General features: G+C 71.0%; 77 protein-coding genes and 1 pseudogene (1 of these 78 only partly in view). 42 read left to right on the top strand and 36 right to left on the bottom strand.

The window, feature by feature from the left end; translation table 11 throughout:
* The 13 genes from PV343_RS07355 to PV343_RS07415 form a co-directional block, all read right to left on the bottom strand.
* A protein-coding gene (locus tag PV343_RS07355; RefSeq protein WP_319145950.1) for an ArnT family glycosyltransferase crosses the window boundary here: on the bottom strand, nt 1-178 show its 5' portion. It extends 1,745 nt beyond the left edge of the window; the window shows 178 of its 1,923 coding nt (coding positions 1-178); it begins with the start codon at nt 176-178; its stop codon lies off the left edge, out of view.
* A 56-nt stretch (nt 179-234) separates the two neighbouring features.
* Complete coding sequence (locus PV343_RS07360) at nt 235-1,248, bottom strand: NlpC/P60 family protein (protein WP_319145952.1); 1,014 nt, start codon at nt 1,246-1,248, stop codon at nt 235-237.
* A gap of 141 nt (nt 1,249-1,389) precedes the next feature.
* A complete protein-coding gene (locus PV343_RS07365) occupies nt 1,390-1,872 on the bottom strand; it encodes a poly-gamma-glutamate biosynthesis protein PgsC/CapC (protein WP_319145953.1) in 483 nt (160 codons plus the stop codon).
* Nucleotides 1,869-3,329, bottom strand: coding sequence for a poly-gamma-glutamate synthase PgsB (pgsB, locus tag PV343_RS07370; RefSeq protein WP_319145954.1), 1,461 nt, complete (start codon nt 3,327-3,329; stop codon nt 1,869-1,871). Before pgsB ends, PV343_RS07365 begins: the two co-directional genes overlap by 4 nt.
* 16 nt (nt 3,330-3,345) lie before the next feature.
* On the bottom strand, nt 3,346-5,610 hold the full coding sequence (locus tag PV343_RS07375) for a HAMP domain-containing protein (RefSeq protein ID WP_319145955.1): 2,265 nt from the start codon (nt 5,608-5,610) through the stop codon (nt 3,346-3,348).
* 274 nt (nt 5,611-5,884) lie between these two features.
* Nucleotides 5,885-7,225, bottom strand: coding sequence for an alpha/beta hydrolase family protein (locus PV343_RS07380; protein ID WP_319145956.1), 1,341 nt, complete (start codon nt 7,223-7,225; stop codon nt 5,885-5,887).
* Nucleotides 7,226-7,585: 360 nt separating this feature from the next.
* Nucleotides 7,586-9,346 carry a carboxylesterase/lipase family protein gene (locus PV343_RS07385; protein WP_319145957.1) on the bottom strand — a complete coding sequence of 587 codons (1,761 nt, stop codon included), beginning with the start codon at nt 9,344-9,346 and terminating at the stop codon, nt 7,586-7,588.
* A 30-nt stretch (nt 9,347-9,376) separates the two neighbouring features.
* The gene (locus PV343_RS07390; RefSeq protein ID WP_415923466.1) at nt 9,377-9,991 is read right to left on the bottom strand and encodes a GOLPH3/VPS74 family protein; all 615 of its coding nucleotides are present in this window, start codon (nt 9,989-9,991) and stop codon (nt 9,377-9,379) included.
* A gap of 206 nt (nt 9,992-10,197) precedes the next feature.
* Complete coding sequence (locus PV343_RS07395; protein WP_319145959.1) at nt 10,198-10,857, bottom strand: response regulator transcription factor; 660 nt, start codon at nt 10,855-10,857, stop codon at nt 10,198-10,200.
* A complete protein-coding gene (locus tag PV343_RS07400) occupies nt 10,854-12,161 on the bottom strand; it encodes a sensor histidine kinase (protein ID WP_319145961.1) in 1,308 nt (435 codons plus the stop codon). The genes PV343_RS07395 and PV343_RS07400 overlap by 4 nt, the downstream gene beginning before the upstream one ends.
* 475 nt (nt 12,162-12,636) lie before the next feature.
* Nucleotides 12,637-13,455, bottom strand: a complete 819-nt coding sequence (locus PV343_RS07405) for a GNAT family N-acetyltransferase (RefSeq protein WP_319145962.1) — start codon at nt 13,453-13,455, stop codon at nt 12,637-12,639.
* A gap of 327 nt (nt 13,456-13,782) precedes the next feature.
* Nucleotides 13,783-14,373: a VOC family protein gene (locus PV343_RS07410; RefSeq protein ID WP_319145963.1), complete on the bottom strand. Its 591-nt coding sequence runs from the start codon at nt 14,371-14,373 to the stop codon at nt 13,783-13,785.
* Between the two features lie 150 nt (nt 14,374-14,523).
* The gene (locus PV343_RS07415; protein WP_319145964.1) at nt 14,524-14,841 is read right to left on the bottom strand and encodes a putative quinol monooxygenase; all 318 of its coding nucleotides are present in this window, start codon (nt 14,839-14,841) and stop codon (nt 14,524-14,526) included.
* A 364-nt stretch (nt 14,842-15,205) separates the two neighbouring features.
* Here PV343_RS07415 and nthB point away from each other — a divergent pair, with 364 nt between their 5' ends.
* The 3 genes from nthB to PV343_RS07430 are packed head-to-tail and all read left to right on the top strand — an operon-like array spanning nt 15,206 to nt 16,838.
* A complete protein-coding gene (gene nthB / locus PV343_RS07420) occupies nt 15,206-15,871 on the top strand; it encodes a nitrile hydratase subunit beta (protein ID WP_319145965.1) in 666 nt (221 codons plus the stop codon).
* A complete protein-coding gene (gene nthA, locus PV343_RS07425) occupies nt 15,868-16,467 on the top strand; it encodes a nitrile hydratase subunit alpha (protein WP_319145966.1) in 600 nt (199 codons plus the stop codon). The genes nthB and nthA overlap by 4 nt, the downstream gene beginning before the upstream one ends.
* Entirely contained in the window at nt 16,464-16,838 is a 375-nt protein-coding gene (locus tag PV343_RS07430) for a nitrile hydratase accessory protein (protein ID WP_319145967.1), read from the top strand. The genes nthA and PV343_RS07430 overlap by 4 nt, the downstream gene beginning before the upstream one ends.
* 70 nt (nt 16,839-16,908) lie before the next feature.
* On the opposite strand, the gene PV343_RS07435 is transcribed toward PV343_RS07430, so the two are convergent.
* Nucleotides 16,909-17,979: an MBL fold metallo-hydrolase gene (locus PV343_RS07435; RefSeq protein ID WP_319145968.1), complete on the bottom strand. Its 1,071-nt coding sequence runs from the start codon at nt 17,977-17,979 to the stop codon at nt 16,909-16,911.
* 162 nt (nt 17,980-18,141) lie between these two features.
* Nucleotides 18,142-19,263: a PP2C family protein-serine/threonine phosphatase gene (locus tag PV343_RS07440; protein WP_319145969.1), complete on the bottom strand. Its 1,122-nt coding sequence runs from the start codon at nt 19,261-19,263 to the stop codon at nt 18,142-18,144.
* Between the two features lie 706 nt (nt 19,264-19,969).
* On the opposite strand from PV343_RS07440, the gene PV343_RS07445 reads away from it, so the two are divergent.
* Nucleotides 19,970-20,371 carry a hypothetical protein gene (locus PV343_RS07445; RefSeq protein ID WP_319145970.1) on the top strand — a complete coding sequence of 134 codons (402 nt, stop codon included), beginning with the start codon at nt 19,970-19,972 and terminating at the stop codon, nt 20,369-20,371.
* A 173-nt stretch (nt 20,372-20,544) separates the two neighbouring features.
* Nucleotides 20,545-21,057, top strand: coding sequence for a GNAT family N-acetyltransferase (locus tag PV343_RS07450; protein WP_319145971.1), 513 nt, complete (start codon nt 20,545-20,547; stop codon nt 21,055-21,057).
* A gap of 85 nt (nt 21,058-21,142) precedes the next feature.
* Here PV343_RS07450 and PV343_RS07455 read toward each other — a convergent pair whose 3' ends face one another.
* Nucleotides 21,143-21,940 (bottom strand): flavodoxin family protein, encoded by a 798-nt coding sequence (locus PV343_RS07455; RefSeq protein WP_415923461.1) that lies wholly within the window; start codon nt 21,938-21,940, stop codon nt 21,143-21,145.
* 202 nt (nt 21,941-22,142) lie between these two features.
* Here PV343_RS07455 and PV343_RS07460 point away from each other — a divergent pair, with 202 nt between their 5' ends.
* The 8 genes from PV343_RS07460 to PV343_RS07500 all read left to right on the top strand — a co-directional run bounded on the left by PV343_RS07460 (nt 22,143) and on the right by PV343_RS07500 (nt 32,807).
* Nucleotides 22,143-23,747: an MFS transporter gene (locus PV343_RS07460; RefSeq protein ID WP_415923462.1), complete on the top strand. Its 1,605-nt coding sequence runs from the start codon at nt 22,143-22,145 to the stop codon at nt 23,745-23,747.
* A gap of 448 nt (nt 23,748-24,195) precedes the next feature.
* The gene (locus PV343_RS07465; protein ID WP_319145973.1) at nt 24,196-25,458 is read left to right on the top strand and encodes a phenylacetate--CoA ligase family protein; all 1,263 of its coding nucleotides are present in this window, start codon (nt 24,196-24,198) and stop codon (nt 25,456-25,458) included.
* A complete protein-coding gene (locus tag PV343_RS07470) occupies nt 25,455-26,747 on the top strand; it encodes an MFS transporter (protein ID WP_319145974.1) in 1,293 nt (430 codons plus the stop codon). The genes PV343_RS07465 and PV343_RS07470 overlap by 4 nt, the downstream gene beginning before the upstream one ends.
* Nucleotides 26,744-27,928: a GNAT family N-acetyltransferase gene (locus PV343_RS07475; protein ID WP_319145975.1), complete on the top strand. Its 1,185-nt coding sequence runs from the start codon at nt 26,744-26,746 to the stop codon at nt 27,926-27,928. The genes PV343_RS07470 and PV343_RS07475 overlap by 4 nt, the downstream gene beginning before the upstream one ends.
* Nucleotides 27,925-29,091, top strand: coding sequence for an acyl-protein synthase (locus PV343_RS07480; protein WP_319145976.1), 1,167 nt, complete (start codon nt 27,925-27,927; stop codon nt 29,089-29,091). Before PV343_RS07475 ends, PV343_RS07480 begins: the two co-directional genes overlap by 4 nt.
* The gene (locus PV343_RS07485) at nt 29,088-31,595 is read left to right on the top strand and encodes an acyl-CoA reductase (protein ID WP_319145977.1); all 2,508 of its coding nucleotides are present in this window, start codon (nt 29,088-29,090) and stop codon (nt 31,593-31,595) included. The genes PV343_RS07480 and PV343_RS07485 overlap by 4 nt, the downstream gene beginning before the upstream one ends.
* Nucleotides 31,596-31,734: 139 nt before the next feature.
* A complete protein-coding gene (locus PV343_RS07490; RefSeq protein WP_319145978.1) occupies nt 31,735-32,325 on the top strand; it encodes a DUF4232 domain-containing protein in 591 nt (196 codons plus the stop codon).
* 182 nt (nt 32,326-32,507) lie between these two features.
* Nucleotides 32,508-32,807: a hypothetical protein gene (locus PV343_RS07500; RefSeq protein ID WP_401701862.1), complete on the top strand. Its 300-nt coding sequence runs from the start codon at nt 32,508-32,510 to the stop codon at nt 32,805-32,807.
* On the opposite strand, the gene PV343_RS07505 is transcribed toward PV343_RS07500, so the two are convergent.
* The 3 genes from PV343_RS07505 to PV343_RS07515 form a co-directional block, all read right to left on the bottom strand.
* Nucleotides 32,795-33,664, bottom strand: coding sequence for a restriction endonuclease (locus tag PV343_RS07505; protein ID WP_319145980.1), 870 nt, complete (start codon nt 33,662-33,664; stop codon nt 32,795-32,797). The genes PV343_RS07500 and PV343_RS07505 overlap by 13 nt on opposite strands.
* 351 nt (nt 33,665-34,015) lie before the next feature.
* Nucleotides 34,016-34,489, bottom strand: coding sequence for a hypothetical protein (locus PV343_RS07510; RefSeq protein WP_319145981.1), 474 nt, complete (start codon nt 34,487-34,489; stop codon nt 34,016-34,018).
* A gap of 141 nt (nt 34,490-34,630) precedes the next feature.
* A complete protein-coding gene (locus PV343_RS07515; protein ID WP_319145982.1) occupies nt 34,631-35,254 on the bottom strand; it encodes a TetR/AcrR family transcriptional regulator in 624 nt (207 codons plus the stop codon).
* Nucleotides 35,255-35,404: 150 nt separating this feature from the next.
* On the opposite strand from PV343_RS07515, the gene PV343_RS07520 reads away from it, so the two are divergent.
* Complete coding sequence (locus tag PV343_RS07520) at nt 35,405-35,983, top strand: hypothetical protein (RefSeq protein ID WP_319145983.1); 579 nt, start codon at nt 35,405-35,407, stop codon at nt 35,981-35,983.
* Between the two features lie 256 nt (nt 35,984-36,239).
* On the opposite strand, the gene PV343_RS07525 is transcribed toward PV343_RS07520, so the two are convergent.
* The gene (locus tag PV343_RS07525) at nt 36,240-37,076 is read right to left on the bottom strand and encodes an alpha/beta hydrolase (protein WP_319145984.1); all 837 of its coding nucleotides are present in this window, start codon (nt 37,074-37,076) and stop codon (nt 36,240-36,242) included.
* Between the two features lie 72 nt (nt 37,077-37,148).
* On the opposite strand from PV343_RS07525, the gene PV343_RS07530 reads away from it, so the two are divergent.
* From PV343_RS07530 to PV343_RS07560, 7 genes are all read left to right on the top strand, one after another.
* The gene (locus PV343_RS07530; protein ID WP_319145985.1) at nt 37,149-38,120 is read left to right on the top strand and encodes an ArsR/SmtB family transcription factor; all 972 of its coding nucleotides are present in this window, start codon (nt 37,149-37,151) and stop codon (nt 38,118-38,120) included.
* 457 nt (nt 38,121-38,577) lie between these two features.
* Nucleotides 38,578-39,018 carry a phage holin family protein gene (locus tag PV343_RS07535; RefSeq protein WP_319145986.1) on the top strand — a complete coding sequence of 147 codons (441 nt, stop codon included), beginning with the start codon at nt 38,578-38,580 and terminating at the stop codon, nt 39,016-39,018.
* Nucleotides 39,015-39,437 (top strand): DUF3618 domain-containing protein, encoded by a 423-nt coding sequence (locus PV343_RS07540; protein WP_319145987.1) that lies wholly within the window; start codon nt 39,015-39,017, stop codon nt 39,435-39,437. Before PV343_RS07535 ends, PV343_RS07540 begins: the two co-directional genes overlap by 4 nt.
* A gap of 447 nt (nt 39,438-39,884) precedes the next feature.
* On the top strand, nt 39,885-42,278 hold the full coding sequence (locus PV343_RS07545) for an Orn/Lys/Arg decarboxylase N-terminal domain-containing protein (RefSeq protein WP_319145988.1): 2,394 nt from the start codon (nt 39,885-39,887) through the stop codon (nt 42,276-42,278).
* A gap of 75 nt (nt 42,279-42,353) precedes the next feature.
* Nucleotides 42,354-42,773: a GNAT family N-acetyltransferase gene (locus PV343_RS07550; RefSeq protein ID WP_319145989.1), complete on the top strand. Its 420-nt coding sequence runs from the start codon at nt 42,354-42,356 to the stop codon at nt 42,771-42,773.
* A gap of 106 nt (nt 42,774-42,879) precedes the next feature.
* Nucleotides 42,880-44,025, top strand: a complete 1,146-nt coding sequence (locus PV343_RS07555) for a serine hydrolase domain-containing protein (RefSeq protein ID WP_319145990.1) — start codon at nt 42,880-42,882, stop codon at nt 44,023-44,025.
* 110 nt (nt 44,026-44,135) lie between these two features.
* Nucleotides 44,136-44,750 carry a dihydrofolate reductase family protein gene (locus tag PV343_RS07560; RefSeq protein ID WP_319145992.1) on the top strand — a complete coding sequence of 205 codons (615 nt, stop codon included), beginning with the start codon at nt 44,136-44,138 and terminating at the stop codon, nt 44,748-44,750.
* A 283-nt stretch (nt 44,751-45,033) separates the two neighbouring features.
* Here PV343_RS07560 and PV343_RS07565 read toward each other — a convergent pair whose 3' ends face one another.
* Nucleotides 45,034-46,158: an FAD-dependent oxidoreductase gene (locus tag PV343_RS07565; RefSeq protein WP_319145993.1), complete on the bottom strand. Its 1,125-nt coding sequence runs from the start codon at nt 46,156-46,158 to the stop codon at nt 45,034-45,036.
* A gap of 69 nt (nt 46,159-46,227) precedes the next feature.
* On the opposite strand from PV343_RS07565, the gene PV343_RS07570 reads away from it, so the two are divergent.
* From PV343_RS07570 to htpG, 8 genes are all read left to right on the top strand, one after another.
* Entirely contained in the window at nt 46,228-46,908 is a 681-nt protein-coding gene (locus PV343_RS07570) for a TetR/AcrR family transcriptional regulator (RefSeq protein WP_319145994.1), read from the top strand.
* Between the two features lie 339 nt (nt 46,909-47,247).
* A complete protein-coding gene (locus tag PV343_RS07575; RefSeq protein ID WP_319145995.1) occupies nt 47,248-48,135 on the top strand; it encodes a Rieske 2Fe-2S domain-containing protein in 888 nt (295 codons plus the stop codon).
* A 269-nt stretch (nt 48,136-48,404) separates the two neighbouring features.
* A complete protein-coding gene (locus tag PV343_RS07580; RefSeq protein WP_319145996.1) occupies nt 48,405-48,968 on the top strand; it encodes a hypothetical protein in 564 nt (187 codons plus the stop codon).
* Nucleotides 48,969-49,079: 111 nt separating this feature from the next.
* A complete protein-coding gene (locus PV343_RS07585) occupies nt 49,080-49,637 on the top strand; it encodes a hypothetical protein (RefSeq protein WP_319145997.1) in 558 nt (185 codons plus the stop codon).
* A gap of 93 nt (nt 49,638-49,730) precedes the next feature.
* A complete protein-coding gene (locus PV343_RS07590; RefSeq protein WP_319145998.1) occupies nt 49,731-50,078 on the top strand; it encodes an ASCH domain-containing protein in 348 nt (115 codons plus the stop codon).
* Between the two features lie 178 nt (nt 50,079-50,256).
* Nucleotides 50,257-52,209 carry a SpoIIE family protein phosphatase gene (locus tag PV343_RS07595; RefSeq protein WP_319145999.1) on the top strand — a complete coding sequence of 651 codons (1,953 nt, stop codon included), beginning with the start codon at nt 50,257-50,259 and terminating at the stop codon, nt 52,207-52,209.
* 75 nt (nt 52,210-52,284) lie between these two features.
* Nucleotides 52,285-52,956 carry a type III effector protein gene (locus PV343_RS07600; protein ID WP_319146000.1) on the top strand — a complete coding sequence of 224 codons (672 nt, stop codon included), beginning with the start codon at nt 52,285-52,287 and terminating at the stop codon, nt 52,954-52,956.
* A gap of 120 nt (nt 52,957-53,076) precedes the next feature.
* A complete protein-coding gene (gene htpG / locus PV343_RS07605; RefSeq protein WP_319146001.1) occupies nt 53,077-55,011 on the top strand; it encodes a molecular chaperone HtpG in 1,935 nt (644 codons plus the stop codon).
* A gap of 69 nt (nt 55,012-55,080) precedes the next feature.
* Here htpG and PV343_RS07610 read toward each other — a convergent pair whose 3' ends face one another.
* The 4 genes from PV343_RS07610 to PV343_RS07625 all read right to left on the bottom strand — a co-directional run bounded on the left by PV343_RS07610 (nt 55,081) and on the right by PV343_RS07625 (nt 61,343).
* Nucleotides 55,081-56,088 carry a transcriptional regulator TrmB gene (locus tag PV343_RS07610; protein WP_319146002.1) on the bottom strand — a complete coding sequence of 336 codons (1,008 nt, stop codon included), beginning with the start codon at nt 56,086-56,088 and terminating at the stop codon, nt 55,081-55,083.
* Between the two features lie 134 nt (nt 56,089-56,222).
* Nucleotides 56,223-59,927, bottom strand: coding sequence for a S8 family serine peptidase (locus PV343_RS07615; RefSeq protein WP_319146003.1), 3,705 nt, complete (start codon nt 59,925-59,927; stop codon nt 56,223-56,225).
* 487 nt (nt 59,928-60,414) lie between these two features.
* Complete coding sequence (locus PV343_RS07620; RefSeq protein ID WP_319146004.1) at nt 60,415-60,774, bottom strand: DoxX family protein; 360 nt, start codon at nt 60,772-60,774, stop codon at nt 60,415-60,417.
* 26 nt (nt 60,775-60,800) lie between these two features.
* Nucleotides 60,801-61,343, bottom strand: a complete 543-nt coding sequence (locus tag PV343_RS07625) for a cupin domain-containing protein (RefSeq protein ID WP_319146005.1) — start codon at nt 61,341-61,343, stop codon at nt 60,801-60,803.
* 81 nt (nt 61,344-61,424) lie between these two features.
* Between PV343_RS07625 and PV343_RS07630 the strand changes: the two genes are divergently transcribed.
* Together PV343_RS07630 and PV343_RS07635 are read left to right on the top strand one after the other, a co-directional pair.
* Nucleotides 61,425-62,276, top strand: coding sequence for a LysR family transcriptional regulator (locus PV343_RS07630; protein WP_319146006.1), 852 nt, complete (start codon nt 61,425-61,427; stop codon nt 62,274-62,276).
* A 235-nt stretch (nt 62,277-62,511) separates the two neighbouring features.
* Nucleotides 62,512-63,306, top strand: coding sequence for an alpha/beta fold hydrolase (locus tag PV343_RS07635; RefSeq protein ID WP_319146007.1), 795 nt, complete (start codon nt 62,512-62,514; stop codon nt 63,304-63,306).
* 48 nt (nt 63,307-63,354) lie between these two features.
* Here PV343_RS07635 and PV343_RS07640 read toward each other — a convergent pair whose 3' ends face one another.
* Both PV343_RS07640 and PV343_RS07645 read right to left on the bottom strand, forming a co-directional pair.
* Nucleotides 63,355-63,732, bottom strand: a complete 378-nt coding sequence (locus PV343_RS07640) for a fic family toxin-antitoxin system, toxin component (RefSeq protein WP_133924844.1) — start codon at nt 63,730-63,732, stop codon at nt 63,355-63,357.
* Nucleotides 63,732-63,971: a hypothetical protein gene (locus tag PV343_RS07645; RefSeq protein WP_319146008.1), complete on the bottom strand. Its 240-nt coding sequence runs from the start codon at nt 63,969-63,971 to the stop codon at nt 63,732-63,734. The genes PV343_RS07640 and PV343_RS07645 overlap by 1 nt, the downstream gene beginning before the upstream one ends.
* A gap of 107 nt (nt 63,972-64,078) precedes the next feature.
* Here PV343_RS07645 and PV343_RS07650 point away from each other — a divergent pair.
* Nucleotides 64,079-64,177, top strand: a pseudogene (locus tag PV343_RS07650) (hypothetical protein); the annotation flags it as partial.
* Between the two features lie 175 nt (nt 64,178-64,352).
* Complete coding sequence (locus tag PV343_RS07655; RefSeq protein ID WP_319146009.1) at nt 64,353-65,183, top strand: FG-GAP and VCBS repeat-containing protein; 831 nt, start codon at nt 64,353-64,355, stop codon at nt 65,181-65,183.
* A 114-nt stretch (nt 65,184-65,297) separates the two neighbouring features.
* On the opposite strand, the gene PV343_RS07660 is transcribed toward PV343_RS07655, so the two are convergent.
* On the bottom strand, nt 65,298-65,945 hold the full coding sequence (locus tag PV343_RS07660; protein WP_319146010.1) for a tetratricopeptide repeat protein: 648 nt from the start codon (nt 65,943-65,945) through the stop codon (nt 65,298-65,300).
* 221 nt (nt 65,946-66,166) lie between these two features.
* On the opposite strand from PV343_RS07660, the gene ctaD reads away from it, so the two are divergent.
* Nucleotides 66,167-67,894 carry a cytochrome c oxidase subunit I gene (gene ctaD / locus PV343_RS07665; protein ID WP_401701847.1) on the top strand — a complete coding sequence of 576 codons (1,728 nt, stop codon included), beginning with the start codon at nt 66,167-66,169 and terminating at the stop codon, nt 67,892-67,894.
* On the top strand, nt 67,891-68,298 hold the full coding sequence (locus tag PV343_RS07670; RefSeq protein ID WP_319146011.1) for a cytochrome C oxidase subunit I: 408 nt from the start codon (nt 67,891-67,893) through the stop codon (nt 68,296-68,298). Before ctaD ends, PV343_RS07670 begins: the two co-directional genes overlap by 4 nt.
* Nucleotides 68,299-68,339: 41 nt before the next feature.
* On the opposite strand, the gene PV343_RS07675 is transcribed toward PV343_RS07670, so the two are convergent.
* Nucleotides 68,340-68,903 carry a dihydrofolate reductase family protein gene (locus tag PV343_RS07675; RefSeq protein WP_319146012.1) on the bottom strand — a complete coding sequence of 188 codons (564 nt, stop codon included), beginning with the start codon at nt 68,901-68,903 and terminating at the stop codon, nt 68,340-68,342.
* A gap of 153 nt (nt 68,904-69,056) precedes the next feature.
* Between PV343_RS07675 and PV343_RS07680 the strand changes: the two genes are divergently transcribed.
* Nucleotides 69,057-69,260, top strand: a complete 204-nt coding sequence (locus PV343_RS07680; RefSeq protein WP_319146013.1) for a DUF6207 family protein — start codon at nt 69,057-69,059, stop codon at nt 69,258-69,260.
* A 109-nt stretch (nt 69,261-69,369) separates the two neighbouring features.
* Here the strand turns inward: PV343_RS07680 and PV343_RS07685 are convergent, their stop codons facing one another.
* Both PV343_RS07685 and PV343_RS07690 read right to left on the bottom strand, forming a co-directional pair.
* Nucleotides 69,370-71,055 (bottom strand): CocE/NonD family hydrolase, encoded by a 1,686-nt coding sequence (locus PV343_RS07685; RefSeq protein ID WP_319146014.1) that lies wholly within the window; start codon nt 71,053-71,055, stop codon nt 69,370-69,372.
* A gap of 149 nt (nt 71,056-71,204) precedes the next feature.
* Complete coding sequence (locus PV343_RS07690) at nt 71,205-71,609, bottom strand: respiratory nitrate reductase subunit gamma (protein ID WP_319146015.1); 405 nt, start codon at nt 71,607-71,609, stop codon at nt 71,205-71,207.
* Between the two features lie 434 nt (nt 71,610-72,043).
* On the opposite strand from PV343_RS07690, the gene PV343_RS07695 reads away from it, so the two are divergent.
* A complete protein-coding gene (locus PV343_RS07695; RefSeq protein ID WP_319146016.1) occupies nt 72,044-73,057 on the top strand; it encodes a hypothetical protein in 1,014 nt (337 codons plus the stop codon).
* A 56-nt stretch (nt 73,058-73,113) separates the two neighbouring features.
* Here the strand turns inward: PV343_RS07695 and PV343_RS07700 are convergent, their stop codons facing one another.
* A complete protein-coding gene (locus tag PV343_RS07700; protein ID WP_319146017.1) occupies nt 73,114-74,592 on the bottom strand; it encodes an aminotransferase class I/II-fold pyridoxal phosphate-dependent enzyme in 1,479 nt (492 codons plus the stop codon).
* 212 nt (nt 74,593-74,804) lie between these two features.
* Between PV343_RS07700 and PV343_RS07705 the strand changes: the two genes are divergently transcribed.
* On the top strand, nt 74,805-75,008 hold the full coding sequence (locus tag PV343_RS07705) for a cold-shock protein (protein ID WP_319146018.1): 204 nt from the start codon (nt 74,805-74,807) through the stop codon (nt 75,006-75,008).
* Between the two features lie 201 nt (nt 75,009-75,209).
* Nucleotides 75,210-75,803, top strand: a complete 594-nt coding sequence (locus tag PV343_RS07710; RefSeq protein ID WP_319146019.1) for a hypothetical protein — start codon at nt 75,210-75,212, stop codon at nt 75,801-75,803.
* 214 nt (nt 75,804-76,017) lie between these two features.
* On the opposite strand, the gene PV343_RS07715 is transcribed toward PV343_RS07710, so the two are convergent.
* Nucleotides 76,018-77,382 carry a pyridoxal phosphate-dependent decarboxylase family protein gene (locus PV343_RS07715; RefSeq protein ID WP_319146020.1) on the bottom strand — a complete coding sequence of 455 codons (1,365 nt, stop codon included), beginning with the start codon at nt 77,380-77,382 and terminating at the stop codon, nt 76,018-76,020.
* A 125-nt stretch (nt 77,383-77,507) separates the two neighbouring features.
* Between PV343_RS07715 and PV343_RS07720 the strand changes: the two genes are divergently transcribed.
* Entirely contained in the window at nt 77,508-77,996 is a 489-nt protein-coding gene (locus tag PV343_RS07720) for a MarR family winged helix-turn-helix transcriptional regulator (RefSeq protein ID WP_319146021.1), read from the top strand.
* 216 nt (nt 77,997-78,212) lie between these two features.
* On the top strand, nt 78,213-78,758 hold the full coding sequence (locus PV343_RS07725) for a GNAT family N-acetyltransferase (RefSeq protein ID WP_319146022.1): 546 nt from the start codon (nt 78,213-78,215) through the stop codon (nt 78,756-78,758).
* A 67-nt stretch (nt 78,759-78,825) separates the two neighbouring features.
* On the opposite strand, the gene PV343_RS07730 is transcribed toward PV343_RS07725, so the two are convergent.
* The 3 genes from PV343_RS07730 to PV343_RS07740 form a co-directional block, all read right to left on the bottom strand.
* Nucleotides 78,826-79,491: a hypothetical protein gene (locus tag PV343_RS07730; protein WP_319146023.1), complete on the bottom strand. Its 666-nt coding sequence runs from the start codon at nt 79,489-79,491 to the stop codon at nt 78,826-78,828.
* Between the two features lie 102 nt (nt 79,492-79,593).
* Complete coding sequence (locus PV343_RS07735; protein WP_319146024.1) at nt 79,594-80,433, bottom strand: hypothetical protein; 840 nt, start codon at nt 80,431-80,433, stop codon at nt 79,594-79,596.
* Between the two features lie 633 nt (nt 80,434-81,066).
* Nucleotides 81,067-82,716: a SpoIIE family protein phosphatase gene (locus tag PV343_RS07740; protein WP_319146025.1), complete on the bottom strand. Its 1,650-nt coding sequence runs from the start codon at nt 82,714-82,716 to the stop codon at nt 81,067-81,069.
* Nucleotides 82,717-82,939: 223 nt separating this feature from the next.
* On the opposite strand from PV343_RS07740, the gene PV343_RS07745 reads away from it, so the two are divergent.
* Nucleotides 82,940-83,701 (top strand): DeoR/GlpR family DNA-binding transcription regulator, encoded by a 762-nt coding sequence (locus PV343_RS07745; RefSeq protein ID WP_319146026.1) that lies wholly within the window; start codon nt 82,940-82,942, stop codon nt 83,699-83,701.
* The last annotated feature ends 239 nt before the right edge of the window (nt 83,702-83,940 follow it).

The following is an 83,940-nucleotide window of genomic DNA, read 5'->3' on the forward strand; positions in this document are numbered from 1 at the left end:
ACGGGTGGAGCGCGGCATGCCCGATGCCCCAGGAGTACAGCACCGTGGCGACGGCGAGTACCGCGGCGAGCGCGGGGCGCTCCCAGCGCGGGGCGGCTTCCGGCTCGTCGGAGCGCCGGTTCGCCGCCCGGCGGCCGCGCCGCGGTCCGGTGGACAGGGCGTCGGGGATGGCTGTCATGACAGTGGTCCTCGGTTCAGCGGTTCAGGTGGAGCGGTCGTGCACACGCGCGACGGTCACAGGCGGCGGGCCGCCCGGAAACCGCGGGCGTAGAAGTCGGTGCCGTCCAGCAGTGAGCGGCCCGAAAGGTCGCCCATGGTCGGGCCGTTGGCGGCGGAGCGGCTGGAGTAGAAGCGGTGCCTGCCCTTGTCGTCGAGGCCCATGTACATGCCACAGTGGTCGATGAAGTCGGGCCGGTCCTTGATGATGGCGAAGAAGACCAGATCGCCGGGTTGCAGGGCGTCCAGATCGGTGGGCTGCGCGCCGGTGTCGGGGATCACCGTGCGGCCGGGACCGTAGGCGGCGATGGCGAAGGCCCTGCGCGGCAGTCCGTTGCCCCGGGTGTTGGTGTTGTGCAGGGGGATGCCCATGCGGTAGCCCCACACCAGACGCTGGAAGCCGGAGCAGTCGACGTCGCCGTAGCGGGCCTTCTCGGGCTGCACGCGCGTGCCGTCGGGGAAGGTCCAGTCGATGCCCAGGTAGTCGTAGAAGTCGGACTGCTCGTCGTGGTAGGCGAAGTCCAGCGGGTTGTTGACCTTGGCGTTACGCGGGCCGAAGTGTGCGGTGCCCGCGTAACGGACTCCGTCGCCGTTGCGCTTGTCGGGCGCGCCGGCGCTGCTGTACTGGAACGCCACGGCGAACACGTCCGGGCTTTTGTCCCCGAGCGTCTTGCGGAACCAGGGGGTGAACCAGGCGGACTTCTCCATGCCTCGCTGCCACGCGTGCGGCAGCACCCGGACCCAGGCGTCCGTCGTCAGCTTGGCCTCGGTCGTCCGCGGCTCACCGAAGGTGCGGCTGGGACCGGTGAGCACGGCCGTACGGGCGCCGTCGGTGAACGTGGCGAGCGTGCCGCCGTCGCCGGCGCGGACCACGGTGCGGTCAGGGCCGGACAGCCGTTCGAAGGTGTGGGGCCCGTTGAGCCGGGCGCGCGAACCGGAGCCCGTGCCGTCGGCGTCCGTGTCACCCCCGTCGTCGCCGCCGTGCCCGAAGTGTTCCCAGGCGAATCCGCCCGCCACGCCTGCGGCCGCCACACCTGCGACGGTCCGGAAAACGGCGCGGCGAGTCGGGCGGCTCCCCCTGCCGACGGGTTCGTGGCGCATGGCCGGTCCTCCTGGAAGTGTGAGACGAGCGAGTGGGTGATGGACGGGTGTGGGTGCGGGCGCGGGTGCGGGTCAGCCGGTGGGCAGTACGCCGATCAGAAGACCGGAGACCAGCACCACGTAGGTGGCCAGGGTCACCGCCGTGGTCGAGATGACCGTGGCCGCCAGCGGCTGGCGGGACATCTGGTAGGAGACCAGGCCCGGGACGATGAAGCCGAGGGTCTGGGACGTGTACAGCAGCGGGAACTCGTGGCTGAGAGCGAGCATCACGGTGGTCTGCAGCAGGACCGCGCTCAGCACGACAGCGGCGAACAGCCTCTTGCCGTAGAGGATCACCGTGCGCTGGATCAGTTTCGTCATGAAATACGTCGCCGCCGCCACGGCCACCATCAGCCCGGCCATGCGCACGTCGGTGACGAGCGTGAGGGCGATCCAGCCCGGGGTGATCATTCCCCCGGGAGAGAGGTTGGTGGTCAGGTAGCAGACGAGGGAGAAGACCAGTCCGAGGGCGATCCCGAGTGCGGCGGTCTGTGCGGTGAGGTGGGCGGGGATCACGGGTTCCTCGAGAACTGGTGCGGATCATGTGGGTGGTGCCGGCCTGTGCTCTGGTCGTCGGGCGGCCAGTCCTGACGTTCGGCGGACCGGTGGTCCGGGTCTCGTTGCAACGGGATACGGAAGGAGTACGTGGGTGTCTCAAGCGGCGCCACCCAGCTGTACGGCTCCGGCTCGGGCGGCCGGGCCACGGAGACGCGCGGCCGGGGGATGGCGAACTGCATGGTCTCCTGGTCCAGGCCGTCGCCGTCGGGCACGACGTCGAGCGGGTCGGCGGAGTCGTCCAGCGGCAGCTCGGCCAGGCATTCCAGGAACAGTTCGCCCTGGCCGTGGATGTTGCCGATCGCCACCAGCGAGGCGGCGGGGCCGAGTTCGGCGAGGATCGCCTCGGTCAGTTCCGTGGGGTCCCGGCGGTCGCCGCCGAGATCCACCACCCTGCCGGGGAAGCTCTCCGGAATCGCGTCGCGGGCGCTCTTGGTCGGGTGGCCGATCAGGAACACCGTCTCCGCGGCGAGATCGGGGATGATCGTGCCCATCTGGCCGTTGCGCTCGACCCGGTCGGGGCGGCAGTTGATGACCACGCTGAGCGGTCGCCGGATCGCGCCCAGGTCCTCCAGCTGCTTGACGTTCATCAGCGTCGACTCGGGGTCGTTGGCCGCGAAGACGTTGGCGAACCGCAGCCGCTTGCCGTCGGGGGTGACGTAGCGCTCCACGGACAGCACACCCGGGTCGGGCGGCGCGTCCCACATGCCCTGCATCGCGGTCTGCCGTTCGATGCCGAGGAGTTCGGCGACGGCGAGCGCGATCGCCACGTTCTCCTTGAACGTGAACCAGCTGAAGCCGCGCAGTTCGGCGTCGGTCACCGTCTCGGGATCGACCGAGATCAGCCGGCAGTTCCGCTTGTCGGCCTCCTCCTGGAGGATGTGCAGCCGGTCCTTCTCCGCCGTCACGCACACCCCGCCCACCGGCATCGACCGGGAGAGCGAGCGCGCGACGTCGTCCAGGGTGGGTCCCATCTCCTCCAGATGGTCCTCGCGGACGTTGCACAGCACCCCGATCGTGGAGCGGATCAGCTTCTCCTGGTTGATCTCCTGCAGCGCGGGCATGACCGCCATGCACTCGATCACCAGCGCGTCCGGTCGGTAGGTCGCCGCCCTCCGGACGATGCCGATCTGCTCGACGATGTTGGAGATGTTGAACTTCCGGTACACCGGCTCCTCGGTGGCGTCCGGATGGATGAACCGGGCCGCGGTACCGGTGGTCTTGGCGACCGTGACCAGGCCGCCGCCGCGCAGCGCTCCCGCGCACAGCCGGGTGATCGAACTCTTGCCGCGGATGCCGTTGACCAGCACCCGCGTGGGTATCTGCTCCAGCGAGGCGAAGTGCCTGCGCTGCTCCAGGATTCCGGCGATCCACAGCGCGGAACAGCAGATCAGGACTATGACATAGAGAAAGAGCATGCCGATTTCCGTCCTTCTACCGCTGGGGGGTGTGCTCGCGCAGCGGCCGTGAGGGGCCGGCGGTGGGGGCTGACCGGGCCGCCCGGTCGCGTTCCGCCAGGGCCTGGCGCACCAGCTCCAGGCTGCGGGTGATCGAGCCGATCTCGTCGTGGTTGACCGGGTGCAGCACGGTGCGGCGGTCTCCGCCGGCGAGCCGCTCGACGAGGACGGCCACCGCGCGCAGCGGCCGGATCACCACGACGTGCAGCCAGCCCAGACAGGCGGCACCGGCGGCGAGGGCCAGGATACCGGCGAGCATGGTGCGCTGCTGGGCCTGCACGGCGGGGATTTGGAGCGCCGCGGCGGGCTCCGCGGTCACCAGGTGCCAGCCGAGGTGGGCCGTCGGGCCGCTCTTGGCCAGCGGCGCGGCGGCGTCGACCGAGGGGCCGGACGACGTGAGGTGCACCGCGGAGGTCGCGGTTCCCGCGGTCCCCGGGGCGCCCTGGGTGGCGCGGGCCAGCCGCGTCAGGTCCGGGTCGGGCAGCGACTCGAAGGCCTCGTAGCCCTCGCTCGCCGCCAGCACCCTCTCCTGGTCGTCCGTCACCCACACGGTGCCCAGTTTCGGCCTGGGCAGGATGGAGTTGAGCGCCTGCACGTCGATCTCGCCGAACAGGACCACCCCGGCCGCCGGGGCCTTGCCCTTGACGGCCGGGACCTGCGCGTAGGCGGCGATCGCCGGGATCCGGCCCGAGGTGTTGACGGTGGTGATCCCGCCGCCGTGGGGCACGTGGACGAGGGTCCGCAACGGTGTGCCCCCCACTCTCAGGGTGATGCCTCCGGAGCGGTCCAGCAGGTACAGCGAGCGGTACTGCTTGTGTTCGTCGAGGGTCTGCCGCAGCACCTGGGTCTGGGTGGCCCGGCTCGCGCCCGCCAGACCCGCGGTCGCGTCGTTCAGTTCGGTGTACGACTGGTCCAGGGACTGCTGGATGCGGTGCGAGGCGAGCACGGTGCGCGCCTGCTGGTCGGCGAGGACCGGTGCGGGTATCGCGGTCGCGGTGTCCGCGCGATCCAGCAGGAAGATCATCGGCACCGACCAGCACGCCACCATCACCACGCCGGCCACGGCCAGCGCCCGGTAGCCCGGTGCGCGCCGGGCCGGGATCTCCTGCGGGCCGCTCTCGCCGAGCAGTTGCCCCCGCAGTGCGTCAAGGGCCCGACCGATCCGGGCCAGTTCCCCGAAGCCGTGCACCGGGACCGGCCGGGACAGCTCCACCGAAGCGTCCGGGCCGCCGGTCGCGCCCCGGGCGAGCCGGCCGGCGGACAGGAACAGCCGCAGCAGGGGCTGCTGCACGAAGAAGTGCAGCACGAGCCAGAGCAGCAGCGCGACACCGGCGAGCGCCCCGGCGGCCTTGAAGGCGAAGCCCGAGTAGTCGACGGCCGTGGTCGTGGCGGGCACCGTGCGGGAGGTGAGCACCACCAGACCGAGGTCGTCGGTTTCGCCCGGACCCGTCGCCGAGGCCACCTGGGCCCAGCCGGCCACGACGCGCCGGCTCCCGGTGGCAGCGCCCAGCAGGCTCCCGGAGGCATCGGTGTCCGACCCTGACTCGTGCGCCGCGCGGGTCGCCTTCACCGGCAGACCGCCGCCGGCCGCACGCGACGCCGCGCCCTGGATCGCGGTGGCGAGCACGGTGCCGTTGGTGTCCAGCATCTCGGCAGTGCGTCCGTCGCCGTACGCCGCGAGGGTGGGAAGTGCTTCGGAGACCACCAGCAGCCACTGCCGCTCGGCGCCGCCCTGGGCCTGGTACTGGTCCTGGTCGGGATCGTCCTGCTGCGCGGGCAGCGTGACCTTGGCGAAGTAGAGGAGTTCCCGGGTGCCGCCCGCCGTCACCAGCCTGGGCGGGATCTCACCGTGTCCGGACGCCTTCCTGGCGGCGTCGACGCCGGCCAGTGGCACCGTCCTGCCGCCGGCCGCCAGCAGTTTGCCGGAGCGCGCGTCGAGGAGCACACGCCCGGCGACCGCCTTGCCGGCGGGGGTCAGCGCTTTGAGCGCGGCCGTGGGAGTCGTCGTGCTGGTCGCCGGGTAGGCGTGCGCCTTGCGTCGTACCGAGGTCGCCTCGGCCTCGATCGCGGTACGCATCGACAGCGCGGTGTCCGCGGCGATCTGCCGCTCCCCGTCCAGCACGGCCTGCGGGATACCCGTGGTGGGGACCCCGGCGAGGCAGATCACGGTCAGTGCGGCAACTACCAGGAGGAGCAGGACAAGTGAGGCTATCGGCGGGCGCACCCCACCGAGCAGTGGCATATCGGCGCGGCGACGGATGCGGTGTCGGCGCGGCGCCCGTGGTGCGGAGGGCAGGGTGGGGGGTCCTTCCTCAGATGAGGTTTCAAATGGCGTCGAACGCGCAGGTGTTCCACGGTGCGGACACCCTAGCCTCTTGCGGTCGTGCGACCGTCAAATGCTCGTTCGATCTCAGCCAAGTGAGCGGGATCACGGTCGACGGCGGGCGCGCGCGGGACCGACGCGACGGACAGCCGAAAGGCGCACCCTTGCGGTGGTCGGCCTTTCGGCTGTCAGGTCAGCGGACGAAGGAGATCTCGGGGTAGCTGCTGTTCGGCCCGTCGAGCAGGGTGCTGTGCTTGTTGCGCAGGTGCTGGTCGAAGAAGGCGGCGAGGTAGACACGCTGGACCTTCACCGCACGGTCGGGGTCGATCGTGCCGTACTGCTGCTCGATCTGGCTCTCGGAGATCCCCAGCCAGCGGGCCCACTGCGGCACCAGCCACTCGTTGTCGCTGAACGACAGGTGCGCCGCGCCGTGCAGCTTGATGTCGACCTTGTAGCCCTTCAGATGCGACCACAGCGTCCGCCACGAGCTGTCGTTGTTGCGGTTGTGGTTACCGGAGCTGAACAACATGAAGGGGCGGTCGAGGTCCTTGCTCGGCGCCGTCCCGAAGAACTGGCCGTCGAGGTTGGCGCCCGCGGCGATGCGGTGGTCGAGCTGCATCGCGGTGTCCACCGCGGCGCCGCCCAACGACCAGCCGAACATCCCGATCCGGGAGGTGTCCACCGACTTGGACAGCCCGGAGGGGAGCGTCGCGTGGCCCACGTCCGGGTTGCCGCCGCTGCTGATCTTGCCGAGGGCGTTGATCACGAACTTGATGTCGGCCGCTCGCACCTTGAGCGTGTCGGAGGAGTGGGAGCCCGCCGGCATCGCGTTGACCTCGAGCCGGTTGCCCGGGAACTGCACCTCGTTGGCGTCGTGGGTGTGGTCGACCGTGACGACCAGGTAGCCGCGGCTGGCGAGGTCCTGGGCGAGCGCCGTACCCATCGCGCGGTCCGAGTGCAACCCGGTCGAGTACAGCAGGACGGGAAGCTTGCCGATCTTGGTGTTCACCGGGGCGAGGACGTGGCCCGCGGTCTTCGGCAGGGTCACCTCCTGCGGCGACAGCCCGCGCGAGGCGAGGAAGTGGGCACCGGAGATGGACGGCATCCAGGGCGCCTGGTAGTGCCCGGACGTGGACGTGGCCGGGTACCAGAGCGACACCATCAACTCACGCTTGCTGCCCGGTACGTACGGATCCGTACGGGACGTGTCGCGCAGGTGCAGCCCGACCATGCCCACGCTGTACTTCCCGGTCGGCGCGGGCATCGTGAGCTGCTGGGCGGAGGGAGCCGTGCGGGCGGACGTGAGCGCCTCGGGATGCACGGCCTTGTGGTGCAGGGGCAGCTCGTCGTTCTCGGGCGCCCAAGGCGCCTCCGGGTCGGGATCGTCGGCGGAGACCCCGGTGGCCGAAGCCTTGCCGGACGTCGCCCCGGCGGCCATGGCCGGCGAGCTGCTCATGGCCAGCGCGACGGCCAGCGCGCCCGCCGGGCCGACGGCCTTGGATATCAGGCTGCGGCGCGGACGACGATGTTTCATGAACTCCCCCTTGCTGGTCGGCGATCACGGTACACGCGATCGACTGCCGCACACCGTACCGCCACGTCGGAGTGCGTCATCACACGCCCGGGTACGTCGTGGCGATCGACACGCACGGGATGCGGGGAGCTGCCCGAAACGCGCCGATCTCCAGGCGCCGGCCACCGGACGAGGTAAGGGTCAGGTAAGCCTCCTCCCGCATATCTTGAGGAGGGCATGAGGGAGCTGTGAATATTCACTCATTCTTGCTCGAGGTCGTCGCTGAGGTGCTCGACGGCTTCCGGGCAGTGCCGATCCAGTGAACCGGATTGCCTTCCCCAGCAGTCGGGGGCGCCTCGTGATGGACCGCCACTGATCGGGTCACCCGAGGGTGTTCCAGAACCCGCAGTGGTGGTGAGCGGAGAAGGTGCTGGTTCGGGCGGGGGTGACGTCGTCCGGGGCCAGGGAGAGCACCATGTGCCGGGGCCAGGGCGGTGAGGCGGGACTCCCGGGGTCGGCCGTGGTGGCGAAGCGGGTCCAGTAGTCGATCATCGTGTTGGCCAGGCGGTGCTGCGCCGGGGTCATCTCGCTGGGTCGGCCGCCGAGGTCGAACAGGTAGGGCAGCTCGCCGGCGTGGGGTGCGCCGAGCGGGAACGGCGGGGTGCCCGGCGTGAGCGGCGGGGCGTGCTCGTCGGCGAACTCATAGCGCCACAGCGGGACCTGTGGGGCGAGGAGGGTGCCTGTGCGAGCGGTCGGGCAGGCGAAGTTCGCGTCGCCGATGACCGCGCCGAACACCGGCCCGCCGTCGGTCTCGTGCACCGGGTACGCGCGGACGATCGCGTCGGCCTGCCCCGGGGCCGGGAAGAAGGCGGCCGCGACGTCGGGCCAGGTGGCGGGAGTGACCGGGTTGCCGGCCTGAATGATGCCTGCGGCCCAGCCGTTGCCCTCGTCATGGTTGCTGCCCAGCAGTACGGGGACGTGGGGGAATCGGCCCGCGGCGAGCGCAGCCGCCGGATCACGGGGCAGCAACCCGGTTGCGTGGGCGGGCTGCTGGTCGGCGCCTTGGGCGTTGAGGATGCGGGCGACGGGGACTCGGCGCAGGCACGCCATCACCTCCTGGGCGCGGGCGCGACCGCAGCCGAGGCGGGAGGACAGGGCCGCGCCCGCGGCACGGGCGTGGGACAGGGGGATGGAGGACGGGGCGAAGGGCCGGTCGGGGCGGCCGGTGCACGGGCCGCTCTGGATGACGGCACGTTCGAAGAGGCCCACGGCCGCGGGGGAGGCGAGCTGGGCGCAGACGCTGTAGCCGCCCGCGGACTCGCCGGCCAGGGTCACGTTGTGCGGGTCGCCACCGAAGGCGCCGATCTCGTCGCGGACCCAGCGCAGCGCGGCTTGCTGGTCGGCCAGGCCGAAGACACCTGAGCCCGGCAGATGGTCGTGGGCGAGGAAACCAAGGGCTCCCAGGCGGTAGTTGACGGTGACGACCACGACACCGCCACGGGTGGCCATGCGGTGGGCGTCGTAGGAGCTGCCCGCTCCGGTGGTGAATCCGCCGCCGTGCAGCCACACGATCACCGGCCGCCGGGCGGGGCCGACGACGGCGGTGCCGGTGGTGGCGGTGGTGGCGGCGCCGGTGGTAGTGGCGGCGGCGCCAGTGGCGACGCTGGCACCGGCGGTGGCAGGGGTGGGGGCGGGGGTGGTGATGTTCAGGTACAGGCAGTCCTCGTCGGTGCTGCCTCCGGGCACCTCGCCGGCCGGTTGCGGGCAGGCGCTCGCGGGCCGGGTCGCGTCCCGGACGCCAGGCCAGGGGGCGGCGGGGCGCGGTGGCGTCCAGCGCAACCGGCCCAGCGGGGGCGCGGCGTAAGGGATGCCTTCGAAGGTGCGGTAGCCGTCGTGGGCAGTGCCCCGCAGGAGGCCGTCGTGGGTGCGCACCGTCACCGCCGCCGCGGCTTTCGTCGTGGTCTGCGGCGTCCTCGTCGTGACTGGAGCGGTCCCGCTGGTTGTGTTTACGGCGGTCGCGGTGGATGTGGTGGCGGCGGTGGGCTTGGCGGTGGGTTGCGTCGAGGACGGGGTGGTCCAGGCCGTCGCGAGGACGGTGGTCAGGGCGCAGCCCAAGGCGATCAGGGCGCGGTGCATGGTCATCGTCTCCCCGTTCGGTCAGATCAGGCCAGGTCAGCTGCCGCCCATGCCGCCTTGAGCGGCGATCATGGTGGTCGGAAGGGCGCGTACGGCGTGCTCCAGACCGGGCGCGAGGGTGGCGAGCGACTTGGTGCACGCGTCGATGCGGGCCCGGCAGGTCTTGTGCTCCCGGCGGGAGACGACCGAGCGGACGCCGCCGGCCGCGGCCAGGGCCAGCAGCGCGGCATCGGTGGCGGGGAGCTCGCGTACGGGCGTGGTGTCGTGCAGCGCGGTGGCGAGTCGGGCGTGCAGGGCGGCGGCCACGGCCGGGTCGGTCACGGTCAGCCGGCGGGCACCGAAGGGGGTGCGGGGTTCCTTCACGCGGAGGAGGCCGGCCGCGGCGAGCTGGTCCTCCACCTGGGTCAGGGTCCGCTTGCGGTGGTGGCGCACGAGGTGCTTGAAGGCGTGCCCGCCCTCGGCCTCGCGGAGCACGCCGTCCAGGACCACGTCACCGGTGGGAGGGGTACCGGACGCGGTGACCGTCCCGCCGTCCTCCCTGAGCCGGCCGCGCAGCGCGAGGTCGGTCAGGGCGGCGGCGCGGACCAGCAGCGCGGTACGGGCACGGTCGTAGGGGGCTTCGGCTGCGGCGTCGTGGGCCAGCAGGTACATCAGGCAGGGCAGGGACAGGTTGTCGGTCACACATCGACGCTAGGGCCGCACACCCCCGCGGCGGATCGGCCACGGGAGCGGTCCGGCGATAGGAGCACAGGAGGAGCGCGTCGCCTCCTCCTCCTTGAGAAGGAGAGCGCGGCGACGTGGGGAGTGGGCGGCCGCTCGCGAGCGGAGGGCGAGACCGACTCCCGGAGGGGCGACTGTCAGGGGCGGCGGGGCTGGACGAGGCCGTGGTCGTAGGCGGCGACGACGGCCTGGACACGGTCGCGCAGGCCGAGCTTGCGCAGGACCGCGGTGACGTGGTTCTTGACGGTGGCCTCCGACAGGCTCAGCCGCTGGGCGATCTCCGCGTTCGACAGGGCCTGCCCGATCAGGGTGAGGACCTCGCGTTCACGGCCGGAGAGGTTCCGGAGAGAGGGTGGGGGTGCCGGGTCGGGCGTGGCGCGCAGGAACTGGTCCAGGACGCGGCTGAGGACGGTGGGCGCCAGGAGGGCGTCTCCGCACGCGGTGAGGCGGATGGCGTCGACGAGTTCGGCGGGGCGGATGTCCTTGAGCAGGAAGCCGCTGGCCCCGGCCCGCAAGGCGGCGACCACGTGGGCGTCCACGTCCCAGGTGGTCAGCACCAGGACGCGGGCGGGGCTGTCGGACTCGGCGATCTGCCGGGTCGCCTCGATGCCGTCCACCACGGGCATGCGTACGTCCATCAACACGACGTCGGGGGCCAGTTGCCGGGTCAGCCGTACCGCCTCCCGGCCGTCGGACGCCTCGCCGACCACCTCGAGGTCGTCCCGGGCGTCGATGATCATGCGGAAGCCGGTGCGGACCAGGGTCTGGTCGTCGGCCACCACCACGCGCAGTGTCATGTCCGGCCCTCCGCCGAGTCTTCTGCTGTCGTTCCGTCCGCCTTTTCCTCAGGGATGTCCTCCGAGGCGCCGTCCGGCGTGCGCCGTGTGGTGGGTTCCAACGGTAGGTGGGCGGTCACCTCGAATCCGCCCGTGGGCAGGGGGCCGGCACGAAGACTGCCGCCCACGAGCCGTGCGCGTTCCCTCATCCCCACCAGGCCCCGCCCCGCTCCGACCGGTACCAGGCCGCCGGGTCGCGCCCCCTGCCTGGGGTGGCCGTTGTCCACTACGGCCACCTCCACGGCTTCCCTTCCGGTCGTCACGCGCACGCTGACCTCATCGGCGCCCGCCGCGTGGCGCAGGGTGTTGGTGAGGGCTTCCTGGACGATCCGGTACGCGGCCAGGTCCACGGCCCCGGGCAGGGCGTCGGTGGTGCCCTCGCGGTGCAGATGGACGTTCATCCCGGTGGCGCGGACGGTCGCGACCAGCTCCTCCAGCCGGGCGAGGGTGGGACCCGGCTGCCGCCCCTCCCCCGCGACACCCACCCCGGCCGCGCCGCCCGCCGTCGCACCCGTCCCGCTCTCGCCGTCCTCCGGGCTGAACGCGCGCAGCAGCAGGCGCAGTTCACCGAGTGCCGAGCGGGCGCCTGTTTCGATGGCGTGCAGGGCCCGGCGGGCCTGGTCGGGCTTCTGGGTGAACACGTCGTCGGCGGCGGCCGCCTGGATGACCATCACCGACAAGGTGTGGGCGACGACGTCGTGGACCTCACGTGCGATCCGCGCGCGTTCCTCGACCACGGCCCGGCGCGTCTCCGCTCTCGTCCGCTCCTGCTGGGCCCGGCGCCACTGGCCCACGGTCCACGCCAGGACCACGGTCAGCAGGTAGACGGCGAGGCCGGCGGGGCCGCCCGCGCGATAGGCCAGCGGGGCCGGCAGGCACATCGCCGCCAGCGCCCGCACCGAGATCCGGCGCGGCCTGGTGGCCGACAGCACGCACAGCGTGATCTGCGCCGCGAGCAGCGCCCCGGTCAGAGACACGGCAGGCAGCAGCGCCCACACCGCGAGCCCGGTCACCGCGTTCACCGCCAGTACGGCGGCGGGGGCGCGCGTCTGCCATCGCAGGGCGCAGGCCTGCGTGAGGACCAGGAGCACGGCGACGGGCAGCCGTGAACCGTGTTCCGCGCCGGCGACGAGCACCGGGGTGCCCAGCACGGCGAGGACCACGGCGGCCGAGGCCCACCACAGCCTCCGCGCCGCCCGGGCCGGCGGTTCACCCGGCGCCTGCCCGGCGGACGCGCCGTCCATGTGTGTGCTGCTGCCATCCACGCCCCGACCCTATCCAGGAGCGCGGGGCGGGCCGTCGCGACGGGCCCGGGTCCTACGGCGGCGTGGCGGCCGGGCGCAGGGCCGTGCCGCAAGGGGTTGGTGCGGCAGGGGGGGTGAAACGGGGAGTGGCATACGTGTCGGCTGACCGTTCCTGACGATGCGCTCGGCTTCGCCGCGTATCAGGAGCGTGACTCCTCCCCTCTCCCGCAACGAGGGGGTAGTCGAGTCCGGTCTTCGCGCTTGCTCCGGACGTGTGGTCGTACGGTCCTCACGCCGAACCTTCGGGCCGTGGCTGCTGCGCCGGCCCGCACGCCCCTCCGCGGGCGACCGACACCCGCACGGCGAACCGCCGGCGGGTCGGCCTTGGGGGCCGGCTCCCCCACCGTCTTGATCGCCGTGGTGGCGAGCGACTGGGACACGCTCGGCTCGTTCGCCGTCTCATACCAGGCTGACCACGATCAAGACGGCAGACGACTCAACGCCCGGCCGTCCGCAGGCTCTTGCGGTAGACCGTGGAACTGTGTCGCACCGTCATGCCCACCCGCAGGTACAGGGCGAGCGCCCCGGTGTCGGAGTGCGTCGCAAGAGTGCACGTCCGCCGGCCCTGCCGGTGGAAGGCGCGGAAGACGTGGCGCAGCAGCAGGCGGGCGATGCCCTGATTGCGGTGGTCACGGTGTACGGCGACCTCCTCGATGTAGCCCTCGCCGGTCTCCGGTAGGTCCAGCGAGATGGCGGCGCCCACCAGTTGGCGGCCGTTGAACGCCAGTGCCGACATCGCGGGGGCGAAGGCGGGGCGCTCAACGGTGTGCTGGGCCCATTCGGGGTAGGACTTGCGCCGTTGCTGCCATTCGTCGAAAGCGTCCTCGATGAGCTGGTACGCGGCATGCTCATCGCCGGTGCGAAACGGCCTCACCATGATCCCCGCGGGCGGCCCGGGTACCGCCGGCTCGTCGGGCATGGCGAACTCCAGCAGCCATTCGGTCACCATCGGCTCGTATCCGCGCGAGCGCAGCAGAGCGACGGCGTCCTTGTCGTCGTCCGGGACGGTCTGGACGATCTGCTCGCTCCCTGCCTGACGGGCCCTGGCCTCGGCCCAGCCAAGGAGCACGGTGCCGAGACCGCGGCCGCGGTGCTGCGGGTGGACATCCACCTCGCAGCGCCGGTCCACCCAGGCCCGAGCGGCCAGCCGGCCCGCCTGGTCGTGGATCAGCAGGGTGTCCAGCTCCGGAGTCAGTCCCGGCCGGGCGAAGACGGCCGCGATGCCCCCAGGGTCGGCTCGGCCCCGGCCGTGCACCTCGCGTTCGCAAGCCGAGACCAGCGAATGGATGGTGCTGACATCCTGGGCCGTCGCTGGGCCTGCCCGATACCCCGGAGGCAGGGCAGGCATGAGGTTGGGCATCGGTAGACCCTCCCGGGACGTCGGATCCGGCTCGCTCTGGCGTCTTCGGCCAGGCACGGCACCGCGACAGTGTTCCGCTCGAAACCGGGGCGGATCAAAGCGTTTTCAAGACCGGTGCCGCGCGGGGTCGTTGCGGCGCCACGCGCACACAAGGGACCTTGCCGCCCTCCGGGAGGCGGTCGTTGCAGGGGGTTTCGGCCAGGGTGCCTCCTCCTGCCGGCCCTACTCGGGGGGTTCGGCCCCGGTCTGCTCGCTGACCATGTATTGGGCGTACCAGTCGGGCCAGTCCGGATCCTCCTGGCCGATGAGTTTCTCGTGTTCCCCATGGGCGGCGGCTGCGCGCCGCAGCGCACTCGCCAGATCCGTCGCCGAAGTGAAGGAGGTCGGTCCGGGATCGACACGGCCGGGGAGCCGGTTCGTGACCTCCTGCAGCAGCCAGGTGTTTCCGTCGGGATCACGGAAGGTGGCACGCGAGAAGTAGCTGCGCCGCTCCGGGTCGAGGCCCTCGATCGGACCGTCCGGTCCGGGGTGGAAGACGGGGCCGACCTCGATTCCGGCTGCGAGCAGCGCGGTACGGGCGGCTTCCACGTCCGAGACGATCAGGTATCCCTTGCCGGAACCGGGCGCGGCCGACGTCAGGTCGGTGCCGAACTGGACCGAGCACGAGGAGCCGCGCGGGGTGAACTGGACGACGGAGGGCGGTGTCCGGTCCAGCCTCCAGCCGAGGCGGCCGTAGAAGTCCTTCGCCCGTTCGATGTCCGACACCGGGATGACGAGCACTTCGACCTTGATGTCGATGTCGTTCACTTTCATGGATCCGCCCTCTTCGCCGGGCCCCGCTGGGTGTGAAGCGGAGCAGCATCGCCGCGTCTGCACAGTGGTGCCGGGCCGGGAGGCGTCACGCTAGTGCCCGAGCCCGCTTCGCGTGCCTGAGGCGCACGGTCGGCATTGGATCGAACCGCGCTATCCGGCCGCGGCCGGGTACTTCCCGGCGTACGGTCGCAGGCGGTCGATCTCCGTCTTCTCCGCGTACTGCTCGCTCTGGCTGAGGAAGTGACGGACGTGGGGCTGACGTCCGTGTTCCTCGAAGGCGGCGCGGTCGGCGTACAGCTCGAAGAAGAGGCGCTGGTCCGGTGCTCCGTCGACCTCGCTGCAGGCGTACACCAGGGTGCCCGGCTCGTGTTCGAGGACCCCCTCGACAGCCTCCCGGACCAGTTCGTCGAACGCTTCACCAGCACCGTCACGCAGCGTGAAGCGGACACAAAGCGCCATCTGGCTCATTCCTGCCTCCTTCTGCCTCTCCCAGTCTCCCCAGGCAGCGGGCGGCACGCGCGTCGACGGCGCTCAGGTGTGCCGCCTGCCCGACGGAGCCGAGGGCCTCGGGCGCGGGTGCCCAGGTCGTGCGGGGCTGCGGGCTCCGCCGCGCGGCAGTGCCACAGGGTGGCTGTCGGCGCCGGCGAGTGAACAGCTCGGGGTTCTCGCGGACGAACCCGGCTACTCCTCTGGAAGCCCCGGCGAAGGTCAGGCGATCGGCATGCGTCCACGGTCCGAACCGCTGGAGCCAGAGTGTGACGCCGTGGACGTCATCCACATACAGTGATTATCTGACGATGCTGGCTGCTGCTGGCACAAGTGAGGTCCGGCCATGGACGGTATTGCCGACATGGGAGGAACCCCGGGGTGGGGTTCCGTGCATCCGCCGAGACAGGATGAACCTGCCTTCTCAGAGCCCTGGGAAGGCCGGGCATTCGCGCTCGCGATCGTCTCGAACAGGGCGTCCGGGGGAAACCTGGACTCCTTCCGGCACGCGCTGGAGCGCCTGGACCGGGCGCACTACATCGGTGACGGCTATTACGGGCGCTGGCTCAACGCCGGAGAGCTGAGACTCCTCGACAGCGGCATCCTGGCCCCTGGTGCGGTCGACGCCCGCGCCCGCAACCTCCGCGGCGAGCACGTGGAGGAGCCCCCGGCCCCCGAGCCGGCCAAACCCGACTACGCGCCGACCGCCGAAGGCACACTGCGCCGCCTCGACACCGCGCCGGCCTTCGCCGTCGGCGCGCGCGTGCGGGCCAGGGACATGTCGCCGTCAGGACACACCAGGCTGCCGCGCTATGTGCGAGGGCACGTCGGCGTCGTCGACATCGTTCAGCCCGCCGGCGTACTGCCGGACACCAACGCTCACTTCCTGGGCGAGAACCCGCAGTACGTCTACTCGGTGCGCTTCGACTCCCATGACCTGTGGGGCACCGACGCCGACCCGTTCGAGCTCACCGTGGACCTGTTCGAGAGTTACCTGGAGACCCCCTCATGACCACCACCCCCGGATCGGCCGAGCACCTTTCCCCGGCCCTGCGCACCGAGGCGCTCGAGCAGTTGCTCACCGAGCGGGGCCTGATCGACCCGAAGGCGATGAACGGGCTCATCACCACCTATGAGAGCACCATAGGACCGCTCAACGGCGCGAAGGTCGTCGCCAGGGCCTGGACGGACCCCGAGTACCGTCACCGACTGCTCGAGGACGGCACGGCCGCCATCAGGGAACTGGGCTTCGGAGGGTTCCAGGGCGAGCACATCGTCGTGGTGGAGAACACCGCGACCACGCACCACGTGGTGGTCTGCACGCTGTGCTCGTGCTACCCCTGGCCGGTGCTCGGCCTGCCGCCGAGCTGGTACAAGGATCCCGCCTACCGCGCCCGGGTGGTGAGGGAACCGCGCGCGGTGCTGTCCGAGATGGGACTCGAGCTGGCCGACGACGTACGGATCATCGTCCACGACTCCACCAGCGAGGTGCGCTGGCTGGTGCTGCCCGAGCAGCCGCGCGGCACCGAGCATCTGACCGAGGAAGAACTCGTGCCTCTGGTGACGAGGGACGCGATGGTGGGAGTGGCCAAGGTGGCGGCCCCATGAGCGCGACTCTGGACATCGAAGGCCCCGCCGCACCGCCCCGCTCCAACGGCGAGCTGGTCTTCGCCGAGCCGTGGGAGAGCCGTGCCTTCGGGATGGCCGTCAGCCTGTCCGACGCGGGAGTGTTCACCTGGCCGGAATTCAAGGCCGCGCTGATCGCCCGCATAGCCGCCTGGGAAGGCTCGGCGAAGCGGGACGAACCGTACAGCTACTACGGGCTCTGGCTGGCCGCACTTGAGGATGTACTCACGAGCGTGCGCGTCGTGTCCACGGACGAGGTCATCACACGCGCCCGATCGCTGGCGCGACGCCCCTCTGGCCACGACCACCGTGACCACTCCGACCACCCCAACCACCCCGACCACACGCACTGACCAGGGCGCCCTCCTGTTCTTCCCCCGCCGTTCCTACCGCACCGTCTGAGCCCGGACCGCAGAGTCGGGATCAAGCACCGCCCGCCTCGGAGGCGGTGACGGTGTAGGTCGTTCCGACGCTGGTCTGCACCCATGCGTCGGGGAGGGCTGCGGCGAGGCTGTGCTGGGCGCGCCAGCCGGTGCAGTGACCAGGAACGATCAACTCGGGGGCGAGTGCGGTGAGCGCGGCCACCGTCGGGCCGATGACCGGCTCGAAGGCGGGGCCGCTCAGGTGGAAGCCGCCGATGAGGGCCAGCAGCTTGCTGACGCCGCTGAGTCTCATGGCGTGCCGGACGATGTTGACGACCCCGGCGTGCCCGCAGCCGGTGATGACGACGAGTCCACGGCCGCGCACGTTGACGACGAGTGCCTGGTCGTCGATGACGGCGGGATCGTGCCGCCAGCCGTTCCCGTCCCAGGCCTGGTGGGCCGGCGGCATGCCGTGCTCGAACTCGGTGACGCGGTCCACCTCGCCGGTGATAAGGATGCCGCCGGCCAGCAGCGACGGCTGCCGCCGCTCGATCACCTCGAACCCTTCGCGTTCCAGGGCGCCTCGGGACAGGGTCGGCATCTCCAGACCCTGGCCGGCCGGTAGCGCGAGGCGGCGGCGGGTCCAGACCGCGGGGTGGACGGTCAGCGGCAGGCCGGAGCGCCCGCGCATCCGGGCCAGGCCGTCGAAGCCGCCGGCGTGGTCGAAGTGCCCGTGGCTGAGCACGACGCCCTGCAGGCCGCCGACATCGATGCCAAGACGCTCGGCGTTCACCGACAGCCCGTCCGGCGACGCTCCGGTGTCGAACAGCAGCGTGGTGCTCGCGTTGCCGCTCCGGACGGTGACCAGGGCGGAGAAGCCGTGTTCGGCGCGCAGCCCCGCAAGGGTCTCGCCACCGGCGAACTGCCGCGCGACTGTCCGTCCGGTGCCCGCCGACGCCCGGGTGACGCCTTCGGCGGAAGCGAGCAGGGCGTCGTAGACGTTGTCGACCATCGTCGTGACCCTGACCTCGTCGGCCTCGGGCAGCGTCACCGGGTCGGTGGCCGGTCCCTCCGCGAGGCGAGGCGCTGACCAGGCCGCCTCGCCCAACGAATACCCGTGATCGTCGCACATGCCGGAAACCGCCTCCCCAGCGATTCGGCCGACCAGGGAAGCAGATCCCCGGTACGAGCCGCAGGCCCACGGCGGTCGCGCCGGGGCCGGACCGGCCGCAGGCGCCGCACGTCGTCATGCTTCCACCCGCGCGGACCGGACGACAATGTGCGCGCAGTGGAATCAGAGGGCCAGGCGGCGGATCGCGACCGCGGCCGCGTCGTCGTTCAGGTGACCGCGGACGTGGGCCATCAGGTCGTCATGGAGAGCGCGCAGGAGTTCGTCGGGGTCGTCTTTGGTCCACGCGGGCGCCCGCTCCGTGAGCGGGTAGAAGAGGTGGTCGGTGTCGCGGGCTTCGATCACGCCGTCCGTGTACAGGAGGAGCAGGTCGCCGACCTCGAACGGGAATGTCTTGACGTCGTAGCCGGTCACGCCGAAGGCGCCGCCGAGTCCGATCGGAAGGTGGCTCGCCTCCGGCGTGAGGGGAATGACGTGGGTGCCGCGCAGGAGCAGCGGCGGTGGGTGGCCGCAGTTGATGAGGTGGACGACCGGTTCGTGGTCGGGGATGTCCAGCAGGATCGCGGTGGCGAAGTCCTCGTCGGTGTCCTGCTCCTTCTGCGAGCGCCACTGGCTGCTGTCCCAGCGGAAGGCGGCGTCCAGGTGGATGGCGAGGCGGGGCAGGGTGGCCTGCCGATGGGCGGCCGCGCGGAAGGCGCCGAGCAGCAGGGCGGTGTTGTTGATCGAGGCCAGGCCGTTGCCGCGGACGTCGCCGATGAGGAGCCGGGTGCTGTGGTGGTCGGTCCGCGCGGCCGCGTACAGGTCTCCGCCGAGATCGGCTTCCTCCTCGGCCGGGATGTACAGGCCGGCGATCCGCAGTGGGCCGGCGCGGCCGGGCAGGGGCTGCAGCAGCACGCTCTGCGCCGCCTCAGCGACGGACCGCACCCGGTGCAGCTGTCGCTCGCGCCGGTCCCGTAGCACGCAGATGCCGACACAGACGGCCGAGACGACGACCAGAGCGGCGATCTGAGCCTGGATGTTGGCGGAGGACAGGCTCTCCCTCAGCGCACCGATCAGTACCTGCGCCGTCACGGCGAGGGCTCCCATCAGCGCCGTCCCGCGGGCGCCCGCGAACGCCACCGTGATCGCCGGTGCCGCCACCAGCAGCGGCCCGAGGTGAATGTGCGGCGGAGCCAGCACGTCGACCACGCAGACCGCGACGATCAGCCCCAGTGGGATCACCATCAACGCGGGTGCGTGACCCGGCTCCCAGGAACACCGGAACTCCCGCCATGGTCGCAAGGCCATGCCCCAAGCTTTCCACCCAGCTTCCCGTGTGGGAACGCGCCGCTCCGGATGCCGGATGCTGCGCGCCTCGGTGTCTCTGCGTCCGGAGAAGAGGGACGTCGGCCCAGCGCCCCTACGGCGTCTGCTCGACAAGGACCTCGCGGGCGGGTTCGAGCAGGTGGCACAGGGCGGCGTGCTCGGCGGGGGTGAACACGTCGGAGAGGGCGCGTTCGAGAACGATCACCTCCTGGTCCGCGAGGTCGAGGAGCTCTTCGCCCGGACCCGTGAGCGAGGTGATGAGGACTTTGGCGTGTTCGGGAGAGGGCTGTCGCTCCGGGGTACGGGGTCATGCCGGTTCCGGCGCCTTCGCCGAAGTGGCCACAGCGCAGGCCGAACTCGCCTTCCGCGCAACGGACATCGACCTGGCTGGCCGCGGGCGGCAGCCGGGGCAAGGCCGTCGTCCGGATCGGATGACGCGATCAGCTCCGGGTGGCATCCGCTCCGCCACCGACCCACCCGTGTCGCCGCCGGTGCCCGTGCTCCGCACCGGCGGTCTTTCAGCCCGCGCCTCACCCTGAACCCGCGCAGATGTCAAGTCCCGACATGGAGTGTCATGACGGACCAGGTGAGCGGCGGGCTTACTGGATGCAACGGGGCCGCCGGACAGGACAGCCCCTCCCACCGGCCCCAGCCGGTACCTCCCCCCTTACTTGAAGGAGCACCTCTGATGTCTGCCACCGTCCCCACCCCCCGCATCTCCCGCAAGCGTCGCCTGGCCCTGCTGGCGGCCACCACCGGCCTGGCGGCGGGCGGTGCCCTCATCCCGGCCAGCGCCTTCGCCGCCACCCCCGCCCACACCACACACACCGCACCCGCCACCGCGTTCCACGGCCCGCACGGCCACGGCCACGGCTCCACCACCACCAAGACCACCACGACCGAGACCACCACCAAGAACCGCCGCGGCACCACGACGACCAAGACCACCGAGACGACCACGACCACCAAGACACGGCGCGGCACCACGAGCACCAAGACCACGAGCACCGAGACCACCACCAAGGGGCGGCAGAAATTCCACCAGCACGACCAGGACGTCGCGGGTGGCGGCCCGGTCAACGGTCAGTAGGACGCGGACTCGGACCAGGCCGGTGGGCCGCAGAGGGGAGCGCTCTCCCCCACCTGCGGCCCACCGGCCTGCTTGGCCGCTACGGAGCCTTCGAGTGGGTGCAGGGCCGCTACCCCGGGTCACCGGAAAACCTCCGCGCGCTACGGGCTTCCCGTCGCGTACTGTCCCAGGCCATGACTGTGTTGCACGGTGCTCTCGTCGTACTCCGCCCCACCGTCACCGAAGACGTCGCCGCCCTCGCGGCCATCCGGGCCACTCCTGAGGTACGAGCAAGATGGAGGGGCGGGGACGATCTCGAAGCCGACGTCACGGCCGATCTCGAAGACCCCGAGTGCAACTGCCTGACCGTCGACCACCAGGGGCGGATCGTCGGCATGATCCAGTGGTATTCCGAGGAGGAGCCGGACTACAGGCACGCCGGTATCGATCTCTTCCTCTCGCCCACCGTGCACGGCAACGGGCTGGGCACCGACGCGGTACGCACGCTGGCCCGCCACCTCGTCGACGAGTACGGCTACCACCGGTTGGTCATCGATCCGGCGGCCGACAACACCGCCGCGATCCGCTGCTACGAGAAGGTCGGGTTCCGGCCGGTCGGCATCATGCGGCAGTACGAGCGGGGCCCGGACGGCACCTGGCACGACGGCCTCTTGATGGACCTTCTGGCCGTTGAACTGACGCGCTGAGCCCCCTCCCCCCCGTTCACGGACCGGGAGGTGAGGCGAGGCGAGGCGATGGGGCGTACCGGGGGTGCGCACCCCACGCTTCGGGTCAGCGGTGTTCGGGGTTCTCGTAGTCGTGGCGGCAGCCGGCGTCCCAGGCTGTGCGCTGGTTGCCGAAAGCAGGGATACCCCCCGCGTCCTTGAGCAGGCGCGCGAGGTGGAGCAGGTTCCAGGTCATGAAGGTGGTGTTGCGGTTCGTGAAGTCGTTCTCCGGTCCACCGGAACCGGCATCGAGGTAGGAGGGACCGGGTCCGGCCTCGCCGATCCAGCCGGCGTCGGCCTGCGGTGGGATGGAGTAGCCCAGGTGCTGGAGGCTGTAGAGGACGTTCATCGCGCAGTGCTTGACGCCGTCTTCGTTGCCGGTGATCAGACAGCCGCCGACGCGGCCGTAGTAGGCGTACTGCCCCGCATCGTTGAGCAGGCTGGAGCACGCGTACAAGCGCTCGATCACCTGCTTCATGACCGAGCTGTTGTCACCGAGCCAGATCGGACCGGCCAGGACGAGGATGTCAGCGGCCATGACCTTCTCGTACAGCGCCGGCCAGGCGTCCGTCCGCCAGCCGTGCTCGGTCATGTCCGGCCAGACTCCGGTCGCGATGTCGTGATCGACCGCGCGCACGACGTCGACCTGCACGCCCTGGGTCCGCATGATGCGCATGCTGCGGTCGATCAACCCTTGGGTGTTGCTGCGCTCCGGTGACCGCTTCAGCGTGCAGTTGAAGACAACTGCGCGCAGATCGTCGTAGACGGCAGGCGGTGCATCGGTTGCCCCTGGATTGCTGGTCACGAGTTCGGTCTCTCCCGGTTCCGTGCCACCGTGCCCATCACGGCGGAACAGGCTCTCCATCCTGCGGGCCCGCCTCACTCGACGGCGGCCATGGCACCACGGCGGGCCGGCAACCACCCTGGCAGTCGAATCACGTCACCTTCTCGGCCCACCGGGCTTCCGGCGGGCTCCGGGGATGCCGTCGCCCGCGCCAGTCGTCCCGGAGCACCACCGGGCGCAGGATGGTGTTCGGGCAGGGCTGCTTCCCGGCGATGTTCAGGTGATGTCCGGGTCACAGGTCACCGTGTGTGCTCACGCCCAGGTCGGGAACGTGGGTCGTCCGGGTGCGGCCCTGGTGAGAGGGGCCCAGGTGACGAGATCGTCGGCGGCTGCGGACGGCCGGGAGCCGGACGCCCGGGAGGCCGGGTACGAGCTGGATCCGCGCCGGTGGCGGGCCCTGTGGGTCACTCTGGTGGCCGGCTTCATGAGTCTGCTCGACGTGACGATCGTGGCGGTGGCACTACCCACCATCCAGCGTGACCTGCACGCTTCCCCCGCGCAGGTGCAGTGGGTGGTGTCCGGGTACGCCCTCACCTTCGCGCTCGCCCTGGTGACCGCCGGGCGGCTCGGTGACGCCCTGGACCGGCGGCGCATCTTCCTGCTGGCTCTGAGCGGCTTCGTGATCTGCAGCGCGGCCTGCGGAGCGGCCCCCGACATCACGCTGCTGGTGGTGGCGCGCCTCGCCCAGGGTCTGGCGGCCGGCTTCATGGCCCCCCAGAACTCCGCGCTCATCCAGCAGATGTTCCGCGGCGCCGAACGCGGCCGGGCGTTCGGATTCTTCGGCGGCACGGTGGGCGTCTCCGCCGCCGCCGGTCCGATCACCGGCGGCGTCATCCTCGCCCTGGCCTCCGGCGGCCAGGGCTGGCGGTGGATCTTCTACGTCAACCTGCCCATCGGCATCCTCGCCGTCCTCCTGGGGCGTCGTCTGCTGCCCCATACGCAGCGCTCCGGCCGGGGGCACGTGGACGTGCCCGGGGTGCTGCTCCTCGGCGCCGGGGTGCTCGCGCTGATGTACCCGCTGGTGCAGGCGGACTCCGGCGGCATCGGCCGCGTGTGGTGGCTCTTCCCGGTCGCCGCCGCGGTGCTCGCCGCCTTCGTGCAGTGGCAGCGCCGGCTCGTGGCCCGGGGTACCCGGCCGTTGCTGGACCCGCGACTGTTCAGCACCGTGCGCGGGTACGCCGTCGGCGCGGGCGTCGGCACCCTGTACTTCATCGGCTTCAGCGGCGTCTGGCTCGTCTTCGCCCTCTTCTACCAGCACGGCCTCGGCTTCTCGCCGCTCAGGTCCGGCCTGGCCGTGACCCCGTTCGCCGTCGGCTCGGCCGGCGCGGCCGTCGTCGCGGGCCGGCTGGTCGAACGGTTCGGCCGTCTGCTCACCGTCTGCGGCCTCACAGGCGTGATCCTCGGCCTGGGCGGCACCGCGCTGCTGCTCCGCTACGGCCCGATCGGCACCGCTCCCTGGCTGGCCGCGCCCATCCTGCTCCTCGGCGGCATCGGCAGCGGCTTCGTCGTCTCCCCCAACATCACCATGACCCTGCGCGACGTTCCCGTACACATGGCGGGCGCGGCGGGAGGCGCCCTGCAGACCGGCCAGCGGCTCGGGGCCGCGGTCGGCACCGCCGCCCTGCCCGGTCTCTACTACCTGATGCCCGGCAGGAACGGCGACCACCGCGGCGCCCTCGCCATCGCCCTGGCCGCCGGCCTCGCCGGCATGGCGGCAGCCCTGGCGCTCGCACTGTTCGACTGGGGCCGCGACCGGCACGAACACGGCCCACGCCGCACATGCCCGGGCGAAGTCGCCAACAATCCCATGCACACACGCCAGACCTGAGCGAAGAATCTGTGATGCCGCTCTCCCGAGGGGCGGCATCCGCGGTAACCGCCCGCCGGGAACGGCCGCTTGCATCCGGCCACATTCGGCTTGAGAGCTTTCCAGCCACCCTCCGAAATGGCATGGCGGACCCTCTTCCATAAGGCCCGCTTGAGCCTTCCGCAACAGGCTTTTATATCAGGGCCGTTGATGTGATCACCGTCTCCACTTCCGGTGGAACCGATGGCCCACGGAACGCGTCCACAGGCATTCAAGCCCATTCCATGAATGGGCAGTTGGCGCAAGAGGCGTCCCGAATGGTGAGATACGCTTGTCCTGCGGACGCCCCGCTCACCAGCGGCGCGCCGCTTCTTCACATCCCTCGCGACCCGGTCCCTGTCAGTGGACCCGATCCGTCGCGCCCGCCGGCCATTTCCTTCCGGCGGACCACGCCTTCGAGCAGGAATTGATGCCCGTTCAACCACTTGCGGAGCTCGTACGTTTCGCCCGCCGGAACTCTCCCTTCTACCGTCAGCTCTACTCCCGGCTCCCCGACGAAGTGGCTCATGTCACGGATCTTCCGGTGGTGCCGCAGGCCGAATTCTGGCGGGCCAATTCGCCCCGGAACAACCGGCTGCTGACCGCTCCGCTGGACGAGGCCGTCGTGTTCCGCAGCGGCGGAACCACGGGGTCGCCGAAGTTCTCCTACTACACCCGCACGGAGTGGCGGGAGTTCACCGCCACGTTCGGCGCAGGGCTGGTCGGAGCCGGTCTGCGCCCGGGTCACCGGGTGGCGGACCTCTTCTACGCGGGCGACCTGTACGCGAGCTTCAGCTTCGTCCTCGACTCGCTGCACCGCTCCCCCGTGGCCAACGTCCGCCTGCCCATCGGCGGGGCGACGCCCTGGGAGTCCACCGCGGCCACCCTGGAGGAGTTCCGGGTCCAGGCCGTCGCCGGCACGCCGACCACCCTGTGCGCGCTCGCCGAGCGCCTCACCCACGCCGGTCGAACGCTGCCGGACGTGGAGTTGCTGTTCTTCGGCGGCGAATGCCTCTTCAGCGATCAACTGCCGCTGCTCGCGACCGCGTTCCCGAACGCCGAGCCGCGCTCCCTCGGCTATGCGAGCGTCGACGCCGGGCTCCTCGGAGCGGCCGTGCCAGGCGAGGACCCGCGTGTGCACCGGGCGTTCACCCCCGACACACTCGTCGAGATCCTCCAGGACGAGACCGACCTGCCGGTCGACGCCGACGGTGTGCCGGGACGGCTGGTCGTCACCAGTCTGTGCCGTCGGCTCATGCCGGTCCTGCGCTACCCGGCGGGCGACCGGGCCGAGTGGGTGGACCGGGCGGCCGGTGTCTTCCGTATCCTCGGGCGCGCCGAGGAGGGGGTGCGGGTCGGTCCCGTCTCCCTGTACACCGAGGACGTCCACGACGTCGTCGCGGCCGCCGACACCTCGGGCGAGGTGACCGGTGTCCAGCTCGTCGTGCGGCGCCGGGACGGCCGGGACGGTCTCGTGCTGCGGCTCGCGGTGCCCGAACCCGGCTCCGTAAGGGCGGAGTTGGAGGCGGCCGTCGTGGCGGCGGTCCTGGCCCAGCGCCCGTTCTACGCCGACGCCACCGCCGCCGGGCACGTGAACGCGCTCGCCGTCGAGTGGGTGCGGCACCGCGACCTGGCGGTCAACTCCCGCTCCGGCAAGCTCGTCCGGGTGCTCGACGAACGGCCGCACTCGTGAGCGCGGCACCCGCGCCCGCACGGCGCCTGCCACTCGTCCTGCGCAACCCCTCCTTCGCCAGGGTCTGGGCCGGTCAGCTCCTCACCCAGGCCGCCGGCCGGATGTTCCAGGTCGGGGCGGTCTGGTGGCTCGTGGGGTACGCGGGCGGCCGGCACCGCGGTCTCGACTCCGGCCTCTTCCTCATGGTGAGCACCCTGCCCGCGGTGGCGCTCGCCCCCGTGGTCGCGCGCGTCGTCGAGCGGCACGCGCACCGCACGGTGCTGGCCGCCGCGGCGGCCGTAGCGGGCACGGTGGCCGCGGCGGCCGCCGTCGTGGCCCATGCCGGCACGCTTCCCGTGGCCGCCGCCTACGCGGTCGGGCTGGCGCTCGCCGGGTGCCAGGCGGTGTTCGATCCGTGTCTGACCACGTCGGTGCCGGAACTCGTCGAGGACGCCGACATAGAGGCGGCCACCGGATTCGAGCTGTCCACGCAGTCCGTGGCCGGCCTGTGCGGAGGGCTGCTCGGTCCACTCGTCGTGGACGCCGGCTCGCTGGACGCGGTCGTCGCCGCCTGCGCCGCCGCGTACCTGCTCGCCGCCCTGCTGGTCGTCTCCGCCCGCTTCCCGGGCACCACGGCCGCCGCCGCGCCCGCGGACGGCCCCGCATCCGAGCGGCGCACGCTGCTCCGGATACTCGCCGGGCTGCCGTTCATCCGCCGCGTCCTGGTCTGCTTCGCCGCCGCCAACATCTTCACCACGGCCGTCTACGTGGTGATGCCGCTCTACACGCGACAGGTGCTGCACGCGAGCGGCTCGACCGTCGCCTCCCTGGAGGCTGCCCTCGGTGCGGGCACTCTGGTCGGGTCGTTCACGGGCGGACGTCTGCCGGGCCGCCCGGTCGCCGTCGGCAGCGTGTGCCTGACGGTGATGGCGGCGGCCCTCTCGCTGCCGGGCCTGTTCGCCCACCCCGCGGCGGCTCTCGGCTCGATGGCCGTCGCCGGCTGGTGCGTGGGGGTGATCGGCGTGCGGTTCGTGGCGCTGTTCCAGCGGCTGGTACCCGCCGACGACAAGCCGGGCTTCTTCGCCGTGATGCAGGCGCTGCTGGGAGCGACGTTCCCGGTGTCGTCGCTGGTGTTCGGCGCGCTGGGCGACCAGTTGACCGCCCGGACCCTGTGTCTGGCGCAGGGCGCGGGGCTCGTACCCGTGGCGCTGGCGCTGTGGTGGCTCGGTAACCGCGGTGACCGTGGTGACGCCGCCGCGCGTCGGACATCCACCGCGGCGGCGACGGTACCGGCGGGAGACGCGTCATGACCGTCGTCCTCTCCCCCGCGAACGTGCAGGACATCGCGGAGCTACGGCAGTTGTACTTCGAGGTGTACGGCCACGGCTATCCTGTGCCGCTCGGGAGCGACCCGGTCGTCATGCGCCGGCTGATCACGGGCGGCACCGCGCACTGGCTCACCGCCCGTGCGTGCGACGGCGCCCTCGTCGGCTCCGCAGTCGTCGTCACCGAGCCGGGCAGCCGTATCGGCAAGCTGGTCGGCCTCGCGGTGCACCCCGGCCACCGCGGCGGCGGACTCGCCTCCCGGCTGACCGGCGCCGTGTGCGAGGAGGCGTTCGGCACCGGCCGCCTGGACTCGGTGTACGCCACCGTCCGCGTGGTCACCGCGGGCCCTCAAGCCGTCGTCGTGCGCAACGGTTTCCGGCCGCTCGGCCTGCTGCCGAACGCCGTCGAGGTCGACGGGTGCGAGACGCTGGCGCTGTTCGCCCGTTACGCCGACGGCGTGCTGGACCGGCGCGCACCCGTGGCGGCCGTGCCGGAACGGCTGTCGGCGTTGCTCTCCGCCGCGTCGACCGGCGTGGGCATCGACTACGCCGGCACCCGGGACGCGGCGGGCGCGGTGGGCACGGCGGCCGCGGTGCGTGAGGCCTCCGGGGCCACCAGGACCGCCGGGACCGCCTGGACCACCGGGGCGGAGCCGATCGAGCTGATCGCGGCTCCCGGCTTCGTGCGGCGGCGCTTCCTGGAGCTCTTCCCGCAGGCCGACGACCGGTTCTTCCCGCTGCACACGCCCAACGCGGTGCTGGCCGCGGCCGACGGCAGTTTCGAGGCGTACGCCGACCTCGACCCGGTCGCGGGCAGCTGCGCCCTGGTCGCCGTCCACCCCCGCCCCGCCGCGGTGGCCGGGGCCCTCGAGGGGCTGATGGCCACGGTCACCCGAGCGGGCGCGGACTACGCCGAGGCGCTGCTGCCGCTGGCCGACACCGAGGCCCTGGAGGTCTTCCTCGCCTCGGGGTTCGTGCCCAGCGCGCTCTACCCGGCGATGCGGCGCGTCCACGACCGCCTGCACGACTACGTGGTGCTGTCACGCACCAGCCGTCAGATCGACTTCCGCACCACCGCCGTCAGCCCGCTGCTACGGCCCTACCTCGGCGCCTACCTGAGTGCCTGGACCTCCACCTACCTGCCCCTTCACGAGGTGTCCCGATGAAACCCCATCTCGCTCCCGTCGAGGTTCCCGACCCGGCGGCGCTCGGCCATGTGCAGCAGTTGTGCGACCTGGCGGAGCCGTACGCCCACGGCAGGGCCGCCGACGAGCTGTTCGCCGCGGCGATAGCCGAGACCAACGCCTGGCACGCCGGCCGCTCGTCCTTCTTCTCCGCCCTGCTCGACGACCCGGCCGAGGCCGCGGCGCCGACCGTGGGCGACGGGGTGCGCACTCCGCTGGTGCCCGCCGCGTTCTTCAAGCGCCATGAGGTGCTGTCGGTCCCGCGGGAGGACGTTTTCCTGCACCTGACCTCCTCGGGCACCACGGGCCAGAAGTCGCAGATGTTCTTCGACGAGTGGACGATCCGCTCGGCGCAGCGCATGGTGGCCCGGATCTTCGACCACTACGGCTGGATCACCCCCGACCAGCCGGCGAACTACCTCCTGTACAGCTACGAGCCGGCACCGGCGCTCAAGCTGGGCACCTCGTTCACCGACAACTACCTGTGCGACTTCGCCCCGGCCCGGCACACCACGCACGCGCTGCGGCACACCGGCTCCGGTCACGAGTTCGACGTGAACGGCTGCATCGCGGCGCTCCACCGTTACGCCGAGGACGACGTACCGGTGCGCATCCTGGGCTTCCCCGCGTTCCTGTACTTCACCCTGGAGCGGATGCGGGCGATGGGCCTGCCGCCGATGCGGCTGCCCGAGGGTTCCCTGGTGGTACTCGGCGGCGGCTGGAAGGGCCACGCCGACCGGCAGATCGCCAAGGGCACGTTCTACGCCGAGGTGAGCGAACGTCTCGGCATCCCGGGCGACCGGATCCGCGACACCTTCGGCTCGGTCGAACACTGCGTGCCCTATATCGAGTGCGCCGAGCACCGGCTGCACGTGCCCGTGTGGTCGCGCGCGGCGGTGCGGGACACCGGGACGCTGTACCCGCTGCCGTACGGCGAACGCGGGTTCCTGCACCTGGTCAGCCCGTACATCACCTCGGTGCCCGCCCACAGCGTGGTGATGGGCGACCTGGCGTCGCTGCATCCGGGCGAGGAGTGCCCGTGCCCGCTGTCCACCGACTGGTTCACCGTGCACGGCCGTGCCGGGGTGAGCCGCAACCGCAGCTGTGCCGTCGCCGCCGCCGAACTGATGAAGGGAATGTCGTGACCACCTCCGTACTCCACCTCTGGCAGGGCGAGTTCGTCGACGAGGCAGAGGCCGGCCGACGGCTCGACACACTGCCGGAGCTCGCCGGGCGGGTCCTGACCCGCCCCCTGCCCACCGACGTGGTGATCGGCGCCTGCGCCGAGGTCGCCCGCGACCTGGCCGACACCGCTTCCGTGCTGTACGAGCGGCTGGCCGCCCACCTGTCCGCCGGGGAGGTCCCGGCCGTCCTGGGCGAGCTGGCGGCCGCGCTGACCCGGGAGGCGCTCGAGCGCAAGCTGCGGCGAGAACTGGGCGGACTGCGCCCGGAACGGCTCACCCGGCCCGACGCCCGCGAGACGGTGTACGAGGCGTGGGCGCCGGTCGGTCTGCTGGTGCACATCGCACCGGGGAACGCCGCGGCCGTGGCGCCGCTGAGCGTCGTCGAGGGACTGCTGGCCGGCAACCTCAACGTGCTCAAGACCAGCAGCTCCGACTCGGGCCTCGCCCTGGACCTGCTCGCCGCCCTCGGCGCCGCCGACCCGTCCGGGCTGATCGCCGAACGCGTCGTCGCCCTGCGCTTCCCGTCCTCGCGCCGCGCCTGGCTGGAGGCACTGTGCGGGCAGGCCGACGCGATCGCGGTGTGGGGCGGCGAGGACGCGGTGCACGCGGCGGGCGAACTGGCCCCGCCCGGCTGCCAGGTGATCGCCTGGGGACACCGGATCTCCTTCGCCTACCTCACCGGGCGAGCCGCGTCCGGGGAGGACGTGCTCGACGCGCTCGCCGAGGACGTCTGCCGGCTGGAACAACAGGCCTGCTCCAGCCCGCAGGTGATCTATCTCGACACCGAGGACACCGGGGAACTGTTCGCGTTCGCGGGCCGGTTCGCCGAGCGGCTGTCGAAGATCTCCGGCACTCGCCCGGCGCCGCTGCCCGGCCCGGCGGAGCAGGCCGAGATCACCACTGTGCAGCAGCTCGCCCTGCTCGAACAACACCTGGGTCTCACCCGTGTGTTCGCCGCCGAGGACGGCTCCTGGCGGGTGCTGGCCGACACCCGGCCCGCACTCGACGCCTCCCCGCTCCACCGCAGCATCCGGGTCAAGCCGCTGCCCGGGCACGCGGTCACAGCGACGCTGCGGCCCATGCGCCGCTACCTGCAGACGGCGGCGGTCGCGGGCGACCGCGCGGAAGTGGCCACGCTCTCCCGGGCGATGTTCGCCGCGGGTGTCACCCGCATCACCCCGGTCGGCTCCATGCTGGAGAGCTACGACGGCGAACCGCACGACGGCGTCTACGCGTTGCAGCGCTACAGCCGCAGGGTGAGCCTGCGCACGGCGGACACGGACTTCGCGACCCTCGCCTGCCCCGACGACCTCATAGCGCCTCCGGTGCTGCCCCCCGCGGCCGTCGTACCGCTGCTGGGCAAGGAGGGTGTGCAGAGTGCCCTCGCCACCCTGGACGCGCGCCACGCACACCTGTACTTCCGCAGCGGCGGCTCCACGGGCGCTCCCGCGCTGTCGGTGTTCACCTGCGACGACTACGACAACCAGATGCGCGCCGCGGCGGACGGACTCCTCGCCGCCGGCTTCGACCCGGCCCGCGACCGAGCGGCCAACCTGTTCTACTGCGGCGGGATGTACGGGAGCTTCATCAGCTTCTTCTCCATCCTGGAGCGGCTGAACGCCACCCAGATCCCGATGGCCGCGGGCCCCGACCACGCCGTGGTCGCCGAGGCGCTGATCGCCCATGACGTGGACACCCTGTTCGGCATGCCGTCCTACCTGTGGCAGCTGCTGCACGCCGAAGGCGACCGGTTGCGGGCCCACGGCCGGATCCGGAAGGTGTTCTACGGCGGCGAGCACTTCACGGCCGAGCAACGCCGCGTACTCACAGAGGACTTCGGCGTTCAGGTGATCCGCTCCGCGGCCTACGGCAGCACCGACCTCGGCCCCCTGGGCTACCAGTGCGCCTCCTCCGAGGGCTCCGTCCACCATGTGCTGACCGACCTGCACACACTGGAGATCCTGGACCCCCACGAGGACCGGCCGGTGGCGCCGGGCGAGCCGGGCCGGCTGGTGTTCACCTCCCGGGCGCGGGCAGGCCAGCGGCTGGAACGCTACGAGATCGGTGACCTGGGCCGGGCCGTCGCGGGCCCGTGCGCGTGCGGCAGCCACGTGCCCCGACTGGAACTCCTCGGACGCTACGGCGACGTCGTACGGGTGGGCACGTACTTCATCAACTACCGGCGCATCGCCCAGGCGACGCAGGAGCAGCTCGCCTACCACGGCGAGGTGCAGATGGTCGTCGAGTCGGGCGCCGACCGGGAACGGCTGACCGTCCGCCTCGACGAGCAGTACGCCACCGACCCCGAAGCGGCCCGTGCGGCACTCGCTCGTGAGGTGGCGGAACTGGCCGCGGCCGAGGAAGAGGGACTGCTGGCGCTCGCCGTGCAGACCGTCCCCAGGGACGCGTTCGAGCGCACCCCGACCAGCGGCAAACTGCGCACGGTCATCGACCTGCGCCGCTGAGGCTGCCCGAGTGCCGGCTGCGCCGCGGGGCCACGCGTCGCAGCCCGGCGCGAAATCGCCCGAACATTCTCCGCTCGCCATGCATCACACCTGGAGAAGACCGAACCGCAGGCCGATGACCAAGGGGAGAAGGCTCATCATGACGAAGCAGCACCGCGACCACATGCCCCAGACCGCTCCGGGCACCCTCTCGGACGTGCGTGTCCACCCGCGCCTGGCGCGCGCGGCGCTCGCCGCGATGACCGCCGCCGGACTGAGCGTGACCGGCACCTCAGTCGCGCAGGCAGCCTCGGCCACCACGCCGACCTGCTCCGTCTCGGCCCTGACCGCCTCCTTCGGCAAGGGCCTGGCCGGCGGCATGAACCACCAGGGTGTGATCCTCAAGCTGAAGAACACCAGCGCCCACACCTGCCTGCTGCGGGGCTACCCCGGCCTGGGCCTGGAGAACGCCGCTCACCGAACGCTGCACTCCACCACCCACTGGGGCGACACCTGGTACGCCAAGAGCCCGGCCAAGTCCACCCTCACCCTCCGCAAGGGCCAGAGCGCCGAGGCGGTCATATCCTGGACGCACGCCAACACCGGCACCCCGGACGCCGTCCACGCCGCCTACCTCCAGGTCACCCCTCCCGCGGCCACCAGCCACAAGACGCTCAAGTTCCCGCAGTGGGTGGACCACGGCGACCTCCGGGTCACCGTCCTCGCCCACCGGATCCCGGTCAACGACTGAGCACGTCGAGACCACCGTCCGCGCGCACGGGTCCTGTCCAGAGCATGGCTGCCGCGTGAGTGACCGCCGCTTCGCAGGAGGCGGCGGTCTCTTCGTAACCGGAGGCGATGCCGTGGAAGACGGTCGCTCCCCTCGGGCGGCCAGGGCCTCAACCTCGGCATCGGCGACGCCGTCAACCTCGGCTGGAAGGGCGCCATGGGAAGGAGGTTGTGCTCGACTTCAGCCTCGGCCGTGCGCTGCAGGTCGCGAGCAAGGCGTGGGAGGGCCGGATCCGCTACGCGGGCGGCCCGGTGCGCGACGACCTCGGGCTGGGTGCGGTGCTGGTTCGGCCCGACGGCGTCGTGGCCCGGGCGAGCGCGCCCGCCCCGAATCGCGACACGTTCGAGCAGGCGGCCGCCCGGTGGTTCGGCCCGTCGCGGAACCAGGGTCCGTCTTCAAGGATGAACGGGGTCGACGGGTATGCGAGGGCTCACCCGTCGTAGGGCGTATCCCAGGGGCAAGGACCCGTGCCCAGATGCCACGCCGTGAGCGCCTCGGCATCCACGCACACGATCCCGCACTGCTCGGCGTACTCCAGGGCCGGTGCCGTGAAGTCGGCGGTGGTGACGAGGACGGCTATGTCGGCTTCATGGACGGTGAAGCAGGTACCGCCGAAACGCTGGAGGTCCTGCGAACCGACCCTGTTGCCCTCGCCGTACCGTTTGCACTGCACCACCAGACGGTGCCCGCTCGGGGCCACCGCGAGCACGTCGGCTCCCAAGTCACCCGCGCCGCCCACCACTTCGACGTCCGTGCACCCATCCCGGACACACAGCTCGGCTATCGCCCGCTCGAACTCCTCCGGATCCAGCACCGCATAGTCCATCACCTGCGGAACGACAGCGGCATCCAACAACAGAGTCTCCTCCGCATACGTGGCGCCCGGTGCAGGTGCCGTCGCCGTTGCTGTTGCCGTCGCCGTTGCCGTCGCCGTTGCCGTTGCTGCTGGCGTTGCCACCGGCGGCTCGGCCACCTCCACGGGGGCGGCGGCCACGGCCGGTTCCCGCAGCGCGTCGGCCGCCGTCTCCGCCGCCGCCTCAAGTGCTTCGGTCGCACGCCGCAGAGCTCTGCGGGCCGACCATCGGCGCCGACCCCGGTGACCGGCGATGACAGCGGCCGAGGCCAACAGCAGCAGGATCACCGCCCAGACAGGGCGTCGCTGTGCAGCCTGCGCGGCGGTGCGGGCGATCAGCCCGCCAAGACTCAGCAGCAGTGCGAGAAGAACGAAGAACCAAGTCGTCGTACGCAGGTCAAAGCGACGACGGCGCACGGGACGCAACGGGCGAGTAGGCACAGTCACGACGGACGTTCCTCCCAAGCAGACTTCCGATGAAGATCACTTGGGCTAGTGCCCCAGGAGGAACGATTCACCATGGCACCACCCCAGGCGATGCCGAGGAATCCGGCTCAGAACGCTGGGAGAAGGGCCTGGGCCCGGGCGGCCCCAGGGCTCGGCGGTGTGCGCCAGGATCGTTGCGAGGTGCGTGACGTGCTCGCTGGATGTCGCGGAGGCGGGCTCAAGAACGCGAGAGCGCGTAGCGCGGGGTGCGGGGTGCGGGGTGTGACGGGTGTCGAGAGTTGGTGGTACGGGCGCGCGTGCGGGGGCGGACGCCGTGCGGTGGGCCCGTCGGCCCACCGCCCGTACGCGGCGTCAGATACGGCCGCCGGTCAGCCGCGTGATCGGACCGTGGCTGTGACGGCCCGAACGGCGGCCCGCCGCATAGGAAGCGGCCGTCAACGCGGTCACACCCGCACCGACACCGGCGGCGATCAGCTTGCGGTGGGCGATCACCGCAAGAGCCGTCTTCGCCGTGGCGGCCACCTGCCCGGAGGCCGCCTTGGCCGTCGCCGCGACCTGCCCGGTCGCCGCCACCAGCGTCTGACGACCCGCCTCGGCCGCGCGGGCCATGCCCTGTGCCCTCGAAGCGACCGTCTCGGCCGAGCGCTCGGCCCCGGAGGCGGCCGCCGACTTCGCGGCCGACGCGGTGTCAGTCGCCTTGTCCGCCGCGCCCTTCGCAGCCCCGGCGGCGGGCGCGGTCGCCTTGTCCGCAGCGCGCCGCGCCTTGCCGGCAGCCGCACGAGAGGCGGTCTGCTTACTATTCGTTCCGGATTTCGCTTCAGTCATGGACTGCGCGTTGCCCCTCCCCCGGCCCGCAAACGCGTCCGGCCGCATCCCGTACGGGCTTTGCGGGCCCGCGTTGTCAGACGGGCCGCTTCTGTCACCGTTCGACGGCGGGCAGGAGAGGGACTGATCACACCTGGATGGTCATCCGGGCAGGGTGACCGGAACATCCGAACCAGGCATTGATGCCGCACCCGTCCGCAAGATGCCTTCGACGCCGCGCAGGAAGGTCTCACAGATCGGCTTCGGGTCGGACAGGCAGCCGGCCGCCATGGCGCCGTCCCGGAGCATGACGAAGTGCCGGCCCGCCGCGTCGGCGGGAGCGCAGCCGGCGTCTTCCAGGAGCTGCGTGGCGGTCTCCAGGAACCATTGCCGATGGGTCAGCACTGCCTGGTGGACGGGGTGATCCTGCTCGGGATACTCGGCCGCCGCGTTCAGGAAGGCGCACCCACGGAATCCTGAGGACTGGATGCCCTCGGCGATGGCCCGACTCACGGCGCGGACGGTGTCGGGCGCCGACAGGCCCTGCGCCCGGATGGCAGCCACCTGCCCCCGGATGGCGTGATCGGCCTGCTGGAGGTAGGAAAGGATCAACTCCTCCTTACCCTTGAAATGCCGGTACAGGGTCGCGCGAGTGACCTTGGCCTCCGCGATGATCCGGTCCACGCCGACGGAGTGGATCCCCTCGGCGTAGAAGATCCGGGTTGCCGTGTCGAGCAGCCGCGCTCGTGCCTCTGACATGCTCCCGCCCTCTGTGCCCGCACTCATGACATCACCGTACCAGCCGGTGAGGGAGAACGTTCGGTCTTGACAGCAGGAAAGGGAGGCCCCTTAGATGAGACAGGAAGAACGAACGTTCTCCCTCGCCTCCTGATCGCGCCTTGGCCTGCGCTGCCGCCTTCGCCCAAAGGACCCCTCATGGACTCCTCCATCGCTGTCCCCGCCCCCGCCCCCACCGCAAGCGACACCGCAGCGCTACGACGCCTCTACCTCCTGCGCTTCGCGTTCGCCGCGGTATGGGCCGTCCTCCTGCTCGCCTCCGCCCACACCCTGAACCCCCTCAGCACGACGCTGCTGGTGATCTACCCCGCGTTCGACGTGGCCTGTGCGGTCGTCGACGCCAGGTCCGCCAAGGCCGAACGCGGACCCGTGCGCGGTCTCTACACGAACATCGCGCTCAGCTCCCTCACCGCCGCGGGACTGGTCGCAGCCGCCACCTCAGGCATCCCGGCAGTCCTGCGGGTCTGGGGCGCCTGGGCCGTCACCGCGGGTCTGGTGCAACTGATCGTCGGCGTTCTGCGACGTGGGATGGCAGGTCAGTGGCCGATGATCGCCAGCGGAGGCATCTCCACTCTCGCCGGAGCCTCCTTCATAGCTCAGGCCGGCAAGGGCAACGCCTCCCTGAGCAGCCTGGCCGGCTACGCCTTCCTGGGCGGGGTCTTCTTCCTCGTCTCCGCACTCCGCCTGGGGCAAGCCGCCAAGGCCTCCGGCCATTAGGTAACGACCGCAGTTCTGCCGGTAGTTCTGCATGGTCTGCCCCCGTATGCCCCTGATCAACCCGTCAGGGGCATACCGGGGGCTCTGGTTCACCTCGCTGCCCCGGCACGATCAGCTCCCTCCGGGGACCATGTGGGTTCCACGACGCCTCCAGGCCGCGCCGCGAGACGGGCGTCGCGCCGTCAGTGCCGGCTTGAGACGTAGTCCGTGCCCGTTGAAGCCGTCCGTTCAGCCGGCAGGATGGGTGAGGGACGACTCACCGCAGGAAGGACAAGGTCGTTGCCACGAACCGGTCCGCGTCGTCGAGCCACGGGAAGTGTCCGGCGCCGGGCTGGACGGCGAACTCGGCGCTCCGGAACAGTCCGGCGAACTCGGCTGTCGTGGGTGGAGGGGCGCCTGGATCGAGCTCCCCGGCCAGCAGGAGCACCGGTGAGTCGAATCGGGCGAGCGCCGCGCGGGTGGAGTCCGGGTCGAAGGCGCCGTCGGCGTTGAAGGCCGCCACGACCTCCATGTTCATCTGCCGGTCTTCCGTCGCTTTGTGGGCCTGGGCCACCTCGTCCCAGCGGCCGTACGAGAACGGAGCGACGGCCTGCCAGCAGTCGGCGCCCGCCCGGCCCGCGCCGATCGCCTCCAGGGCCGCGAAGGCCTCGGGGAACCAAGGTTCGTTCCGACGTGGCAGGACGGTCTCGCGCCGCAGTGCGTCGGTGATCTCGATCCCGACGGCCCGGACGCTCGGTGTGATGAGCGCGAGTCTGTCCACGTGTTCGGGATGGCGGCCCACGTACCGCACGGCCAGATTCGCGCCGCCGGAATGCGCGAGCAGGTCCATCCGTTCCAGGCCCAGACACTCACGAAGAGCCTCCACGTCGTCGACGAGCCGGTCGCAGCGGCACGAGGCGACGTCCGCGGGCATCGCGGACCGTCCGGTGCCGCGGAGGTCCAGCATGACCAACTGCCGGTGCGCTGACAGGCCACCGAGTTCGCCCAAGTAGGCCGAGTCCTGTGGTCCACCCGGCAGGCACACCACAGGCGGGCCGTCCCCGAACACGTGGTAGGCGAGCTCGGTCCCGTCGTGCGCGGTGAAGAGTTCCATGCCGGACAGCATGCGAGTGACGCCGGGTACCGGCCTATCGTTTAGCCAGAGCTACACGATGGGGCGGCGCGGATGGCAGTCGAGATCAGGTTCACCGCGGCGTCTGTCGCGAAGGTGCGGTTCGCCGTCTCGCCACTGGGCGAGACGGTGCTCGCGCTCCGGATCCTGTTGGGCTCCGCCGGGCATGCGGTGCATCAGCCATGGGTGCGCAGCGCGCGGCCGCTGCTGGCCGGCGAGCGCGAACTGCCGCTGCTGCGGGCGCTGATCGCCGGGGCGCTGCCGTCGTTCCTGTTCCCCGTGCCGGAGGAGCGGCTGCCCTCGATGGCTGCCGAGCTGGACCTGCTGCGGGCCACGGAAGAGGCCTTCTTCCGGCGGGAGTACGGCGCCGTTGTGCGCGTACCGGACGAGGAGGTCCCTGATTCGACGGCGGTGTTGCCGAGGCTCGCCGCAGCGCTCCACCGCTGCCACGAGCTGCTGATCGCTCCGCAGTGGGGCCGGATGCGCGCGCTCCTGGAGGCCGACGTCGGCAGGCGGGCGCTCACCCTGGTGGATGGCGGCGTCCATGCGCTGTTCGCCGAGCTGCATCAGGATGTCGCTTGGGACGGTGGCCAGTTGGTGGTGCACGGTCGGCGCACTCCGCAGACGGTCTGCACGGTGGACACCGGCGGGCACGGCCTGGTCCTGCTGCCCAGCGTCTTCAACTGGCCCAACGTGGGCGTCGACAAGTCCCCGGTCGCCGCCGCGTCGATCCGCTACCCGGCGGTGGGTGTCGGCCTGCTGTGGGAGCCCCCGCCTCAGGCGCTCACGGGTCTGGCCCCGGTGCTCGGCCAGACCAGGGCGGCGGTACTCGACGCCCTGGCCGAACCCCTGACCACCGGGGCTCTCGCCGGCCGGCTGGGCATCACCGCGAGCGCGGTCTCCCAACACCTGGGTGCGCTGCGCGGGGCCGGCCTGGTGTCGACGCGACGCACGGGCCGGACCGCGCTCCACCTGCGCACGGAACGAGCGAACCACCTGATGGGCGGATCCGCCCGTAAGGGCTGAGGAACGCGCTGAGCGTGGGCGCGTGCGACGGGGGGCCACTGATCCGGGTGATGCGGGCCAGGCAGCCGTCGGCGCGCGCACCGGAAGCTTGTTCACCCGCCCGGCCGGACCGGGCCGGGCCGGGCCGGGCCGGGCGGGGCGGGAGGACTCTGCCGGCCGATACCGTGATCGGTCCGGCGGCCCGGCCGGCGGTCGAACACCTGGTGTCCTCGGCGACGAAGACCGCGTCGTAGTCCCCGTACACCCTGTCCTCGCCGCCGCTCAGACCCATCCGCGCGAAAGGCAGCGCGGTGGTGCCGCCGCAGCCCTCAAGTACCGGCCCTGGCGGCACCAGCGGTGATCAGTTCGGCCCCGGCTGCCCTGAACTGGTGCATCGGGGGTACTCACGCCGTCACCGGAGGACGCCGACGCGTCTTCCGGCCGTGAGAAAGCAGCCGAGTGACGGGAGGTGATCGCCATGACGTCGGGTACACAGCCGCACCACGACACGAGCCGGCCGGCGCCGCAGGCACCGGCACAGGAGCCGGTGGGTGAGCTGGTGCAGCGTGCCTCGCAGCAGCTCAGTGAGCTGGTGCGCGGGGAACTGCGCCTGGCACAGGCGGAGATGAAGGAGAAGGGCAAGCGCTACGGCAAGGGCGGCGGACTGTTCGGCGGTGCCGGACTGGTCGGGTTCCTGATGCTGCAGGCCCTGGTGGCCACTGTCATCGCCGCGCTCGCGGAGGCACTGCCGCTGTGGGCCGCGGGCCTCATCGTGACCGCGGTCCTCGGCCTGGTCGCCGCGGTGATGGCGCTGACCGGGAAGAAGGAGGTCTCCCAGGCCGCCCCGCCCACGCCCGAGGAGACGATCGAGAACGTGAAGGCCGACGTGGCCGAGATCAAGGAGAGTGCCCACCGATGACGCAGCCGCCCCACGACGAGCCCACCGCCCAGAGCCCGGAGGAACTGCGCGAGCAGATCGAGCACACCCGTAACGAGCTCGGCGACACGGTCCAGGCGCTCGCGGCCAAGACCGACGTCAAGACCCGCGCGCAGGAGAAGGCCGCCGAGATCAAGGACCAGGCCGCCGCGAAGGCCGGAGAGCTGAAGGACCAAGCGGCGCTCAAGGCCGAACAGGTCAGGACCAAGGCTGCCGAAGCGGCGTCCCGGGTCCAGGACAAGCTGCCCGCCCCGGTCAAGGACCGAGCCGCCCGGGCCGCCGGGCAGGCCCGCGCCACCACGGCCCAGGGCCTGCACACGGCACGCGGCAACCGCCAACTGCTCGTCGCGGCCGCCGCCGCGGGCACGCTCGTGTGGCTGATCTGCCGGAAGAAGAGGTGACCGCGCGGAGGCGTCCAGCACCGCCCGCCTGCCGCCAGGTCCCGCTCTGAGCATCGTCGCGGTGCACGCCACCTGACCGCTGACCGACATCTGGTCCGGCTGACCGGAACAACAGGTGAACGGGGAGGGGGCCGGTACGAACACGGACACCGGCCCCCTCGGGCCCCCTCCCCCGCTGACCGCGTACGAGTCCGTGGACAACCCTCAGCCCCGGCCCGACAACGCGGGCCGGGGCTGAGGCCGGGGCCGGGGCCGAGGTCGCGTAAGGGGGCGGCGGTGCGTCTCCGCGCGTCAGGTCCCGCGTGCGACACCCGCCGCGTCCTCCGGTCAACGTGGTACCCCTGCCGCTCCGTCGTTCCGGTGGTTTGCCGTTCCCGGTCCCCGTGCCCGCCGTGAGCCGCCTCGGACACTGATCGGGGCGGCACCGGGCCGCTGGAGGGGGACGGCATGTCCGACGGCAAGATGCTGATCGCGGTGCGGGAGCACTCCCGCGAAGAGGGGGCCGCGCCCGAACAGCTGCGCGCGATCCGTGCGGCGGTCGAGGCGAAGGGATTCGAGGTCCGCTGGGCCGTGACCGTCGAGGACGCACAGGCGGTCCTGCGGACGGAAGCGGGACTGGCGGCGGCGCTGGTCGCCTGGGACCTGCCCGGTGAAACGGCCGCGGGCCCGCAGGACGGGGACGAGAGCGGCGGAGCCTCGGTGCTGCGGCACATCGGCCGACGGTTCCAGAACCTGCCGGCGTTCCTGGTGATGGCGGACGAGGGTGTGCGGAACCTGCCGCTGTGGGTGTCGGAGAGGGTCGTCGGCTACGTCTGGCCGCTGGAGGACACCGCCGGCTTCATCGCCGGCCGGATCTCGACGGCGGCGCGCGCCTATCAGGAAGGGTTGCTGCCGCCGTTCTTCCGGGCACTGCGCCGCTTCGACGACGCCCACGAGTACTCCTGGCACACACCGGCCCACGCGGGCGGCGTGGCGTTCCTGAAGTCACCGGCGGGCCGCGCCTTCCACGACTATTTCGGCGAGCGGCTGCTGCGCAGCGACCTGTCCATCTCGGTGGAGGAACTGGGCTCGCTGTTCGAGCACACCGGCCCGATCGGGGAGGCGGAGCGCAACGCCGCCCGCGTCTTCGGTGCCGACCTGACGTACTTCGTGCTCCACGGGGACTCCACCTGCAACCGCCTGGTGGGCCATTACAGCGTCACGCGGGACGAGTTGGCGCTGGTGGACCGCAACTGTCACAAGTCGGTACTGCACGGCCTGGTGGTGTCCGGGGCCCGCCCGGTCTATCTGGTCCCGACCCGCAACGGCTACGGCCTGGCCGGCCCGCTGCCGCCGGCCGAGCTGGCGCCGGAGGCAGTGGCGGCCCGGATCGCCGCGCACCCGCTGGCCGAGGGGGCGCTCTCGCCGGATCCCCGGTACGCGGTGTTCACCAACTCGACGTACGACGGCCTGTGTTACGACGCGGTCCCGACGGCGCGCGCACTGGCGGCGAGCAGCCCGCGGGTGCACTTCGACGAGGCGTGGTTCGCGTACGCCCGCTTCCATCCGCTGTACGCGGGCCGCTACGGCATGGCGGTGCACGAGTCGTCGTTCCCCGGACCCGACCGGCCGACGGTGTTCGCGACGCAGTCGACGCACAAGCTGCTCGCCGCGCTCTCTCAGTCGGCGATGGTGCACGTACGGCCCGCGCCTCGGGCGCCGGTGGAGCACGAGCGGTTCAACGAGGCGCTGATGATGCACGGCACCACCTCACCTCTGTACCCGATGATCGCCTCCCTGGACGTGGCGACCGCCATGATGGACGGGCCGCAGGGCGAGTGGCTGGTCGACGAGGCGGTCACCGAGGCGGTCCGGTTCCGTCAGGAGATGGTCCGGCTGCGCCGCCGCATCGAGGCCGCCGGGGACCGCCCGCCGTGGTTCTTCGGCGTGTGGCAGCCCCGGACGGTCACCGACCCGGCGACCGGCGCGGAGCTCCCCTTCGACAAGGCCCCGCCGGAGCTGCTGCGCACCGAGCCGTCCTGCTGGACGCTCGACCCCGGCGCAGACTGGCACGGCTTCCCGGGACTGACCGAGGGGCACTGCATGCTGGACCCCGTCAAGGTCACCCTCACCTGCCCCGGCATCACCGCCACCGGGGAGATGGAGGAGGAGGGGATCCCGGCGCGCGTACTGACGGCGTACCTGGCGACGAGGAACATCGTCGTGGAGAAGACGGACAGCTACACCACGCTCGTCCTGTTCTCCATGGGCATCACCAAGGGCAAGTGGGGCACCCTGCTGGACGCGCTGATGGACTTCAAGGCCCTCTACGACAGCGACGCGCCGCTGGAGCGGGTGCTCCCGCAGGCCGTGGCCGCCCACCCGCAGCGGTACGCGGCACTGACCCTGCGCGAGCTGTGCCGACAGATGCACGACCAGCTCCGCTCGGCACGGCTGGTGGAGCTGCTGGACACCGCGTTCCAGCAACTGCCGGAACCGGTGTTCCCGCCGCAGCACTGCTACCAGCGCCTGGTGCGGGGCGGCACCGAGCGGGTCCGCATCGCCCGGGCGGCCGGCCGGATCGCGGCGGCGATGGTCACCGTCACGCCCCCGGGCATCCCCGTGCTGATGCCCGGAGAGAGTGTCGGCGCTCCCGACGGTCCACTCCTCCGCTACCTCGCCGCACTCGAGTCCTTCGACCGCCGTTTCCCGGGCTTCCGCAGCGAGACCCACGGCGTCACGATCGACCCCGACACCGGCGACTACCAGATCGAGTGCCTGCGCCCGGACCAGGCCGAACCCCCCACCGCACCCCCGGCCCAGCGCCACGCCCCGCAGCCGCTGAACGCCCCGCAGCCCTGACATTGCTTTCGACCCAACTGCGTCCACCAGGCGATTGTTCGGTTACGGGCCGGACGCGAACATACGATCGGAGGCATGACGATCGAGTACGAGTGGCGGGGTGACTTCGACAACGCCTCGCTCAACGCCCTTCACGCCGATGGTTTCGGTCACCCGGTCGCTCAGACTGACTGGCGGGAACGACTGGAGCGCCACAGCCTCGGCTGGGTCTGCGCCTGGGACGACGGCACTCTGGTCGGTTTCGTCAACGTCGCCTGGGACGGCGGAGTTCATGCGTTCGTACTCGACACGGTGGTCGCGCTTCATCACCGTTCGAGAGGAGTCGGGGCCGCGCTCGTCGCGGCCGCGGCCGAAGAAGCTCGTCTAGCCAAGTGCGAGTGGCTCCACGTCGATTTCGAGGAACACCTGCGTTCGTTCTATTTCGACGGCTGCGGCTTCAGGGAGACGGCAGCCGGTCTGCTCGCCTTGCGGCCCGGGGCGGCCAGGACTCTTTAGGGGGCGCCGACCCTCGCAGCGATGAGTTCCCAGACCTCCGTAAGTCTGTCCTCAGGACAGGGCGAGACACCGCATCCCGCCACGCCTGTTCGGAAGAGGTCCGCTGATGAGCGATCTGCACGAGACCCTGCGACGGTACGTCGACCGGGGGGCGGTACCCGGGGCCGTGGCGTTGGTGGCCCGGGGGGACGACGTCGAGGTGGTCGCCGTCGGGTCGCTGGACGTCGACGGCTCCGCCCCGATGACTCGGGACTCCATCTTCCGCATCGCCTCGATCACCAAGCCGATCGTCGCCGCCGCGCTGCTGGCACTCGTGGAGGACGGCACCGTCGGTCTTGACGATCCGGCGGCCGAGTGGCTGCCCGAGCTGGAGAAGCCGGTGGTGGTGCGCACGCCCGCCGGACCGGTCGACGACGTGGTCCCGGCCGTACGGCCGATCACCGTCGAGGACCTGCTGAGCTCGCGGCCGGGCTGGGGCTTCCCCGCCGACTTCACGCTTCCCGCCGTCCGCTCGCTCTTCGAGGTGCAGCAGGACGGTCGCTTCCCGCAGTCCCTGCCCGACCTGGACACCTGGCTGGCGGTCATGTCCCGGATTCCGCTGCTGCACCAGCCGGGCGAGGCCTGGCTGTACAACACCGCCTCCGACCTGCAGGGTGCGCTGATCGCGCGGGCCTCGGGCCGTACTCTGCCCGACTTCCTGGCCGAACGGCTGCTGGAGCCGCTGGGGATGAAGGACACCGGCTTCGAGGTGCCGCCGGAGAAGCGGGACCGCTTCACGTCCGCCTACCGCCTAGACGGCGCGGGTATGCCGGTGCGGACGGACACCCCGGACGGCGCGTTCGCGAGCGCCCCGCGGTTCGCCTCCGGTGCCGGCGGGCTGGTGTCCACGGCGGACGACTGGCTGGCGTTCGCCCGGCTGCTGCTGAACGGCGGGGAGGCGAACGGCCGCCGCCTGCTCAGGCCCGCTTCGGTGAGCCGGATGACCACCAACCACCTCACCACGGCCCAGCGCGACGCGGGCGCGCTCTTCTTGGAGGGCCAGGGCTGGGGGTACGGCGGCCAGGTCGACGTGACGCCCGCCGATCCGTGGAACGTGCCCGGCCGCTACGGCTGGGTCGGCGGCTCCGGCACGGCGGCCCACCTGGTCCCGTCCACCGGGACGGTGACGATCCTGCTGACCCAGGTGGCGATGGAGGACCCCACCCCTCCCCCGCTGATGCGGGATTTCTGGCGCTGCGTGGCGCGAGTCTGACCACCGGTGCGGCCGTCGTAACGTCACCCCGCCGGGCGGAGGGCACGCGTCCGGGGACGGGCATCGGGCGCGAGCGATGAGTTCGGGCGGCGGATCGGGTCTGATCCGGCATGACTCGTATCGTCGCTGACATCTCCGTCTCGCTCGACGGCTTCGTCACCGGCCCCGACCCCGGCCCGGACAACGGTCTGGGCACCGGCGGCGGGGCCCTGCACACCTGGGCGTTCTCCGACCACCCCGACGACCGCCGGCTGCTGCGTGAGGGGACCGCCCGCTCCGGCGCCGTCGTCCTGGGGCGCCGGCTCTTCGACGTGGTCGACGGACCGTACGGCTGGGACGACACCACCGGCTACGGCGCCCGCGAGGTCGGCAGGCCCGCGTTCATCGTCGTGACGAGCACACCACCCGAAGCGGTGCGGCTCACCGGCCTGGACTGGACCTTCGTCACCACCGGCCTGCCCGACGCCGTCACCGTCGCACGCCTTCGCGCCGAAGCGGCGTCGTCAGCAGCCGGCCGGGACCTCGACGTCGTCCTCATGGGCGGCGGTGCCACCGTCGGCACGGCGCTGGACGCCGGCCTGGTCGACGTACTGTCGCTGCACCTCGCGCCCGTCCTGCTGGGGCATGGGACACCGCTGTTCACCGGCGGAGCGCCACGCGCCTTGGTGCAGCGGCAGGTGACGTCGACACCGAACGCGACGCACTTGATGTACCACGTCGGGTGACCCGTGGCCCGTCGCGCGCAGGTGGGCGGCAGCGAGGCAACGGCGTCCATGAACGCAACACCCGCAAGATCGAGGCACAGCATGCGGTCACGGACGTTCACCCTGTCCGTGACCTCGCTGACCTGCGGGCAGGCTCGAAGTCGAGGTCGCCGACCACCGCCCTTTCCGTCCGTCCACAGCAAGGAGGGGCGCGGGGGCGACACCGGACCAGGCTGGTTCCCTTCGAGCGCGTCACACAGCGCCTGCCGGCGCCATGCCTGCCCGGCCCTGGTTGCGGCCCCGCTCACCGCCTTGTGGCTCCGTCGGGCTGGAAGAACGCGAGCATCTCCTGGGCGGCGTCCGGCGACATCAGCAGTTCCTGCATGTCAGCGGACATCCGGGCGGCGGCACCGGTGCGTTCGAACATCGCGTGTTCGTACTCCTCGACGGCGGCGGGATGGTCGTCCGGGTGCGCGGCCAGCGCGAGGCCGAGCAGGGCGCCGTCGAGCATCGCCATGTTGGCGCCCTGTCCCACCGGCGGCATCAGGTGCGCGGCATCGCCGACCAGTGTGACGCCGGACGTCGACGGCCAGGTCAGACCGGTGGGGAGAGCGGTGATCGACCGGGGCACGACGGTGTCGTCGCAGGCCGCGATCAGCGCGGTGATCCGTGGGTCCCAGCCGGGCAGCATGTCGATCAGCCGCGCCCGGGCCGCGGCCGGGTCGTCGAACGGGATCCCACTGTTGGCGATCCAGTCCTCGGCGGTGTTGTAGAAGCTGAGGCCGATGCGAACGCGGCCGTCGCCGTTGCGCTGCGCCGCCAGGGACAGTCCGTCCCCGAGCACCCAGTAGTTGCCGCGCCCGACCATCGTCGCGAGGTCAGGGTGCGTGCGGTCGATGTCGGGGATGCCGATCTCGACGACGTTCTGGCCGATGTGCGCCGGGCGGGCGTCGGTGAGCAGCGGGCGGACCCGGGACTGTGCGCCGTCCGCGCCGACCAGCAGGTCACATGGCGCACTGCTGCCGTCGGAGAAGTGCAGCAGGCCGTCGGCGGCGGAGGTGAACGCGTGCCCCCAGCGCACCGTGTCCTGGGGCAGGGAATCCAGCAGCAGGTTCCGCAGATCGGCGCGGTCGACCTCGGGGCGCTCCAGCGGGGCGTCGTCGGGCGTGTCCTCCTGGAGCAGCAGAGTTCCGTCCGGTTCCAGGAGACGCATGTCCTGTCCCGCTCCGCGGGCGATCGCGTAGAACTGGTCGATCAGTCCGGCCTCGCGCAGCGCGCGCTGGCCGGAGTGGATGTCGAGCATGCCGCCCTGATCGCGAGCAGTGCGGGACGGTTCGCGTTCGTACACGACGGCGTCTATGCCGTGCACGTGCAGCACCCGGGCGAGTGCCAGGCCGCCCAGGCCGGCTCCGATGATGGCGATGGCCATGTGACTCCTCCTCGATACACCGTACTGATCGATACACTGTATCGATCGATGCGTTGTACCGTGGGCGGCATGTTGGTGTGGGAGAGGCCGGAGCCGCCGAATCGACCCGTTCCGGCCCCGTTGAGCAGAGAGCGGATCGTGCGAGCGGCGATCCGGCTGGCCGACGTGGACGGCCTGGAAGCGGTGTCGCTGCGCAAGGTCGCCGCCGAGTTGGAGGTCCGTCCGATGCGGCTGTACGGCTACATCGCGAGCAAGGAGGAGTTGCTCGATCTGATGGTGGACGCCGTCCACGCCGAGATCCGGCCGGTCGGCGACGGCTGGCGGGAGGTCCTCCGGTCCCATGCCGAGGCCACGCGGCGCGCCGCTCACGAGCACGAATGGCTCGCCGATCTGCTCGGGGGCCGCCCGCAACTCGGACCGCATGCGCTGGCCAGCGGGGAGACCCTGGTGGCCGCACTGGACGGTGTCGACCTGGACGCCGTCATGCCGGTGATCGCCGCGGTCAACGCCTACGTCATCGGGGCGGTGCGCCGGGAGACCGCCGAGCGACGTGCCGAGCGGGCCACCGGGATGGACGAGAAGCACTGGCAGGCGGCGCTGGGGCCCTATCTGCAACGAACCTTCGCCTCCGGCCGGTTCCCCGCACTGGCCACGGTGGTGCGCGACGCCGCCCATCTGGACGCCGACCAGACCTTCCGGCTGGGCCTCGACTGCCTGCTCGACGGCATCGAAGCCCGTATCTCGAAGTAGGAGTCGAGCCTTCCCGGTCGCCGTCGGCGCAAGCCCCGTCCGCCGCCATCGGCCGGTGGACGCGGCCAGGCGCTTGCGGGACCACTCCGGCGGAACTCTCAACCGGCGGGAACTCTCAGCCGGCGATGGTGGCCAGTCCGGCGATGCCGATGAGGTGGATGACCACCGCCGTGATGCTGTCGATGCCGATGCGGGCGTACTGGCGGTGTGGCCGGGCGGAGCCTCACATGCGGTCGAACGGGCGTATACGCACGGTTATGTGGCTAGTCGATTCGACGGCCACGCGCCCGGCGGACAGGGAACCGTTTGCCGTTCACGCCGGCGGGGACCCGGCTCGTCATGAGTACAGCACCCCCTCGTCGCCGGACAGGTCAGAACCGGGTCTTGTGGCTCCTGGACCGCCTGGAGCGTGAACCGCGTGCGGACGCGGCGATCGACACGCTCAGTAGCGGCGTCAGGTCCCTGCCGCTGGGCCGAGGCCGCGACCTGTTGCACGGCAGGTGGCTGGGCCACCCGCTGCATCCGCTGATGGTCCAGGTGCCGATCGGCGCCTGGTTCTCGGCCGCACTGCTCGACCTGTGTCCCGGCCGGTCACGGGAGGCCGGCCTGTTGATCGGAGTCGGGTTGGCCGCGACCGCCCCCGCTGCGGTGACAGGGGCGGTCGACTGGGCGGAACTGCATCCCCAGCAGCAGCGTGTCGGCCTGGCGCACTCCCTGGCCAACACCGTGGCCGCCGGGCTCTACGCCACCTCACTCGCCTGCCGCCTCAAGGGACACACCGCACGGGGCCGTGCCCTCGGCTTCCTCGGGCTGACAGCGGTCGGAATCGGGGGCATGCTGGGCGGCCACCTGGCCTACCGGCAGGCGTCCGGCGCCAATCACGCGGAAGAGGTTCCCCACGTCGTCTCGGAGGGCTGGCACCGTGTCGGGGCCGTGGCCGAGTTCGCGGAAGGCCGGCCGGAACGGCGCAGCGTGGACGACGTGCCGGTGCTCGTGGTCCGCGAATCCGACGGGGTCGTACACGCCTTGGCCGAACGGTGCAGTCATCTGTCGGGGCCGCTGTCCGAGGGCGTCGTCGCCGACGGATGTGTCGAGTGCCCCTGGCACGGAAGCGTCTTCCGGCTGTCGGACGGCTGGAACGTACGCGGCCCGGCAACCGCCCCGCAGCCCGCCTTCGACACCCGGGTCGTCGACGGCCAGGTGGAGGTGCGGCTACGCGACCACTAGTACGGGCAGACAGGCCGAGAGACAGGACGGAGACCGATCGCGGCGGAGCAGGCAAAAGGCGCTCACCGCCGTCCAGTTGTCCTGCTCGCGAACGGTCCGTCTCCCCATGGGTGCGCTCGCGGCGCCGGCCGGAGTGGACCGATCACGTGCACCCATCACCCGAGTGGCGCAAGCGATCGAAGGGGGCCAGCCTGTGAAGAGCGGCGCGCGTCGACGCTGTGTTGCCGTTGAAGCGTTTCCCTCGCCCCCTCGCTCCGGGGAGGAGCACCATGCCCGTACCGATACGACGCCTGGTCGTGGCGTCCATCCTGTGCTGCGCCTTGCTGGCGGGTTCGACGGCCTATGCCGTCCCCCAGCACACCGTGCGGAACGCGACCACCGCTGCCGTCAGCGATCCCACACCCAGCCCGAGCACGACGGCGGAGAAGCGCAGGTTCGCCAAGACGCGCTTCGTCGCGGACGCAGCGTTGGCCGCCGGCGCGACCTACCAGTGGATCGTCAAGCCGTACAAGGCGGGCAAGTTCAAGAAGGGCGCCCACGGCCGCAGGCTCGCTCTCATCAAAGGCGCCCTCGCCGGCGCGTTCACGTACAACCGGCTCAAGGCTGCTGTCCGCAACGCCAAGGCCGACCCCACCCTCTCCAAGGCCCTCGCGCCACTCACTGCGGGCATCGAGTCCCTGAAGCAGCTGCCGGCAAAGCTGCGCAAGGGCAACACCGATGACACCGTCAGCAGCTTCAACGACGTCATCAACAAGGTGAAGGACGCCGGGAAGAGCGCGGGCGCCGAGGTCAAGGACAAGGTGCCCAACGCCTCGCAACTGACCGGCTCCTGAGGCTCGGTCAAACCCGCGGTATCGATCGGGCAGCGCCAACTCCATGTGCGGGCGCCGACAGTCCGGCATCCTGTCTTCCAACATCAAGGCCGCGTACTCCCTGGAGCCCCGTTGTCCCCCACGCCACCGTCCGCCCGCGCCCGCGTCGGGCTGGCGGCGGCCCTGGTCCTGCCGGCCGCCTTTCTCGGCGCGTGTTCCGTGGTCGGCGGCGCCGACGGCTGCCGCGGTACAGCTGGCGATCTCAAGCGCCTGGCCACGCAGTCCGTGCTCGGCTCGGCGCCCGCCGGCGCCACCGCCCCCTCCAACTACCGCGGCGTGGGCGTGACCACCGGTTGCGACGACGACAGCAGCGGCAAGCCATGGCTGCACGCGGATCGCCTCTACGCCTTCCCGGGCAAGCGCGTCGACGTCATCGCCCACTACACCGCAACGGCTGCCGCCGCCGGCTGGCGCCCCGAGTACGACCCCGGACCCGGGGCCCCGGACGCCACGGTCGAGGGCGCCTGCTGGACCCGGACCGCCAAGGGCCGTCATCTGCTGCTCACCGTCGACTTCCGCACCGGCGGCTACTCCCCCGCTCCCAAGGTCAGCAAGGGCATCGCCTACGAGGTCTCGGTGGGCACCACCTCGGACGGCAGCGGCGGCGGTGAGGCGTCCTGCTGGCACTAGTGCTGTGACCGGCAACGTTCACTGCCCGGGGCCCGGGGCATCCACCGGATTGTGTGACGCGGAGGGTTTGCTCGTTCCGTTAGGGTGCGCCGAATGGACGACAGCACCTCATGGCAGCACTCAACGGCGACTCAGACGCTGTACTTCCATCCTGACTATCTCGATGCAGTACGCGCCGAACAGAAAACGACCACGGTACGTTTCCGTGACTCGGTGGAGACGGGCCCGGTGAGCCTGGTGTTCGAGTTGGACGACGAGGTGGCACTACCGGGTGTCGTCACGCAGGTCACTGCCAAGACGATTGCCCAGCTGAGCGAGTCGGACGCCCGAGCGGACGGTTTCCGTGATCTCACCGAGCTTCACGACAGACTGCGGTTTCACTACCCCCACATCGAGCCGACCGACACCGTCGCCATCGTGCACTTCAGGTTGGCGAAATGAGTGTCGGACTCCCAGCCGGCACAGCGAGCAACCCGGTGAACCAATGCGGTCACAGCACTAGCCGACGGGCGCCGCCCGTGACCGGATCGATCGCGAACACCGCACCCGCCCGGACCGCCGGCTGAGGTGCGTACGCAGGTCTGTTTTCTGAGAGCCTGGTCACGAGGAGTGGTAGCCCATGACCTGTTCGGACGGTGAGCGGACCCCTGGCTTCGCGGCGGGTGATGTCCTGCGTGACCTGGGTGCCGGTGTCTTCACCCTGGACCCGTCCGGGCTGATCACGTACGTCAACCCGTGGGCGGAACGCCTGCTCGGCCGCACGGCCGCTCAGATGCTGGGGCACGACGCGCATGATCTGCTCCACCGCAGCCCCGACGGAGGACGCGTCCCGCGTGAGCGGTGCCTGATGCGCACGCCCTTGGCCGGCAGCCGGGACGCCGTGGAGGGAAGCGAGGAGTACTTCCTGCGCGGCGACGGTGTCCTGCTGCCGATCATCTGGTCGGCGACGGCACTCTCGCCGGAAGGAACGCCCGACGGAGTGGTGATCGTCTTCAGCGACTTCAGCCTGCACCGGCACGCCGAGGAGCGGGCGATCGCCCATACCGCCGCCCTGGAGGCGCTCACCAACCGGTTGAATCTGCTGGCCGAGGTCTCCTCGGTGCTGATGTCCAACATGGACGCCACCGCGGCAGCGCGCAAGCTGCTCCCCCTCCTCGTGCCGGAACTCGGGCACTGGGCCGCCGTAGACCTCGTCGACGCGCACTCCGGCATCCCGCAGCGGGTCGCGGTGCGCAGCCTCGCTCGTCCGGACCGCGCCAGGGACCTGACGGGACCGCTGCCCGGAGCGCAGCAGCGGCCGGAGGCCATCCGCGGCGACGAGCCGGTCCTGCTGGATGCCGGCGACCTGGTGGACGCGGGGACGCCGATGGCGGCCGGCCATCGCATCCTGTTCGACCGGCTCGGCGGCCGCTGGGCCACCGCGGTGCCGATCCGTTCCCGTCGGCGCTACTACGGCGTCCTGACCGTGGCACGGACCGAGGTCTCCGGTCCGCCGGCCGAAGGCGAGATGCGGCTGCTCGCGGACATCGGGCGCCGGCTCGCGCTGGTGCTGGACAACACCCGGCTCTACGAGGAGCAGCGCAACGTCGCCGAGACCATGCAACGCCAGCTGCTGGCCCCCCTGCCGCAGGTCGACCGGCTGCGGATGGCCGCCCGCTATCTGCCGGCACAGCGCGCCATGGAGATCGGAGGAGACTGGTACGACGCCTTCCTCCTCGCCGACGGGGTCATGGCCCTGGTGATCGGGGACGTGGTGGGCCACGATCTGCAGGCCGCTGTCCACATGGCCGAGGTGCGCAACATGCTGCGCGCGCTGGCCTGGACCCACGTGGAGCCGCCCAGCATGATCATGCGGCGGCTGGACGAGGCGGTGACCCACACCAGCGACGCACCCATGGCCACACTGATCTTCGCCCGTGTCGAAGGCCCCGAAGGAGGGCCGTGGCAGCTCCACTGGGTCAACGCCGGCCACCCCCCGCCGCTGCTGATCACACCTGAGGGGGACACCCGCTTCCTGACCCGTGGGCACGGGCCGCTGATCGGCATGAGCGCCACCATGCACCTGGGCTTGAGCTGGCCCGACGCACACGAGGACCTTCCCGCACGATCCACCGTGCTGTTCTACACCGACGGCCTCGTCGAGAGCCGGGAACGTCCCATCGACGCCGGCCTCGCCCGACTGCGCCACCATGCCTCCGTCCTGGCCCGGCAACCGCACACCCGGACCGTCGACGACTTCTGCGACCAGCTTCTGCAGCGCCTCGATCCCCACGGTGACGACACCGCCCTGCTGGCCCTTCGCCTCCCTTCCGCCGGAGCCGGCACCCCCGACGACCACAGCCCGCCACCACCGCCCCAGAGCGCCCATAGCCCGGCCGCCCCGGAGAGAGCCGCCCCCGGCTCGCTGCAGGAACGATCTCCTGTGCAAGACCTCACCCGCGCCACCCGGGAAGCGCTGGACCCCTCGCACAGCCCGGAGGACCAGGCGACGTGGCGGCGGGCGCGCTGCACCGCCCGGTCCGGCGGAAGCTTTCGGCGCAGGCTGCGAACAACCCTCTCGGACTCACTGTAGGCTGTCGTCGAATGGATGACAGACTCCATGGGTCATCCAGGCGATGACGAAGTCGAGGAGGCGCGAGGAGGGGCCATGACGACAGCGGACCGACCCGACCGACCGGACACCGACCCCACCGACTCCCGGGGCCCGGCGTCGTTCTTCGCTGCAGCGGCGGCCCTGGAGGCCATAGACGACGCCGTGCGGACCGCCCAGCGGCAAGCGCCCGGCGCTTTCGCCGCGTCCGGCACTTCCGCCGCCTCCGCTGTCGGCCCGGAGCAGGCCCTGGCTTCCTTGCTGCTGCTGCGCCATGTCCGTGAGCAGCTCGCCGGCTGGGAGACCGGTCTGATCGAGACCGCCCGCGACGCGGGTGCCAGCTGGGCCGACCTCGCCCAGCCGCTCGGCGTCGCCAGCCGTCAGGCCGCCGAACGCCGTTACCTGCGCAACCGGCCCGGCCCCGCCGGAACCACCGGCGAACAGCGCGTCCAGGCGACCCGCGAACACCGGGCCGCCCAGCGCAGCACCAGCGCCTGGGCCCGGAACAACGCGGCCGACCTGCGCCGCATCGCCGGCCAGATCACCGCGCTCACCGACCTCCCCGCCGGCGCCCACCACCCGGTGCGCGAACTCGACGCGGCCCTCGGCCAGGACGATCCCGCCGCGCTCGTCGGCCCCCTGAACGCCGCCCGCCCCCACCTGGGGGCCCACCCCGACCTCGCCGCCCGACTCGACGCCCTCTCGACGCCGGGAGCCGACCCCGGCTAGCCGACGGCGGTACGGCGCCCGTCGAGGCGACCACCCAGATCTTCATGTCCGACGTTGTTTTCAGTGACTGAGCCAGTTGTCCGGTTGTCCGATGACAGGACTTGTGAGGTATACGCGAACATGCCAGCCGAAACTTTCGAGTTCCAGGTGGAGGCCCGTCAGCTGCTGCAGCTGATGATCCACTCCGTCTACTCGAACAAGGACGTCTTCCTCCGCGAGCTCGTCTCCAACGCCTCCGACGCGCTGGACAAGCTCCGCCTCGAGAAACTGCGGGACGACTCGCTCGACGCCGACGTGTCCGACCTGCACATCGAGCTCGATGCCGACAAGGACGCCCGCACCCTCACCGTGCGCGACAACGGCATCGGCATGTCGTACGACGAGGTCGGGCAGCTCATCGGCACGATCGCCCACTCGGGCACCGCACAGTTCCTGCAGGAACTGCGGGAGGCCAAGGAAGAGGCGAAGGAAGGAGCCGAGGAGGGCCTCATCGGCCAGTTCGGCGTCGGCTTCTACTCCGGTTTCATGGTGGCGGACGCGGTGACCCTGGTGACGCGGCGCGCCGGGGAGAGCGAGGGCACCCGCTGGACGTCACGCGGTGAGGGCACGTACACGCTGGAGAAGGTCGCCGACGCACCGCAGGGCACCTCGGTCACCCTCCACCTCAAGCCGGCCGACCCGGACAACCAACTGCACGACTACACCTCCCCGTTCAAGATCCGGGAGATCATCAAGCGGTACTCGGACTTCATCACCTGGCCCATCCGGATGGTGCCCGGGGGCACGGGCCCGGACGGCGAGGGCTCGGAGGACCAGGGCGAGGCGGCGCCCGCGCCGGAGACGCTGAACTCCATGAAGGCCCTGTGGGCGCGCTCCCGGGACGAGGTGTCCGAGGAGGAGTACCACGAGCTGTACAAGCACGTCGGGCACGACTGGCGCGACCCGCTGGAGACGATCCGGCTCCAGGCGGAGGGCACCTTCGAGTACCAGGCGCTGCTCTTCCTGCCCGCCCACGCCCCGTTCGACCTGTTCAACCGTGACTACCGGCGGGGGCTGCAGCTCTACGTCCGGCGTGTGCTCATCATGGAGGACTGCGAGGCGCTGCTGCCGCCGTACCTCCGCTTCGTCAAGGGCGTCGTCGACGCGGCGGACCTCTCGCTCAACGTCTCCCGCGAGATCCTCCAGCAGGACCGTCACATCGACATGATGCGCCGTCGCCTGACGAAGAAGGTCATCTCCACCGTCAAGGACATGATGGCCAAGAACCCGGACCGCTACGCCGCGTTCTGGCGGGAGTTCGGCACCGTCCTGAAGGAGGGGCTGGTCACCGACGCGGAGAACCGCGACGCCCTCCTCGCCGTGGCGTCCTTCGGGAGCACCCACCACGAGAGCGAGCAGACGACGCTCAAGCAGTACCTGGAGCGGATGAAGGACGGGCAGGAGGACATCTACTACCTGACCGGCGAGTCCCGGCAGAGCATCGAGAACTCCCCCCACATGGAGGCGTTCCGGGACCGCGGCATCGAGGTGCTGCTGCTCACCGACCCCGTCGACGAGGTCTGGGCCGACGCCGTCGGCACGTTCGAGGGGAAGAACCTGCGGTCCGTCGCCAAGGGCCGCATCGACCTCGACGCCGAGGACACCGACGCGTCCGAGGACGAGCAGAAGCAGCGGAGCGAGGAGTACGCGGCGCTCCTCGGCTGGATGACGGAGCAGTTGGGCGAGGACGTCAAGGAGGTGCGTCTGTCGTCGCGGCTGACCGTCTCCCCGGCCTGCGTGGTGTCCGACGCCGACGATCTGACCCCGGCGCTGGAGAACATGTACCGCGCGATGGGCCAGGAGGTGCCCCGCGCCAAGCGGATCCTGGAACTCAACGCCCAGCACCAGCTCGTGAAGGGCCTCAACCAGGCCTACGCGGAGCGTGAGGACCGCACGGCGCTCGCGGAGACCGCAGAGCTCCTGTACGGCCTGGCCGTACTCGCCGAGGGCGGTCAGCCGAAGGAGCCGGCACGGTTCGTCAAACTGATGGCGGACCGTCTGCAGCGCGCGCTGTAGCCGGGTACGCCGGCGTCCGTGATGGCGCACGGATGGCGCCCAGGTCGGCGAGCTCGCGGCCGGGCGCCGTCACGTCCGCCCGGGCACCGGCGGCTCCGTCCAGCCGTGGCGTACGGCGTGCCCGCCCAGTTGCATCCGGGTGCGGACGCCGGCGATGTCCATGAGCCGGCGCAGCCGCCGGTGCAGCGTCCGTGGGGACAGACCGAGCTGCAGCGCCGCCGTCGCGTCGGTCACGCCGGCCAGCAGCAGCGCGAGGATGCGCCGGTCGAGGTCGGTCGGACCGTCCGCCCCGGGCGTGACGACGGGTTCGGCCTCCGGGCCGGGGCCCGGCAGCTCGAACGGATGGGCCGTGCGCCACACCGTCTCGAACAGCGCGTCCATCGCGTCCAGCAGGCCGCTGCGGTGCAGCAGCACCGCGCCCGGGTCTCCGGCGGGTGTGGTGGCGAGCGGGACGAGGCCGAGTTCGGCATCGGCCAGGATGAGTTTCATGGGCAGCTGGTCGGCGACGCGGAGCTGCACGCCGTTGCGCAGGGCGTCGGCCGCGTCGTGGACGATGCCCGGCTCGGCCAGCACACCCCGGTCGAGAACCGCCCGGAAGCGCACACCGCGGCCGATGACCACGGGTTCGGCCGTGTTCTCCGCCGGCGGCAGCGCGACGAACGGAGCGGTGATGAAGGTGCGGACCTGCGTACGGGCGGCCTGCTGCACCTGGAGGTACCGGTGGCGGATGGCGTCGACGCCGGTGACGACCTCGATCAGATCGACGATGCTGCTCCCGGTCATCGCCGCCCGGTGTTCCTCGGCGAACGCCACCAGGGCGTGCTCGGCCGCACGCAGCCCGTCCCGTCGCTGGCTGATGAGGGCACCGAGCGCCATGGTCGGCGGGGCCGCGGTGAACTCGCCGTCCGCCGACCGGATTGCCAACCCCCACTCGACCAGCCGGCACAGGGCCGTGTCGACGGGATCCTGTGCCAGGCCGCAGGCGTCCGACAGCAGGGGCGCGGTGGACCCGGGCCGTCCGAGCAGCGCCCGGTACACGCGTTCGTCATCGGCCTCGAGGCCCAGCACATCCAGCATCGGCGACCGCCTCCCCCCACCTAGCCACGGCGCAGGCAGTATGCGCCACGGCCGCGGATCTTGAGAAGTCCCTGGTGAGGGCGGGTCCGGGGTGGGCCCCGAGAAGTCGCCTTCCCGGGGCCCGACGCCTTGCCTCATCGCAGTCCGTACGCCCGGATGATGTCGTTCCTGACGGCGAAGCCGTTGTTCGTCGTGGCGCTCGCGCGGACCGAGACGAAGCCGGCGCGCTTCTTCGGGGTCCTGAACGAGCCTCGCCAGGAACCGTCGGCGCCCTTGGCCAGGGTCACCTTCCGCCAGGTGACGCCGTCGTCGTACGAGACGTCCAGCTTCACCGCGCTGATCCGGCCCGGCAGCGAAGTGCCGCCCAGCGGCACCGGCTTGAGCGCGATCTTCTGGTTCGCGTCGGCCTTGACGTCGCCGTGCAGGTCGGACTCCAGTGCGTAGTCCAGGTTCAGCACGGAGAACGGCTCGAAGGAGTCCCCTTCGACGGTGTCCGACGTGAACGTCCACTCCGTGTGGGTGCGCGTCGACAGCCGGAAGACGTCACCGGGGCGCTCCGCGTCCAGGACGGCCCGGTAGGGCCGGTTGCCTGCGGGCACCTCCTGCCACTGCATGTCGCCGCCGGCCGGGTTGTCGTAGATCTCCTTGTCTCCCTGGAGGACCCGCAGGCGGGTCGGCGTCTCACCCCAGGGCAGGTAGCCGCCGAGCCGCATGGTGGCGCTGGCGGAGGCCCACGGCTGCACGTTCCAGGTCATGTAGTTCTGCCAGCGGCTGTTGTACACGCCGAAGGATTCGTTCTGGCTCGGCCGTGTCACCGGGGCGAACCAGTCCAGCCGGGTGGTGCTGCCCCTGGCGTACCGGTTGTCGCCCGACACCATCGACCACGGCAGGGCCGTGTCGAGGCCCTGCGTGTGGAACTCTCGCCAGACCTGCCCGGGAGTGACCCACTCGGTGCGCGTACCCGGGTGCCACTCGCGCTCGGGAAGGTTGAACGACGGGCTCAGGGTGAAGTCGGAGCGGTAGCCCTCCGCCGTACCGCCGCCCGTGGCCTGGTAGTAGCGGGCGTCGATCCGGGCGAGGTCGGCCTTGGCGGGCCGGTAGACGAGGGCGCGGTCCGGCACCCGGCCGGGGTAGTCGCGGGTGAGGTCGTAGACGTACGGCGTGTACTCGGTCTGCTTCACGGTGAGTTCGGCGGTGCCGGACCTGGCCAGCGCGATGAGGGCCCTGCCCGCGTCCCGGTGCACGCTCGCCACCGGGACGGCCGACTCGCCGACGTACTCCGCCAGCGCACCGGCACCGTCGTTGACCACGATCAGTGCCTTCGCGCCGGCCGCGGCCGCGGCCGCGGCGCGCTCCTGCGGCGACACCTCGTCACTGCGCCGCACGACGACGACCTTGCCCCTGGCCTTGATCGTCGCGTACGCGGAGGCCGATCCATGGCCCGCGTAGACCACGTGCCGGCGGTCGGTGGCGGTGCCCAGGGCGCTGCCCGGCTGCACCAGGGCGTCGAAGCGGAGACGGCCGCCCCGCGCGCTCAGAGCGAGCTGTGGCTCTCCCTTGCGCCAGCGGGTGGTCAGCGTGAACTCGCCGTGCTTCATGGGCTTCGTCGGGGAGACGTAGACGTCGTCGTAGGTCTGCGGGAGCACGTACGCGCTGCGGTAGTCCGTGTACGGGTCCTGGCCGTCGTAATGGACGTTGAAGTCGACCTTGCGCTGGCGGTCCTCGGTGCGCTGCGGGGCCTCGGTGCGCAGCAGCCGGGCCTTGCTCGCGTCCAGCACCACGTCCACCGGGCCGTCCTCGACCACGGCTTCGGGATCGACGAGTACGGCCAGCCCCGAGCGGTCGGCCTTCTCGCCCGCCACGTCGATGTTCCCCGCCACGGTGTACCGGCCGGGCGCCATGCGCAGGGTGGTGGAGCCGTCGACGTAGACCGACCAGGGCCAGACGTCGCCGGCCAGGTTGACGCCGACCCAGCCGGCGGCGGGCTTGCCGTCCCTGCCGATCAGCTTGATGTTCAGGTCGTAGCGCTCGTCCTCCTTGAGCAGCGCCAGGGAGGTGCGGGTCACCGGCTTGCCCGTGCCCGCGTCGGTGGCCGTCACGTAGCCGACGTGCCGGCCCGCCGCGGTGGACCGCGGGTCGCCGGTCACCGGGACGGCGGCCGTCCCGCCCGCGGGGACGGTCACCTCGGTGGCACCGAGGGAGAACGGGCCGCTGTCGGCAGTGAGCGCCAGGTCCAGCGTGACGTCCTGGGCTCCGGTGTTGGTGAAGGTCAGGTCCTTCGTGACGGCGACGTCGTCCGGTCCCATGGGCCAGGTGTGGTTGCCGAAGAAGAGCGACCCGGTGCCGCGGACCGTGGTGCGCACGGCGGCGGCCACGTCGACCCGGCCGGTGCCGACCTCGTACGGCGAGTACCCGCTGTCCAGGCCCTTCGCGGTGCTCATCAGCTGTTCCTTGAGCTGCGCGCCGGTCCAGTCCGGGTGCCGCTGGGCGAGGATCGCCGCCGCGCCGGCCACGTGCGGGGTGGCCATGGAGGTGCCGCTGAGCGTCCGGTACATGCCCTCGCCCCCGTCCGTCATCTCCTGTGACCGGGCCGAGGTGATGTCCACTCCGGGTGCGGCGATGTCCGGCTTCATGCCGCCCGATCCGGCCAGCGGGCCGGTGCTGGAGAAGGACGCCAACCGGTCCTGCTTGTCCGTGGCGGCCACGGTCAGCGCGGAGGCGGCCGCGCCCGGGGCGGAGATGCTCTCCGGGCCCGCGTTGCCGGCGGCGATGACGAACAGGGTGCCGTAGCGCTCGGACAGCGCGTCGACCGTCTGTGACAGCGGGTCGCTGCCGTCCGTGGGGTAGGTGTCGCCCAGGCTCATGCTGACGACGTCGGCGCCGGACTCGGCGGCCCACTGCATGCCGGCCATGACCCAGGAGTCCTGGCCGTAGCCCTCCTTGCCGCCGAGCACCTTGCCGACGTACAGCTCCGCGTCGGGGGCGACTCCCTTGTAGGCGCCGTCGGATGCGGCGCCCGAGCCGACGATGGTGCCGGCCACGTGCGTGCCGTGACCGTTGACGTCGGTGATGTCCTCGTCCGGCACGAAGCTGGCCGTACGGTCGATCGACCCCGCGAGGTCGGGGTGGTTGACGTCGACGCCGGTGTCGAGCACGGCGACCTTGACCCCCTTGCCGGTGTAGCCGGCCGCCCACGCTTCGGGCGCGCCGATCAGCGGCACGCTCTCCTTGAGGTCGGCCTTCACACGGGCGTCGAGCCACAGCTTGGCCATGCCCGCGCCCAACTTGGCGGAGCCGCGCGGCGCGACACCTTGCCAGAACGTGCGAGTCCGCCGCTTGTCGGTACGCAGCATGGCGGCATTGACGCTCTTGAGTCTGCCGGTGAGCTTGCTGCCCCGCGGGGCGTCCGGTGCGGCAGCGGTGTGCGCCTTCGGCTTGCCGTACGTCGCGATCAGTGGGACCGCGTCCGAACCGGCGTCGTCGTAGCCCATCTTGACCAGTGCGGTGACGTCGAACAGCCGCCGGTCCAGCTTGCCGGCGCCCAGCAGCGGGGCCGCCTCGTCGGGGACGACGTACAGATCACCGTTGATCTGCTGCATCTTGACGCCGCCGACGGCGCTGTCCGGCCGGTCGACGTCGGCCGTCTGCTTGCCGTCGGCCATCGTGGTGACCGTGACGACGTCGCCGGTGACCAGGGTGACCTTGTGTGTGGCGGCCGAGGGCTCGGCGGGGGCAGCCGGTCTGTTCAGGGCGGCCTGCGCGGACGCCTGCGCGCCCGCGAGCCCGGACAGCAGCAGCGACACCGCGGTGGCGGCCGAGACGAACTGCCAGCGTCTCAACCGCAAGTCGGAGGTCGAAGAGGACGAAGAGAGGAAGGACAGGGAGGACATGTGCTGGGTCTATCGGCCGGTTCACGCCGGTGTGAAGAACGGGTCATGGCAAGTCCTCGCCGTGGCAAGGACTTGCCGACAGCACATCACCCGCATGCGGACAGAGGGGCGTTTTCCCCCGCGCGATCAGGGCTCATGGGCTGCCCGGGGGATCACGCGTCCACGGCGCTCCAGCGCTCCGCCAGGACGTCGTTGCACGACGCGACCCTGACGCCGCCTCGGCTGACGAAGGGGGTCGCCGTTCACGGCGTGGGCGGGCGCGGCGGTGAAAGGAACGGTCGCGAGTGTCTGCGGACGGTTGTCTCTGCTCCACGTTCAAGCCTTCAGGTGAGTTGGCCAGTGCGAAGGGGACGGTGAGGTTCGCACACGCATGCGGGGTCCGGCGATCCGGCGCCGCGACCGGTCGCGACCCCCGCCGTGCTCCCACCCGTTCCGATCAGAGCCCGGTCGCCAGCCAGGCGGTGACGGCCGCGGTGGTGAGGAGGCCGATGTTGAGTGCGACCCGGCGGTCCTCGCCCGTGAGGTGGACGGCGACGGCACCGGTCTGCAGGAGGACGAAGCCGATGGCCGCGACCGGCGCCGACGCGGGCGCGATGCCCGTCAGGGGCGGCAGGATCAGACCGGTCGCGCCGAGCACTTCGACCGTTCCCAGCGCTCTGACAGCGGGCAGGGGCACACGGTCGACCCAGGCCATCATCGGCCTGAGTCGGTCACGGCCGCGGATCAGCTTCAGCGTTCCGGCGTAGAGGTAGAAGAGGGTGAGAAGTCCCGCGACGATCCAGTAGGCGATGTTCATCGTTCCCGTTCCTGCTCCCGTCGGCTTCAGGCGAGGCCGGGGGTGGCGGGCTCGGTCGCGTAGCGGCTCATCGCGTCGGCATTGGCCTGTGGCGTCAACGGCCGGCCCTCGGCGAGCACTTTCTGGAGGTCGCGGAAGTACTGCACGTACAGGTCGGGGGTGAAGGTGCTGAGCATGACGGCGGGTTCGTCGGACGGGTTGGCGAAGGTGTGAGGGGTACCGGGCGGGACCATCACGAGCGTGCCCGTGGAGGCGTCGTACTCCTCGTTCCCGACGGTGAACCGTACGGTGCCGGAAAGGATGTAGAAGCCCTCGTCGTGCCGGGCGTGGCGGTGCTGCGGCGGCCCCTGGGTGTGCGGCGCGAGGACTGACTCGGCGATCGCGAGACGGTGCCCGGTGTGGCTGCCGTCCTCCAGGACGCGCATACGTGTGGAACCCAGAATGATCGACTCGCCGCCGCCGGGGCCCACCACCGACACGCCGGAGATGAACTGCGACTCGTGCGTCTGCGGCTCGCCGGCCTTCGGTTCGCGGGTCTTCGACTCGCCGGTCTTCGCTTCTTCGGTCATGTTCACGAGTCCACCGCCAGGGCCCCACGGCTGTCCAAGACCTGTTACGCGAGGCCGATACCCGCCGGGTATCGTTGCAGGGTGGAGCTACGGACCTTGCGCTACTTCGTGGCCGTCGCCGAGGAACTCCACTTCGGCCGGGCCGCCACTCGGCTGCACATGAGCCAGCCGCCGCTGAGCCGGGCGATCAAGCGGCTGGAGGCCGACATCGGGGCGCTGCTCCTCGACCGCACGCCCACCGGCGTCACGCTCACGCCGGTGGGAGCCGTGCTCCTCGACGAGGCGCGGGCGCTGCTCGACCGAGCCGAGCGGGTCCGGGTACGCGTCAGCGCCGCGGCCGGCAACGCGAGCATCACGGTAGGCATCCTGGGCGACGGCACCGACCCTGGCGTGTCCAGGCTGGCCGCCGCCTACCGCCGTGACCACCCGGGCATCGACATCCGCGTCCGCGACACCGACCTGACCGACCCGACGTGCGGGCTGCGCGCCGGACTGGTCGACCTCGCCCTGACCCGCGCGCCGTTCGACGAGACGGCGCTTACGGTGCGTACGCTGCGGGCCGATCCGGTCGGCGTCGTCCTGCGCGCCGACGACCCGCTCGCCGGCCGCGACCGGCTGCGGCTGGCCGAGCTGAGGGACCGGCGCTGGTTCCAGTTCCCGGAGGGCACCGATCCCGTGTGGCAGGCGTACTGGAACGGCGGAACCCGGCGCGAGGGCCCGGTGGTGCGCGCCGTCCAGGAATGCCTGCAGGCCGTCCTGTGGAACGGCACGGTGGGCCTCGCCCCGCTCGGCCACGACCTGCCCGACGAGCTGGCCGTCGTACCGCTGACCGACATGGCCCCGAGTCGAGTGGTGGCGGTGTGGAACGAGGGTGACACCGACCCGCTGATCCGGTCCCTCGTCGAGATCGCGACGGCGGCGTACCGGCGCTGAGCACTCACCACCGGTGCTCGTGCGCTAGCCCGTGTCACCTGTCCGGGCCGCTCGGGGCATCTTCCAGCACACCCCGGTGGTGATCGGGGCGGGAACATTCACCGGCTCAGTCTCCGTCACCACTCGTCCGGTTCCGCGTTGCGCCGTCCGACCGCGCGACGGAGACTGGCCGCAACGGCGAGGTCGAAGGACGGTGAAGGCCGGCGGGGTGACAGTCCGGAGAGGGGGCTGGGCCATGGGCGACTACGTGGAGCTTCCCGGCGTCAGGACCTGGTACGAGACCGAGGGAAGCGGCGATCCCCTCCTCCTCCTGCACGGCGGCTTCTGCACCATCGAGACATGGGGCGCGCAGCGAGCCGACCTCGCCGCCGCGTACCGGCTGTTCCTTCCCGAACGTCGTGCGCACGGGCGCACCCCGGACGTCGCCGGCCCATTGACGTACGAGGACATGGCCGCTGACACGGGCGACTTCCTGGAGGCGGTCGTGCGGGCGCCGGCCCATCTGGTGGGCTGGAGCGACGGGGGCGTCGTCGCGTTGCTCGTGGCCGCCGCCCGGCCGGACCTGGTGCGCAAAGTGGTGGTGATCGGGGCCGGTTTCCGTCCCGCCGACGAGGCGTTCGTCGAACCGTCGATGCTCGACGCCCTGGCCCACGGCAGCGACGAGCTGGACTTCTTCCGTGCGATGTACGAACCGGTGACCCCGGACGGTGCCGGGCACTGGCCGGTCGTCGCCCGTAAGGTCCTCGACATGTGGCGGGGTCAGCCGACCCTGACCACCGAGGACCTGGGGCGGATCACGGCACCGACACTGGTGATGGTCGGCGACGACGACATGGTGACGCTGGAGCACACGATCGCGCTCTACCGGGCCGTCCCCGGCTCGCAACTGGCCGTCGTCCCCGGCGCCTCGCACCTCGTACCGCTGGAGAAGCCGGCTCTCGTGAACCGGATGATCCTCGATCACCTCGGGCAGGACGCGACGGAGACGATGATGCCCATCCGGCGGGCGGGACGACCGGCCGTCTCCTGAGAGAACCGGTTGCGCGGTCGTGCGTCGGGATCAGCCGCGATCGGAACGTCAGGTGGCGGTGGGCCAGGTTCGCAGCAGGGCGGCGATCCTGCCGACGGTGCAGGCGGGGTCCAGGAGGAGATCCTTGAGGGCGATGGCGTGCTCGCGGGCGGGCTTGACGGAGATCCCGGCCGCTTCCAGGTACATCACGCCGGTGGCGGCGGCGACGGCGAGGTTGGAGCGTTCCAACCAGCGGCACCGGCCCAGGGTGTGGACCAGGGCGGCGGCTTTGGCGTAGGGGCCGTCGTAGACGGGCTGCTCGAACAGCTCGGCCCTGTGGCGCGCGACCGCCGACACGGGGACGCCGTAGTCGTCGGGGGCCGGATCGTCCGCCCCGGCGGCCTCGGCGACCTGCAGGATCCAGGGAACGTCGATGTGCAGTTCCATCAGGCGGCGTTCGCTCCCCGCGGCGTCTGCTCAGCCTGTTCCGCCTCGTCGAAGACCGCCTGGTGCTCGGCCAGGAAGCGGGCAGCCGCGTCCACCGCACGGGCGCGCAGGCCGCTGGCATCGTCCTGCACCAGCCTGGCCAGGTAGTCCCCGATGCTCAGTCCCAGGTCGGCGGCGCGCCTCTTCGCGAGTTCCGCCACGTCCTGATCCACACGCGCACCCAGTTGTGTCTTCGCCATACCGGCATGGTAACAGCTGTTACCATGCCGGGTCAGGAGAATGTTCCCGGTGGCCCGGTACAACCATCGGTGCCGGTGGAGAGTCTGTTTCTGTGACCGGCAGCCTCATGGCCGTCTCGGCCGACCCTGCCGCAGCCTCCCCGGCCAAGCTGGCGGACGACTTCAACGGTGACGGTTACCGGGACCTCGCCATCGGCATGCCCGAGAAGACGATCAACGGCAAGGAGGACGCCGGCGCTGTTCTCGTCACGTTCGGCTCCGCCCACGGCCTGACCAGCAAGCACGTCTACCGATCTGGACCGCGACGGGTACGCGAGGGGGACACTACCTCCGCCACGCCGGAAAACGTTCACCCGTACCAAGGCTCCCACCGGGATCGACGTGACGGGCCAGGATCCCAGCGGCAGCTGGAACATCACGGCAGGCGACTTCGACGGCGACGGCAAGGACGAACTGGCCGTCGTCCGGCCGGACGCCACTCTCGTCTACGGCCAGGAACCCGGCACCGCCGACGCCGCCTCCTTCGCCGTTCGGGCCCGGCTCGGCGGCGGCGACCGCGTGGCGGCCGGAGACCTCAACGGCGACGGCCGCGACGACCTCGCCGTCGCCCTGGCCGACCCGCGCCTCCACGCCAACGGAGTGGCCGACCCCAGCCACGGCGCCGGTTACGTCACCGTCCGCTACGGCGCCCCCGGCATCGACGGCGGTCTGGCCCCCACAGGCCACGTCTACCACCAGGACACCGCCGGCATACCCGGCTCCGACGAGAGCGACGACAACTTCGGCGCGTCCCTGTCCATCGCCGACATCACCGGCGACCACCGCGCCGAACTCGCGATCGGCGTCCCCTACGAGTCCTTCGGACGGACCAGGAGGGCCGGTGACGTCCTCGTGCTGCGCGGTGGTGCCCACGGCCTGACCACCACCGGCGCGGCACGCTACTCACAGGCCACTTCCGGCGTCCCCGGCAGCACCGAGAACAACGACGTGTTCGGCTCCCAGGTCCGTCTCGCCGACCTCAACGGCGACGGCAAGGCGGACCTCGCCGCCTCAGCCCCCGATGAGGACTCCTACCACAACCAGGGCAGCGGTGCCGTCTGGCAGCTGCGGGGCACCAGCACCGGACTGAGCACCCGCGACGTCAGCGTGTTCGGCCCCAAGGACTACGGCGTCGCGCCCGGTTCCGGGATCGGCGAGACCCTGCTCGGCTGAGGACTGGTCGCCAGCGGGATTGCGGCGCGGCCGAGTTCGGCGGCCGCGCCGTGCGGCTGCTCCTCGGGCATCCACGACCGACTGCCGTTCCCGGCTCGCCGCCGGCGTGGTTCATTAGGAGCGAATGTGCGTGTGGGCCTGCTCGATCCACCCCAGCACGGTCTTGGCATCGCAGCTCTCGGCGACCGACTGGGCCTCGTCGAGGTGGCGGGACGCCGTTGCGGGGTCACCCGTTTCGGCCGCGAGGTAGGCCAGCGCCACCAGGCCGGCCGCTTCCCCGGGCCCGAAACCGAGCTCGCGGCGCAGGGTCACCGATTCGGCCAACCGGTCGCGGGCCTGCTCGAAGTCGCCCGCGTTCTTGTCGGCGAAGCCCAGGTGGCGGACCGCATAGGACATCGTCATGCGGTCGTCGACGGATTTCGCCAGCGCGTACGACCGCTCGAAGCATGGCCTGCCGACGGCGTCGTCGCCCTTGACCACCTGGTGCCAGCAGCCGACCCAGAACAACGCGTCCGCCTCACCCGACGCGTCTCCCAGACGCTGGTACAACTCGGCCGCGCGCTCGAACAGCACCAGTTCCTGGCTGTCCTCCACGTGGTCGTTCAGGAAGCGCACGTGCAGTACCTTGCCTCGCGCCATGGAGAGCGGCGCCTCGACCGCGTCCAGCATGTCATCGGACCTGTCCAGCGCGGACGCGTCCCCGCGGAACATCGCCGCTTCGAACAGCTCATCCGCACGTTCGGTCCAGTCCTGCCCCTGCATACTCGAGCCCCTCCCCCGTTGGCCGATGGCAACGCCGAGGCTATCGGCCCCGTACCCCGTGCGCGACGCGCCCGCACTGCTCCATCCGAGTGCATCCGTCATGCGATCGGCCGCGCCCGGACCGCTCAGCGCCCCTCGTCCGGCCCTCGCACCGCGAGGATGGCCGGTGACCGGCGCGACGGCGCGAGCGGAACGCATACCTCTCGGGAGACGGACCACCTGTGAGCATCCTCAACGAACCTCAGGGCTCCGCGCCAGCCGAGGACACCTACGCCGACGAGCTACCCCTCAGGCGCAAGCAGCCCGGCAACGTCGTGGTGAAGTGGCTGACGACCACCGACCACAAGACGATCGGCACGCTGTATCTGACGACGTCGTTCATCTTCTTCCTGGTCGGCGGCGTGATGGCGCTGCTGATCCGCGCCGAGCTCGCTCGCCCCGGCCTGCAGATCGTCTCCAAGGAGCAGTACAACCAGCTGTTCACGATGCACGGCACGATCATGCTGCTGATGTTCGCCACCCCGCTCTTCGCCGGCTTCACCAACTGGATCATGCCGCTGCAGATCGGCGCCCCCGACGTCGCGTTTCCCCGGCTGAACATGTTGGCCTACTGGTTCTACTTGTTCGGTTCGCTGATCGCGGTGGGCGGCTTCATCACGCCGCAAGGTGCGGCGGACTTCGGCTGGTTCGCGTACACCCCCTTGTCGGACGCTGTACGGTCGCCTGGCTTCGGGCCGAACATGTGGATCCTGGGGTTGGCCTTCTCGGGCTTCGGCACCATCCTCGGTGCGGTCAACTTCATCACCACGATCATCTGCATGCGCGCACCGGGCATGACGATGTTCCGCATGCCGATCTTCACCTGGAACGTGCTGCTGACCGCGGTCCTGGTCCTGTTCGCTTTCCCGGTGCTGGCCGCCGCACTGTTCGCCCTGGCAGCGGATCGCATCCTCGGCGCCCACGTGTACGACGCGGCCAACGGCGGAGCGATCTTGTGGCAGCACCTCTTCTGGTTCTTCGGCCATCCAGAGGTGTACATCATCGCGCTGCCGTTCTTCGGAATCGTCACCGAGGTCATCCCGGTCTTCTCCCGCAAGCCGATCTTCGGATACATGGGCCTCGTCGCGGCGACCATCTCGATCGCCGGATTGTCCGTGACGGTGTGGGCGCATCACATGTTCGTGACCGGTGCCGTGCTGCTGCCGTTCTTCTCCTTCATGACGTTCCTCATCGCCGTACCCACCGGCGTGAAGTTCTTCAACTGGATCGGCACCATGTGGCAGGGCTCCTTGTCCTTCGAGACACCCATGCTGTGGGCCGCAGGCTTTCTCGTCACCTTCCTGTTCGGCGGCCTGACCGGTGTCATCCTGGCTTCGCCGCCGCTGGACTTCCACGTCTCCGACTCGTACTTCGTGGTGGCGCACTTCCATTACGTCGTCTTCGGGACCGTCGTGTTCGCGATGTTCTCCGGCTTCCACTTCTGGTGGCCGAAGATGACCGGCAAGATGCTCGACGAACGACTCGGCAAGATGACCTTCTGGACGCTGTTCGTCGGCTTCCACGGCACGTTCCTGGTCCAGCACTGGCTCGGCGCCGAAGGCATGCCCCGCCGTTACGCCGACTATCTCGCCGCAGACGGCTTCACCACGCTGAACACCATCTCCACCATCAGCTCCTTCCTCCTCGGCCTGTCGATGCTCCCCTTCCTCTACAACGTGTGGAAGACGGCCAAGTACGGCAAGCCGGTCGGCGTGGACGACCCGTGGGGCTACGGCCGTTCGCTGGAGTGGGCGACCTCCTGCCCGCCGCCGCGCCACAACTTCCTCACCCTGCCCCGCGTCCGCAGCGAATCCCCCGCCTTCGACCTCCACCACCCCGACATCGCGATGAACGAACACGAGGGCCACCTTCCGGCCGGCGCCCAGAACTCCGGCCCCGGACTCCGATGAACGGCCGAAACCCCCATCCCGGCCACCACCCGTCGGAGCCCGGCCCCGAGAAGGCCGGCCCACCCCATCCGAACGCGGGAAAAGTCCTCAGCAACCAGGTCGAGGGCTATCTCCTCTGGCAGGCCAGGATCACGGAATCCGAGCAGCGGGCACGTGAGTTCACGGCGCCTCTGGACTGGCTTACCACATCCCAACGGGTCGCCATCGAACAGGCCTACACCGCCGACAGCCTCCAACGTGCCCGCACCGACCTCGAACACATCGCCGGCCGCTGCATCCAGATCCGCGCCGAGTACGAGCACCGCTACCGGCAACTGCGCCGCCGCTGCCTCGCCTGGACCCTCGGCATCGGCACCGCCCTCACGACGGTCACCACCGCCCTCGCTCTCCTCCGCACCCACTGAGGTCTTGGCCACGGGGCGATCCGTGGCGGGCGCCGAGCCGGTCAGCGCGCCACGCGGTGGCGGAGGTAGGCGACTCCGGAACCGAAAGCGCGGGTTTCGACGAGTTCGAGGTCCACTCGGCGCTCGTGCCGTGGGAAGAACGGGATACCGCCGCCGACCAGCACCGGGTAGACCCTGGCCCGGTACTCGTCGATCAGCCCCGCCGCGGCCACCTCGGCGGCGAGAGTCGCGCCGCCGATCGCGATGTCACCCTCTCCCGGCTCGGCTCGCAATCGCTCGATCTCCTCCGCCAGGCCGCCGGAGGCCAGCCGTGCGTTGCCCTGGACCGCCGGCAAGGTGGTGGAGAACACCACCTTGGGGAGTGACTTCCAGATCGTGGCGAACTCGCGCGTCGAGAAGTCCATCGCGGGGTCCTCGTCGGCGGTCTCCCAGTACAGCATCGTCTCGTACAGCCGTCGTCCCAGCAGGTGGACACCGAGCTGTCGCACCTCGTCCGTGGCGAGGCGGAAGACCTCCTCGTCGGGCACCGACCAGTTGAAGCCGCCGTCCGGTCCGACGATGTAGCCGTCGAGTGAGACGCTCATCGAATAGGTCACGCTGCGCATCGCGAGTCCCCTTTGGTGACGGGTACGGGTTCGACAGTACGACCGCCGGACACCGCGGGACTCATCGCGGCGCGCGGAACCTCGTGTGCGCCGCTCGGGTGAACTGCGGAAGCGACGCGAACCCGTGCGACACGTCCGAGCGTCGTGAGGTGCATGGAAGTGATCAACGAGGTTCACGTGCCGGAGCCGGGCCTGATCGTTGTCGACATCACGGCCGCCGACGACCAGACGGCGTTCGCCTTCGTCGCCGCGCTCGCCGCGATGTGGGCGACGACCGCCGTGGAACGCACCAACCGCGCTCCCGGACAGTTGGGCGTCCGGCTGCGCTGCAGTCTGGACATGCGCCAGCGCCCCTAGGCCGCACGTCCGCATCCTCAGCCATGAGCCCTGTCCCTGTGCGGCCAGTCGCTGACCGCGGCAGGCACAGGGCTCGACCGGTGACGGGCCGGGGCGACGCCGTCGCCTGCTACGCCAGGGGGCCCAGCGGGATGTCGACGTAGGACTCGGCGCCCTGCGGCGAGGAGATCTCGATGGTGGACGGCGTGGTGTTGGCGTCGGCGAACAACCGGTCGTGCGAGCCGATGATCAGCTGGAGCTGGCGGCCCTGGCGCAGCACGTAGTGGGCGGGCTGCAGCGGGAAGGTCACCGTGGTGGCCTTGTCGGCCTGCCGGCCGGTGAGGGTGTACGGGGCGTGGGTGATGATGGCGGCGTTGCCGGTCGCCGGGTCGCAGTCCATCAGGTAGGCCACGATGGTGGCGTTCCTTGCCGTGGGCTTGACGGTCACCCGGAGCTCCAGTTCGCCCTGGACACGCATCGGTTGGTCCAGGGGCGTCGAGGTCCAGATCAGGACCTGGTCACGGTCGATGCCGGCGGTCCGGTAGAGGTGGGGCATGCCCATGCGCTCCGCCATACCCGTCTTGATCAGCTGCGGGGCGGCGACGGCTTCGGTTTCCTGGCCGGTGGTCTGCAGGGAGCGGGTCCAGCCGGGCTGCGGTTGCCCCTGGGACATGGGCGCGTCGGGTCGGCCCGAGGGCGCGGCGGCGAGGTGGAACCGCTTGCGGGGCAGGAGGTAGGCCTCCCACTTGGGATGGGACACGTCGGAGAGGAGGTTGTGCATGTACTCCGAGCGCACTCCGAACTGCGGCTTGGCTCCGTCGCCCGCACTGCCACCGAGGTGGTGGTCCATCCAGCGGTAGGTCATCTCGGTCGGCTTGGAGATCAGGCCCAGCATCCCGGCCAGTTCGCCGTTTCCGTGGTCACCGATCTGGACGAGCAGCGACTTCGGGCCCTGCAGGTGGTTGAAGAAGTCCACGACCGCCGGCACCGAGAAGATGGTCTCGTGCCAGTAGGTCGTCATCAGGATCGGCAAGTCCGCGCCGTACTCCTTCAGGTGGTGCCTCGGTGAGCGGACCCGGGCGAACTCCTTGACCTCGTCGTCGATGACGTTGCTGCGGATCTTGTCGATGATCTTGCGGAACTCCTTCGAGCACCGCTCCTCGTTGAAGAGTTTCACCAGCGCCTCGAAGGCCTGGATGTGCCGGGTGTCGTTCTGGTACAGCGAGGCCAGCAGGTCTCCCCAGGCGCTGGCGCCGGCCACGGCCTTGACCCGCTTGTCCTCGGCAGCCAGCAGCAGGCTGGTTCCGGCGCCGTAGGACGCGCCGAAGCAGCCGATCCGGTCGGCGTCGACACCTTGCGTCCCGGCCAGCCACTCGAGGATCTCGACGCCGTCGGCGACGTCCCGGGGGCCGGCGACCTGGATGTCGCCCCCGGACTCGGCCAGGCCCCGCTGACTGTAGGCCAGGACGGCGTAGCCGCCCAGGGCCCAGCGCGGGAACATCCCGAGATAGGCTCTGCGGCCGATGTCGACGAGCGGGGCGGGCATGAGGATCGTGGGACAGCCCTGGCCGGGTGCGAGGTGGCGGGGGACGCTGAGCGCCGCGTCGATCTGCGTCCCGTCCGACATGGTGATCGGGAGCTCCCGGTACTCGGCGATCTCCGCGTACACCTCGTAGGTGTCGGCCAGGCCCCACTGGTCGAGCTTTCCGATGCGCCGCGGCGACGGGTCGAGCATCGCGTCGCGCATCGCGTCCAGTTTGGCGAGGCTTTCCGGGTCGAGCGTGAACGGGGCGGCCGAGTGGTCGTCAACAGGCATGACGGAACCTGCCTTCCTTTGTGGGGGGCTGCGCATGAACGCGCAAGCGCGAAGAGGAGCACGCCCCGGTCTCAGCGGGACGGGAAGAGGGCGGTGGTCTTCGTTCCAGACGCACCGAACACAATGCGTAGCCTAGCAAGTGCGTAGAGTTATGCCACTTGGAACAGCCCTTGGCATATGCGCAGCATTCCGACCGGCAGCCGGGCTTCGTCGCACGTGTGGACGTGGACGCGGGCTCCTGACGGGGTCAGGCGGGCCGGAACCAGGGTGAGACGGTCTCGCGGTAGTTGTGTGCCCAAGGCGATGGCCCGCTCGTGGTAGGCGTGCTCGCTCAGACCCGCCCGGCTGGTCCAGCTCTCGGGGATCAGCAGGCCGATGACGTGGCCGATGACGGACCGTGTCGTGGCTCCAGCGGTCGCGGTAGAAGACGTCACCCTCGCGGCCCCCTCCAGGAAGACCGCCCGCTGGCCGGGCGACACCTGGCGCCTCGTGAAGAAGCGGCCCGCCCTCAGCAGGGCGTCCGCGGGGGACGACGGCTCGGGGATCGCGGTCACACATGGCAGTAATCCACCTCGGCTGCGGGACGGCGAGCCTTCCGGGCATTCGGAGCATTCGGGTGGGCGGTGCCGTGTGCCTCGGCGACCGCGGTGCGGCGCCCGCCTCAGTGGTGCGGGGACACCAAGGGGACATGCGCCGGCGGTCGGGCGCGCAGGGCCGCGCCGCTCCTTCGGCCATATGTGTTCCACCAGATACGCAGCCGGTCGCGAATCATCATCTGTCTCCTTCGCCTCGGGACATTCGGCATTCGGGGAGGTGCCCCGGTGTGCCTCGGTGTCTTCAGACTCCGGAAAGCACCGCGGCTCCCGCATCGCCCGATCGGCCCACCGGCCGGAGGACGCCGGCGTTCGGCCGGCGGCCCCGCGAATTCGGGGTTCCCGCGCGTGTGTCATCCCGAAAATCACTCGGTACGCTCAGCTACTTTGAGGCCATGGGAAAGTCCGACCGTCCATGCTCTGGCCGGGTGCGTCGGCGGCTGGTCGTCCTTTTGCTCTCCACCGTCGCGCTGACGGCCCTTTCGGGACTGTCGGTCTCCCCGGCCGCAGCCGCGCCCACCTGCCGCGTCGGCGCGTATGTCACCGACCTCTACGGCCTGGACGTCTCCCCGCGGACCATCAACGCCGACTTCTGGCTGTGGAGCGTGTGTCCGAGCGCCACGCTCGACGCCACCCGCCGTCTGGAGTTCGTCAACGCCACGACGGTCACCCAGAGCGACAGGTCCGTGGAGAAGGTCGGCAACGAGTACTGGTCCCAGGTGAAGGTCTCCGGCACGTTCCGCCAGCAGTTCGACCTCAGCGAATATCCGTTCGACCGCCAGGACGTCCGGATCCAGGTGGAGGACTCGGAATTCAATTCCGCCCAGTTCGGCTACACCGCCGACACCGCGGACTCAGGCTATGACCACGCCATCAACCTCGAAGGGTTCAAGATCAAGGACTTTGGCGTCCGAGTGGTCACCCACACCTACCAGACCTCTTTCGGCGACCCACGTATCACGCACGGCAAGAACAGCGAGTACAGCCAGTTCGTCATCGCCCTCAAGCTCGAACGCGACGACCTGGCCGGCTTCATCCGACAGGCCTGGCCCGCCTACGTCGGTTTTCTGATCTCCTTCATCTCCTACTGGATCTGGGCCCCCGAATTCCTCACCGTCCTCGGCGCGCGTTTCGGCATTCTCGGCGCCTCCCTCTTCAGCGTCGTCGTCAGCATGCGGGCCGTCAGCCTCACCGGCACCTCCTTCGGCGTCACCCTGGTCGACCAGATCCACCTGGCCACCCTCCTGTACACGCTGGTCGGCGTGGGCTGCACGACGTACATCCTGTGGAGCTGGTCCAAGACCGAGAGGAGAGCCCTGGTCCGGCGCACCAACACGGTCGTGGCCATCACCACCACCGTGATCTACCTCGTCGCCAACGCGGTCAGCATCGGGTTCGCCGTCACCTGAGCGCCTGGGCGCACACCCGGCAGGACAGAGGGCAGTCGCTTCGGCGGGCTGCCGCGTCAGGCGTCCGCCGAGGCGGCCACCCTGACCGTGCCCAGGCTCGGGTCGGTGGCGTCGGGCAGGTTCATGCCCGCCTCCCTGCCGGTGGTCAGGTAGCGCAGTACCGGTTCGGTGAGGCGTTCGCCGGGCAGGACGGCGGGGATGCCGGGCGGGTACGGGGTGATCATTTCTGCCGCGACACGGCCCACCGCCTCGTCCACCGGTACGTGCTCCGCCGGCCCGAAGAACGCGTCCCGGGGCAGCCGGGCCTGCTCCATCCGCAGGTCGCCCGGCGGGGGCACGTCCACCCGCGGGCCGGGTGCCATGCCGACGGCGGCCTGCGCCAGTGCCTTCAGGGCGCCGACCAGTTCGGCGGCCGTCTCGGGGTCGTCCCCATGAGTGATCTGGGCGCTGATACGGCGGTGGTCCACCAGGTGCGCGTCGAGCCCGCGATGGGCGCGCAGCCAGTCGGCGGCCTGGTACCCGGTGATGTCCAGGGCCGATACGTCCATGATCACCGGTAGCGGATCGAAGTCGTCCGCTCGCCCTGGTCCGCAGAAGTCGTCGCGGTCGTTGACGTGCAGGCCGTCGATCTCTTCGATGGCCGACCGGGCCTCTGCCGCGAGGTCGATCGCGGTGCCCATGAGCTCGGGGCCGCGCAGGGCCATCTGACGGCGCCAGCCGTCCAGTCCCGCGTAGATCAGGACGGAGGGGCTGGTGGTGCTGAGCAGGTCGGACCGCGTCTTCAGCAGCTCCGGCGGCACGAGGTCACCCTGGAGGTGGAAGACGGAACCCTGCTCCAGGCCGCTGCCCATCTTGTGGATGCTGGTGACGCAGATGTCGGCGCCCGCGTCCATCGCCCACGACGGCAGGGCCGGATGGAAGGGCAGATGGGCGCCCCATGCCTCGTCGACGATGAGCGGCAGACCGCGCCGGTGGCAGACGTCGGCGACCGACCGCAGGTCGGCGCAGGCGCCGTACGGAGTAGGACTGGTGATCAGCGCGCCCTTCGCCTCCGGGTGGGCCCGGAAGGCCGCCTCGAAGTCGGCGGCCGCCGGCGGGTGGGCGAGGGACCGCTCCGCGTCCCAGCGAGGTTCGACCCAGACGGGCTCGATTCCGGCCAGCACCAACCCGGACACGACCGACTTGTGGGCGTCCCTGCCGATCAGCAGTTTCTCGTGCGGTCCGGCGACCGCCAGCATCGCCGCCTTGACCGACAGCGAGCTGCCGCACGTCGTGAAGAACGTGTGCTCGGCGTGGACGGCGTCCGCCATCAACCGCTCGGCCCGTTCCAGCACTTTCCCACGGGTGAGCCGGTCGTCGAGGCCGCCCGAGGCCAGCACGTCGCCGAGGAACACGGCGTCCCCCAGCACGTCCCGCACCGCCGGATCGGCGCCGTGGGCCTGCTTGTGCCCGGGCGGGGTGAAGGACAGCTGCCCGCTGCGACGGTACTCGACGAGTGCTTCCAGAACGGGGGCTCGGGTGTGGTCAACAGCCATGGCGGCACTGGTTCCCGTCTGCGGTGGCTTCAAGCAGCGCCCCGGCGGAACGCCTCACCGGAGCCCAACCCGGGCCCTTCCCCGCGCCACGCCGTCCGCTGAGGCGGACAGGCCGCGGCGCCTCGGGTAGAACGATGTCGGCTCCTGCTGCAAACGGAGCCGGAGCGGGCCCGAGGCAAGGGGCGCTCCCGGCATGAGCGAAGGATCGATCGATGGCCAGCGGCACCGTGAAGTGGTTCAACTCCGAGAAGGGATACGGCTTCATCGCCCAGGACGGAGGTGGCCCGGACGTCTTCGCGCACTACTCCGAGATCCAGGGCAGCGGATACCGGGAGCTCACCGAGGGCGAGCACGTCACCTTCGAGATCGGACAGGGGCAGAGGGGACCGCAGGCTCAGAACATCGTGCGCGGCTGAGCGTCCGAGCATCCCCGCGGGGGCGTGCCGCCGTGCGGCCGCCCCCGCGGGTGCGTCGATGCCGGGATGCGTCGATGCCGCGGCCCAGGCGCTCTGTACGGGTGACACCGTCCGTGTCGGAGTGGTTTTGGAGTGCGATGTTGCGACATTTTGGACCGCAAGGAATTCGTATCTCCTATTCACCGCACGAAAGGACTGTCCGTGAAACGAGCCGGCGTCTACACCATTCTGTCTTTCGCCGCCGCCATGACGCTGACCGGCACCGCAGCAGGCCAGGCGTCCGCACATTCCCACCGCGATACCGCGCTCCCCGTCGCGGGCACCGTTATCATTAACAACGGCTTTTACGGGGATATCACCAACGAGGGGAAGGGCAACACCAATAATATTCATATTGGAAATGGCCCGGGCGGAACGCAGGGCGGGGCCGGGATCACCCAGGGCGGCACCGGCAACGTGAACAGCGCCATGCTGGGCGGCACCAAGAACACCCAGGGCGGCGCGCAGGGCGGCACCGGCAACGTCCAGGGCGGGACCCAGGGCGGTGCCCACAACACGGACACCCAGGGCGGGACGCAGGGTGGCACCAACAACACCCAGGGCGGCACGCAGAGCGGGACCCGCAACACGCAGGGCGGAACCCAGAGCGGCACGGGCAACACGCAGGGCGCCGTCACGGGCGCGACGCAGACCGGCGCCAAGCAAGCCGCGGAGGACATCGCCTACACGGCGGACCGCATCATCGCCGACACGTTCAAGACGGTCAACGAGCAGATGATGACGCCACTGCCGTAATCCACGCACACCCCCAGGGGCCGCCGGAGCGCATGCTTCCGGCGGCCCCCGCCGTATCTCAGGCGATGAGCGGCGGTCCACCACCGGCGGAGGTGCGGGTCAGCCGGTCGTTGGCCCGTCGGAGAGAACAGGCCCACTTCAACGCCCGCACTACCTGAGGCGCATCACGCCCGTACGACCTGAGGCGCATCACCCGCCCGGCACCGTATGGCGGTCAGGCCCGGGCGAGTTGTTCCAGACGCTCGTGCAGGCGCTCCACGTAGGTCTCGGATTCCGGCTTCATCAGGACGCTGCGCAGGATGCGTGCTCCGTCGGCGTCCGTGACGACCTTGGGGTGCAGGGCGGCGAAGCGGTCGGCGTCGACGCGAAGTGTGCTGAGGAAGACCGGGTCCTGGCCGTCGTTCATGCCTTCCTGCAGGATGCGATTGCTGGCGGCGTCGATCTCCGAGAGAGCCGTCCGGCCGGCCTTCGGGAAGTAGCTGACGATGTCGAGCTGCGGGGCCTGGTAGAGCTCCAGGTGCTCGGACCGCTCGATCAGCTCGGCCCAGTGCAGGGCGGCACGCCGGCCGGCCGCCAGTACCCGCCCCAGTCCGTCGCGGGTGGGCGGCAGCAACTGGAAGGTGAGCCACAGTGCGGCGGCGGCCGCGCCGGCACGGGAGCACTCCAGGCTGATCTCGCCCAGGTGCAGCTCGTCGGAGGTGAAGTACGTGTACGGCGAATCGTGCAGGTAGAAGCGGCCGACGGTGGGGTCGCGGAAGAGGACGGCGCCGCAGCCGTAGGGCTGAAGACCGTGCTTGTGCGGGTCCACCACTATGGAATCGGCCTGGGCCACGGCTCGCCAGGGTTCGGCCGGCAGCCCCTCGGGGCCCTCCGCCCCGGCCAGCAGGGTGAAGAACCCGCCGTAGGCGGCGTCGACGTGGATCCGGACGCCGTGGCGTTCGCGCAGGGCGAGGGCTTCGTGGACCGGTTCGACGGCGCCGAGGCCGGTGGTTCCTGCGGTGAGCACGACGGTGCCGACCCTGCCGCCGCGCAGCAGTTCCTCCAGCGCGGCGAGGTCCATGCGGCCGAGGTCGTCGGTGGGTACGGGGAACCCCTCCACGCCCAGGACCCCGCACATCCGGCCGTGGGTGTAGTGGGCCTCGGTGCTGTAGGCGACGCCCTTCCCCGGGTGCAGCTCGCGGGCGACGAACAGGGCTTCCAGGTTGGCGATCGTGCCGCTGGTGGTGAGATGGCCGAGGTGGGTGTCGTAGCCGAACATCGCGGCCAGTTGCTGGACGGCCTCACGCTCCATCGCAGCGGTGGCGGGGCCGCCGTCCAGGGCGTGGTTGTTCGGGTTGATCAGCATCGCGGTGAGGTAGCCCACGACGGCCGCGGGGTGGGGCGGCTTGAGCATCTGGCCCGCGTAACGGGGGTGGAAGAAGGGGTAGTTGTCCTTCAGTCGCCCGGTGAACTCCTCGAAGACCGTGGCGAATCGGTCGTCGTCCACCTGTAGTGCCGGGTGAGGCTGGTAGGGGCCGAAGGTCCCGGCCCAGTCCTGTATCGCGTGCGTGGCCCGGCCCAGCCAGTGCTGCAGCTCCACGGCTTGCTCCTCTCCCTCTGCTTCGTCGGCGCGTGACCCCACCCTAGGGATTAGCTGACTACTCAGCAATTGACTGCTCAGAGATTGAGACAGCAGTAGATGAGGTGGCAGTAAACTCAGCGACGATGAACGCCACGCCTCAGCACGACGACCTCGCGGCCCGAGCCGCCAACAGCCGGCTCGTCCAGGACTTCGGCCTGCTGATCAAGTCCGCCACCCGACTGGAACAGCGGATCGACACAGCCCTGCGGCAGGAGTGCGGGATCAGCCACACCATGCTGGAGGTGCTCATCCGGCTCTGCCGGCGTCCCGACGAGGAGGTCTCCCAGCGGCAGCTCGCCGACGACCTCACCCTCACCAGCAGCGGCACCACCCGCTTGATCGACCGCATGGAGGACGCCGGCCTGGTGCAGCGCCTCGCCTCGCCCGGAGACCGGAGGGTCGCGTTCGTCCAGCCGACCGCCGAGGGCCGTGCGGCCTTCCTGCGTGCCGCGGCCGTCCACAGCCGCGTGGTGGAGGAGTACTTCGTCAAGCCGCTGGCCGCCGAGGACTACGCGCACCTGACCAGCGCGCTGGGACAGATCGACAAGGCGCTGCGTGACGGTGATCAGTGAGGATCGCCGAGGGTCGCTGACGGTCTCCTGCCCCCCCGAGGGTTGCGCCGGCCCTGCCCCCCCGTCAGCGGTCGATCGCCGGCAGGCAGCACGCTACCGGCGGGCGGTGGTGCCGCCCGGGCTAGCGGACCTGAGCGTCGGCCCCACTCGACGAGTGCCCGGGCGGGGTTCGGTGGGGCCGGGCAACTCTCGCAGGAGTCGGCTACGTTGGCCGCCATGACTGAACTGGGACGCGTCGCCTGGCCGCCTGCCCCGATACGGACCGAACGGCTCGTGCTTCGTGAGTCCGAGGTCCGGGACCGGGCGGGGTTCGTCGAGTTGTTCGCGTCACCGGAGGTGGGCGCCTACACCGGTGGCTCTCGACCGCGCGATGAACTCGAACGCCTGGTGCCCGAGGTGCCCGGCCGGCGTCGCGGCCTCTTCGTGATCGAGCTCGGCGGGACGATGATCGGCGTGATCGAGCTCAACCGGCGTGACGCGGAGCGTCGGAGCAAGGTCCGTCCCGACGCCGGGGAGGCCGAACTCGGCTACCTGCTCCTGCCGGAGGCATGGGGACATGGGTACGCCGCCGAGGCGTGTGCGGCGGCGCTCGGCTGGTTCGCCGACGCGCTTCCCGGTGAGCCGGTCGAGCTCGCCACCCGGACCGCCAACGAACGCTCGATGCGCCTCGCGGCGAAGCTGGGGTTCAGCGAGGTGCGACGTTACGTGGAGTACGGCGCCGAGCAGTGGTTCGGCGTGTGGTCGTCGGTCCCTCCGCGCTGATCGAGGCCACCTGCGGGGTCAGGACCGGTCTGTGGGTGCGTGCTGCGCTGCCGCCTCCCGGGAGGGCTCAGCCGTCGCCGGGTACCAGGCCGGGGGTCAGGCGGCGGGTGAGCGTCAGGACGGCCAGGCCGAGGGCGAAGCCGTAACAGGCCACGAGGCCGTGGCCGTTGTCCTGCGCGAGCCACATGGCGAGGCCGGCCGCGGGGACACTCGCCGCGAGCAGGCGGTCCTTGGTGGCGGTGCTGGTCAGGATGACGCCTGCCGCGAGGGTGGCGGCGAGGAAGTAGGTCGCGCCGGAACTGCCGGCGAAATCGCGCGGGTCGGTGCTGCGGGCGGTCTCCCCGAAGAGGGCGTCGATGTGCTGGGGCAGCAGGATGCCGGCGGCGAACAGCGCGAGCATCAGCGGCCAGTGCCAGAACCACTGGGCCAGTGCCGCGATCGCGGCGAGGGTGAGGATGTTCCAGGCGCCCCCGAGGACGCCGCCGTTCTGCATGAACACCGACGTCACCACGCGCCACCAGCCGGTCCTGCGGGGATCGCTGTCCAGTGCGTCCATCGCACCCGACCACACCACCTGGAGCAGCACCGCTCCGACCGCCACGGCGGTGAGAGCGGCGGCCGCCCAGGGAAAGGGCCGCCGTCGGATCGTCTCCTCGCCCACGAGCAGTACGCCGGCCTTGAACATCAGCACCAGCAGTGCCGCTGTGGTGACGTTGAACAGAATCGTGCTCACGCCGCTCGACCCCCATATGAAAAATGTTGATCAGGTCGATGAGCACCCTAGCCCTCTCGGGCGCTGCCTGTCCGGGCCGCCCCGGTCGGACGAGTCGGCAGGTCAGGCCGCGTACCGGGCGGCCTGTTCCGGATCGGTGACGTCCTTGCGTGTCACGGCCAGGTAGACCACCAGGGCAAGGATGACGGTGAGGAACAGGGCGCTGGTGACCACGGTGCCCAGGCCGACGCCACCGTCGCCCGTCGGCTGCGAGAGGTAGTCGCCGATGGACGCGCCGAGGGGGCGGGTGAGGACGTAGGCGATCCAGAAGCTCCACACCGCGTTCAGGCCGAGGGCGAAGTGTGCGACGGCCACGGCGGCGATGGCCGCCGCGAACAGCACGGCGGACAGCCAGTACCCGAGGTCCATGCGTTCGGAGACGAGGTCACCGGCGGCGGTGCCCAGGGCGAAGGTGAACAGCACCGCGAGCCAGTAGAAGGACTCGCGGCTCGTGGTGTCGATGTGGTGGATGGACAGGGTGCGTTCGCGCCGGTACCAGACGGCGAACACGACGGCCAGGAAGACGGCGAAGACCGTCGTGCTGGTCTCCAGCGGCACGCCCAAGTTGTCGGTGAGGTTGTCGCTGATCAGGGTGCCTACGACGCTGATCAGAGCCACGGCGAGCCAGTACACGCCCGGCCGGTACGTCCTCGTGCGGAACTGCACCACGAGGACCACCGCCAGCAGCGCGCTCATGAGCACCGACACACCGGTCAGGCCGAGGCCGGCCTTCTCGTTCAGCAGGTCGGCAGCGGTCTCGCCGACCGTGGTGCACAGCACCTTGATGATCCAGAAGTAGGCGGTGACTTCCGGCACCTTGTTCCAGCGCGGGCGGCGCGCGGCGGGAGTGGCGGGCTCGCCGCTCCCGGGGATCGCGGATGGCTTGGACATCTCGAAGGTCATGGTCAGCGACCGTGCCACCGGACCCCTGAACGCATCCTGACCGCCGGCCGGCAGGCGCGCCGGCGGTCGTCTGGCGCCCTTCGGTGAGGGACCCCGGCTCACGCGGGCCGGCCGACGGGACGGCGGCCGGCGGCGGACGGGCTCGTCCGGTCACGGTCGCCCCGTACCAGCGTCCGTATGATTCCCGCTCCGGTCAGTCAGTACGGCCGTGGCGTGCAGGGCCACGGCCGACGTTCTCCGGGTAGACGACGTCGCTCTGGTGCGCCAGCGCGACGTACACAGTGGCCGGCAGCCGCCAGCCCCTCCAGGCGAACATGGAGCCCGAACCCAGCCAGCCGAGCGCGAGCAGGAGTGCATAGGGAAGCCGCGTCGCCCGGCGCCTGACGAGAGCCGCTGCAGCGGCGGCTGTGACCAGGGCCCGGCAGGCGCTGACCCCGACGATGATGTGCCAGCCGGCCGGACGCTCGTCGCGGGCGGGTGATACCCAGGGGGCCGCCGGCCGCCCAGTAGAGCCAGGCCAGGCCGGTCACCGCCGCGGTCATGGCGGGCCAGAGCGTTCCTGAGGCATTGCGGGCTCCGGGGCGCTCCGGTCGGCGCAGTGCGGGGGGCCGGCGGCGCCGCGGCTCGGCTCGGCTACGACGGGATCCGGAGGGCGAGCAGGGCGACGTCGTCGTGGCCGGGTGGGTGGACGCGTTCGAGGAGCTGGTCGGTGAAGGACGACAGCGGGCGGTGGGCCAGGGCGGCGGCGTGCTGCCGCAGGCGGTTCAGGCCGTCGTCGAGCGTGCGGCCGGGGACCTCCACGAGGCCGTCGGTGTACAGCAGGACGGTGCTGCCCGGTGGCAGCGGCACCGTCGCGTCGCGCCGGGTGGTGTGGACCCCGGTGCCCAGCAGCAGACCGTGGCCTTCGGTGAGGTATTCGGCCAGTCCGTCGCGGGTGACGAGCAGGGGCGGCGGGTGGCCCGCGTTGGTCCAGGTCAGTCGCCACTGCCCGTCGTCGCGGGTGATGCGGGCCAGGATGAGCGTGGCCATGGCGACGTCGGTGATGGGCATGATCGCCTCGTCGAGGCGCTCGACGATCCGGCTGGGGGGCTCGTGGTGGCCCCAGGCGTAGGCGCGCAGCATGTTCCGCAGCTGGGCCATGCCGGCGGCGGCCTCCAGGTCGTGGCCGACGACGTCCCCGACGGCCAGGGCGGTGGCGCCGTCGGACAGCGTGAAGGCGTCGTACCAGTCACCGCCGACCTGCGAGGCGTCGGGGGCGGGCAGGTAGCGGACGGTCATGTGCAGTCCGGGTACCCGCGGCATCTGCGGCAGCAGGTGGTTCTGCATCGTCTCGGCGACCTTGCGCTGGCGCTGGTAGAGGCGGGCGTTGTCCAGCGCGAGTCCGGCCCGGCGCGCGATGTCCTCGAACAGCGGCAGGTCGGCGACGGTGTAGTTCCCCGGCTTCCGGGTACGGCCCAGGGTCATCGCCCCCAGCACCTCCCGGGCGCCTCTGATGGGCGCGATGGCGGCGGAATGCATACCGGAGGCGTCGAAGAGGTGGCGCTGCTCGACCGCGATGCCGGAATCCGGGGCGACCTGATAGGTCTCGGGTCCGGCCAGGGTGGAGGCGACGCCGCGCAAGGCCCGTGACAGGGGCCGCGGAGACGTCTCGGGGACCGGGGGCATCGGCCCCTCCAGCTCCGCGTGGTGCACGAACCGGTCGCCGTCGGCCTCGACCACGGAGGCACGCCACACCTCGTCGCGTTCGGTGATCAGGTCGATGACGACCCAGTCCGCCAGTCTGGGCAGGACGAGGGAGACCAGCCGGCGCAGCGCCTCGTCGACGTCCAGGGTCGAGGTCAGCTGAGTCGTGGTCTCCGCCAGCAGCGCAAGTCGCTCCAGCTCACTCAGCTCGGCCGCGCCGCCCGGTCCCGGCCCGGCGGCCGGGCGCTCCACGGGGTGGAACACGACGAGGGTGTGGGACGGGCGGTCGCCGGGGCCGTACGGGGTGACGAGCCACGAGATGGGCAGCAGCGAGCCGTCGGCGCGGACGAAGTAGTCCTCGTTGCCCTGCGCCGGACGTCCGGCGTGGAAGGCCTGCCGCATGTTGCACCGTGTCGCCGGCAGGGACTGGCCGAGCGGCCCCCGGTGCAGGAGGTCGTGGGCGTCCTTGCCGACGAGTTCGTCCGCGGTGCGGCCCAGCAGGCGCTCGGCCCGCTCGTTGGCCACGACGATGCGACCCTGTTCGTCCACGACGTACGCACCGGCCCCAATGGCCTCCAGTGCCATATCCGGCCCTGTCATGCCTCGCCTCCTGCGGTCGACTGCTACGGCTCCGTCTGCCGCTTCGCTGTACCCGCGTACGGCGACCTCACCGGCACCTGTGCTCCTCCGTGCCCCGCCGGGCCCGATGATCTCGCACCATTGTCGGTCCCCCACGTCCGAGGGGCCTGGCATGGGGAACAGCCGGGTACGTACGTACCGTCGGCCGGCAGGACCATCGCGGCCGGTGGTGTTCAATCACCGTATGAGCAACGCAGACCGTCACGCGCTGATCGCGCAGGCCGTCAGGGAGTCGGGCAGTGTCACGGTCCAGGAACTCGCCGAGCTGACCGGCGCCTCCGAGATGACCATCCGGCGCGACCTCGACGGGCTGGCCGCGCAGGGGGTCCTGGAACGTGTCCGCGGTGGGGCTCGCACGCTGCTGCTCAGGGGCGAGGAGCCGCCCTTCGCCTTCCGGTCCCGTGAGGCCGTCGACGCCAAGCGCAGGATCGCGGCCGAGGTGGCCTCGATCGTCGCCGACGGCGAGACCGTCGTCCTGGACAGCGGTACCACCTGCGTGGAGGTGGCCCGGCTGCTGCGGCAACGGCCCGTGACCGTCATGCCCCTGTCCTTGCAGGCCATCCATGTGCTCAGCGACCCCCCGGGCCCGGCCGCGCTGATGGTGCCCGGCGGCCGGCCCCGCGCCGCCGAGGGGGCCCTGACCGGCCCGCTCACCCTCGCCTCACTGGCCGCGCTGCGCTTCGACACCGCGATCGTCGGCTGCTGCGGGCTGAGCGCGGCCGAGGGCCTGACCGCGTACGACCTCGACGACGCGGCGGTGAAGAAGGCGATCATCGCCTCCGCCCGCCGCATCGTCGTCGCGACGGACAGCAGCAAGCTCGGCCGCACCGCCCATGCCTACGTCGGCCCCTCTGCGCTCCTGCACACCCTCGTCACCGACACCGCGGCACCGGCCGACGCGGTGGCCGCGCTCGAAGGTGCAGGCACGGTCGTCAAGAGCGTCTGACGTCCGCGAGCAGGCTGGTGCCCCGCGGAGTGTGTCTCCGCGGGGCGCCGATCCTTCAGTGATGAGCTGATCAGCCCTGGGTGCCGCCCTGGGTGTTCCCGGAGCCGCCGCCCTGGGTGCCGCCCTGGGTGTTGCCGTTGCCGGCACCCTGGGTGCCGCCCTGGGTGTTGCCGTTACCGGCACCCTGGGTGCCGCCCTGGGTGTTGCCGTTACCGGCACCCTGGGTGCCGCCCTGGGTG

The sequence above is a fragment of the Streptomyces sp. WI03-4A genome (genome assembly GCF_033792105.1).
Lineage (GTDB): Bacteria > Actinomycetota > Actinomycetes > Streptomycetales > Streptomycetaceae > Streptomyces > Streptomyces collinus_A.

What these genes read in the sequence shown, in the direction of transcription:
- PV343_RS07385 (WP_319145957.1), bottom strand. Translation starts at nt 9,346, where the DNA reads ATGACCATGCACCGCGCCCTGATCGCCTTGGGCTGCGCCCTGACCACC.
- PV343_RS07555 (WP_319145990.1), top strand. Translation starts at nt 42,880, where the DNA reads ATGAGCGATCTGCACGAGACCCTGCGACGGTACGTCGACCGGGGGGCG.
- PV343_RS07550 (WP_319145989.1), top strand. Translation starts at nt 42,354, where the DNA reads ATGACGATCGAGTACGAGTGGCGGGGTGACTTCGACAACGCCTCGCTC.
- PV343_RS07530 (WP_319145985.1), top strand. Translation starts at nt 37,149, where the DNA reads ATGGCAGTCGAGATCAGGTTCACCGCGGCGTCTGTCGCGAAGGTGCGG.
- PV343_RS07465 (WP_319145973.1), top strand. Translation starts at nt 24,196, where the DNA reads ATGCCCGTTCAACCACTTGCGGAGCTCGTACGTTTCGCCCGCCGGAAC.
- PV343_RS07610 (WP_319146002.1), bottom strand. Translation starts at nt 56,088, where the DNA reads ATGCTGGATGTGCTGGGCCTCGAGGCCGATGACGAACGCGTGTACCGG.
- PV343_RS07620 (WP_319146004.1), bottom strand. Translation starts at nt 60,774, where the DNA reads ATGAACATCGCCTACTGGATCGTCGCGGGACTTCTCACCCTCTTCTAC.
- PV343_RS07695 (WP_319146016.1), top strand. Translation starts at nt 72,044, where the DNA reads ATGGGAAAGTCCGACCGTCCATGCTCTGGCCGGGTGCGTCGGCGGCTG.
- PV343_RS07450 (WP_319145971.1), top strand. Translation starts at nt 20,545, where the DNA reads ATGACTGTGTTGCACGGTGCTCTCGTCGTACTCCGCCCCACCGTCACC.
- PV343_RS07720 (WP_319146021.1), top strand. Translation starts at nt 77,508, where the DNA reads ATGAACGCCACGCCTCAGCACGACGACCTCGCGGCCCGAGCCGCCAAC.
- PV343_RS07435 (WP_319145968.1), bottom strand. Translation starts at nt 17,979, where the DNA reads ATGTGCGACGATCACGGGTATTCGTTGGGCGAGGCGGCCTGGTCAGCG.
- PV343_RS07675 (WP_319146012.1), bottom strand. Translation starts at nt 68,903, where the DNA reads ATGCGCAGCGTGACCTATTCGATGAGCGTCTCACTCGACGGCTACATC.
- PV343_RS07565 (WP_319145993.1), bottom strand. Translation starts at nt 46,158, where the DNA reads ATGGCCATCGCCATCATCGGAGCCGGCCTGGGCGGCCTGGCACTCGCC.
- PV343_RS07590 (WP_319145998.1), top strand. Translation starts at nt 49,731, where the DNA reads ATGGACGACAGCACCTCATGGCAGCACTCAACGGCGACTCAGACGCTG.
- PV343_RS07705 (WP_319146018.1), top strand. Translation starts at nt 74,805, where the DNA reads ATGGCCAGCGGCACCGTGAAGTGGTTCAACTCCGAGAAGGGATACGGC.
- PV343_RS07515 (WP_319145982.1), bottom strand. Translation starts at nt 35,254, where the DNA reads ATGAGTGCGGGCACAGAGGGCGGGAGCATGTCAGAGGCACGAGCGCGG.
- PV343_RS07595 (WP_319145999.1), top strand. Translation starts at nt 50,257, where the DNA reads ATGACCTGTTCGGACGGTGAGCGGACCCCTGGCTTCGCGGCGGGTGAT.
- PV343_RS07520 (WP_319145983.1), top strand. Translation starts at nt 35,405, where the DNA reads ATGGACTCCTCCATCGCTGTCCCCGCCCCCGCCCCCACCGCAAGCGAC.
- PV343_RS07480 (WP_319145976.1), top strand. Translation starts at nt 27,925, where the DNA reads ATGAAACCCCATCTCGCTCCCGTCGAGGTTCCCGACCCGGCGGCGCTC.
- PV343_RS07545 (WP_319145988.1), top strand. Translation starts at nt 39,885, where the DNA reads ATGTCCGACGGCAAGATGCTGATCGCGGTGCGGGAGCACTCCCGCGAA.
- PV343_RS07395 (WP_319145959.1), bottom strand. Translation starts at nt 10,857, where the DNA reads ATGACACTGCGCGTGGTGGTGGCCGACGACCAGACCCTGGTCCGCACC.
- PV343_RS07680 (WP_319146013.1), top strand. Translation starts at nt 69,057, where the DNA reads ATGGAAGTGATCAACGAGGTTCACGTGCCGGAGCCGGGCCTGATCGTT.
- PV343_RS07600 (WP_319146000.1), top strand. Translation starts at nt 52,285, where the DNA reads ATGACGACAGCGGACCGACCCGACCGACCGGACACCGACCCCACCGAC.
- nthA (WP_319145966.1), top strand. Translation starts at nt 15,868, where the DNA reads ATGACCACCACCCCCGGATCGGCCGAGCACCTTTCCCCGGCCCTGCGC.
- PV343_RS07740 (WP_319146025.1), bottom strand. Translation starts at nt 82,716, where the DNA reads ATGACAGGGCCGGATATGGCACTGGAGGCCATTGGGGCCGGTGCGTAC.
- PV343_RS07745 (WP_319146026.1), top strand. Translation starts at nt 82,940, where the DNA reads ATGAGCAACGCAGACCGTCACGCGCTGATCGCGCAGGCCGTCAGGGAG.
- PV343_RS07380 (WP_319145956.1), bottom strand. Translation starts at nt 7,225, where the DNA reads ATGAAACATCGTCGTCCGCGCCGCAGCCTGATATCCAAGGCCGTCGGC.
- PV343_RS07390 (WP_415923466.1), bottom strand. Translation starts at nt 9,991, where the DNA reads ATGTACCTGCTGGCCCACGACGCCGCAGCCGAAGCCCCCTACGACCGT.
- PV343_RS07415 (WP_319145964.1), bottom strand. Translation starts at nt 14,841, where the DNA reads ATGAGCCAGATGGCGCTTTGTGTCCGCTTCACGCTGCGTGACGGTGCT.
- PV343_RS07475 (WP_319145975.1), top strand. Translation starts at nt 26,744, where the DNA reads ATGACCGTCGTCCTCTCCCCCGCGAACGTGCAGGACATCGCGGAGCTA.
- PV343_RS07510 (WP_319145981.1), bottom strand. Translation starts at nt 34,489, where the DNA reads ATGACTGAAGCGAAATCCGGAACGAATAGTAAGCAGACCGCCTCTCGT.
- PV343_RS07445 (WP_319145970.1), top strand. Translation starts at nt 19,970, where the DNA reads ATGTCTGCCACCGTCCCCACCCCCCGCATCTCCCGCAAGCGTCGCCTG.
- PV343_RS07640 (WP_133924844.1), bottom strand. Translation starts at nt 63,732, where the DNA reads ATGGAACTGCACATCGACGTTCCCTGGATCCTGCAGGTCGCCGAGGCC.
- PV343_RS07490 (WP_319145978.1), top strand. Translation starts at nt 31,735, where the DNA reads ATGACGAAGCAGCACCGCGACCACATGCCCCAGACCGCTCCGGGCACC.
- PV343_RS07560 (WP_319145992.1), top strand. Translation starts at nt 44,136, where the DNA reads ATGACTCGTATCGTCGCTGACATCTCCGTCTCGCTCGACGGCTTCGTC.
- PV343_RS07410 (WP_319145963.1), bottom strand. Translation starts at nt 14,373, where the DNA reads ATGAAAGTGAACGACATCGACATCAAGGTCGAAGTGCTCGTCATCCCG.
- PV343_RS07460 (WP_415923462.1), top strand. Translation starts at nt 22,143, where the DNA reads ATGTCCGGGTCACAGGTCACCGTGTGTGCTCACGCCCAGGTCGGGAAC.
- nthB (WP_319145965.1), top strand. Translation starts at nt 15,206, where the DNA reads ATGGACGGTATTGCCGACATGGGAGGAACCCCGGGGTGGGGTTCCGTG.
- pgsB (WP_319145954.1), bottom strand. Translation starts at nt 3,329, where the DNA reads ATGCTCTTTCTCTATGTCATAGTCCTGATCTGCTGTTCCGCGCTGTGG.
- PV343_RS07735 (WP_319146024.1), bottom strand. Translation starts at nt 80,433, where the DNA reads ATGACCTTCGAGATGTCCAAGCCATCCGCGATCCCCGGGAGCGGCGAG.
- htpG (WP_319146001.1), top strand. Translation starts at nt 53,077, where the DNA reads ATGCCAGCCGAAACTTTCGAGTTCCAGGTGGAGGCCCGTCAGCTGCTG.
- PV343_RS07625 (WP_319146005.1), bottom strand. Translation starts at nt 61,343, where the DNA reads ATGACCGAAGAAGCGAAGACCGGCGAGTCGAAGACCCGCGAACCGAAG.
- PV343_RS07635 (WP_319146007.1), top strand. Translation starts at nt 62,512, where the DNA reads ATGGGCGACTACGTGGAGCTTCCCGGCGTCAGGACCTGGTACGAGACC.
- PV343_RS07670 (WP_319146011.1), top strand. Translation starts at nt 67,891, where the DNA reads ATGAACGGCCGAAACCCCCATCCCGGCCACCACCCGTCGGAGCCCGGC.
- PV343_RS07660 (WP_319146010.1), bottom strand. Translation starts at nt 65,945, where the DNA reads ATGCAGGGGCAGGACTGGACCGAACGTGCGGATGAGCTGTTCGAAGCG.
- PV343_RS07430 (WP_319145967.1), top strand. Translation starts at nt 16,464, where the DNA reads ATGAGCGCGACTCTGGACATCGAAGGCCCCGCCGCACCGCCCCGCTCC.
- PV343_RS07525 (WP_319145984.1), bottom strand. Translation starts at nt 37,076, where the DNA reads ATGGAACTCTTCACCGCGCACGACGGGACCGAGCTCGCCTACCACGTG.
- PV343_RS07725 (WP_319146022.1), top strand. Translation starts at nt 78,213, where the DNA reads ATGACTGAACTGGGACGCGTCGCCTGGCCGCCTGCCCCGATACGGACC.
- PV343_RS07685 (WP_319146014.1), bottom strand. Translation starts at nt 71,055, where the DNA reads ATGCCTGTTGACGACCACTCGGCCGCCCCGTTCACGCTCGACCCGGAA.
- PV343_RS07580 (WP_319145996.1), top strand. Translation starts at nt 48,405, where the DNA reads ATGCCCGTACCGATACGACGCCTGGTCGTGGCGTCCATCCTGTGCTGC.
- PV343_RS07700 (WP_319146017.1), bottom strand. Translation starts at nt 74,592, where the DNA reads ATGGCTGTTGACCACACCCGAGCCCCCGTTCTGGAAGCACTCGTCGAG.
- PV343_RS07440 (WP_319145969.1), bottom strand. Translation starts at nt 19,263, where the DNA reads ATGGCCTTGCGACCATGGCGGGAGTTCCGGTGTTCCTGGGAGCCGGGT.
- PV343_RS07455 (WP_415923461.1), bottom strand. Translation starts at nt 21,940, where the DNA reads ATGGAGAGCCTGTTCCGCCGTGATGGGCACGGTGGCACGGAACCGGGA.
- PV343_RS07570 (WP_319145994.1), top strand. Translation starts at nt 46,228, where the DNA reads ATGTTGGTGTGGGAGAGGCCGGAGCCGCCGAATCGACCCGTTCCGGCC.
- PV343_RS07535 (WP_319145986.1), top strand. Translation starts at nt 38,578, where the DNA reads ATGACGTCGGGTACACAGCCGCACCACGACACGAGCCGGCCGGCGCCG.
- PV343_RS07575 (WP_319145995.1), top strand. Translation starts at nt 47,248, where the DNA reads ATGAGTACAGCACCCCCTCGTCGCCGGACAGGTCAGAACCGGGTCTTG.
- PV343_RS07375 (WP_319145955.1), bottom strand. Translation starts at nt 5,610, where the DNA reads ATGCCACTGCTCGGTGGGGTGCGCCCGCCGATAGCCTCACTTGTCCTG.
- PV343_RS07540 (WP_319145987.1), top strand. Translation starts at nt 39,015, where the DNA reads ATGACGCAGCCGCCCCACGACGAGCCCACCGCCCAGAGCCCGGAGGAA.
- PV343_RS07645 (WP_319146008.1), bottom strand. Translation starts at nt 63,971, where the DNA reads ATGGCGAAGACACAACTGGGTGCGCGTGTGGATCAGGACGTGGCGGAA.